Source organism: Chelatococcus daeguensis, assembly GCF_001887265.1.
GTDB lineage: Bacteria > Pseudomonadota > Alphaproteobacteria > Rhizobiales > Beijerinckiaceae > Chelatococcus_A > Chelatococcus_A sambhunathii.
The window spans coordinates 3191648-3306064 of sequence record NZ_CP018095.1 but is presented as its reverse complement, the minus strand read 5'-3'; the positions used below and the strand labels follow the sequence as shown (position 1 = coordinate 3306064).

The 114417-nt window shown below is 68.3% G+C and carries 98 protein-coding genes and 2 pseudogenes (2 of these 100 only partly in view); 39 read left to right on the top strand and 61 right to left on the bottom strand.

The features are described 5' to 3' along the window. Together BOQ54_RS15690 and BOQ54_RS15685 are read left to right on the top strand one after the other, a co-directional pair. Positions 1-3: the 3' end of a M55 family metallopeptidase gene (locus BOQ54_RS15690; protein WP_055460427.1), read on the top strand. It extends 813 nt beyond the left edge of the window; only the last 3 of its 816 coding nucleotides appear in the window; its start codon lies off the left edge, out of view; the stop codon is at positions 1-3. Positions 4-80: 77 nt separating this feature from the next. Continuing rightward, the gene (locus BOQ54_RS15685; protein ID WP_055460428.1) at positions 81-947 is read left to right on the top strand and encodes a D-amino-acid transaminase; all 867 of its coding nucleotides are present in this window, start codon (positions 81-83) and stop codon (positions 945-947) included. 22 nt (positions 948-969) lie between these two features. Here BOQ54_RS15685 and BOQ54_RS15680 read toward each other — a convergent pair whose 3' ends face one another. The 6 genes from BOQ54_RS15680 to BOQ54_RS15655 all read right to left on the bottom strand — a co-directional run bounded on the left by BOQ54_RS15680 (position 970) and on the right by BOQ54_RS15655 (position 7566). After that, positions 970-1935 (bottom strand): isoaspartyl peptidase/L-asparaginase family protein, encoded by a 966-nt coding sequence (locus tag BOQ54_RS15680; protein ID WP_071924252.1) that lies wholly within the window; start codon positions 1933-1935, stop codon positions 970-972. Positions 1936-2089: 154 nt separating this feature from the next. Then, on the bottom strand, positions 2090-3010 hold the full coding sequence (gene rfbA, locus BOQ54_RS15675; RefSeq protein WP_055460510.1) for a glucose-1-phosphate thymidylyltransferase RfbA: 921 nt from the start codon (positions 3008-3010) through the stop codon (positions 2090-2092). Further along, entirely contained in the window at positions 3007-3915 is a 909-nt protein-coding gene (gene rfbD / locus BOQ54_RS15670) for a dTDP-4-dehydrorhamnose reductase (protein ID WP_071924543.1), read from the bottom strand. Before rfbD ends, rfbA begins: the two co-directional genes overlap by 4 nt. An 11-nt stretch (positions 3916-3926) precedes the next feature. Then, positions 3927-4484, bottom strand: coding sequence for a dTDP-4-dehydrorhamnose 3,5-epimerase (rfbC, locus tag BOQ54_RS15665; RefSeq protein ID WP_071924251.1), 558 nt, complete (start codon positions 4482-4484; stop codon positions 3927-3929). Positions 4485-4507: 23 nt separating this feature from the next. Continuing rightward, positions 4508-5569, bottom strand: a complete 1062-nt coding sequence (gene rfbB, locus BOQ54_RS15660; RefSeq protein WP_071924250.1) for a dTDP-glucose 4,6-dehydratase — start codon at positions 5567-5569, stop codon at positions 4508-4510. Between the two features lie 167 nt (positions 5570-5736). Continuing rightward, positions 5737-7566, bottom strand: a complete 1830-nt coding sequence (locus tag BOQ54_RS15655) for a glycosyltransferase family 2 protein (RefSeq protein ID WP_083586003.1) — start codon at positions 7564-7566, stop codon at positions 5737-5739. 344 nt (positions 7567-7910) lie between these two features. Here BOQ54_RS15655 and BOQ54_RS15650 point away from each other — a divergent pair, with 344 nt between their 5' ends. The 3 genes from BOQ54_RS15650 to BOQ54_RS15640 are packed head-to-tail and all read left to right on the top strand — an operon-like array spanning position 7911 to position 10584. Further along, positions 7911-9023, top strand: coding sequence for a glycosyltransferase family 2 protein (locus BOQ54_RS15650; RefSeq protein WP_186437999.1), 1113 nt, complete (start codon positions 7911-7913; stop codon positions 9021-9023). Positions 9024-9052: 29 nt separating this feature from the next. Beyond that, positions 9053-9823, top strand: coding sequence for an ABC transporter permease (locus BOQ54_RS15645; protein WP_055460434.1), 771 nt, complete (start codon positions 9053-9055; stop codon positions 9821-9823). An 11-nt stretch (positions 9824-9834) separates the two neighbouring features. Then, complete coding sequence (locus BOQ54_RS15640; RefSeq protein ID WP_055460435.1) at positions 9835-10584, top strand: ABC transporter ATP-binding protein; 750 nt, start codon at positions 9835-9837, stop codon at positions 10582-10584. A gap of 129 nt (positions 10585-10713) precedes the next feature. On the opposite strand, the pseudogene BOQ54_RS20300 reads toward BOQ54_RS15640, so the two are convergent. Further along, positions 10714-10874: pseudogene (locus tag BOQ54_RS20300) on the bottom strand (FAD-dependent oxidoreductase); the annotation flags it as partial. A gap of 29 nt (positions 10875-10903) precedes the next feature. After that, on the bottom strand, positions 10904-13297 hold the full coding sequence (locus tag BOQ54_RS15635; RefSeq protein WP_071924247.1) for a heavy metal translocating P-type ATPase: 2394 nt from the start codon (positions 13295-13297) through the stop codon (positions 10904-10906). A 171-nt stretch (positions 13298-13468) separates the two neighbouring features. On the opposite strand from BOQ54_RS15635, the gene BOQ54_RS20080 reads away from it, so the two are divergent. Beyond that, positions 13469-13726, top strand: coding sequence for a hypothetical protein (locus tag BOQ54_RS20080; RefSeq protein ID WP_186437998.1), 258 nt, complete (start codon positions 13469-13471; stop codon positions 13724-13726). Next, positions 13723-14502 (top strand): 4'-phosphopantetheinyl transferase family protein, encoded by a 780-nt coding sequence (locus BOQ54_RS15625; RefSeq protein WP_245316350.1) that lies wholly within the window; start codon positions 13723-13725, stop codon positions 14500-14502. Before BOQ54_RS20080 ends, BOQ54_RS15625 begins: the two co-directional genes overlap by 4 nt. 106 nt (positions 14503-14608) lie before the next feature. On the opposite strand, the gene BOQ54_RS15620 is transcribed toward BOQ54_RS15625, so the two are convergent. The 3 genes from BOQ54_RS15620 to coxB are packed head-to-tail and all read right to left on the bottom strand — an operon-like array spanning position 14609 to position 18209. Next, positions 14609-14971 carry a hypothetical protein gene (locus BOQ54_RS15620; RefSeq protein WP_055460439.1) on the bottom strand — a complete coding sequence of 121 codons (363 nt, stop codon included), beginning with the start codon at positions 14969-14971 and terminating at the stop codon, positions 14609-14611. After that, the gene (gene ctaD, locus BOQ54_RS15615) at positions 14968-17517 is read right to left on the bottom strand and encodes a cytochrome c oxidase subunit I (protein WP_071924244.1); all 2550 of its coding nucleotides are present in this window, start codon (positions 17515-17517) and stop codon (positions 14968-14970) included. Before ctaD ends, BOQ54_RS15620 begins: the two co-directional genes overlap by 4 nt. Further along, positions 17514-18209, bottom strand: a complete 696-nt coding sequence (gene coxB, locus BOQ54_RS15610) for a cytochrome c oxidase subunit II (protein WP_071924540.1) — start codon at positions 18207-18209, stop codon at positions 17514-17516. The genes ctaD and coxB overlap by 4 nt, the downstream gene beginning before the upstream one ends. 15 nt (positions 18210-18224) lie before the next feature. Here coxB and BOQ54_RS15605 point away from each other — a divergent pair, with 15 nt between their 5' ends. Beyond that, positions 18225-18725 (top strand): DUF2231 domain-containing protein, encoded by a 501-nt coding sequence (locus BOQ54_RS15605; protein ID WP_071924243.1) that lies wholly within the window; start codon positions 18225-18227, stop codon positions 18723-18725. On the opposite strand, the gene BOQ54_RS15600 is transcribed toward BOQ54_RS15605, so the two are convergent. The 7 genes from BOQ54_RS15600 to BOQ54_RS15570 form a co-directional block, all read right to left on the bottom strand. Next, positions 18689-19201 (bottom strand): CopD family protein, encoded by a 513-nt coding sequence (locus tag BOQ54_RS15600; RefSeq protein ID WP_071924242.1) that lies wholly within the window; start codon positions 19199-19201, stop codon positions 18689-18691. The two genes, BOQ54_RS15605 and BOQ54_RS15600, sit on opposite strands and share 37 nt — an antisense overlap. After that, positions 19198-19926 (bottom strand): cytochrome c oxidase assembly protein, encoded by a 729-nt coding sequence (locus BOQ54_RS15595; RefSeq protein WP_071924541.1) that lies wholly within the window; start codon positions 19924-19926, stop codon positions 19198-19200. Before BOQ54_RS15595 ends, BOQ54_RS15600 begins: the two co-directional genes overlap by 4 nt. 37 nt (positions 19927-19963) lie before the next feature. Next, positions 19964-20476: a superoxide dismutase family protein gene (locus BOQ54_RS15590; RefSeq protein ID WP_071924241.1), complete on the bottom strand. Its 513-nt coding sequence runs from the start codon at positions 20474-20476 to the stop codon at positions 19964-19966. A 329-nt stretch (positions 20477-20805) separates the two neighbouring features. Beyond that, complete coding sequence (locus BOQ54_RS15585) at positions 20806-21522, bottom strand: FadR/GntR family transcriptional regulator (RefSeq protein ID WP_055460444.1); 717 nt, start codon at positions 21520-21522, stop codon at positions 20806-20808. A 47-nt stretch (positions 21523-21569) separates the two neighbouring features. After that, on the bottom strand, positions 21570-22322 hold the full coding sequence (locus BOQ54_RS15580; RefSeq protein WP_186437997.1) for an SDR family NAD(P)-dependent oxidoreductase: 753 nt from the start codon (positions 22320-22322) through the stop codon (positions 21570-21572). Further along, entirely contained in the window at positions 22319-23098 is a 780-nt protein-coding gene (locus BOQ54_RS15575; protein WP_055460445.1) for an SDR family oxidoreductase, read from the bottom strand. The genes BOQ54_RS15580 and BOQ54_RS15575 overlap by 4 nt, the downstream gene beginning before the upstream one ends. Then, positions 23091-24095, bottom strand: a complete 1005-nt coding sequence (locus tag BOQ54_RS15570) for an NAD(P)H-quinone oxidoreductase (protein ID WP_071924240.1) — start codon at positions 24093-24095, stop codon at positions 23091-23093. Before BOQ54_RS15570 ends, BOQ54_RS15575 begins: the two co-directional genes overlap by 8 nt. A 228-nt stretch (positions 24096-24323) precedes the next feature. On the opposite strand from BOQ54_RS15570, the gene BOQ54_RS15565 reads away from it, so the two are divergent. The 10 genes and pseudogenes from BOQ54_RS15565 to BOQ54_RS19840 all read left to right on the top strand — a co-directional run bounded on the left by BOQ54_RS15565 (position 24324) and on the right by BOQ54_RS19840 (position 37983). Beyond that, a complete protein-coding gene (locus tag BOQ54_RS15565; RefSeq protein ID WP_071924239.1) occupies positions 24324-25538 on the top strand; it encodes an ABC transporter substrate-binding protein in 1215 nt (404 codons plus the stop codon). An 81-nt stretch (positions 25539-25619) separates the two neighbouring features. After that, on the top strand, positions 25620-26492 hold the full coding sequence (locus BOQ54_RS15560; RefSeq protein WP_055460448.1) for a branched-chain amino acid ABC transporter permease: 873 nt from the start codon (positions 25620-25622) through the stop codon (positions 26490-26492). Between the two features lie 4 nt (positions 26493-26496). Further along, positions 26497-28332, top strand: a complete 1836-nt coding sequence (locus BOQ54_RS15555) for a branched-chain amino acid ABC transporter ATP-binding protein/permease (RefSeq protein WP_245316241.1) — start codon at positions 26497-26499, stop codon at positions 28330-28332. Further along, the gene (locus tag BOQ54_RS15550; protein WP_055460450.1) at positions 28316-29020 is read left to right on the top strand and encodes an ABC transporter ATP-binding protein; all 705 of its coding nucleotides are present in this window, start codon (positions 28316-28318) and stop codon (positions 29018-29020) included. Before BOQ54_RS15555 ends, BOQ54_RS15550 begins: the two co-directional genes overlap by 17 nt. A gap of 18 nt (positions 29021-29038) precedes the next feature. Continuing rightward, entirely contained in the window at positions 29039-29833 is a 795-nt protein-coding gene (locus tag BOQ54_RS15545; RefSeq protein WP_071924237.1) for a shikimate dehydrogenase family protein, read from the top strand. After that, a complete protein-coding gene (locus tag BOQ54_RS15540) occupies positions 29830-30588 on the top strand; it encodes an SDR family NAD(P)-dependent oxidoreductase (RefSeq protein ID WP_055460452.1) in 759 nt (252 codons plus the stop codon). Before BOQ54_RS15545 ends, BOQ54_RS15540 begins: the two co-directional genes overlap by 4 nt. Positions 30589-30596: 8 nt before the next feature. Next, positions 30597-32801, top strand: a complete 2205-nt coding sequence (locus BOQ54_RS15535; RefSeq protein WP_071924236.1) for an alpha-ketoacid dehydrogenase subunit alpha/beta — start codon at positions 30597-30599, stop codon at positions 32799-32801. A gap of 26 nt (positions 32802-32827) precedes the next feature. Next, positions 32828-34423, top strand: a pseudogene (locus tag BOQ54_RS15530) (GMC family oxidoreductase); the annotation flags it as partial. Positions 34424-35031: 608 nt separating this feature from the next. Beyond that, positions 35032-37590: a caspase family protein gene (locus BOQ54_RS15520; RefSeq protein ID WP_071924235.1), complete on the top strand. Its 2559-nt coding sequence runs from the start codon at positions 35032-35034 to the stop codon at positions 37588-37590. 246 nt (positions 37591-37836) lie between these two features. Continuing rightward, the gene (locus tag BOQ54_RS19840; protein WP_186437996.1) at positions 37837-37983 is read left to right on the top strand and encodes a hypothetical protein; all 147 of its coding nucleotides are present in this window, start codon (positions 37837-37839) and stop codon (positions 37981-37983) included. A 234-nt stretch (positions 37984-38217) separates the two neighbouring features. Here BOQ54_RS19840 and BOQ54_RS15510 read toward each other — a convergent pair whose 3' ends face one another. From BOQ54_RS15510 to BOQ54_RS15465, 10 genes are all read right to left on the bottom strand, one after another. Then, positions 38218-39738 (bottom strand): caspase family protein, encoded by a 1521-nt coding sequence (locus tag BOQ54_RS15510; RefSeq protein WP_083585996.1) that lies wholly within the window; start codon positions 39736-39738, stop codon positions 38218-38220. Positions 39739-40087: 349 nt separating this feature from the next. Beyond that, positions 40088-42754: a type VI secretion system ATPase TssH gene (tssH, locus tag BOQ54_RS15505; RefSeq protein ID WP_071924232.1), complete on the bottom strand. Its 2667-nt coding sequence runs from the start codon at positions 42752-42754 to the stop codon at positions 40088-40090. Positions 42755-42768: 14 nt separating this feature from the next. Then, positions 42769-43863: a type VI secretion system baseplate subunit TssG gene (gene tssG, locus BOQ54_RS15500; protein ID WP_082464884.1), complete on the bottom strand. Its 1095-nt coding sequence runs from the start codon at positions 43861-43863 to the stop codon at positions 42769-42771. Between the two features lie 16 nt (positions 43864-43879). After that, complete coding sequence (gene tssF, locus BOQ54_RS15495; RefSeq protein ID WP_055460458.1) at positions 43880-45835, bottom strand: type VI secretion system baseplate subunit TssF; 1956 nt, start codon at positions 45833-45835, stop codon at positions 43880-43882. 37 nt (positions 45836-45872) lie between these two features. After that, on the bottom strand, positions 45873-46421 hold the full coding sequence (locus tag BOQ54_RS15490) for a type VI secretion system baseplate subunit TssE (protein WP_245280599.1): 549 nt from the start codon (positions 46419-46421) through the stop codon (positions 45873-45875). 81 nt (positions 46422-46502) lie between these two features. After that, positions 46503-46994 (bottom strand): Hcp family type VI secretion system effector, encoded by a 492-nt coding sequence (locus BOQ54_RS15485; RefSeq protein WP_055460459.1) that lies wholly within the window; start codon positions 46992-46994, stop codon positions 46503-46505. A gap of 137 nt (positions 46995-47131) precedes the next feature. After that, positions 47132-48643, bottom strand: coding sequence for a type VI secretion system contractile sheath large subunit (gene tssC / locus BOQ54_RS15480; RefSeq protein ID WP_055460460.1), 1512 nt, complete (start codon positions 48641-48643; stop codon positions 47132-47134). Between the two features lie 12 nt (positions 48644-48655). Beyond that, on the bottom strand, positions 48656-49198 hold the full coding sequence (gene tssB / locus BOQ54_RS15475; RefSeq protein ID WP_071924231.1) for a type VI secretion system contractile sheath small subunit: 543 nt from the start codon (positions 49196-49198) through the stop codon (positions 48656-48658). Between the two features lie 110 nt (positions 49199-49308). Next, positions 49309-50742, bottom strand: a complete 1434-nt coding sequence (locus BOQ54_RS15470) for an ImpA family type VI secretion system protein (RefSeq protein ID WP_071924230.1) — start codon at positions 50740-50742, stop codon at positions 49309-49311. A gap of 137 nt (positions 50743-50879) precedes the next feature. After that, a complete protein-coding gene (locus tag BOQ54_RS15465; protein ID WP_055460462.1) occupies positions 50880-51410 on the bottom strand; it encodes an OmpA family protein in 531 nt (176 codons plus the stop codon). A gap of 97 nt (positions 51411-51507) precedes the next feature. Between BOQ54_RS15465 and BOQ54_RS15460 the strand changes: the two genes are divergently transcribed. The 3 genes from BOQ54_RS15460 to tagH all read left to right on the top strand — a co-directional run bounded on the left by BOQ54_RS15460 (position 51508) and on the right by tagH (position 55363). Continuing rightward, positions 51508-53358 (top strand): type VI secretion system Vgr family protein, encoded by a 1851-nt coding sequence (locus BOQ54_RS15460; RefSeq protein ID WP_071924229.1) that lies wholly within the window; start codon positions 51508-51510, stop codon positions 53356-53358. 41 nt (positions 53359-53399) lie between these two features. Continuing rightward, the gene (locus BOQ54_RS15455) at positions 53400-53921 is read left to right on the top strand and encodes a DUF6931 family protein (protein WP_245280600.1); all 522 of its coding nucleotides are present in this window, start codon (positions 53400-53402) and stop codon (positions 53919-53921) included. Between the two features lie 86 nt (positions 53922-54007). After that, on the top strand, positions 54008-55363 hold the full coding sequence (gene tagH / locus BOQ54_RS15450) for a type VI secretion system-associated FHA domain protein TagH (protein ID WP_071924228.1): 1356 nt from the start codon (positions 54008-54010) through the stop codon (positions 55361-55363). Positions 55364-55388: 25 nt separating this feature from the next. Here the strand turns inward: tagH and BOQ54_RS15445 are convergent, their stop codons facing one another. Together BOQ54_RS15445 and BOQ54_RS15440 are read right to left on the bottom strand one after the other, a co-directional pair. Then, positions 55389-56147 carry a hypothetical protein gene (locus tag BOQ54_RS15445; RefSeq protein WP_063187092.1) on the bottom strand — a complete coding sequence of 253 codons (759 nt, stop codon included), beginning with the start codon at positions 56145-56147 and terminating at the stop codon, positions 55389-55391. Between the two features lie 76 nt (positions 56148-56223). Then, entirely contained in the window at positions 56224-56724 is a 501-nt protein-coding gene (locus BOQ54_RS15440; protein WP_055460466.1) for a PAAR domain-containing protein, read from the bottom strand. 194 nt (positions 56725-56918) lie between these two features. Here BOQ54_RS15440 and tssK point away from each other — a divergent pair, with 194 nt between their 5' ends. Genes tssK through BOQ54_RS15410 form a run of 6 tightly spaced genes read left to right on the top strand, consistent with a single transcriptional unit; the run spans position 56919 to position 66846 of the window. Then, positions 56919-58256 carry a type VI secretion system baseplate subunit TssK gene (gene tssK, locus BOQ54_RS15435; RefSeq protein ID WP_071924227.1) on the top strand — a complete coding sequence of 446 codons (1338 nt, stop codon included), beginning with the start codon at positions 56919-56921 and terminating at the stop codon, positions 58254-58256. Next, positions 58253-59674: a type VI secretion system protein TssL, long form gene (tssL, locus tag BOQ54_RS15430; RefSeq protein WP_071924226.1), complete on the top strand. Its 1422-nt coding sequence runs from the start codon at positions 58253-58255 to the stop codon at positions 59672-59674. Before tssK ends, tssL begins: the two co-directional genes overlap by 4 nt. 6 nt (positions 59675-59680) lie before the next feature. Then, on the top strand, positions 59681-63334 hold the full coding sequence (gene tssM / locus BOQ54_RS15425) for a type VI secretion system membrane subunit TssM (protein WP_071924225.1): 3654 nt from the start codon (positions 59681-59683) through the stop codon (positions 63332-63334). A gap of 1 nt (position 63335) precedes the next feature. Continuing rightward, positions 63336-64025, top strand: a complete 690-nt coding sequence (tagF, locus tag BOQ54_RS15420; RefSeq protein WP_071924224.1) for a type VI secretion system-associated protein TagF — start codon at positions 63336-63338, stop codon at positions 64023-64025. A gap of 23 nt (positions 64026-64048) precedes the next feature. Continuing rightward, positions 64049-64783, top strand: a complete 735-nt coding sequence (locus tag BOQ54_RS15415; protein ID WP_245316239.1) for a PP2C family protein-serine/threonine phosphatase — start codon at positions 64049-64051, stop codon at positions 64781-64783. A 2-nt stretch (positions 64784-64785) separates the two neighbouring features. After that, positions 64786-66846, top strand: a complete 2061-nt coding sequence (locus BOQ54_RS15410) for a serine/threonine-protein kinase (protein WP_071924222.1) — start codon at positions 64786-64788, stop codon at positions 66844-66846. Positions 66847-66849: 3 nt separating this feature from the next. Here the strand turns inward: BOQ54_RS15410 and BOQ54_RS15405 are convergent, their stop codons facing one another. Next, positions 66850-68316, bottom strand: coding sequence for a transposase (locus BOQ54_RS15405; RefSeq protein WP_063187084.1), 1467 nt, complete (start codon positions 68314-68316; stop codon positions 66850-66852). A gap of 146 nt (positions 68317-68462) precedes the next feature. Here BOQ54_RS15405 and BOQ54_RS15400 point away from each other — a divergent pair, with 146 nt between their 5' ends. Beyond that, positions 68463-69407 carry an adenylate/guanylate cyclase domain-containing protein gene (locus BOQ54_RS15400; protein ID WP_083585994.1) on the top strand — a complete coding sequence of 315 codons (945 nt, stop codon included), beginning with the start codon at positions 68463-68465 and terminating at the stop codon, positions 69405-69407. Positions 69408-69425: 18 nt separating this feature from the next. On the opposite strand, the gene BOQ54_RS15395 is transcribed toward BOQ54_RS15400, so the two are convergent. The 11 genes from BOQ54_RS15395 to BOQ54_RS15345 form a co-directional block, all read right to left on the bottom strand. After that, complete coding sequence (locus BOQ54_RS15395; RefSeq protein ID WP_055460519.1) at positions 69426-70682, bottom strand: aminopeptidase; 1257 nt, start codon at positions 70680-70682, stop codon at positions 69426-69428. A gap of 84 nt (positions 70683-70766) precedes the next feature. Continuing rightward, complete coding sequence (xylB, locus tag BOQ54_RS15390) at positions 70767-72254, bottom strand: xylulokinase (protein ID WP_071924221.1); 1488 nt, start codon at positions 72252-72254, stop codon at positions 70767-70769. A 12-nt stretch (positions 72255-72266) separates the two neighbouring features. Beyond that, a complete protein-coding gene (locus BOQ54_RS15385) occupies positions 72267-73352 on the bottom strand; it encodes an ABC transporter ATP-binding protein (protein ID WP_071924220.1) in 1086 nt (361 codons plus the stop codon). Positions 73353-73368: 16 nt separating this feature from the next. Beyond that, positions 73369-74976: an FGGY-family carbohydrate kinase gene (locus BOQ54_RS15380; RefSeq protein ID WP_071924219.1), complete on the bottom strand. Its 1608-nt coding sequence runs from the start codon at positions 74974-74976 to the stop codon at positions 73369-73371. After that, positions 74973-75974: a sugar-binding transcriptional regulator gene (locus tag BOQ54_RS15375; protein WP_145979782.1), complete on the bottom strand. Its 1002-nt coding sequence runs from the start codon at positions 75972-75974 to the stop codon at positions 74973-74975. The genes BOQ54_RS15380 and BOQ54_RS15375 overlap by 4 nt, the downstream gene beginning before the upstream one ends. A gap of 4 nt (positions 75975-75978) precedes the next feature. Then, positions 75979-76878: a sugar phosphate isomerase/epimerase family protein gene (locus BOQ54_RS15370; RefSeq protein WP_071924218.1), complete on the bottom strand. Its 900-nt coding sequence runs from the start codon at positions 76876-76878 to the stop codon at positions 75979-75981. Positions 76879-76888: 10 nt separating this feature from the next. Next, positions 76889-77710: a carbohydrate ABC transporter permease gene (locus BOQ54_RS15365; protein ID WP_055460478.1), complete on the bottom strand. Its 822-nt coding sequence runs from the start codon at positions 77708-77710 to the stop codon at positions 76889-76891. Next, positions 77710-78651 (bottom strand): carbohydrate ABC transporter permease, encoded by a 942-nt coding sequence (locus BOQ54_RS15360; RefSeq protein WP_063187076.1) that lies wholly within the window; start codon positions 78649-78651, stop codon positions 77710-77712. Before BOQ54_RS15360 ends, BOQ54_RS15365 begins: the two co-directional genes overlap by 1 nt. A 7-nt stretch (positions 78652-78658) precedes the next feature. Next, positions 78659-79210, bottom strand: a complete 552-nt coding sequence (locus tag BOQ54_RS15355; RefSeq protein WP_055460480.1) for an SIS domain-containing protein — start codon at positions 79208-79210, stop codon at positions 78659-78661. Positions 79211-79291: 81 nt separating this feature from the next. Further along, positions 79292-80641 carry an ABC transporter substrate-binding protein gene (locus BOQ54_RS15350; protein WP_071924217.1) on the bottom strand — a complete coding sequence of 450 codons (1350 nt, stop codon included), beginning with the start codon at positions 80639-80641 and terminating at the stop codon, positions 79292-79294. Further along, on the bottom strand, positions 80638-81681 hold the full coding sequence (locus tag BOQ54_RS15345) for a zinc-dependent alcohol dehydrogenase (protein WP_063187075.1): 1044 nt from the start codon (positions 81679-81681) through the stop codon (positions 80638-80640). Before BOQ54_RS15345 ends, BOQ54_RS15350 begins: the two co-directional genes overlap by 4 nt. 556 nt (positions 81682-82237) lie before the next feature. Between BOQ54_RS15345 and BOQ54_RS15340 the strand changes: the two genes are divergently transcribed. Then, positions 82238-82438 carry a DUF4167 domain-containing protein gene (locus BOQ54_RS15340; protein ID WP_063187073.1) on the top strand — a complete coding sequence of 67 codons (201 nt, stop codon included), beginning with the start codon at positions 82238-82240 and terminating at the stop codon, positions 82436-82438. Positions 82439-82459: 21 nt separating this feature from the next. On the opposite strand, the gene BOQ54_RS15335 is transcribed toward BOQ54_RS15340, so the two are convergent. Next, a complete protein-coding gene (locus tag BOQ54_RS15335) occupies positions 82460-84718 on the bottom strand; it encodes a sensor domain-containing phosphodiesterase (RefSeq protein ID WP_186437995.1) in 2259 nt (752 codons plus the stop codon). 250 nt (positions 84719-84968) lie between these two features. Here BOQ54_RS15335 and BOQ54_RS15330 point away from each other — a divergent pair, with 250 nt between their 5' ends. The 6 genes from BOQ54_RS15330 to BOQ54_RS15305 all read left to right on the top strand — a co-directional run bounded on the left by BOQ54_RS15330 (position 84969) and on the right by BOQ54_RS15305 (position 91877). Then, positions 84969-86387 (top strand): circularly permuted type 2 ATP-grasp protein, encoded by a 1419-nt coding sequence (locus BOQ54_RS15330; RefSeq protein ID WP_071924215.1) that lies wholly within the window; start codon positions 84969-84971, stop codon positions 86385-86387. A 13-nt stretch (positions 86388-86400) separates the two neighbouring features. Next, entirely contained in the window at positions 86401-87348 is a 948-nt protein-coding gene (locus BOQ54_RS15325; RefSeq protein WP_055460486.1) for an alpha-E domain-containing protein, read from the top strand. An 8-nt stretch (positions 87349-87356) separates the two neighbouring features. Beyond that, a complete protein-coding gene (locus tag BOQ54_RS15320; RefSeq protein WP_055460487.1) occupies positions 87357-88184 on the top strand; it encodes a transglutaminase family protein in 828 nt (275 codons plus the stop codon). Between the two features lie 101 nt (positions 88185-88285). Next, positions 88286-89023 (top strand): peptidase, encoded by a 738-nt coding sequence (locus tag BOQ54_RS15315; protein ID WP_063187065.1) that lies wholly within the window; start codon positions 88286-88288, stop codon positions 89021-89023. A gap of 466 nt (positions 89024-89489) precedes the next feature. After that, a complete protein-coding gene (locus BOQ54_RS15310) occupies positions 89490-90767 on the top strand; it encodes a multidrug effflux MFS transporter (RefSeq protein ID WP_055460489.1) in 1278 nt (425 codons plus the stop codon). 105 nt (positions 90768-90872) lie between these two features. Continuing rightward, on the top strand, positions 90873-91877 hold the full coding sequence (locus BOQ54_RS15305; RefSeq protein ID WP_055460521.1) for an aldo/keto reductase: 1005 nt from the start codon (positions 90873-90875) through the stop codon (positions 91875-91877). A 28-nt stretch (positions 91878-91905) separates the two neighbouring features. Here the strand turns inward: BOQ54_RS15305 and BOQ54_RS15300 are convergent, their stop codons facing one another. From BOQ54_RS15300 to BOQ54_RS15215, 18 genes are all read right to left on the bottom strand, one after another. After that, positions 91906-92490 carry a HupE/UreJ family protein gene (locus BOQ54_RS15300; protein WP_071924214.1) on the bottom strand — a complete coding sequence of 195 codons (585 nt, stop codon included), beginning with the start codon at positions 92488-92490 and terminating at the stop codon, positions 91906-91908. A 57-nt stretch (positions 92491-92547) separates the two neighbouring features. Next, on the bottom strand, positions 92548-93171 hold the full coding sequence (gene ureG / locus BOQ54_RS15295; RefSeq protein WP_063187059.1) for an urease accessory protein UreG: 624 nt from the start codon (positions 93169-93171) through the stop codon (positions 92548-92550). A 28-nt stretch (positions 93172-93199) separates the two neighbouring features. Further along, complete coding sequence (locus tag BOQ54_RS15290; protein WP_245316238.1) at positions 93200-93946, bottom strand: urease accessory protein UreF; 747 nt, start codon at positions 93944-93946, stop codon at positions 93200-93202. Continuing rightward, a complete protein-coding gene (locus BOQ54_RS15285) occupies positions 93891-94493 on the bottom strand; it encodes an urease accessory protein UreE (RefSeq protein WP_071924213.1) in 603 nt (200 codons plus the stop codon). The genes BOQ54_RS15290 and BOQ54_RS15285 overlap by 56 nt, the downstream gene beginning before the upstream one ends. A 93-nt stretch (positions 94494-94586) precedes the next feature. Further along, a complete protein-coding gene (ureC, locus tag BOQ54_RS15280; RefSeq protein ID WP_071924212.1) occupies positions 94587-96296 on the bottom strand; it encodes an urease subunit alpha in 1710 nt (569 codons plus the stop codon). A 15-nt stretch (positions 96297-96311) separates the two neighbouring features. Beyond that, positions 96312-96704, bottom strand: a complete 393-nt coding sequence (locus tag BOQ54_RS15275) for a PIN domain-containing protein (protein ID WP_055460494.1) — start codon at positions 96702-96704, stop codon at positions 96312-96314. Then, entirely contained in the window at positions 96701-96988 is a 288-nt protein-coding gene (locus tag BOQ54_RS15270) for an AbrB/MazE/SpoVT family DNA-binding domain-containing protein (RefSeq protein WP_055460495.1), read from the bottom strand. Before BOQ54_RS15270 ends, BOQ54_RS15275 begins: the two co-directional genes overlap by 4 nt. Positions 96989-97040: 52 nt before the next feature. Further along, positions 97041-97661: an urease subunit gamma gene (locus tag BOQ54_RS15265; protein WP_071924211.1), complete on the bottom strand. Its 621-nt coding sequence runs from the start codon at positions 97659-97661 to the stop codon at positions 97041-97043. A gap of 14 nt (positions 97662-97675) precedes the next feature. Continuing rightward, positions 97676-98443: an urease accessory protein UreD gene (locus BOQ54_RS15260; RefSeq protein ID WP_245316236.1), complete on the bottom strand. Its 768-nt coding sequence runs from the start codon at positions 98441-98443 to the stop codon at positions 97676-97678. Positions 98444-98528: 85 nt separating this feature from the next. Beyond that, positions 98529-99224: an urea ABC transporter ATP-binding subunit UrtE gene (gene urtE / locus BOQ54_RS15255; protein ID WP_071924209.1), complete on the bottom strand. Its 696-nt coding sequence runs from the start codon at positions 99222-99224 to the stop codon at positions 98529-98531. A 6-nt stretch (positions 99225-99230) separates the two neighbouring features. Then, positions 99231-99986 carry an urea ABC transporter ATP-binding protein UrtD gene (gene urtD, locus BOQ54_RS15250; RefSeq protein WP_063187051.1) on the bottom strand — a complete coding sequence of 252 codons (756 nt, stop codon included), beginning with the start codon at positions 99984-99986 and terminating at the stop codon, positions 99231-99233. A gap of 4 nt (positions 99987-99990) precedes the next feature. Continuing rightward, positions 99991-101136 carry an urea ABC transporter permease subunit UrtC gene (gene urtC / locus BOQ54_RS15245; RefSeq protein WP_071924208.1) on the bottom strand — a complete coding sequence of 382 codons (1146 nt, stop codon included), beginning with the start codon at positions 101134-101136 and terminating at the stop codon, positions 99991-99993. Beyond that, on the bottom strand, positions 101133-102731 hold the full coding sequence (gene urtB / locus BOQ54_RS15240; protein ID WP_071924207.1) for an urea ABC transporter permease subunit UrtB: 1599 nt from the start codon (positions 102729-102731) through the stop codon (positions 101133-101135). The genes urtC and urtB overlap by 4 nt, the downstream gene beginning before the upstream one ends. 61 nt (positions 102732-102792) lie before the next feature. Next, the gene (gene urtA / locus BOQ54_RS15235) at positions 102793-104094 is read right to left on the bottom strand and encodes an urea ABC transporter substrate-binding protein (protein ID WP_071924206.1); all 1302 of its coding nucleotides are present in this window, start codon (positions 104092-104094) and stop codon (positions 102793-102795) included. A 230-nt stretch (positions 104095-104324) separates the two neighbouring features. Then, on the bottom strand, positions 104325-107609 hold the full coding sequence (locus BOQ54_RS15230; protein ID WP_071924205.1) for an error-prone DNA polymerase: 3285 nt from the start codon (positions 107607-107609) through the stop codon (positions 104325-104327). Further along, the gene (locus BOQ54_RS15225) at positions 107606-109192 is read right to left on the bottom strand and encodes a Y-family DNA polymerase (protein WP_186437994.1); all 1587 of its coding nucleotides are present in this window, start codon (positions 109190-109192) and stop codon (positions 107606-107608) included. The genes BOQ54_RS15230 and BOQ54_RS15225 overlap by 4 nt, the downstream gene beginning before the upstream one ends. Beyond that, positions 109083-109874, bottom strand: a complete 792-nt coding sequence (locus tag BOQ54_RS15220; protein ID WP_055460503.1) for an ImuA family protein — start codon at positions 109872-109874, stop codon at positions 109083-109085. Before BOQ54_RS15220 ends, BOQ54_RS15225 begins: the two co-directional genes overlap by 110 nt. A 174-nt stretch (positions 109875-110048) precedes the next feature. After that, entirely contained in the window at positions 110049-110759 is a 711-nt protein-coding gene (locus tag BOQ54_RS15215; RefSeq protein WP_082464887.1) for a protein phosphatase CheZ, read from the bottom strand. A gap of 174 nt (positions 110760-110933) precedes the next feature. Between BOQ54_RS15215 and BOQ54_RS15210 the strand changes: the two genes are divergently transcribed. The 4 genes from BOQ54_RS15210 to BOQ54_RS15195 all read left to right on the top strand — a co-directional run. Beyond that, positions 110934-111320 (top strand): response regulator, encoded by a 387-nt coding sequence (locus tag BOQ54_RS15210; RefSeq protein ID WP_055460505.1) that lies wholly within the window; start codon positions 110934-110936, stop codon positions 111318-111320. 287 nt (positions 111321-111607) lie between these two features. Beyond that, positions 111608-112228: a helix-turn-helix domain-containing protein gene (locus tag BOQ54_RS15205; RefSeq protein WP_071924204.1), complete on the top strand. Its 621-nt coding sequence runs from the start codon at positions 111608-111610 to the stop codon at positions 112226-112228. 659 nt (positions 112229-112887) lie between these two features. After that, positions 112888-113562 (top strand): response regulator transcription factor, encoded by a 675-nt coding sequence (locus tag BOQ54_RS15200; protein ID WP_055460507.1) that lies wholly within the window; start codon positions 112888-112890, stop codon positions 113560-113562. A gap of 241 nt (positions 113563-113803) precedes the next feature. Beyond that, positions 113804-114417: the 5' portion of a flagellin gene (locus BOQ54_RS15195; RefSeq protein ID WP_071924203.1), read on the top strand. It continues 355 nt past the right edge of the window; the window shows 614 of its 969 coding nt (coding positions 1-614); the start codon lies at positions 113804-113806; the stop codon falls past the right edge of the window.

Here is a 114417-nt window from a genome sequence, read left to right as displayed (position 1 = left end):
TGACGCGCCGCATTCCCCTTGCAAGGACGCAGATCTTCCCTTGCCGCTCCACGCCCGCCAACAGATCGGACATTCCAGCCATGGCAGAGACTTCCGCGCCGCGCATTGTCTACGTCAACGGGGCTTTCCTCCCCATCGAGACCGCTTCCATCCCGGTCATGGACCGCGGCTTCCTTTTCGGCGACGGCATCTATGAGGTGACGGCGGTCCTCGATGGGCACCTGATCGACAACGAGCCGCATCTGGCGCGGCTCGAGCGCTCGCTCGGCGAGATCGACATTCCCAATCCGCATTCGCGCGAGGCGTGGACGGAGATCCAGCAGGCGCTCGTCGCCCGCAACAATCTCTCGGAGGGCCTCATCTATCTCGAGGTCACGCGCGGCGTTGCCGAGCGTGACTTCCTCTCTCCCGCCGGCCTCACGCCGACGGTGGTGATGTTCACCCAGGCAAAGTCCGTGCGCACCAGTGCAGCGCTGGCGAAGGGTGCCGCCGTCATCACCGTGCCCGACCTGCGCTGGGCCCGGCGCGACATCAAGTCGACCTCTCTCCTTGCCCAGGTGCTCGCCAAGCGCGCGGCGGCTGCCGCGGGCGTCAACGAGGCCTGGATGGTCGAGGACGGGACGGTCACGGAGGGGGCCTCCTCCACCGCCTTCATCGTCACCAAGGCCGGTGAGATCGTCTCGCGCCCCCTGTCCCACGCCGTGCTGCCGGGCGTGACCCGCCGTGCCGTGCTGCGTCTCGTCGCAGAAAAGGGCCTGACCTTCGTCGAACGTCCCTTCACCGTGGAGGAGGCGCTCGCGGCTGAGGAGGCGTTCTTCACCAGCGCTTCCAGCCTTGTCATGCCGGTCACGTCCATCGACGGCCGGCCGATCGGCGGCGGCAGCCCGGGGCCGCTCACCCGCGAGCTGCGCCAGCTCTACATCGAGGCCGCGCTCGAGGGCCGGTGACCGGCCCCGCTCTCGCCCGGTCTCAAGGCCGGGCGAATTCTTCCGTCACCTCGAACACCTCTGCATGGGACGCGACATGGAAGCGTCCCTCCGCCGTCACCCAGCCACGGAACATGCCGTCCGTGTTGTAGGGTGCCGTGACGGAGCCATCGGCCGCGACCGCGACGAGGCCGGCGCCGATGCCGTAGGGCGCGAGGTCCTCGTGGATGACCTTGGCCGCCGCAGCCGTGAGGCTTTCGCCGAGATAGGCCATGCGGCTCGCCACCTCGTGGCCGACCGCGTGGCGGATGAAATACTCCCCCTTGCCCGTGCCCGAGACGGCGCAGATGCCGTCGCGCGCATAGGTGCCGGCGCCGATGATGGGTGAATCGCCGACGCGCCCGACGGGCTTGTTGGTATAGCCGCCGGTCGAGGTCGCCGCGGCGAGCCGACCGGCGCCGTCGCATGCCACTGCGCCGACCGTGCCGCGCTTCTCCGCCTCGCTCGCCAGTCGCGTGGTACCGGCCGCGGCGCGGGCCTTCATCCGGGCGAGCGCCTCGAGGCGCCGCTCCGTGGTGAAATACGAGGGGTCGACGACGGCGAGGCCGGACTCGCGCGCAAAGGCGTCGGCGGCTCCGCCGGCTAGCATCACGGCCTCACCGCTCTCCAGGACGGCGCGCGCCGCTTTCACCGGATTACGGATGCGCCTGGCGGCGGCCACCGCCCCGGCGGCGAGCGTGCTGCCGTCCATGATGGCGGCGTCGAGCTCATGCTCGCCCGCCGCGTTGAGCGCCGCCCCGTGACCGGCATTGAAGTGGGGTGAGTCTTCCATCACCACCACCGCGGCCTCGACCGCATCGAGCGCGCTGCCGCCGCCCGTCAGGACCGCCCAGCCCGCCTGCAGAGATCGCGCAAGATCGGCGCGCGCGGCCATCCATTCGTCCTCGCTCAGGTCGAGCTTCGCCATGACGCCACAGCCGCCATGGATGGCAAGCGCGATCGGCCTCATCAATGACCTCGCTGATAGATGGTTCAGATAAGGGCCGGCAGCGAGCGCCGGCCGCGATTCGTGATCGCAACCCTATCCTGTCGCGCGCCGATGTTCACGGCCGAGACCTGTTCATCGGCGCTGTACCGGCGTTCTTGCGCGCAGCTTACCCGGGTTATGCGTCAGCGGTACGAACCTTCGTCCGACGCCCTCGAACGTTGCCGCTGTCGTCCGCCAGCGCGAGGACGTAGCGACCATAGTCGCTCTTGCCGAGGGCCTCGCCGAGAGCGCGCAGCTGGGCGCGGTCTATATGACCCATAGCAAAGGCGATTTCCTCCGGACAGGCGATGCGGAAGCCCTGGCGCTTCTCGAGCGTCCGCACGAATTCGGCCGCTTCGACGAGGCTATCCGGCGTGCCGGTGTCGAGCCAGGCATAGCCGCGCCCCATGGGCAGGACAGACAGCTTGCCGCGCTCCAGATAGGCGCGGTTGACATCGGTGATCTCGAGTTCGCCCCGTGTCGAGGGCTTGAGATTGCGGGCAATGTCAACCACATCGGCGTCGTAGAAATAAAGGCCGGTCACCGCCCAGCTGGAGCGCGGCGTCACCGGCTTCTCCTCAATGGTGCGGGCCTGCCCGTCCTCGTCGAACTCCACGATGCCGTACCGCTGCGGATCCTTGACGTGGTAGGCGAAGACCGTTGCGCCCCCGGACAGGGCCTGTCGTCGTGCCTGCTGCAGAAGATCCGTCAGGCCATGGCCGAAGTAGAGATTGTCGCCGAGGATGAGGGCGGAGGGGCCGCCCGCCACGAAATCGGCCGCGATGTGATAGGCCTGCGCCAGCCCTTCGGGACGTGGCTGCTCGGCATAGGTCAGGGCAAGGCCCCACTGCTCGCCGGTGCCGAGCAGCTGTCGGAAACGCGGCAGGTCGGCCGGCGTCGAGATGACCATGATCTCGCGGATGCCGGCGAGCATCAGCGTCGTCAGCGGGTAATAGATCATCGGCTTGTCGTAGACCGGCAGCAACTGCTTGGAGACGACATGCGTCATCGGATGCAACCGCGTGCCGCTGCCGCCAGCGAGAATGATGCCCTTCATGCCCTTCTCCATTTCCCTTCTTCGGCGGCAAGGCAGCGCGCCACGACCCCGGCGAGCGAGACGCGCCAGGGCGGCAGCGCAACGCCGTGCACCGCCGCGATCCGGCTACAGTCGAGCCGCGTGTCCGGCGCGCGGGCCGCGGGCGTCGGATAATCGGCCGTGCCGATGCGCTCGACTCGGGCGGATGGGCCGCCGCGCATCGCGCTTTCGGCAAAGACGGCCTCGGCGAGGTCGGCCCAGGTCGCTTCCCCCGATGCACTCATGTGGAAGAGGCCGCGCAGGGCCACCTCGCCCGGCCGCGCCACGAGGTTGCGCGCCACCGCGATGATGCCGTCGGCGATGGCAAGGGCGGAGGTCGGGGTGCCGCGTTGATCCGCCACGACGCGCACGACGTCGCGGTTTTCCGCGAGCGTCAGCATGGTGCGGACGAAATTGCGGCCAACGGGGCTGTACACCCAGGCGACCCGCAGGATCGCATGGTCCGGCGCGGCTGCGGCGACCGCGGCTTCGCCGGCGAGTTTCGAGCGGCCGTAGACGTTCACTGGGGAAGGCGCGTCCTCCTCCCGGTGCGGCCGGCCGATATGCCCGTCGAAGACGTAGTCCGTCGACAGATGCACCACCGGCACGCCGAGCCGCGCCGCCGCCGCCGCGACCGCGCCGGCGCCCGCTTCGTTGACGGCATGGGCGAGCTCCGGCTCGCTCTCGGCCTTGTCGACGGCCGTATAGGCGGCCGCATTGACGATGACCTGCGGCGCCGCGGCCGCGAGGGCCGGCAGGATCGTTGCGGGCGCCATCAGGTCGAGCGCCGGCCGGCCGAGGGGAACGACCTCGACGCCGAGGGCGCGGCCGCGCTCCACGAGCGCCCGCGCCACCTGGCCCTCGCGGCCCGTGACGGCGATGCGCAGCGGCTGCGCGCTCACGAAAAATACTCCGGCAGCTCGGCGAGGCGCGGATGGGTGCGGTCCTTGCCGGACAGGATGGCCGCCGCGCGTGCCACCGGCCAGTCGATCGCGAGATCGGGGTCGTCGAAGGCGAGGCCGTGGTCGTGCTCGGGCGCGTAATAGGCGGTGACCTTGTAGATCACCTCGGTGTCCGGCTCGAGCGTGCAGAAGCCGTGCGCGAAGCCGACCGGCACGAGGAGCTGGCGCCCGTTTTCGGCCGACAGCTCCACCGCCACGTGGCGGCCGTAGGTGGGCGAAGACCGGCGGATGTCGACCGCGACGTCGAGGATGCGGCCGCGCACGACGCGCACGAGCTTGTCCTGCGCGAAGGGCGGGCTCTGGAAGTGCAGCCCGCGCACGGTCCCGGCGGGACCGGAGAGCGAGTGGTTGTCCTGCACGAAATCGAGATCGATGCCAGCCTCGGCGAAGCGGCGGCGGTTCCAGGTCTCCGTGAAGAAGCCCCGCTCGTCGCCGAAGCGCCGGGTGGTGATGATCTTCACCGCCGGAATGGCGGTGTCCTCGATGGTCAGCATGGCTCCTCGATCCGTTATTGCTCTCAGGCGCCCGTGCCCAGCCGCTCGCCGCGATAGATCCCGTCGCGCACGCGCTGCCACCAGTCGCGGTTGTCGAGATACCAGCGCACCGTCTTGGCGAGGCCGCTCTCGAAGCTCTCGGCCGGCCGCCAGCCGAGCTCGGCGGCGATCCGCCCCGCATCGATGGCATAGCGCCGGTCGTGGCCCGGCCGGTCGGCCACGAAAGTGATCAGCGTTTCGCGCGGGCCGATGGTCGGATCGGGCGCCATCTCGTCGAGCAGCGCGCAGATGGCGCGCACAACTTCGATGTTGCTGCGCTCGTTGTGGCCGCCGATGCAATAGGTGGCGCCGACAGCTCCCTCTTGCACCGAGATGAGCAAGGCCCGCGCGTGGTCGTCGACATAGAGCCAGTCGCGTACATTGTCGCCCGTGCCGTAGACCGGCAGCGGCCGCCCTTCGAGTCCGTTGAGGATCATCAACGGGATGAGCTTTTCGGGGAAATGGTAGGGCCCGTAGTTGTTGGAACAGTTCGTCACCACGACGGGCAGGCCGTAGGTGTGGTGGAAAGCGCGCACGAAATGGTCGCTCGCCGCCTTCGAGGCAGAATAGGGCGAGCGCGGGTCGTAGGGGCTTGCCTCGGTGAAGTAGCCCTCCGGTCCCAGCGAGCCGAAGACCTCGTCCGTCGAGATGTGATGGAAACGGAAATCCCGGCGACGCCCCTCCGGCAGGGTGCGCCAGTGGGCGAGCGCCGCCTCCAGCAAGGTGGTCGTGCCGACGACGTTGGTCGTCACGAAGGCAGCCGGCCCGTCGATGGAGCGGTCGACATGGCTTTCGGCGGCGAGATGCATGACCACATCGGGCGAGAAATCCGCCATCGCCGTGCCCACGGCCGCGCGGTCGCAGATGTCGGCCTTGAGAAAGTGGAAGCGGTTGCTGCCCGCCACGGGCGCGAGCGAATCGGGATTGCCGGCGTACGTCAGCTTGTCGAGCACAAGGACCTCGTGCTCGGTTTCCGCTATGAGACGCCGCACGACTGCCGAGCCGATGAACCCTGCGCCGCCGGTGACCAGAAAGCGTCGTGCCATGGCTCCTCCCGAACGGCCTGTGCGCTGTTGAAACGAGCGTTCCGCATGGCTCAAGCAATGGCGTCAGATTGCGCATGGAGCCGGTGGAAGTCCTTTCCTCCTGCGCAATGCGGGCGGCTTTTTTGGCATCTCGCCGGCATGCGGGCAAGCCCTTGGTGGAAAGCCGGTCAGCCCGTCACTTCCCAGTGCCGGCGCATATCACGCGACAGGTTTGGGTTATAGAACGGATCAGCATCGAGCGCTGTCGCCCAGCGGCGGCGCATCTCGGCCACGTCCTTGAGGAACTGGCCCGTGCGCTCGGGCGAATCGTGCGGGCCGAAGGTCAGCGATTCATGATGGTAGAGTTCAGCCTGCGGCGTCCACAGGATGCGCTGGCCCGCCCGGCGGATGCGCAGGCACAGGTCAACGTCGTTGAAGGCGCAGGGTAGCGCTTCGTCGAAGCCGCCGAGCGCCTCGAAGAGGCGCCGCGGCATCACCATCGCCGCGGCGGTGACGCAGGATAGGTCCTGGTCGAGCGCCGCCCGGCCGAAATAGCCCGGGCTGCCGCGCCGCACGTGCCGGTGGGCATGATCCGCCACGCCACCGATGCCGAGGATGACGCCAGCATGCTGGATCGTATCGTCAGGATAGTAGAGCATCGCCCCGACCGCCCCTACCCCCGGCAGTCGGGCGCGCAGCACCATCTCCTCCAGCCAGTCGGGCGTGATCGGTGTCACGTCGTCGTTGAGGAAGCAGAGATAATCTCCCCGCGCTTGGCGCGCAGCGTGGTTGTTGACCCAGGAATAGTTGAAGGGTGCCCGCTCGTAGGTGACCACGCGCAGCCGCCTTTGCCCGCCCAGGGCGGCGAGGTAGGCCGCAGCCTCGGGCCGGGCGGCATCACCCGTTCCCACGGCAAGGATCACCTCGAAATGCGGATAGGTGGAGCCGGCGAGTAGCGCATCGAGCGAGCGGCGGGCGACCTCGCCGAGGCGGCTCGGCACGATGATGGAGACAAGCGGCCAATCCGCGAGCCGGGCATAGCGCACGCGGTAGAAGCCGCCGACGCCGGGCTCGACTTCAGCCGCGATGCCCTGCCGAGCGAGGTGCTCGAGGATCGCTCGGCGCCCGGCCTGCCAGGCATAGGGCTTGACCGCGGGCGACGACGCGGTCGACTGCGGCAGGGCGCGCCAATGATAGAGCACGCGCGGCACGTGGCGGATGCGCGCCGGCTCCGTCAGCTCGGCGCAGCGCAGCGCGAGGTCGTGGTCCTGGGAGCCTTCGAAGCCCTCACGCAGCCCGCCCGACGCGGCGACAAGCGAGCGGCGGAAGACGCCGAGATGCGAGAAGGCGTTCTGGCCGAGCATCAAGGACGGGTTCCAGTCGCCCTTGAAGTGGGGATCGAAGCGCCGGCCCTTCGCATTGATCTTGTCCTCGTCGGAAAAGATCATGTCGACGTCCGGATGTGCGACGATTTCGCGCGCGATCCAGTAGAGTGCGTCCGGTGGCAGTTCGTCGTCGGCATCGAGGAGCGCGACGAACTCGCCGCTCGCCAGGGCAAGAGCCGAGTTGGTGTTGGCGCTGATGTGGCCTCGTTCGGCGCGCAGATGAAGCTTGATACGCCCGTCCTCCGCGGCCGCCGCCGTGAGCATGGCGCGCACGTCGGCGCGCGTCGAGGCATCGTCGGACAGGCACAACTCCCAATGGGGATAGAGCTGGGCACGGATCGATCCGATTGCGGCGCCGAGCCAGCACGGGTCCGTCTCGTACACCGGCATCAGCACGGAAATGAGCGGCGGGTTGGTCATGGCGGCGACGTCCGCCGCGATGCGCGCCCGCTCCTGCGGCCCCGGGTACTGGCGCGCCACCCAGGCGGCATAGCGGGCGTCCGGTCCCCGCCGCCGCGCGACCAGGGCATCGAGCCGGCGCTTGGCCTTGACTGCCAGGGGAAACGATTTCGCCGCCCGGCGCAGCCGGTCGATGAGGCGCCAGCGGCCGGACGGTGGAGGAAATAGCAGCAAGCTCCGCTCCGCGATTGTCACCGGCCGAGCCGGAGGACGGAGGCCCCTCGGCCGAATCACCGCATCCGTACCCTCATCACCTGCGGCCGAATTACGCTGCGCCGCTGCAGCGGGCAAGGCGCGACCCGAATCAAAGCCTGCCGTGGAACGCCGCAGACCGAATCGGGTGCGGCCGCTAGTGCCTTCGGTTTCGCACTTTTCCGCCGCTCGCGCCGACACGCCGCAGCGCGACAGCCATTCGCTCGTGCTGCCGATGGACAGTCGGAGCGATTGGTTTATTCCTGTTCCGAATGCACCCGCGGTCGGGGTCAGCAGAAACGATGCCAAGCACTGTGCATGAGTCCGTGACCGTGGTCATCCCACTGTTCAACGGCGCGGCCCATATAGAGGAGGCTCTGGCGGGCGTTTGCGCGCAAAGCGCTGCGCCGCAGGAGGTCGTCGTCGTCGATGACGGCTCGACCGACGACGGCCCGGACCGGGTCCTGCGCTTTGTCGGCCGTCTGCCGCTGCGTCTCCTGCGCAGGCCGAACGGCGGGCAATCCGCGGCCCGCAATATCGGCGTTGCCGAAGCTCGCAGCGACTGGATCGCCTTCCTCGACCAGGATGACGTGTGGTGCCCGCAGCATCTTGCCAATCTCAAGGCAGCTGTGGACGGCGGCACGGACCGGACCGGCTGGGCCTACAGCGACGTTGCCGTCGTCGATGCGGGCGGGCGCCTGCTCGAGCCGTCCCTCCTGCGTGGCCGGCCGGGACGGCATCCCAAACGAAGCCTCGATGAATGCCTTGCGCAGGATATGTTCGTGCTTCCGTCGGCGGCCCTCGTCTCCCGTCACGCCTTCACGGCGGTCGGCGGCTTCGACGAGCGTCTCAGCGGCTATGAGGATGACGACCTCTTCCTGCGTCTGATGTGCGCCGGTTTCCACAACATCCATGTGGACGTGCCCACGGTGCTGCGACGCAGGCACGAAGGGGCGGCCTCGCATGCGGTCAGGATGGAACGGTCGCTGATGATCTACGCGCGCAAGCTCCTTGCCGGCTTCCCGGACCGACCGGAGGAGCAACGGTTTCCGTCACGCGACCTAATCGCCCCGCGCTTCTGCTGGACCCTGCTGGCCCGCTGGGCAATGGCAGAGCGGGCCGGCAATCGGGAAGCGGCTGCGCTCGCCCGGGCCGGCCTGCGCGAACTCCTGTCCCATCTGCGGCCCAATCGCCGCCGCATCGGCGCGGCCATTCTCCATATCGCCTCGCTGCCTGTCGTCGGCGGTGCATGCCTGCGCGCAGCCCACGGCCTGCGCCAGCATGCGCGGCGTACGTCACGGCCCATGCTTGGCGCCGCGAAGGCCAGACGCTTGAGCCCTCCGTGGCAAGAGCGCCAAGCCGTCTGCCGTGGCCTCGACGTTGATCCGACCAACCAAGCTCTCCCACCTTCCCATCCTCGTGCGACAGAATGGCCCTGACACCGAGTAGAACGGACTGGCGGCGTGCCGTGGACGACCTTCTGGCGGGGTTCGGTGCCTGGCAGATGTGGCTGCTGCTCGGCCTCAATGACATCAGGCAGCGTTACAAGCGCTCCCGTTTCGGACAGTTCTGGATTACGCTAAGCACCGGCATCTTCGTGGCGGGAATCGGCATCGTATACGCGTATCTGTTCAATCATCCGGTCGACGAATACATACCTTATCTGTCTGTGAACATTGTCTTCTGGACGTTGGTTGCAGGTATCCTGACCGACAGCACGACGGTCTTCACGCAAGCCGGACACTATCTCGGACAGCAGGCTCTTCCGAAAACCGCCTTTGTGATGCGTGTCCTCGTGCGCCAGCTTCTCGTGCTGGCGCACAACGTAGTTATCATCGTGCTGGTCTATCTGGCGTTTGGGGTGGCGCTTCCCGCTACCGCCGCCTTCGTCCTGCCGGCGCTGGTTGTCCTGCTGCTTGCGGCCTTCCTCGCTGCGATCACGATCGGTCTCCTGTGCACGCGATTTCGCGATCTGCCACAGATCATCCAGAGTCTTCTGCAGGTTGCTTTCTTTCTGACGCCCATCATGTGGCGCGTCGAGCAGCTTGGCGACAAGGCCCATTACATTGTCGGCTACAACCCCTTTGCCATTTTCCTGATGCTCGTCGTAGAGCCGCTTCACGGCAAATGGCCGAGCTGGGATCTCTATGGCCGGGCCTTCGTCATTATCGCCATCATGGCGCTGGTCGCGGCCCCGCTTTTTGCACGCTTTCGCGCGCGCATCGTCTACTGGTTGTGAAGGAGGCGGCAATGCCCTCCATCAAGCTGCGCGACGCCTCCGTTGCCTTCCCCATCTACAACTCGCGCAGCAGGTCGCTTCGCAGCAGTCTTCTCGCCCGTGTCGGCGGCACGGTCCAGGCGGACGACGATGGTGCCGTCACCGTGCGCGCGCTGCAGAACATCACTCTCGACCTCGCTCCGGGTGACCGGCTTGCTCTCGTCGGCCACAATGGCGCTGGCAAATCGACACTCTTGCGCGTCTTCTCGGGCGCTTACGAGCCGTCCACCGGCGCTGCCGAGATCAAGGGCCGCGTATCGTCCCTGCTCGACATGACGATGGGCATGGATATGGAACTGACCGGGGCAGACAACGTGGTGCTGCGCGGTGTCTTCCTGGGCATGTCGATCGCCGAGGCGCGCAGTCGGATTCCGGAAGTCGAAGAGTTTTCCGAACTTGGCGGCTTCATGCATCTGCCGATGCGCACCTATTCGAGCGGCATGCGCCTGCGCCTCGCCTTCGCCATCTCCACGGCCCGTGTACCGGACATACTGCTGATGGACGAGTTCATTAGCGTCGGCGATCAGACATTTGCCCGCAAGGCGCGGGAGCGCCTCGAGCACATGATCGACAACGCGCGCATCATGGTTCTCGCCTCGCATTCCGCGCAAATGATACGGCAATACTGCAATCGGGCGATCCTTCTCCAAGGAGGGTGCGTCGCTCGCGAAGGCGCCGTGGACGAAATACTGGCCGCGTATCAGCAAGGGCAGCAGCCGTAACGACAATCAGCTTGCGAGTGCGGCGTCTCGCCGGGCGGATGAGCACTCGGCCTTTCGCGGCGGCGGCAACCACCTCGATGAGCGCTCCGGCGCCGAGGTCGGCGATGCCGATGGTTGCGCGGGCGGGCAGGGCGTTGCGAGATGGCCGCCGCCGATCAGCACCGTGCCGTTGCCGAACTGCTTGAAGGAGAGCTTGCGCCCCGCGCCGATCACGACCGGTGCGATGAGGGCGGCACGCGCGAGGCGATCATCAGCATCGGCGCCACGGCTTCGACCGGCAAGGGCTCGCCGGGCCTGCGGCGATGTCCCCGCCCGGCCGTCAGAGCTTCATCGCCCGCAGGCGGATGGCGTTGCCGATGACGCTCACGGACGAAAGCGCCATGGCCGCCGCCGCGATGACCGGCGAGAGCAGGATGCCGAGGAAGGGATAAAGGACGCCCGCGGCAACCGGCACGCCAAGGGCATTGTAGATGAAGGCGAAGAAGAGGTTCTGCCGGATGTTGCCCATGGTGGCGCGCGACAGGTGCCGCGCCGCAACGATCCCGGTGAGGTCGCCCTTGAGCAGGGTCACGTCGGCGCTCTCCATGGCCACGTCGGTGCCGGTTCCCATGGCGATGCCGATGTCCGCCGTCGCAAGCGCCGGGGCATCGTTCACGCCGTCGCCGGCCATGGCGACGGTGCGCCCGGCGCTCTTGTAGCGCTCCACCACGGCACTCTTCCCGTTCGGCAGCACCTCGGCCTCGACCTCCTCGATGCCGAGCCGGCGCGCGACGGCCCGGGCGGTCGTCCAGTTGTCGCCCGTGAGCATCACCACGCGGATGCCCTCGGCGGCGAGGCCGGCGAGCGCCTGCGGCGTCGAGGCCCTGACGGGGTCGGCGATGGCGATGGCGCCGGCGATACGGCCGTCGATGCCGACGAAGATGGCCGTGGCGCCGTCCTGCCGAAGGTCGTCCCCCTGCTGCTCGAGCGGCGCGGCATCGATGCCGTGCTCGGCGAGGAAGGCCTTGTTGCCGAGCACGACATGGTGGCCGTCGGCCGTGCCGAGCGCACCCTTGCCGGTCGGCGAGTCGAAGTCGGCAACCGGAGCCGTCGCGATGCCGCGTCGCTCGGCCGCCTCGACGATGGCCACGGCGAGCGGATGCTCGCTCGCTCGCTCGACGCTGGCCGATAGGCGCAGCACCTCGTCCTCGGTGAAATCGGGTGCCGGCACGACCGCCGTGACGGCGGGCTTGCCTTCGGTCAGCGTGCCCGTCTTGTCGACCACGATCGTGTCGACCTTCTCCATGCGCTCCAGGGCTTCGGCGTTCTTGATCAACACACCTGCCTGGGCGCCCCGCCCGATGCCGACCATGATCGACATGGGGGTGGCGAGGCCGAGCGCGCAGGGGCAGGCGATGATGAGCACCGAAACGGCGGCGACGAGGCCGAAGGCGAGGCGTGGTTCGGGCCCCCAGACGCCCCAGGCCGCGAAGGCGAGGAGCGCCACAACGATCACCGCCGGCACGAAATAGCTCGAGACCTCGTCGGCCAGCCGCTGGATGGGCGCGCGGCTGCGCTGCGCCTCGGCCACGAGTTGGACGATCTGCGACAACATGGTGTCGCGACCAACCTTCCGCGCTTCGATCACGAGCGCGCCGGACCGGTTCATCGTGCCGCCGATGACCTTGGTGCCGACCTCCTTGGTCACGGGCATCGACTCGCCGGTGACCATGGACTCGTCGACGGAACTGCGCCCTTCGACGACCTCGCCGTCGACCGGCACCTTCTCCCCCGGGCGCACCCGGAGACGGTCGCCCGCCACGATGGCATCGAGCTGGACCTCCTCCTCTGTTCCGTCCGGTCCGATCCGGCGGGCCGTCCTTGGCGCGAGATCGAGCAGGGCGCGGATCGCCCCGCTGGTGTTCTCGCGCGCCTTGAGCTCGAGCACTTGTCCGAGGAGGACGAGGACGGTGATCACGGCGGCGGCCTCGAAGTAGACGGCGACCGACCCGTCTCCCTCGCGGAAGGCGGTGGGGAAGATGCCGGGGGCGAGCGTCGCGATAAGGCTGTAGAGCCAGGCGATGCCGGTGCCCATGGCGATGAGCGTGAACATGTTGAGGCTGCGGTTCACGAGCGAGTGCCAGCCGCGTACGAAGAACGGCCAGCCGGCCCACAGCACGACCGGCGTCGCGAGGAGCAATTGGACCCAATTGGACTGCTGCTGGCCGAGATAGTGGCCGAGGCCCGTCAGGTGGCCGCCCATCTCCAGAGCAACGATCGGCAGGGACAGGGCCAGGCCGATCCAGAACCGGCGGCTCATGTCGACGAGTTCGTGGCTGTGGCCACCGTCCCCTTCGGCCACGACCGGCTCCAGGGCCATGCCGCAGATCGGGCACGATCCCGGCCCCGCCTGACGGATCTGCGGATGCATCGGGCAGGTGTAGATCGCCTGCTTGCCGGGGGTGCCCCCGGCCTTTTGCTCCGCCGCCGGCCCGGCGTATCGCGCCGGCTCCGCCTCGAATTTCGAGCGGCACCCGGATGAGCAGAAATAATAGGTGCGGCCGGCATGCTGCGCCCGATGTGGCGTGGTGTGCGGGTCCACTATCATTCCGCAGACCGGATCCTTCACCGTCCCGGCCTCGCCCGCAGGTCCGTCACGATGGTGGTGCCCCGCGTGGGCACCAAGCGCGCGATCGTCGGCGTGGCCGTCAGGACCACCGTGCGGATGTCTCATGCCGACCCTCTGCCTTGGCGTGGAGACCAAAGCATCGCCCCTTCCACGGTGGGAAGGTCAAGCGACCATTTGGTGGCGGTTCACGATCGTTACCGCCTCATTTCCCGAGGTCGGTCGACGAGTGATGCAAACTGACCTATCAGAATAACAACTGAGATCGTCGAGTTGCCGTTGCTTCCCCTGACGGAACTGCTGAGCCCCGCGCCGCTCACCGGCGGCGGCAGCGGCGGCATGGCGGGGAGGTCTATCGATTGCATCCGACGAAATGTGATCCATTGCGCCAACAGGCTCGGGCTGCGGCTGATCATGAATTTCTCCAGGCTCCCCTGCGAAGAGACGGGTGAGGAACATCGGCAGTTCCTGCTCACTTCGCCCGTGCAGCTCTTCCTCGCGGGGCGGCGTGCCGAAACGGTCTGTTGCCTGCGGTGACGATGATCCAACCAGCTACCCATGATGCGGGACCACCTGACCGTTGGCCGATCGGGCCCGGCGTGCCGCCCTGGCCCGCGGACGGCGAAGTGCACGTCTGGAGTGCAACTCTCGACGAGGGCGACTGGGCGCAGGCGGAGGGAATCCTTGGCTCCGACGAGGTGGCGAAGGCGGCGGCTTACCGCTTCGCGCACGATGGCGCGCGCTTCAGCCGTGCGCGGATCCTGCGCCGCCTCGTGCTTGCTCGCTATCTGGGCTGTGCGGCCGGCGACATCGCCTTCGGTGAGACCGGGATCAGGCGGCCGTGCCTTGCCGATCGGGAAGGGGCGCGTGTCCAGGGCCTCGATTTCAATACCTCGCGCAGTGCGGACATGGCGCTGATCGCCGTTGCGTCCGGCATGCGTGTGGGCATCGACATCGAGGTGGCGCGCGTCATGGACGATATCGACGAGATCGCGCGTCAGCATTTCCATGTGAATGAATGGCTGGCCATCGCCGGCGAACGTGCCCCTGCCGCGAAGCAAAACGTCTTCCTGCGCTGCTGGACGCGCAAGGAGGCGCTGACCAAGGCCATGGGTGTGGGGCTGCACTTGCCGCTGCATGCGTTCTTCGTCGGCACTGAGCCCGAGGCGGCGCCGTTCCGGGCGTTCTTTGACGTCGATCCGTCCGGTCAGCCGGGGTGGTGGCTCACCGACCTGTCGGTGCCGCCGGCCTATGCGGCCCTTGCCTCCGACGGCGTTCCGAAGCGGCTGCATCTCTGGCGCATGCGCCTCTGACACGCTGTGCGGCTCGCCGCCGCGCCTCGTCCACGGTCATGTGCGGCGGGTGTTCCGCAAGTCGGCGGGCGGTCGCCAGTGCCGACGACTGAGACGGACCGTGCCATCACGGATTGCAGGTGGTCAGGAGGACGGTGCCGCAATAGGTGAACATACTTGCGGCCAGGGCGGCGATGGCCGCGAGACGGGCAGCCGAATGAAGAAAACGGTCCGTCGCGGTGTCAGAGCGCTGCTGTCGCGCGCTTAGCCCGACGACGAGAGCGACGTGCAGCGCGAGGAAGATCCCGAGCAGCAGAAGGAGCTGCAGGCGCTGCAGCGACAGGCCGAGCACGAGGCTTCCCCTGTCCCAACCGAAGGCGCAGCCGATGGAGAGCATCGCATAGAGCGCCACGAAGGCGACCGCCCAGAGGCCGAAGCCCGCGGCGAGCGACAGGAGCAGGATCTTGCGGCCGGACGTTGCATCGATCATGGCCGCGTCTCCGGGACGACGGCCAGAAGCGGCAGCGCGACGGCAAGGGCCAGCGCGACGATGGTGGAGACGGCCGTGTAGTCGTGCCACAGCGCCGCGATCCGCAGGTCGAGGCTGCGCCGGCGCGAGAGATAGCCGCCGCCCTGGCGCCAGAGGCAATAGCCTGCATAGACGAGGCCGATGCCGGCATGCAGCCCGGCATAAAAGAGAAGGGTGAAGGTCACGGCATGGAGGCTGTGCGTCGTCGGGCCGGGCACGGCGGCGGCCAGCGCGGCGAGAAGCGCGACGGTGGCCGCATGCATCAATGCGCCGAGCCCGAGCCAGAGGGCGGGCGAACCACCCGCTCTCAGGACGGTGACGGCCTTCCTGCCCGCGATGGCGGCCAGCACAGAGACGGCGACGCAGCCCGCCACGGGCACCGGTGCGGGCAGGACGACCTCCCCCGGCGGCCAGCCCGGCGCCACGAGCCAGAGGAAGAGCGCGCCGAAGACGAGGGAGAGGAAGAGCGTCCCGTCGCCGGCGAGCGTGAAGATCATCGCCCACCATGAAGGCGGTCGTTCGGCCTCCCAGTGTGGCGGCAGCTCCCTTCCGCGGCCCACCGGCAGAAGGCCGAGGTCCGCCTTCGCGGCGGTGGCCGCCGTCCAGCCGAGAAAGAGCCACACCACCGCGATGAGTGGCAGGAGCGACAGGAGGTAGAGCTTGAACAGCAGGCAGAGCACGAAGGCGCAGGTGGCGAGACCGCTCCAGAGGGGCAGGCGTGTCGGTCCCGGCAGTACGATCAGCTGCTCGGGCCTGCCGGACACCATGTCGACGCCAAGCGTCTCGAGCCAGCGGTTGCGGGCGAAGCCGAGATAGCCCTCGCCCCGCGCCAGCCGGTTGCCGAGGCCCCCCGGCTCCAGCCTGTCTGCCCGGTCGGTGATGTCCGGCAGGGAGGCGAAGGCGTAGGGCGTGGGCGGCGTGGGCATCGCCCATTCGAGGGTGCGGGCCTGGTGGGGATTGCGGCGAAAGCCCTTGCCGAAGCGGATCTGCACGAGAACGTCGGCCGCGAAGAGGGCGAAGCCGGCCGTCATCACGAAGCCGCCGACGGAGGACAGGAGGTTCAGCCAGTCCCAGCCGGCCTCGGCGGCATAGGTCGCGACGCGCCGCGGCATGCCGAGGAGGCCCGTCAGATGCATCAGGAAGAAGGTGAGGTTGAAACCGCCGAAGATCAGCCAGAAAGCCGGGACGGACAGGCGGTGGTCGGCGAGGCGGCCCGTGAAGTGCGGGAGCCAGTAATAGGTGGCCGCCATCATCGGGAAGACGAAGCCGCCGATCAGCACATAGTGCAGGTGCGCGACGATGAAGTGCGTGTCGTGGGCCTGGTGATTGAATGGCACCATGGCGACCATGACGCCGGTCAGCCCGCCGATGACGAAGATGACGAAGAAGCCGGCGAGATAGAGCATCGGCACGTCCCAGCGCAGGCGTCCCTGCGCCAGGGTGGCGATCCAGGCGAAGATCTGCACGGCGGTGGGGATCGCCACCAGCCCGCTGGCGGCCGAGAAGAAGGCGAGCGCCAGATGCGGGATGCCAACGGTGAACATGTGGTGCACCCACAGCCCGAAGGAAAGGAAGGCCACCGCGATCACGGCCACGACGATGATGCGGTAGCCGACGAGCTCATGGCGGGCGAAGGTCGGGAGGATGGTCGATATCGCCCCGGCCGCCGGCAGGAAGATGATGTAGACCTCGGGATGAGCGAAGAGCCAGAACAGGTGCTGCCAGAGCAGGGGATCGCCGCCCCGCGTCGGGTCGAAGAAGGGCAGGTCCGCGGCGCGCTCGAGCTCGAGGAGGATCGAGCCGAGGATCAGCGGCGGGAAGCCGAAGAGCATCATGAAGGCGACGATCAGCAGGTACCACGCCATGATCGGCATGCGGTCGAGGGACATGCCGGGCGCGCGCAGCTTCAGCACCGTGACGATGATCTCGACCGCCGCCGCGAGCGCCGAGATCTCGACGAAGGTGATGCCGAGCAGCCAGACGTCGGCGCTGATGCCGGGCGTATAGGCGGAGGAGGAGAGCGGCGTGTACATGAACCAGCCGCTCGCAGGCGCGACGCCGGCGAGCATGGCGCCGACGAGGATCGAGCCGCCGAGCACGTAGCACCAGAAGCCGTAGGCGGTGAGGCGCGGGAAGGCCATGTCGCGCGCACCGAGCAGCTTGGGCAGCAGGTAGATCGCGAAGCCCTCGAACATCGGGATCGCGAACAGGAACATCATGACCGTGCCATGCATGGTGAAGATCTGGCCGTAGATCTCCGGTCCGACGAAGGCGCTGCCCGAGGTGGCGAGCTGCACGCGGATCAGCATGGCGAGCAGGCCGCCGATGACGAAGAAGACGAAGGCGGCGATGATGAAGCGCTTGCCGAGAATGGTGTGGTTGACCGCCGAGAGCCGTCCCCAGCCGGGCGGCGTGCCCCAGATCGCCGACAGTTCCCGGTGCAGGCGGAGGGCGGAGGGAGGCGCGGCCGGCGGGGCCTCGCGCGATTGGTGCGGAGCCGTCGTCATCGCGCGGCCTCCGAGGTCAGCGCCGCCTCGTAGTCCTCCGGCGCGTGGGCGATGACGGTGAAGCGCATCGGCGCATGGCCCTTGCCGCAATATTCGGCGCAGATGCCGCCATAGTTGCCTGGGGCGTCGGCCCTCAGCCGCACGATGTTTTTATGGCCCGGGATGGCGTCGATCTTGCCCCCGAGCCGCGGGATCCAGAAGGAATGGATGACGTCCTCGCTGGTCACGGCGAAATCGATGTCACGCCCAACCGGGATGTGCAGCACGTCCCGCGTCGCCACTGGCGTGCCGGGATAGCGGAACTCCCACGCGAACTGGCGCGCGACGACCTCGATGCGCAGGGTCTCGGCGCCCTGGCGCGGCAGCAGGCGCTCGCCGAGCGTGAAGGCGCCCGCGACCAGCGCGGTGAGCCCGAGCGAGGGAACGACGAGCCCGCCCCACAGGATGAGCCGCTTCGGCGTCAGGAGAGGGCGGATGGAAGGGATGAAGGCGCCCGCGAGCGCCAGCGATGTCGCGAGGAAAATGATGGTCGCGCCGGCGAGCATGATCCACCAGATGAGCGCGATGGCCTCGGCCGCGGGGCCCGCGGGGGCGAGCGTCGAGTAGTCGCCGCTGCAGCCGGCGGCGGGAAGGGCCGCGGCACCGGCGGCGGCGCGGTGGAACCATGGATGTGGGCCGACGTTGTTCGAGATCGGTCGAGGAATGCGATGAACGACAAGAGCGAGGCGCCCAATCCGGTCATGGAGGAGGTCGCGGGGAAGGACACGAGTTCCACCGTCGCGGTGGCCGGCCATCCCATCCATGCCATGACCGTGCATTTCCCCATCGCGCTCGTCGTCGTGACCCTGGGCTGCGATGTCTTCTACTGGTGGAGCGGGGATCCGTTCTGGGTGCGGGCGGGCCTGTGGTCCTCGGGCGGCGCCTTCGCCGCCGGCATCGGCGCGGGCCTTGTCGGCACCGCCGAGCTGCTGCTCGTGCCGGGCATCCGGGTGCGCGTGGCGAGCTGGAGCCACGCGGTGGCCGCGATGAGCCTCATCGCCGTCATGGGCTTGAACTGGGGCCTGCGCCTTTCCGGCGACATCGAGGTACTGCCACACGGGCTGCTCGTTTCGGCCCTGGCCATGGTCCTGACAGGGATGGCGGGCTGGCACGGCGGCAAGCTCGTTTTCGATCACGGTATCGGCCTCATGATTTCGGACAGGGACTGAGGCCGCAGAATCAGGCGGCGCAGCGCCCCCGGCTCGCCAAAGGCATCGGGTAGCAGGGCCGGCAGGTCGGGCTTGCCCAGCACGACGGTCAGGATCGACGTGACCACGGCGAGTGTCAGCAGTGTTGTGGCCGTGAAGCGCCACAGGGGGTAGATCTCATCCGCGTCAAAGAGCCGGATGATGACCTGACCCGTCATGATGTGGATGGCGGTCATTGCCCCGGCGAGGGCGAGCTTCAGCGAAAACCAGGGCTCGAACGTCTCGCGCAGGAAGATGAGGGCGGTTCCGGAGGCGATGGCGAGGAAGGCGGCGGGCGACAGCACGTTGACGTAGAGAAACCGCACGAGCGCCTGCAGGCGGTGGAGGGAAGCCGTGCTGTCGACATGCGCGCGCTGGACGTAGAGGGCCGGCAGGCTGATGAGGGCGCCGCTCCACAGCGCGATGGCGGCGATATGCACGAGCTTGAGCCAGATCATCCCGCCCGCGGCTCCGCCGTGCCGGCACCGAGCCGCACGAATGCCAGGTAGAGCGCGGCGGCGAGATAGGGCAGCGCCGCCGGCACCCACATGACGAGACCCGCGAGCTGCTGGTCCTGCCGCGGGTCGAGGCCGAAGGCCGCCGTCGTCAGGAAATGAGCCTGGTACAGCGGTTCCCGGGCGAAGGTGAGCAGCGCGCCGAGGAAGCCCATCTGCACCACCGTCGCGAGCAGCACGAGGAGCGCCGCGCCGGTGCGGGTATCGCGCAGCACCGCCCGCCACAGGAGGACGCCCGTGCCGAGCAGGCTCAGCTGCATCAGCCAGTAGAGCCCCGGCGAGCGGATGGCGGCGTCATAGAGTGCCGGCGCGTGCCAGGCCCAGAACACGAGGCCGTGAAGGGCGACGAGGAGCGCGAGGCCCCTTGGCCGGCCGCCGCTGCGGGTGGGGAAACTCGCGGCGAGCAGAGGCGCTGCCACGGCGACGAGCAGCACGTGGTGGACAGCGCGGGCCGAAAACAGCGCCGCCGTCAGGGCGCAGAGCGGCGACATGAACAGCGCGGCGACGAGCAGCACCGCCAGCGCGAAGGCGGCGCGCCGGTCGCGCTCGCCCCGCATGGCATAGAGCGCGATGAGGAGAAGGCACAGGACAGCCGCGGCCGCGTCGGTATTCCAGCTCGCCGGCAGGGTCGCTGGCGTCGGCGCGGGACCGCAGTAGATCTCGTCCATCATGGGCCTCGGCGTTCGAGCGGCCGTGTCACGGCGGCTATTCGATGACGGCGCAGGCGATCCTGTTGCCGGCATTGCCGGAGGGCTGGCTCTCGTAGTCGTCGGGCTCGGCGTGGATCATGAGCGCGCGCCCGACGATGCGGGCCTCGCCCTTGTCCAGAGTGACGGCGGGATTGAAGACATCGGCCCGCAGCGTTCCGTCGCTGCCGACGTACTGGTTCGGCATGTCGCCGGCATGTGGTCCGCCCGCCACCTTGTAGCCGTGTTCCTTAGAGGTCGGGTTGAAATGGCCGCCGGCCGAATTGTGCCCCGTCATATGGTCGCAACTGCCCGTCTCGTGCACGTGGAAGGCGACCCGCTGGCCGGCGGGCAGGCCCGTGATCTCGATGGCGATCAGGACGCCGCCGCTGGGAACGGCGGTCAAGCGGGCGTTGCCGTTCGCCTCGCCCTTGGCATCGACGAAATTCGCCGTCGCGGTCGCCGCTTCCTGAGCGAGGGCCCCGCCAGCCGTGAAGGCCAGCGTTGTGGCGATAGCTCCGATCATTCTCATGGCAATCTCCCTCCTCCACAGGTTGCCGGCAGCCGCGACGCCAGGCATGGCGCGGGCGTCCCTTGACGCGGGTGTCTGGCAGTGGGGCTGGCGGTGCGGCCGCGGGCGTCCGCGAACCGCGGCTCGAAGCGCCGAGGGCCAATGGTGACGCGCAGCCGCTACGTCCGGCGGGCCCGATCTGCCGTCGCCAGACGGGGGATATCAGGAGGTATCGCTCAGGGACGCGCCCGCCGGACACTCGCAGCCTCCGTTACGCCCATGGGTAACGTCACCAAGGCCGAATGGTTCCGCCAGGGTGCGGCCCGGGCGCGGGACGCCGATCCGTGCCGCTATTTCGCAAAATAGAGCGACAGGCGCTCGGCGGCATTGCGCAGGTGGGTTTCCGCCGCGCGCCGCGCGCCGACCGGGTCGGCCTTGGCGATCATGTCGAAGATCGCCTGGTGCTCGGCCTGGACTGCCTGGGTCAGGCCGCCCATGCGCGCCGTGTTGGCGCGGGCGGTGCGGATGAAATGGCGCACGCGCCTGTCGAGGAAGTCGGACAGGTCGCGGAAGAAGGGATTGCCGGTCGCATCGACGATGGCGCGATGGAAGGCCATGTCCTCGTCGACACCCGGCTCGCCGCGGTCGATCGCGGCCTGCATGGCGTCGAGCTGCGCCTGGATGGCGGCGAGGTCCTCCTCGCCGCGGCGCTGGGCGGCCAGCTCCGTCGCTGTCGCCTCGACCGCCATGAGCAATTCGACGATGTTGCGGATCTCGTCGCGGTTGGTGAAATCCTCGACGTCGAGGCGGAAAACAGCAAGTGCGCCCGGCTCGGCGATGAAGGCGCCGGCGCCCTGGCGCGTGACGACGAGGCCGTCGTGCTTCAGCCGGCCGATGGCCTCGCGGACCGTCGGCCTGCTGACGCCGTAGCGTTCGGAGATCTGCTGCTCGGTCGGCAGGCGTTCGCCCGGCCGCATGCGCCCGGCGGCGATCTCCTGGCGCAGCCTGTGCGCCAGCGTGTCGGCGAGCGAGGGGGCTCGGTCGAGGAAATCGTGGGACTGGGTCATCGCATCATTCCAGGCATCGACTGGCCTTCTCCGCCCCTGTGGCGCCTTCAGCTCGCAATGTACAGCCCACCGTTGACATGCACAGTCTCGCCGGTGACGAAGGAGGCCCAGTCGGATGAGAGGAAGGCGACGACGCGGGCGACCTCGTCCGGCGTGCCGAGGCGCTTGAGGGGCGTCTCAGCAAGGAGCGCCGGCCCCCGCACCTCCATGAGATGCTGCACCATCGGCCCTTCGATGAGCCCTGGCGAGACGGCGTTGACCCTGACGCGCGGCGCAAGCTCCCGCGCGAGCGAGCGGGAGAAGGTGAGCACGCCGCCCTTGGCGGCGGCATAGTCTGCATGCGCGAGGCTGCCGCGGTGACCGGCCATGGAGGCGATATTGACGACGGCGCCGCCCTCGGCGAGATGCGGCACGGCGGCCCGGCAGGTGTAGAAAACGCCGTCGAGATTGACGGCGAGCGAGCGGCGCCAGTGCTCCTCGTCCATGTCCTTCACAAGCCGCTCCCGGTAGAGGCCGGCGGAGGTGACGACATGGTCGATGCGGCCGAAGCGTTCGGCCGTGCGCTGCGCCGCCGCCTCGGCATCCGCCTGCGACGCTGCGTCCTGGCGCAGCACGAGGATGCGGGCACCAGAGGGGTCGAGCTCGCCTGCGAAGGCAGCGAGGCCTTCGACGTCGAGGTCAGTCAGGGCGCAGTTGGCGCCGAGGGCATGGAAGAGACGGGCGATGGCGCGGCCGATGGCGCCATTGGCGCCGGTCAGCAGCAGGGTCCGTCCGGTGAAGTCGATGATCGGCGCGCTCATGTCATCAGCCAACCGCCGGCGACGTCGCAGACCTGGCCGGTCACGAAGGCGGCCTTGTCGGAGGTCAGGAAGAGGCACATCCCGGCGACCTCGTCGGGCGTGCCGAGCCTTTGCAGCGGCGTTGCCAGCCGCACGGCTTCGTTGGCCTCCGCGGCCGTGCCGCGCATGAGGGGCGTGTCGATGCGGCCGGGGGCGACGGCATTGACCGTGATGCCGGAGGGGCCGAGTTCGCCGGCCAGATGCTTGGTGAAGCCGATGAGCGCCGCCTTGGTCGCCGCATAATGCACGCCGACGATGTCGCAATAGGTGCGGCCGGCGACGGAGGAGATGCTGACGATGCGCCCGTATCCGGCTTCGCGCATCTGCGGCACGACCGCGCGCGTCACCAGGAAGGCGCCCGTCAGGTTCACGTCGAGCACGCGGCGCCACTCCGCCGCCTGCATCTCCCAGACGAAGGCCTTGCCGCCGGCGCTGCCCGATTTTGGCGAGATGCCGGCGTTGTTGACGAGCAGCGTGACGGGACCGAGCGTCTCGGTGCCGTGCCTGACGGCCGCCGCGACCGACGCCTCGTCCGCGACGTCTGCCGCCACGGCGACGGCGCGCCAGCCCCGGGCCATCGCGACCCTGGCCGCTTCTTCTGCGAGCGCCCTGTCGTGGTCGAGATAGATGACGCCGGCGCCTGCGGCCGCATGGGCATCGGCAATGGCGCGGCCGATGCCCCGCCCGGCGCCCGTCACCAGCGCCACTCGACCGGCATGGGAGCCCGCGTCAGTCACGGCGCATCTCCAGCATGATCTTGCCCTGATGGGCGCTCGATTCCATCAGCTCGTGCGCGGCGCGCGTCTCCGCGAGGGGAAAGGTGGCGTGCACGATGGGGCGCACCTTGCCCGCGTCGAGGAGCGGCCACACCTTCGCGCGCAATTCGTCGGCGATCGCCTTCTTGAGCGCGACGGAGCGGGCGCGCAGCGTCGATCCGGTGATGGTTTGGCGTTTCAGCATCAGCGGCATCAGGTCGATCTCGACCTTGCTCGTCTGCAGGAACGCGATCTGCACCAGACGGCCCTCGACGGCGAGGACGCTGAGGTTGCGCGCGATATAGGGGCCACCGACCATGTCGAGCACGACGTCGACGCCGCGCCCGCCGGTGAGCGCCTTGACCTCGGCGACGAAATCCTTTTCGCGGTAGTTGATGGCGGCATCGGCGCCGAGACCGAGGCAGAAGTCGCATTTCTCCTGCGATCCGGCGGTGGCGTAGACAGCGGCGCCGAAGGCCTTGGCGAGCTGGATCGCGGTGGAGCCGATGCCGCTCGAGCCGCCGTGGACGAGCAGGGTCTCGCCCTCCCGGAGCCGCCCGCGGGTGAAGAGATTATCGTAGACCGTGAAATAGGTCTCCGGCAGGCCGGCCGCCTCGGTCAGGGAGAGCGGCGCGGGCACGGGCAGGCACAGCGGCGCGTCGGCCACGCAATATTCCGCATAGCCGCCGCTGATGACGAGGGCGCAGACCTTCTCTCCAAGCTGCGGGCTCGTCACGCCTTCGCCGACGGCAACGACGGTGCCGGCGACCTCGAGCCCCGGGATGTTGCTCGCGCCGGGAGGTGGGGGGTAGTTGCCGGCCCGCTGCAGGCAGTCCGGCCGGTTGACGCCGGCCGCCGCCACTTCGATGAGCACCTGTCCGGGGCCGGGTGTCGGGACGGGCGCGGTTTCGACGCGGATCACCTCGGGGCCGCCGGCGCCGTCGAAACGGGCCTGCCGCATGGAAGCGGGAACGGTCATGGACTTTCCTCCGGCTGTGCAACTTGGCCGGCCCGGGAGCGGGCCACCGTCGCATCTAATCATCGTCGTCGTTCGTAGCAATTTGCTACTTGTCAGGCAACTTGGTTATCTCCATTATCCGCGCCGGACCGGGAACAATAAGACCGGCCGCCGGCCCAGGGACTGCCAAGAGGCCGCCTGCCATGGGGCTGCCCGCGCGGCGCCGCCGCGGGGTAGAAGGAGGAAACGATGAAGGTTCTTATCAAGGCGGCGCTGGCCGCCGGCCTGGCGCTGTCCGCAGCGCCGTCTTTCGCTCAGGATGCCGTCAGGATCGGCGCGCTCTATCCTTTCTCCGGCGGCCTTGCCCTGCTCGGCGACGAGAGCTTCCGCGGCCTGGAGCTCGCCATCGAGGAGCGCAACGCCGCCGGCGGCCTCAACGGCCGCAAGATCGAGATGGTGCGGGGCGACGCCGTCGATCCCAACCAGGCGGTGGGCGAGGCGCGGCGCCTCACCTCCGTCGACAAGGTGTCGGTGATCTTCGGCACCTATTCCTCGTCGTTGTCGCTTGCCGCGACCCAGGTCGCCAAACTTGCCGGCGTGCCTTACTTCGAGCTCGGCGCCATTTCCGATCCGATCACCGAGCGCGGCTTCAAGAACGTCTACCGCACCAATCCGACGGCGCGCATCTTCGCCAACCGCATGGTCGATGCGGTGGCCGAGGCGGTGGCGCCGGCGCTCGGCACCGACGCCAAGAGCCTCAAGGTGGCGATCATCCACGAGGATTCGCTCTATGGCCAGACGGTCGCCGGCTACCAGCAGGCGCGCGCCAAGGAGGTGGGGCTCAACCTCGTCGAGACGCTGCCCTATTCGGCGAAGTCGGTCGACCTGACGCCGGTCATCCTGCGCCTCAAGTCGGCCGGGGCCGACGTCGTGCTGCAGACCTCCTACCAGAACGACACGGTGCTCTTCTTCCGCCAGATGAAGGAGCAGGGCTTCAAGCCCAAGGCCGTGATGGGTGCGGGCGGCGGCTATTCCCTCCGTGACACCATGCAGGCGGTGGGCCCCGAGAATATGGAGGGCGCGCTCAATGTCGACTTCACCCAATATCGTACCAATCCCAAGGCCGCTCCCGGCATCGAGGAATTCGTGAAGAAGTACGAGGCAAAATACGGCACGGCGCCGCGCTCCGGCCACAGCCTCGCCAACTACATGGGCGCCAAGGTGCTGCTCGACGCCATGGCCGCCGCCAAGGATCTGACGGCCCCGGCCATCCGCGAGGCGGTGATGGCGGTCGATGTCACCGAGGGCACGACGGCGACCGGCTGGGGCGCCAAGTTCAACGAGGCTGGCCAGAACGAGCGCGCCACACCCTTCCTGATGCAGTGGCAGGGCGGCGAACTCGTCACGGTCTTCCCGGCCGATGCCGCGGTCGCCGAGATAAAGACCGGCATCGGCGCCGAGTAGCGTGCCCGCCCGAACCGGGGCGTGCCTGCCGCGCCCCGGTCAGCAACGAAGAACAATTTTTCGCGGTCGGGAGGCCTCGCGATGGACGTGCTTGTCCAGCTCATCCTCAACGGCATCATGCTCGGCAGCATGTACGCCATCATCAGCGTCGGGCTGACGCTGATCTTCGGCATCGTCAGGGTCGTCAACTTCGCCCATGGCGAATTCCTGATGGTCGGGATGTATGCGGTCTATCTTCTGTCGCTGCATCTTGGCCTGCACCCCTACGTCTCGGCGGTGCCGATGGTGCTCATGCTGTTTGCCGTGGGGGCGCTGGTGCAGCGCTTCATCATCCAGCCGCTTCTCGGGGCCGACGAGCACATCCAGATCTTCGCCACGGTCGGCCTCTCCACCGCGCTCATCAATCTCGCGCTCCTCGTCTTCGGCGCCGATCTCTATTCGGTGCAGGCGCCCGGCGTGCGCCAGCCGCTGTCGATCGGCGGCTACACCGTGCTCCATGCCCAGGTCGTGATGCTCGCGAGCGCGCTCGTGCTCGTCGCCGGTCTGCACCTCTTCATGCAGAGGACGCCGCTCGGCCGCGCCATCCGCGCCACGGCTCAGAACCGCAACGCGGCCCAGCTCATGGGCGTCCGCGTCGACCGCATCTACGTCATCGCCTTCGGCCTCGGGGCCGCCTGCGTCGGCCTTGCGAGCGCGCTCATCTCGCCGCTGTTCCCGGTGACGCCGACCATCGGCACCTATTTCGTGCTGACCGCCTTCGTCGTCGTTGTGCTCGGCGGCATGCGCAGCATGTACGGCGCCTTTCTCGGCGCCATGATCATCGGCATCGTCGACAGCCTGTCCGGCTACTACATCGCGCCCGACCTCAAGGAGGTCGTCTATTTCGCGATCTTCATCCTCATCCTCATCTTCAAGCCGACCGGCCTGTTCGGCTTCGGCCGCGGCACGGAGTGAGCCCATGACCGTAAGAGTCTCGTTGAGCGAAGCTCCCCCTGCCGGCCGTCTCGCCGCGCTCATGGCCTGGCTCGGCAACCCGCGCGTCTACACGTCGCTCGCGGCCCTGTCGCTCATCCTCGTCATTCCGATCGTCGTCGATTCGCCCTTCATCGTGCACGTCTTCGTCACGATCTGCGTCTTCGCCGGCCTGTCGACGGCCTGGAACATCGTCGGCGGGTATGCGGGGCAGTTGTCGCTCGGCCACATGGTGTTCTACGGCATCGGCGCCTATACGACGGCGCTGCTCATCCAGCACTTCGGGCTGACGCCGTGGCTCGGCATGTGGGTCGGCGCCGCCGTCTCCGTCGCGGTCTCGGTTTTCATCGGCTATCCGTGCTTTCGCCTGCGCGGCCCGTTCTTCGCGCTCGCGACCATCGCCTTCCTTGAAGTGGTGCGCCTGCTCGCGATCCATTTCCACGGCTTCACCGGCGGCTCGGCCGGGCTCATCGTGCCGCTCAAGCTCGGCTGGGCGTGGATGATCTTCCAGGACAAGATCAACTATCTCTACATCGCCTTCGGCCTGCTATTGGCAACGCTCGCCGTCTCCTACGCCATCCGCACCTTGCGCCTCGGCTACTGTCTCACCGCCGTGCGCGAGCGCGAGGACGCCGCCTCGGCGGCCGGCATCTCCAATACGGACGTCAAGCTCAAGGCCGTGATGATCTCGGCGGGGCTGACGAGCCTCTTCGGCTCCTTCCACGCCATGTATCTCACCTTTCTCGAGCCGGAGACGATGTTCTCGCTGGCGAACTCCGTGTCGATCGCCATGTTCGCGCTCATCGGCGGGCTCGGCACGGTGGCGGGGCCGCTCCTCGGCACCGTTCTCGTCGTGCCGATCGCCGAGCTCGCGCGCGGCTGGCTCGGCGCTTCCGCCAACGGCCTGCACGGCTTCGTCTACGGTGTCGTGCTCGTGCTCATCACCCTGACGCTGCCGGGGGGCCTCGCCGGCACCTTCGGGCCGCGTGTCACGGCCCTCATCGACAGGCTGCCGGGCCGGCGCGTGGCGCCCGACAGGGAGGCGCCGGCCCTGCGCCACATCGAAGGTACGCCCGGCGAGCCGGTGCTGGAGACGCGCGACCTCGTCATGAAGTTCGGCGGCCTCACGGCGACCGACCATGTGTCGATCACGCTCAGGCGCGGCGAGATCCTCGGCGTCATCGGGCCGAACGGCGCCGGCAAGACGACTTTGTTCAACCAGATCTCCGGCTTCCTGAAGCCAACGTCCGGTACGGTGGTCATCTATGATGGCGAGGGCCGGCCGGTGACGCCGGCGCGGGCGGACGAATATGCCCGCCTCGGCGTCGGCCGCACGTTCCAGATCGTGCAGCCCTTCGGCAAGCTGACGGTGATCGAGAACATCATGATCGGCGCCTTCATGCGCCACACGTCGGTGGACGACGCACGCGCCGCGGCCCTGCGCATCGCGCGGCTCGTCGGCCTCCTCCACGTGAAGGACGTCGAGGCGCGCAACCTGCCCATCGGCGATCTGAAGCGCCTCGAGGTTGCCCGCACCCTCGCCACCGAGCCGTCGATCCTGCTGCTCGACGAGGTCATGGCGGGCCAGAACCAGACCGACACCCAGAAGATGGTGGAGCTCATCCGCACCATCCGGGACACGGGCGTCACGGTCATCGCCATCGAGCACAACATGCAAGCCATCATGAGCCTGTCGGACCGCATCGTCGTCATCGATTCCGGCAAGGTCATCGCGGAGGGCGATCCCCGGGAGGTGGTGCGCAACCGCCGCGTCATCGAGGCCTATCTCGGAGAGGACTTCGTCGATGCTCAAGGTCTCTAATGTCACCGCCGGCTACGGGCGCACCGTCATCCTTCAGGACGTGTCCATCGAAGTCGGGCGCGGCGAGGTGGTCACCATCATCGGTGCCAACGGCGCGGGCAAGACGACGCTGCTGCGTGCCATCTCGGGGCTCGTGAAGCCGAGCGCCGGCCGCATCACGTTCGACGGCACCGACATCGCCGGCATGGCGCCGGCCGACATCGTGGGCCGCGGTCTCATCCAGGTGCCGGAGGCGCGCCAGCTGTTCCCGGTGATGAGCGTGCGCGACAACGTGCTCATGGGCGCCTACCATCCCGCCGCGCGGGCCGGAGCGGACAGGCGCTTCGCCGAGGTGCTCGACCTCTTCCCCCGCATCGGCGAGCGGCTCGACCAGCTCGCCGGCTCCTTGTCGGGCGGGGAGCAGCAGATGGTCGCCATCGCCCGCGGGCTGATGGCCAATCCCAAGTTGCTGATGCTGGACGAGCCGTCCCTCGGCCTCGCGCCAATCATCGTGCAGCAGATGTTCGGCATCGTCGATCGCATCTGCGAGATGGGCACCACCGTGCTCCTCGTCGAGCAGAAGGCGTTCCACGCGCTCAAGATCGCCCATCGCGCCTATGTCATCGAGAACGGCCGCATCGCCATCGAGAACACGGGCGCCGGGTTGCTCGCCGATCCGCACATCAAGACCGCCTATCTCGGCATCTGACAGCCGCGGGAACTCAAGATGAACATCACCGGAACCACCCGGGTCTGGGGCATCCTTGCCGACCCGATCCACCACGTGAAGACGCCGCAGGCGCTCAACCCCATGATGGTGGCGCGCGGCGTCGACGGCGTCATGGTGCCGATGCATGTCGGCGCCGGCGAGCTCGCCGCAGTGGTCGGCGCCATGCGGCACGTGCGCAACTTCGGCGGCTTCGTCGTGACCGTGCCGCACAAGACGGCGATCGCCGCGCTGTGCGACGAAGCCTCCGAGACCGTCCGGCGCGTCGGGGCGGCCAATTGCGTGCGGCGCGAAGCGGACGGCCGGTTCGTCGCCGACATGCTCGACGGCAAGGGCTTCGTGGCCGGCCTCAAGCGCGAGGGCATTGATCCCGAGGGGATGGGCGTCCTCCTCGCCGGCGCCGGCGGCGCGGCGAATGCCATCGCCTTCGCGCTTGCCGAGGCGGGCGTGAAGCGCCTCGCCATCGCCAATCGCACCAAGGCGAAGTCCGATGATCTGGCCGCACGCCTCAGCAAGGCCTTCCCCGCGCTGCCCGTCACGACGGAGCCGGGCGGCGTCGGCGGCTACGCCCTCGTCGTGAACGCGACCTCGCTGGGGCTCAGCGAGGGGGATCCGCTGCCGGTCGATATCGCGGGGCTGACGAGCGGCCAGACGGTGGCGGAGGTCATCATGCAGCCGGCGGAGACGGCGCTCATGGCCGCGGCCCGGGCGCGCGGCTGCCACGTCCATCCCGGCAAGCCGATGCTCGAATGCCAGCTCGACCTGATGGCCGATTTCCTGGGGATGCGCGCATGAGCACGGATCGCTCGCAGGATCTTGCCGGCCGCGTCGCGCTCGTCACCGGCGGCGGCTCCGGCATCGGGCTCGCCATGGTGCGGCTCCTTGCGGCGCGCGGCGCGCGCGTGGCGGTGCTCGACCGCGATGCGGAGGTGGCCGGGGCCCTGCCCGCGGGCGTCACGCTCCACACGGCCAGCGTCGAGGATCCGGACGCCGTGGCGCGGGCCTATGATGCGGTCGAGCAGGCGTTCGGACCGCTCGACATCGTCATCGCCAATGCGGGCGTGTCGCAGAACGGCCCGACGTTGGAGCTCGACCTCGCCGGCTGGCGGCGGGTGATGAGCGTCAATCTCGACGGCGTCTTCGTCACGGCGCACGAGGCGGGCCGGCGCATGGTGCCGCGCGGGCGCGGCGTCATCCTTCTCGTCTCCTCGATGTATGGCGTGGTCGCGGCGCCCGAGCGCCTTGGCTACTGCGTGTCGAAGGCGGGCGTTGCCATGATGGCCAAGGCGCTCGCCATCGAGTGGGCGCGCCACGGCGTGCGCGTCAACGCCATCGCCCCGGGCTACGTGCGCACGCCCTTCCTGGAGGAGTTGATCGCGCGCGGCCGGCTCGACCCCGCGGCCATGGAGGTGCGTACGCCCATCGGCCGCCTCATCCGCCCGGACGAGATCGCCCAACTCGCCGCCTTCCTGGCATCGGACGAAGCCTCCGCCATCACCGGCCAGGTCGCAGGCGCCGACGGCGGCTGGACCGCCTACGGGTACATTTAGGGGCTGCCATGGTCACCCGCACGACATTGTCCGCAGCAGCGCCCTGGACGAGGCTCGCCACCGGTCCGGAGGACTGGGATGCGGCCGATCCGGCTCTCCTCGGGACGATGCTGGCGCAGATGCATCTCATTCGCGCCTTCGAGGAGGAGGTGCTGGTGCTCGCGGGCGAAGGGCTGGTGCACGGGCCGGCGCACTCCTCCATCGGCCAAGAGGGCGGGGCAGTCGGCTCCATCGTCGGCCTGCGGCCGAGCGATCAGATCAATGGCTCGCATCGCGGGCATCACCAGTTCCTCGCCAAGGCGCTCGCTTATGCGGCGCCGGGGCTCGATCCGACGGGCGCCCTCCCGGAGACGGTCGACCGGGTTCTCTACCGCACGCTGGCGGAAATCCTTGGGCTCGAGCCCGGCTTCGGCCACGGGCGCGGGGGCTCGATGCACTTGCGCTGGGCCGAGGCCGGGGCCCTTGGCACCAATGCCATCGTCGGCGGCGGGGTGCCGCTCGCGGCCGGTGCCGCCATGGCCCACAAGCTCGCCGGGACCGGCGACATCGCCGTCACCTGCTTCGGCGACGGAGCCATGAACATCGGCGCGACGCTGGAGACCATGAACCTCGCCGCCGCCTGGTCGCTGCCGCTCCTCTTCTTCGTCGAGAACAATTTCTATGCCGTCGCCACCCGTGTCGACGAGGTGACGCGCGAGGCGCGCCTCTCCGGCCGCGCGCCGGGCTTCGGCATTCCCGCCTGGCGCGTCGACGGCATGGACCCGCTCGCGGTCCACCTCGCCACCGAGGAGGCAGCGGCGCTGCTGCGCGCGGGACGCGGCCCAGCGCTCATCGAGGTCGAGGTCTACCGCTATTTCCACCAGAATGGACCCTTCCCGGGCTCGGCCTTCGGCTATCGGCCGAAGGAGGAGGAGGCGGCGTGGCGCGCGCGCGATCCGCTCAAGCGCACCGCCGACGAGATGATCCGCCGCAAGCTCATCGACGAAGCGGCCGTCGCCGATCTCAGGGACCGTTGCGAGGCGCTGATGCGCGACATCGCCGGGCGTCTCGTCGAGCCGGAGGGCAATCGCCGGCGCATCCGCCCCGGCCTGTGGCCGGACAAGGCCTTCGTCGACGTCGGCATCCGTGCGCCCTTGCCGGCCCACCCGCCCGGGCGCCGCACCGAGGAGGAGGCACGGGGCCTGCCCATGGCCGAGCGCCGCTTCGTCGATGCCATTGCGGACCTGCTCAACCGCCGCTTCGCCACTGAACCCTCGCTCGTTCTCATGGGCGAGGACGTGCATCGCCTCAAGGGCGGCACCAACGGGGCGACGCGTGGTCTCGCCGATGCCCACCCCGGCCGCGTGCTTGGCACGCCGATCAGCGAGGGCGCCTTCACCGGCCTTGCCGGCGGGCTCGCCATCGACGGGCGCTACCGGCCGATCGTCGAGCTCATGTATCCCGACTTCATGTGGGTCGCGGCCGACCAAGTGTTCAACCAGATCGGCAAGGCGCGCCACATGTTCGGGGACGACACCGACGTGCCGCTCGTCCTGCGCACCAAGATCGCCATGGGCACCGGCTACGGCTCCCAGCATTCGCTCGATCCCGCCGGCGTCTTCGCCACCGCGCCCGGCTGGCGCATCGTCGCACCGGCGACGCCCTTCGACTACGTGGGGCTGATGAACGCGGCGCTTCTCTGCCGCGATCCCGTCCTCGTCATCGAGCACGTCGATCTCTACCAGATGACGGGTGCGGTGCCGGCGGACGATCTCGACTATCTCGTCCCGCTCGGCAGGGCACGCATCGTACGGCCCGGCACCGAGATGACGGTGCTCACCTACTCTGCCATGGTGCATCGCACGCTGGAGACGGTGGACGCGCTCGGCGTCGACGCGGAGGTCATCGACCTGCGCACGCTCGACCGCTTGAGCCTCGACTGGGAGACGATCGGTGCCAGCATCCGCCGCACGCACAACGTTCTCATCGTCGAGCAGGGTGCGCGCGGCACGTCCTACGGCGGCATGCTCGCTGACGAGATTCAGCGCCGCTATCTCGACTGGCTGGACCAGCCGGTGCAGCGGGTGCACGGGCGCGAGGCCTCGCCCACCATCTCCAGGGTGCTGGAGCGTGCCGCCTTCGCCGGGCCGGCCGAGATTGCCGCAGGCCTTGCGCTGACGATGGCCGAGAAGGGAAGGCCGCTCGATGCGGCGGCGCTGGGGGCGCTGGTGTGATGGCGGGCAGGACAGCCGCAGACAGCATGGAGAGCTTCGATTTCGTCATCGTCGGCGGCGGCAATGCCGGCTGCGTCCTCGCCGAGCGGCTGAGTGCCGGAGGGCGGCATAGCGTACTGCTCCTCGAGGCGGGCGGGCGTGACAGCGGCTTCTGGATCCCGATCCCCGCCGGCTTCAGCAAGCTTCTCGTCAATGACGTCTACAACTGGCGCTTCGCCACCGAGCCGGAGGACAGCGTCAAGGGCCGCTCCATCGCCATCCCGCGCGGCAAGGGGCTCGGCGGCTCCACGCTCATCAACGGCATGATCTACGTGCGCGGCCAGCCGCAGGACTACGACACCTGGGCGCAGATGGGCTGCACCGGCTGGGCCTTCGACGATGTCCTGCCCTATTTCCGCAAGCTGGAGGCTTTCGACGGTGCAGCGGACGAGACTCGCGGCCGGGATGGCCCGCTCGCCGTCACGACAGTGACCGAGCGTCCAGCGCTGGCCGAGGCCTTCATCGCGGCGGCGGGGGAAGCCGGCTTTCCGCGCAACCGCGACTATAACGGCCGTGACCAGGAGGGCTTCGGCTATTACCAGGTGAGCCAGCGGAATGGCCGCCGGGTCAGCGCGGCCGATGCCTATTTACGCCCGGCCCGCGGCCGGCCGAACCTTGCCGTCCGCACCCATGCGCACGTGCTCAGCGTGGATTTCGACGGCCGCCGCGCCACCGGCGTCACCTATCGCAGCGGTGGCCGTGACGTCAGCGTCAAGGCGCGCGGCGAGGTCATCCTCGCCGCCGGCGCCGTGCAGACGCCGCAGCTGCTCGAGCTCTCGGGCGTCGGCGATCCGACGGTGCTCACCGGGCTCGGCCTGCCGATGCGGCACGCGCTCGCCGGGGTTGGCGCGAACTACATGGACCACTTCTGCACGCGCATGAACTGGCGCGTGAAGCAGAAGGTGACACTCAACGAGGCGACACGCGGCTACCGCCTCGCGCTCGCCGTCGCGCAATATTTCCTGACGCGAAAGGGCATCCTGACGCTCGGCACCGGCCTTGCGCACGGCTTCGTCAGGACGCGGCCGGAGCTTGCCGGGCCCGACATCCAGTATTTCTTCATGCACGCGAGCTATGCCAATGCGGCCGAGCGCAGGCTCGACCGCGAGCCGGGCATGACCATCGGCGTCACGCAGCTGCGGCCGGAATCGCGCGGCAGCATCCACGCCCGCTCGCCGGATCCGCTCGCGCCGCCCGTGATCCGGCCGAATTTCCTCGCCGCGCAGGTCGACCGCGACTGCATGGTGGAGGGCATGCGCATCGCGCGCCGCATCGTCGAGCAGCCGGCCATGGACGCCTTCCGCGCCCACGAGATGAGCCCCGGGCCCGACTGCCGCAACTATGACGACTGGCTCGATTTCGCGCGCAGCAACGGCCAGACGATCTATCACGCCTGCGGCACCTGCCGGATGGGCACGGACGAGCAGGCGGTCGTCGATCCGCGTCTCAGGGTGCGCGGTCTCCAGGGGCTGCGCGTCGTCGACGCCTCCATCATGCCGACGATCGTCTCCGCCAACACCCAGGCGGCGGTCTTCATGATCGCCGAGAAGGGGGCGGATCTCATCCTTGCGGATGCGGCGCAACATTGGGACGTGGGTAGTGGTTTCAGCACACCGGCGATGGTGTCCAGAATCCCGGCGGGGCCGACCGAGGAAAACGCTGGCCATGGCCGGGGAGCATGACATACCGCCCGGGCGCTCCTCTGCGAGGCGGTCGATCTCGCCTATGCGAATGTCGTCAAAGGCGGATGACCCTTCGGTGCCGTCGCCGTGAGGGAAGGCGGCCATTCCTGCCCGATGTGCCTCGCCACCATGCGCCCATCCGGCGTCGGTGCGGTCGTCTATGCCTATACGAACGAGGATGCCGCGCTCCACGGTCTGTCGACTGCGGCGATCGAAGCCGATCTTGCGGGCCCTTCGCCGCGCAGTCGATGACCATCAGCCACGATCCCATCCGCCTCGACGAGCGTCCGGACCTCTATGCGGCCTGGCGTCAGTGGCAGCAGAGTAAGGAACGCCGCGACGGAAGCTGACCGGCGCGCCTGTCCGTGCGGCAACGCGCTTTCCTCCTTCACCCCGTGCGAGTAGAATTGGCAGACGATGAGAAGGGGGCTGCGGTGATCGCAAGCATTCTCTCGTTGCCTTTCGCCGGATCGTCATGGTGCCCTCGTCGCTCCGGGCCGGTCCGATTCGTGACTTTCCTCGGTGCCTTTCTTTTCGTCCTTGCCGCTGGCGTTCTAGCCCTTCCGGCGCAGGCCGATACCCGCCGCGTCGCGCTCGTCATCGGCAATGCACGCTATGACACCCTGCCGGCGCTGAAGAACCCGGCCAACGAGGTCGAGGAGGTGACGACGACGCTGCGGCGCGCAGGCTTCGATGTCATCGCCGGTATCGACCAGGACCGGTTGGCGCTGGAGGAGAGCATCAAGCGCTTCTTCCGCTCCCTCAACGGGGCGGATGTCGGGCTCTTCTACTATTCGGGCCATGCGGTGCAGCTGTCGGGCCGCAACTATGTGGTACCGACCGATGCCACCCTATCGACGGCCTATGACGTGGAGATCCAGACCGTCGATCTCGAGGCGATCCTCGACCAGATGCGGCGTACGGCGAAGACGCAGATCGTCTTTCTGGATGCCTGCCGCAACAATCCCTTCCGGGCCGAGCGCTACTGGGTAGCGGAGAAGCTGCGTCCGGTGGAACAGCGCCAGGGCCTTGCGGACATTCGCCCGGGCATCGGCACTCTCATCTCGTTCTCCACTGAGCCCGGCAACGTCTCCTATGATGGCGAGGGGCCGCTCAGCCCCTTCACGCAGGCCTTCACCTCCCGGGCTCTGACGCCCAACCAGGAAATCCGCTCGCTCCTCACGGACGTGCGCCGCGATGTCATCAAGGCGACCGGCGGCCGACAGGTGCCTTGGGAGAATTCCTCGCTGACCGACCCGTTCTATTTCATCTCGCGCGACGTGGCACCGGTGGTTGCGCCGATGCAGCACGTCCAGGTTGCCGCCGGCAGCACCATCCGCGTGGGTATCCCCGAGCCGCAGACCTACCAGGAGGCGGACCTCAAGGTTTCCTTCGACCTTTTGCCGGAGCAGGGCCGGATCCTGCTCGACGGCGTGCCCGTCGCCGCTGCTGAGCCCTATCCGGCCTCGGCTCTCGGGCGGATCGTCTACCGCAGCGAGGGGGTCGCGCCCGGTTTTGTCGGCATTCTGGGCTACACGGTATCCAACCGCTTCGAGCAGTCGAGCCGCGGGCTCGTTGCGCTCACCGTGACGGACGCGACCGTCGCGCAGGCCGGAGCGCGCGATACGAAAACCCGGCCGACCCGCTCCGCCGAGGCCGAAGACGGCGCCGTGATGGAGCGCTTCGCCAAGCGCCTCGCGGCGCACAAGGCGCGCGTGCCCATCGGCGTCGGCCCCGTGCCGCTCGGCTTTCCCGCTTTCGAGGCACCGGCCGGTGCGGGCGAGCCCATCGTCTCGGTCGATGCCATTCCGCCCAAGGGTGTGTTGCGGCTCGACGGTAAGACGGTGCTCGCCGGGGCACGCATCGGCGCTTCGAGCCTCGCCCGCCTCGCCTACGAGCCGCAGATCGGCACGCAGGCCCAGGCCTTTTCGCTGACGCTCGGCCTGCCGAGGGCGGCGGGACGCGCGCCCCTGGTGGCGAAGGTCGCCGTCGAGCCCGTGCTGCACGCCTGTGACGTGCTGGCCGGCGAGCCGCTCGACCTTGCCGGCGTTACGGCCGGCGTCCTGCCCAACGAGATCGACGGGCCGAAGGCACTCGCCGCCTGCAACGAGGCGCGCCGCGACTATCCGCAGGTCACGCGCTTCCTCTACCAGCTCGGTCGCGCCCAATTGGCGAGCCGCGAGCTCGACGCGGCCTGGGCGAGTTTCGAGGAGAGCGCCGCGCGCGGCCATGTGCGGGCGCTCAACCAGCTCGGGTATCTGTACACGGTCAATGCCGGCCGGCCGATGGATCGCGCCAGAGCCAACGACTACTATAGACGCAGCGCCGACCTGGGGGATCCCTACGGCGTCTACAACTACGGCCGGGCGCTCTTCTACGGTCGCGGCCTACCGCAGGATGTGCCGGGTGGCCTGGCGATGCTGCTCAGGGCAGCGGAGATGGGCCACACCTATGCGATGAACGAGCTCGGCGCCATCTTCCTCTACGGCCGCAACATGTCGCCGGACGAGGGCCGGGGCGTCGCCTTCTACCGGGCCGGAGCGGCGCGCAAGGACATCTATTCCTTCAACAATCTCGGCCTTGCCTATCTCGGCGGCACGGGCGTGGAGAAGGATCCGAAGCGGGCCTACGATTTCTTCACCGCTGCCGCGAAGGACGGGCACCCGGCCGCGCCCTACAACATCGGCCGCATGTACCGCGACGGCATCTTCGTGAAGCGGGACGCGGCGGCGGCGGCGCGCTGGTTCGAGCAGGCGGCCGAGCGCGGCGACAGCTGGGGCGCATCGGCCCGGGGCGAGCTCGTTCTGGCCAAGCCGACGCCACGCAACCGGCAGATCGCAGCACAGTTCTTCGCCCTCGCCGTGGCGCTCGACCGCACCAACGGCAATACGGCGGCGCGGGAGCGCCTCACGCAGCTTCCCGCCGAGGCCAAGACGGCCGCCGCCCGCGAATTCGCCCGTCAGCTCGGGCGCAGCTTCGACGCAGGGGGCGGTGCGCTCGACGACACCCTCGTCGCACTCGCCCGCGACGCCTGGCAGCAACGCAATCCCCGGGTCGATCTCTTCTGACGGAAAGGAAGACGCAGATGTCCCACGGTGCCACGACGAGCGTCGCTGTGGCGACGCTGCTGCTGCTCGGCGCAACGTCCCTCACGGGGTGCATGACGCAGACACGGCCCTATGACACGGCGATGGAGCCCCGCACCTCCCGCACGACGACGGCGGCACCGCGTGGAACGACCTCGCGGATACGGACTACTGCACCCACGAGGGCGCCGCGGTACTTCTCACCAAGCGATTCCGGTAACGGAGGAAATGACGGCGGCCCCGGCGGAGGAGGACCAGGTGGAGGTGGCGGCCCCGGCGGAGGAGGATCGGGCGGTGGTGGTCCAGGCGGCGGCGGAGATCCCGGGAGTGACGGCGGTGGCGGTGGGTGGCAGGGCTGAATGCTGCAGCTACTGATTCAACCGCGAGCAGAAGTAACAGCCAGCCAAGTGCAACGTCCCTACCGTAATGGCCGGGCTTGTCCCGGCCATCCACGCCCTTGATCCTGCATGCTGCTTCCACTGCGTGGATGCCCGCGACGAGCGCGGGCATGACGGCCTTGAGGGATAGGCGGGCGCTCCAGCCCGCCTGACAAGACGTTGCCGGCTGCTGACGCCGGGCCCTCACAGCCGGGCCCGGCGTCACCTGATCCTATCGATACCCGTAACTCGGCGAGGTCGGCATGGGCTGGCGCTGCGGCATCGGGCGATAACCGCCGTCATCGCGCATGCGTGGGGGGCGTGGCCGGCTCATGCCGCCGAAGATGGCGCCACCGATGATGTCGACCGCGATGGCTGGGCCGGGGTCATAGGTGCGCACGGGCCGCTCGACCCACACAGGCTCTTCAAAGTCGTCCGCCGGCGCGGGCGCGCGGCGCGGCTTGGTCGTGGCCTTCTTCGTCTTCTTCGGTGCCGGCGCGGGCGTCAACTTGGTCTTTGTGGGCTTGAGCGCGGGTGCCGGGGCGGGGCATACGGCTGCCAGCTGCAGCCTTGCGCGCTCCGGCGCGGTGGCGGCGAGGCGCATGGCCGCCTCGGCGTGCGAGGAGCCGGGGAACAGGCGCAGATAGAGGGCGAAAGCGTCCTTCGTGCCGTCGCGCACGGCCTCGGCCCAGGCCATCTCCTCCTGCCGCAGCGTCAGGATGCGGTGCACGCGCAGCGCCAGCAGGTCGTCGGGATGGGCGGCGAGGAACAGGCGGTAGGCGTCCAGCGTGTCCCAGTAGAGGGCGGTGCGGAAAGCCTCCGCCGCCGTCTGTCCGGTGAGGGCGGCGGTCGTGACCTGGGCGGCCCCCGTCGAGCCGGTGGTCTCAACCGTGTCGGCTGCCGTCTGCGGCGGTCCTTCGAAGAAGCTGAATGGCGTCGTCAGCGACGAGGTCTCCCATGGTGTCTGCTGGCCGCCGGTGGTCTCGTAGACGGCGAGGCGCACCTGGCGGAACAGCTGCTCCACCGGCAGGCCCGGCTCCCGTACCAGCTTGAGGAAGGCGGCGGCGAAGGGGCTGTGCTCGCCGGTGCCGTCGGCCGCCGTCGCGCCCGGGGAGGTCGAGAAGGCGACGAGGGTGCCGCCCTTCGATTCGATGCGCGCAAGGCCGGTCTCGCCCGCGGGGCCGGCGCCGGCACCGTCGAGGAGCGTCAACGCGAGACCGCGCGCTCCGGCCGGGTTGACGAAGGGATTGTCGCGGCAGGAATCGAGGATGACGATCTTGGTGCGCGCTTTCGTGGCGTCGAGGCGCTTCAGGATGTCGGTGAGCGAGACCGACTGGCCGGGCACGTCGGCATCGGTGCGGGGCTTGACGTCGATCGGCAGCAGGTAGTTCGTGCCGGCGAGCTGGACGGCATGGCCGGCGTAGAAAACGACGGCTGCCGCATCCTCGCCCGCCGCCTCGACCTTCTTGGCGAAGGCATCGAGTGTCGCCTGGAAGGCGGGCAGGGTGGCGTCAGCGAGGTGGACGACCTCGAAGCCCGCCTCCGTCAGGGCATCGCGCGTCGCCGCCGCGTCCCGCATCGGGTTCGGCAGCGCGGGGATCGCCTCGTAGGACGCGTTGCCGACGACGAGCGCGACGCGCTTGGCGGCTTCCGCCGGCCATGGGGTGAGGATGACTGCAACGACGGCGGCGGCGAGCCAGTTCACGAGATGGCCCGGCCGCATTGGCCGGGGAACCACGGCTGGACTGGTCATGAAAATACCCTCCTCAGCCTGCGAGACGGCGTCTCGCGCGCGCACCGGGCATCCATCATGGATGGCAGGCTGTCGGCCTCGTCTCTTCCGGGCGATTTCGCCGCGCAGGCTGCCGCGCCTGCCTGCCGGTGCAGTCCGACGTTAGGCGGGTCTTTCGCCAGCTGCCGTGAGGCGGCGCACATGCCGGCCCGCCGACCGTTCCCGCCGGCTTCCCGTGCCATCAGCCCTCATCGTGCTGTTGCGCACCGCTGCCGGTCTCTTCGTCAGGCATTCTACGCCTGTCTCGACCAGAAGACACGACTTTCACCCCTCCGCCGCACATGGCGGAGGGTTTTCTTTTGCTCGTTCATCAGCGCCAAGCATAGGCGAAGGTGCCTTCTTCGATGAAGACCCGCGCCTCCGCGACCGCTCCCTTGCCAAGGGAACGCTTCAGGAACTCGCGCGAGAGGGCGGGCAGCAGCGTGTTGGTGATGACGTTGTCGATCATGCGCCCGCCGGATTCCGGGTCGCGGCACAAAGCGACGATATGGTCCACCACCTCATCGTCGTAGATGAAGGTGGCGCCGTGGGCCTCGTCGATGCGCCGCGCGATGCGGCCGAGCTGCAGGCGCACGATGCCGGCGAGCACCTCCTGCGACAACGGCAGGTAGGGAATGATAACGATGCGGCCGAGCAGCGCCGCCGGGAACACGCGCAGCAGCTCCGGCCTGAGGGCGGCGGCGAGCGCTTCCGGATCGCCCGCATAGGCCGCGTCCTGCCCGAGCTCCATGATGACATCCGTGCCGACGTTGGAGGTGAGGAGGATGAGGGTGTTGCGGAAGTCGATGCGCCGGCCGGTGCCATCCTCCATCTGGCCCTTGTCGAAGACCTGGAAGAAGATTTCGTGCACGTCCGGGTGGGCCTTTTCGACCTCGTCGAGCAGGATGACGCTATAGGGCTTGCGCCGCACGGCCTCCGTCAGCCGCCCGCCCTCGCCATAGCCGACATAGCCGGGCGGCGCGCCCTTCAGCGTCGAGACCGTGTGCGCTTCCTGGAACTCCGACATGTTGATGGTGATGACGTTCTGCTCGCCGCCGTAGAGCGCCTCGGCGAGCGCCAGCGCCGTCTCCGTCTTGCCGACGCCCGAGGGGCCGCAGAGCATGAAGACGCCGATGGGCTTGTTCGGGTTGTCGAGCCGCGCGCGGCTGGTCTCGATGCGCTTGGCGATGATCTCGAGCCCGTGTGACTGGCCGATGACGCGCCGGTTGAGGATGTCCGGCAGCGCCAGCACGGTCTCGATCTCGTCGCGCACCATGCGGCCGACGGGTATGCCCGTCCAGTCCGAGACGACGGAGGCGACGGCCGCCTCGTCGACATGGGCGTAGATCTTGCGCGCCTCGGCTTCCATCGCATCGAGCGCGGCGAATTTCTCCTTGAGCATCGCGCGCGTCGCCTCGGCCTCGGGCTCTGTCTCGGCCTCCGTTTCCCCCTCTCCCTTCGGCGCGGCGAGCTTGTCGCGCAGGGCGTGGATTTCGGCGATGATCGCCTGTTCTGCCTGCCATTCCTCCTCGAGACGGGCGAGCTTTTCGGTGAGCGTGCCGATCTCGGTGTCAATCGCGGCGATGCGGTCCTCATCGGCGCTGCCGAGGTCGCGCTCAGCGACGAGCCCGGCCTTCTCCTTCTCGCGCGCAGCGATGGCAACGCGCGTGTCCTCGATCGTCGCGGGTGTCGTGGTCTGGCTGATGGCGACGCGGGCCGAGGCCGTGTCGAGCAGGCTCACGGCCTTGTCCGGCAATTGCCGGGCGGGGATGTAGCGATGCGACAGCTCGACGGCGGCGACGATGGCCGCGTCCGAGATGCGCACGCCGTGATGCTTCTCCATGGGGGCGAGGATGCCGCGCAGCATGTCGCAGCAGCGCTGAACGTCGGGCTCGTCGATCTGGATCGGCTGGAAACGGCGGGTCAGCGCCGGATCCTTTTCGAAGTATTGCCGATACTCCGCCCAGGTCGTCGCCGCGATGGTGCGCAGCGTGCCGCGGGCCAAGGCGGGCTTCAGCAGATTGGCGGCATCGCCCGTGCCGGCCGCGCCACCGGCACCGATGAGGGTGTGCGCCTCGTCTATGAAGAGGATGATGGGCTGCGGTGAACTCTGCACCTCGTCGATGACCGAGCGCAGGCGCTGCTCGAATTCCCCCTTCATGGAGGCGCCGGCCTGCATCAGGCCGATGTCGAGGGCGCACAGGCGCACGCCGCGCAAGGGCGGCGGCACGTCGTCGGCGGCGATGCGCTGGGCGAAGCCCTCGACCACCGCCGTCTTGCCGACGCCGGCCTCGCCGGTGAGGATCGGGTTGTTCTGGCGCCGGCGCATGAGCACGTCGACGATCTGGCGGATCTCTTCGTCGCGGCCGACGATCGGGTCCATCTCCCCCGCGCGCGCTTTCGCCGTGAGGTCGTGCGAGAAGCGGTCGAGCGCCGTGGTGCCGGCCTGCTCCGCCACGGCTTCCGCCCCCGGCGTACCGGCGGCCCTGAGGCCCGCGCCGTCGATCGGGCGCAGGTTCTCCTCCTCGGAGCTGGCCCAGATGGCCCGATATTCGCTCGCCAGCTGATCGACCGGGATCTTGCCGAACTCGCGCGAGGCGCTCGTCAGGGCGCGGCGCAGTTCGAGCGACTTCAGCGCGCCGACGAGGATATGGCCCGTGCGGATCTGTGTCTCGCCGAAGAAGAGGGTGGCATAGTGCCAGCCGCGGTCGAGCGCATCGATGACGGCGTTGGACACGCCCGGCATCTCGGTTTCGTTCTTGGCGAAGCCTTCGACGACATGGCCGATGTCGGCGAGCAGCCGGCCCCGTTCAAGGCCGAAATGGTCGATGGTCAGGGTGATGTCGGCCGCGTCGTGCTGCAGGATGTGGAAGAGCCAGTGCGCCAGTTCGACATGGCGGTTTCCGGCGCCCTTGGCCTGGCGGAGGGCCTGGATGAAGGTCTCGTATCCAACGCGGTTCAGCTTGCCGGTGACTGCTTCGAGCGAAATGTCGGCCATGGGGCGCCCCCTTGCTATCGGGCGTTGATGTTGCGGGCGCGCCGCAGACGCTCGGCGGGGTGGAAGCGCGCATCCCGCCGCACCGTTTCGTCGGTCGCCGCCCAATTTGGAGCCATCCAGCTCGTCCAGCCGAGTTCGCCGGAGCGGCCGAGACGTACGGGCTCGACGCGGCCGGCGGGCAGGGCGAGTTCCACGTCCCAGTCGAGCATGTCGCCGAGGACGTGGAAAACCGCATCCGCCAGCATGGCCGAGCGGTCGCCACCGGGCAGGAAGCGGCGATAGTCGGCAAGGCTGTCCGTGAAAAGGTGGACGCGGAACTTGTCCTCGACGCTGAAGACGCTGGCGCCCACGAGTACATCGATGCCGAGGCCGCAGTGTTGCCGGCCAAGATGCGTGCGCTCATCTTTCTGGAAGACGAGGCGCGAGCCGACAAATTCTTCGATCTCCACATCGATGTCGAAGAGGCCGGCGAGGAAGCTGCGCAGCCGCGAAGCCGAGCGCGCCTGGGGCGCAAGGAGCCCGGCGAAGGCGAGCTTCTCGGCATCCGGCACCGTGTCGCGCCCGCGCATATGCGGGGAGGCGATGCCGACGGCCGCGCCGATATAGGCGCCGAAACGGTCGAGGTCGGGCCGGTCGTGCTGGGCGATGGGCCGCGCATCGGCCCAGGCACGGAAGAAGAGCTGCAGAAAGCGGTGGTTGAGGATGTCGAGGAATCGCGGAAAGGCGTCGTCATGCGCCAGGTGCCAGGCGTGCGCCTCCTCGGTCGTGGCAAGCGGCAGGGCGCCCTGCGGGCCGAGCAGGCCGAGGAACTTCACGAAGAGCCGGACACGCTCGCGGCTGTCGCGGTCGGCGCGGGCGAGCGTCGAGGCGGGGAAGTCGAGGTAGGGATCCTCTCCGAGCGCAACGTAGTCGTCGCGGCGGGTGGCGCTGTCGCCGATGCGCGGGCACTCGGGATGGTTGCGCTCGAGATGGCGCAGGACCGTAAAGAAGTCGAAGCGCCAGGGCTCGCGCCGAAGAGCGTCGAGAAAACGGTCCTGAGCCGCGCGGCTGTTTTCTGCGGCCGACAGTTCGACGGCATCGGCCATTGCGGTGCGCGGGTTCTCGTTCACGGCGGGCCCCCGGCGGTCACATCAGCGTCCTCGATCCGGCGCGCGGCGGCCCGCGCAGGATCTCGCCGCGCTCTGTCGAGAAGATCACCGTCTCGGTGAAATGGTTGAGCGTGACATATTCGGTAAAGAAACGGTCGAGCACCGTGCCGAGCAGGAAGGCGCCGCTGCCTTCGAAGGCCTTCTCGTCGAGCGTGACCGTGATTTCGAGCCCGCGTGCGGCACCGGTGCCGGCGCGCGCGCGCAGCCGTCGCACAACCGGCCGGCTGGTCAGCGAACGGATGCCGCGCAGCCTGCGCTCGGTGGTGCTGTCGGAAAGATCCGCGAAGAGCGACAGGATCTCGCGCAGTGCCTCCGCATTCTGGCCTGCGCCGTGGCGGACGAGACCAAGATGGTTGAGGCTGAGCATGTCGATAAGCCGCCAGGCGACCGTGCCGGTCGAGGCGTTCTCGCCGCGGCTCTGCCGGTAGGAAACGACGGGCTCACGCGGCGGCGTCGGTCCGGCGATGCAGAAGACGTCGAGTGCCACGTTGTCGATGAGCCGGAAGTCCGCCCCGCCTTCGCCGATGGGCAAATGCTCCGGCAGGTGGCGGTTGGAGCACAGGGCCCGCACGCTGAGCTCGGCGATGCTCTCCCCGTCGCCTGTTCCGGCCGGCTCGCCGAGCGTGATGAAGACGTCTGTGCCCGTGTAGTCGGATGGTGCGCCCCAGCGGCGCTCTTCGGCGGAGCGGCGACGTGGCAGCCGGCGGATGGTGTAGAAGGGGCCGCCGGGATGGCTGGCCGCGGCGGCAGAATAGAGCGGCCGCACCGGCACCTTCTCGCGCCCGCCCGTGTAATGGGCATGCACCTCCAGGATGCGGTGCGGCTCATAGTCGAGGTTGCGGCTTCGGTCCGGCACGACGTGATATTCATGCTGGTTCGGCCGGACGGGAATGCGCTCCGTCGTCTTCTCGAACAGGTTGATCGCCGGCACCGCATAGAGGGCGAACATGCCCGGCTCCACCGCCGCCGGAAGGCGCGTGTGCGCCTCGTCGAAGGCCAGGAGGAGGTCGAGCGACCTGGCCTTGACCTGCGGCAGCACCTCGGTGAGCCGCTTCACTCGGAAGCCGAGAAACTTGCGGGGGAAGAGGAAATATTCGCGCAGCAGCTCGAAGCCGCGGAAGATCCGCTTGTCCTGAGGCAGGAGCGCCTCGTCCTCGCCGAAGCCGACCGCCTCGAGGATGTCGGCCGGCATCGGTATGACGATGGGGTCCCCATAGGTGTCGAGATAGCGGAAATAGACCCCGGTGCAGTGGCCGAAGATCTGCTCGTAGAGCGCGATCGCGTCCGCCTCCGCGCCGAGGATGTGGATGGGAAGATCCGTCGTGCGGCAGCCGGCGAACCAGCCCGTGGGCTCCTTGGCATCCTTGTCGGCCGGCTCGTCTTCGCGCCGCGCGGCAAGGCGGTGGGAGAGGGTGAGCCGCAGGCCTGCTGCCACGTCGGCCCCGCCGGCAGCGCCGAGCGCCTGAAGGCTCGCGGGATTGGCGATATATTCGGCCGCCGCCACGTCGAAGGGCCATAGCGTTACGTCGGCGGCGAGCCGGTAGCGGCAGGTCACGCGCCGGTCGCGCTCGCGGTAGGTTGCATCGAGATAGGCGCCGCGGCGGATGCGGCTGCCGTCACGCAGGCCCGGGTCGGAATAGGGCGGCACGATCTTCGCCAGCATCGCAGAGGGCGTCGGGGCAAGATAGTTCGGTACGAGCTGCTCGATGAGGTTGTTGGTGAACTCGGGAAACTCGTGCTTGAGTTTCAGCTGCACGCGGGCAGCAAGGAAGGCGGCGCCTTCGAGGAGCCCCGCGACCATCGGGTCCATGCGCTCGGCGACGAGCCCGCCGAGGCGTTCGGCGATGCCGGGATATTCCTCGGCGAATTCGCGCGCATGCTCGCTGAGCACCTGAAGCTCGCGATTGTAGAGCGCGAGAAACTCCCTGTTCATCGGCAGTCCGTTCCTTTCCGGTCGCCCTGTCGCAACCTCAGCGGCGGGCGACGACCACCTTGCCGGTGTCGAGCTCGACGTCGGCGACGAATTCGACGGAAGCGGCCAGGGGCTCGCAACCGAGCGCGGCCGCGATGAGGAAGCGCACGCGCAGCGCCGCGGCATCGACGCTGTCGTCGCGTACGACCGTCAGGGAGTCGCGTGCAAGGCGAGGCTCGAAGCGGGCAAGCGTCTCGGCAATCTCGGCGCCGATGCTGCCGACGGAGAACTCGTCGATCGAGCGGCGCACGAGATCCGGCCGGCCGTAGTTGAGGATCGAGCAACGCACGTGCTCGGCGGCGTCGAGCGGCAGCGAGGACGCGAGATTGACGGTGTTGAGAAGAATCTCGAGGTCGCGGATCACTTCCTGCCTGAGTTTCGGATCGGTGATAGCGAGGCGCGGGGCGCCGCGCCGCCCGGCGACGATGCGCTCACCCGCCTCGTCTCTCAAGTCGAGCTTCTTGCGCGCGTCGCGGGCCGCATGCGCCTCCCGGAATGCGTACATGAGCGGCGGGCGCAGCCTGTCCTTGCTCTTCGGGTTCACCATGGAACCTCACGCATCCTGCCCGGTATCGTCGGAAAGGCGCGGGCGCCGCCATCAAGGCGGCGCTGCCGGCCAGCCGCCGCTCTAGGCCGAGATGTTCTTCTTCGCATCCCACTTGAACTCGACCGGGGCGCCGAGAGAGCCGTCGGCCTTCTGTTCCTTGTAGGTCATCTTAACCTTGGCGAAGTTGAGCGCCAGCTGCTCCATGGGGATGCTCGACTCGGCGCCGTCGTGCCCGGCCGTGTTGATGGAGGAAATGATGATGTCCTCGAACTCGTAGACCAGGTACTCCTCCTGCTTGCCACCCGCCTTCCTCACGGTGAGCTTGCCCTTGGGGATGTGCTCGCCCTTGGCGCATTTGAGATAGAGCGTTGGGCTCGCCTTGTTCATCCTCATGGTGAAGACGATGTCCTGCAACTGCACCTTGCCGGCGCCGGCGCCGCCACCGTAATGGGCGGTGCCCGACTGGCTGGCGCCCCAGGAAAACGACAGAATGTCGATTTCCTCCTTATGCTTGTCGTCGTGCGATTCGCCCTTGATGCCGTCAAGCTTCAGAAAGTAGTCGACTGATGCCATCGTAGGTCTCCAACGGTTATCTGCAGCCCGGCTCGACCCTAGACACTGAAGGCCCTCGCTCTCGCGTGCCGCCACTGCGGCATCGGGCGGACCTTGTGCGGCAGGGCCCCGGCCCTGCCGTCGTTGTCAGGCACCTTTCACTGATTAACAGGTGCCGGAAGGCGGGATACGAGACTCAGGCCGACATCCATGCCTTCGAGCTGGTAGTGGGGCCTGAGATAGAATTTCGCCGCGTAATAGCCCGGGTTTTCCTCGTTCTCGAAGATGTCGATGCGCGCGTCCGCGAGCGGTCGCCGCGCCTTCGTCTCTTCTGTCGAATTGAGGGGGTCGCCGTCCACATATTCGAAGATCCAGTCCTGCAGCCACTTCTTGAGCTGCTCCTTCTCCTTGGTGGATCCGATCTTGTCGCGCACCATGCACTTCAGATAGTGCGCGAAGCGCGAGACGGCGAACATGTAGGGCAGGCGCGCGGAAAGGTTGTCGGATGCCGTCGCCTCGACCCCGTTGGGCCCGAAATAGGTCTTGGGCTTGTAGAGCGACTGGGCGCCGATGAAGGCCGCCTTGTCAGTATTCTTGCGGTGGACCAGCGGGATGAGCCCGGCCTTGGCGAGTTCGGCCTCGCGCCGGTCACTGATGGCGATCTCGGTGGGGCATTTGAGGTCGACGCCGCCGTCGTCCGTGGGGAACGTGTGGGTGGGCAGGTTGACGACCTCGCCGCCCGACTGCACGCCGCGGATGCGCGTGCACCAGCCATATTCCTTGTAGGCGCGGTTGATGTTGACCGCCATGGCATAGGCGGCGTTCATCCAGGCGTATTTCTCGCCCTTGTGCCCGTCCGTCTCCTCCTCGAAGGCGAATTCCTCGACCGGCTCGGACTTGGCGCCGTAGGGCAGGCGCGACAGAACGCGCGGCAGGCAGAGCCCGACATAACGCGCATCGGGGGAATCGCGCAGCGATTTCCAGGCCGCATAGTCCGGCGTGTCGAAGATCTTGCCGAGGTCGCGCGGATTGGCGAGTTCCGTCCAGGCATCCATACCGAGCAGCGTCGGATCGGCCCCGGCGAAGAAGGGCGTATGGGCCGCGCCCGCGATCTTGCTGAGGTCGCGCAGCAATTGCACGTCGGTCGGCGTGTGGCTGAAGTGATAGTCGCCGATCAGGCAGCCGTAGGGCTCGCCGCCCAATTGACCGAACTCGTGCTCATAGACCTTCTTGAACAGCGGGCTCTGGTCCCAGCGCGCGCCGGGAAAGAGGCGCAGGTTGCGGTAGATCTCGTTTTTCGAGATGTTCATCACCCGGATCTTGAGGGTCGCGTCCGTCTCGGAATTGAAGACGAGATAATGGAGGCCGCGCCAGGCGCTCTCGATCTGCTGGAACTCCGGCGCATGCAGGATCTCGTTCATCTGCGCCGTCAGCTTCTCGTCGATGCGCGCGATCATGCTCTCGATGGTGTCGAGCACGTCCTCCTGGATCACGCTGGTGTCGGCGAGAGCCTGCTGCACCAGCGTCGCGACGGCATTCTCGACTTCCGTCGCCGCCCGCTCGGTGCGGGGCTTGAAGTTCTGCTTGAGGATTGAAGCGAATTCATCGGCATCGCGCGTCGTCACGACGGCTTCGTTCGCCTGCCGTTCGGGTCCAGCTGCTGTGGCCATGGCACCCTCGCCTTACTCTTGCGCTTCGCTCTTGGCTGCCTCGCTCCCGCCCGGCGCGGAGGCGAGCCGCTCCTTGAGGGCGAGCATCAGCTGCGGATCGGCCAGAAGGGCCTTGATCTGGTCACTCGCCGCCGCCTTCCCGTCCATGTAGCGCAGGAGGTTGGCGAGTTGCTCGCGCGCCGCGAGGAGCCTTGCGAGCGCCGGCACCTGCCGCGCGATGGCGGCCGGACCGAAATCCTCCATCTTGCGGAAGCGCAGGGTGACGGAGAGCGCCTCGCCATCTTCAGTGCCGAGCCTGTTGGCGACCTTGAAGGACACGCCCGGCTCGATGGCCGCCATGCGCTGATCGAAGTTGTCCATGTCGAAGTCGAGGAAGTTCCGGTCCGCGATGTCGGGCTTTTCCATGCCGGCGTCGTTGCCGGACAGGTCTGCCATCACGCCCATGACGAAGGGCAGCTCGATCTGCCGCTCGGCGTCGTAGGGATCCTCGTAAGAAATGTGCACGCGTGGCGCGCGGTTGCGACGGATGAACTTCTGTCCGGAGTCTGCAGCCATCGGATATCCCCTTCTGCGCGTCAGCGCGTCCGTCAGGGCGCAATTACTCGGATTGCCCACGGGCAACTCGACGAGCCAAGAAGAGCAACGTCGTTTTCGCAAGCACGGCGTCAGTCTTCGGCATCGGATGACCTTAGCTGATCCGATAATACATCTTTTAGCAGACCGAGGAAATCGCGCTGTGCGAGCCCGCACGCGCGCTCGGTCAGGAGCGGAATGGGACTCGAGGGTTCCGCAGCGCGGTAATATGTGCCGACCGCTTCGATGAGCGTGAGCGCCTCGCGCCGGCTCGTTGCCGCCAGCTGCGGCCGCGGCCCGCCGGCGTCGTTCGCGGACGGCGCCGTTCCCGGAACAGTCGCGGCTTGTCCCCTGCCCGGATCTTCGTCGCCGTCCTCGCCGCCCATCGCCAGAGAAGCGGCCTCGTCCTCCAGGGGACCGCCGTCGTCCGGCAGGAGGCCGGCCAGGCGCTCCAGCGGCAGTTCCAGGACTTGGCGGCTGCCGATTTGGAAAGCGGCCCGATCGGCGAACTCCGGCATCAGGATGCGAACCACGTCGGCGAAGGATTTGCCGATCATCTCTCGCGCAAGGCCGACAAGGAGGATGGCCGGGTTCGACGGTTCCGCGCGGCGGAAATAGGCTGCTGCTGCGGCGAGCGCGGCGGAGGCTTCGTGCGGCGCGGCGATGACCGCAGTTGCCGGACCGGGGCCGGCGAGTGGCCGCGGCGCCTCGCTCGGCGAGTTATCCTGCGCCTTGGTGGGCGGAGCGGACCCGGCACCGGGATCCCGCCGGGCAACGGCCTCGTCGAGAAGCTTGAACATGGCGTCCGCCAGGGGGGACAGCCGCTCGAAGCTCACCGCCTCCGCGGCGCCGACATTCTCCAGCGTCACGAGGCGGATGCCCGCGAGTGCCGAACGCAGGACGGCGAGGGCATCGCGCGTCGAGACGAGGTCCGTCAGAGGCGTCTCGGTGAAGGCGGCCTCGATTGCGGCGACTCCGGGAGCGTCCTCGCCGTCCCGCGGTTCGGCGACGCCGCTTGCCACGAGGTGGCCGCGATAGCTGATCGCGCCGAAGCGGCGGCTGTGGGCGATTGGCACATGCTGAAGCGGCATGACCACCGTCGGCATGTCGTCGAGGGTTTGCAGCGCCGCGCAGCGCAGCGTGAAGTCGCCATCCTCACCGGCGGGATGCACCTCGCCCCAGCGCTCCGTTAGCAATGAGGCGATTCCGGCGAGGCAGGCAGCAAACTGGTCGAGATCGCGGTTGAGGATGAGGAGCTTGGCCAGCAGCACCAGGAGGCGCAGGTCGCGCGTGCCGGCGAGCAGGCTGGCGAGAGCCGAAATCTCCGCCGGGATGTCGATGCTCCCCCTGTCGAAGGGTACGAGCCGGCCCTCGGCGTCGTGGCTGAGGAAGGAGGCCGGCAGCAGGCCCTCGAGGCGGGCGACGAAGTTCATGTAGTTGGCATCGCCCGCGAGCTCGAGGTCAGGCCCGCAGGGCGCATCCTGCGAGACGGGGGCGGTGAGGGTGGAAAAGTCGATCTCCGGCATCGGCGGGCGAAGTTCCTTGCGAGGGGCCACCGAAATGCCGGAGATCGCGGCTGCAGCTCTTGCCGAGCGGAGAGCGTCTTCGCCGAAACGGACCTTCGGTTCTTCGCCGGCCGGCGTCCATTTCGGCGGCAAATGCTCTAGCGGATCTCCAGGCGCGTCTCGACGCGCCGGTTGGCGGCATCATAGGGGTTGGCCGTGCGCGGCCGTGTCTTGCCATAGCCTCTCGCCGTCAGCCGCGAGACGTCGATGCCCTTCTCGGTGAGATAGCGCACCACGGAACTCGCCCGGCGCTCCGACAGGCCGAGATTGTAGGCCTCGCTGCCGGTCGCGTCCGTATGCCCCTCAACGAGGAAGGTGGCGGTGGCGAGCCTTTGGTCGTTGAGCGCCTTGGCGAACTCGTCGAGGTTGCGACGCGCCTCGCGCGTCAGCACGTCGGAGTTGTAGTCGAAGGTCACGACGAGATCGAAGGGCTCTACCACCGGCTTGGCCGGGGCGGGCTTGCACTCGGCCTCGGTGCCGATGCACAGCCCGCGGGTCGCGCCGAGCTCCGGTTGCGGCGCGAAGTGCCGGATGATGTCGTTGGCATTGTAGGCTGTCTGCGCCGTTGCTGTTTGACAGAGGGGAACAAGCAACGCAAGCGCGAATACTGTAGGGACCTTGCTGCGCATGGGAGCACACCCGGTCTTTGACTGCTCGACGATGCTCCCATTTTCCTATATTGTCAAGTTCCGTACGTGCGCCACAACACGCGTCGAAGGCTGATCCATGAGCACCGATCTCAGTCAGGCACGGCGTATTGCTTCCTTCAAGACACCACTAGGCGACGATGCATTCGTCTTAACTCGCTTCGATGCTCGTGAGGGGCTGAGTGAACTATTCGAATACAGGATAGATGCTCTGAGTAAGCAGCGAAGCGCCAATCTCGAGCCACTCCTGGGCGAGAAGTGCTCCGTCAGCTTCCGGTTGCGCGACGGCAGCGAGCGGCATTTCAACGGCATTGCAGCCGAATGCCAACGTCTCGACGTGCGCGAGCACGAACAGGTCTACCGTTTTGTGCTCAGGCCCTGGTTGTGGCTTCTGTCTCAGAAGGCGACTTGCCGGATCTTCCACAACAAGCGCGCACCCGAGATCATTTGTGACGTTCTCGACAATGAAAGGGGCGCCCGCTACGAGTTGCGTCTGTCGGACGATTACCAGTTGATGGATTATTGCGTCCAGTATCGGGAGAGCGACCTCGACTTCGTGCAACGCCTCATGGAGGAGCACGGGATTTACTATTACTTCAAGCATACGGCCGACGGGCACACGCTGGTGCTGGCGGATTCCCGATCGGCGCACGAGGAACTGCGCCCCTCGGCGGCGCGCGGCGGGGCGCCGGCTGACGGTGCCTTTCCCTTCCTGCCGCGCGGGATGCACGATCAGCGTCAGTGCGAGCACCTCACGCATTGGCTCAGCGAGCGGCGTCTGCGAACCGGGCGCGTCGAGCTCAACGACTACGACTACACGAAGTCTGGCGCCGACCTGAAGCGTTCCAGGGAGGAGGGAGCCGCCCGGGCCAGGGCCTACGAGCTTTACGACTATCCCGGTCGCTACACCGATCGCAAGGACGGCGAACGCTTCGCCGAGATCCGTGTGCAGGCGGCGCAGGCGCAGGACGACAAGCGCCATGCCAGCGGCGATGCCGTGAGCCTCTATCCCGGGGCTCTGGTGCGCGTCGGCGAGGTGCCCGGCGAGAGCTACAAGGGCGACTATCTCGTGACCAGTGCCCGGCACGGCTTCTCGACCGAGGCCTACCGCTCGCAGGCGGGCTCGGGCGAGGACGAGATCTACAGCGGCTCCTACGAATTCCTGCCGACCGAGCGCCGCTTCCGCGCGCCGCTGGTGACGCCGCGGCCGGTCATCACCGGCCTGCAGACGGCCAGGGTCGTCGGCGAGAACCGGGAGGAGGGCGAGGAGATCGACGTCGACAAGTACGGCTGCATCTATGTCCAGTTCCACTGGGACAGGGACGACAGGACGACGTCGCGCCGCGTGCGCGTCGCGCAGATGTGGTCGGGCAAGGGCTGGGGCGGTCAGGTCATCCCGCGCATCGGCCAGGAGGTCGTCGTCGCCTTCCTCGAGGGCGACCCGGACCAGCCGCTCGTCGTCGGCACGGTCTACAATGACGAGCACGACCTGCCCTACGAACTGCCGGCGAACAAGACCGTGTCGGGCCTCAAGTCCAACTCCACGAAGGGCGGCGGGGGCTACAACGAGCTGAAGTTCGAGGACAAGAAGGGCGAGGAGGTCGTCACGCTGCACGCGCAGAAGGACCTCGCCTCCGTGATCCGGCACCAGGAGACGCGGGAGATCGGCTGGGACCTCAAGAAGCCGACCGGCGATTTCGCACGCAGGACAACCGTGAAGAAGGGCGACGATCATCTCGACATCGACCAGGGGTGCCTCTACGTCACGGCGAAGCTGAAGATCCGCTTCAAAGTCGGCATGAGCACGATCACGATGGATCCGACGGGGGTGACCATCAAGTCGCCGACCGTGACGGTGAAGAGCACGAAGACCAGCGTGAAGGGTGACGCGACCGTCGTCATCAAGGGTGGCATCGTCCAGATCAACTGAGGCCGGCCATGCAGCGGGTGCGCTTTCCCACGGCGAAAAGCTTGTTCGAGGCCTTTCCGGAAGCGGGGGAGGACATCGCCGCCCCGCCTACGGAAGAGCCGCCGCTCACCTTCGCCCGCCGTCTCGCAGCAGGCGAGACGCCGGAGGAGGCGATCACCTTCTGCGCCTATCTCCTGCCGCGGCGCGAGGCGGTCTGGTGGGCATGCCGGTGCGTCCGGGCGCTTGTGCCGCAGTCGGCCGGAGAGGAGGCGGCAGCGCTCGCCGCCGCCGAAGACTGGGTGCGCGAGCCGGAGGACGGGCGGCGCCGCGCCGCGCTCGCCCTCGGCTCGGCCGGCGACCACGGCCGCCCGGCCACCTGGGCGGCGCTGGCAGCGGCCTGGTCCGGCGGCAGCCTGGTGGAAGGGCACACGGTGCCGTGCCCGCCTCACCTCACCGCCAAGGCGGCGCAGACTGCCGTCCTTACGGCACTGGCACATGTGGATGCGCACGAGCGCGGCGGCCAGATCGCGGCCTGTCTCGAAACCGGGCTGTCGCTGCTGACGCCCGACGGCGAGAGGCGCTGAGCCGATACAACCGGCGCGCAAATTGGTCTAGGATCGGCAGGCGATGCGACGTGCGCGGCGCCGATGCGAGGAGGGCGAGCCCGGCGATGGCCCTGACGCTCACGATCGAGAACATGGCCAGCCTGCCCGACGGCGGCCCGCTCAGCGTCTCCGTCTCCGGCCCCCGCGGGCTCGATATCGGTCGCGACCAGCACCTCGACTGGACCCTGCCGGATTCGACCCGCACCGTCTCCGGCAAGCATTGCGAAGTGCGCTATCACGACGGTGCCTACTGGCTGACCGACGTGTCGACCAACGGCACCTATCTCAATGGCTCGGGGCAGCGCATGCAGTCGCCGCACCGGCTGCGCCATGGCGACCGCATCGAGATCGGCGACTACATCATCGCGGTCGCGCTCGATGCGACCGAGCCGGCGTCGCTGCCGGCAGAGGAAGCCCCCGGACCGTCTGCACGCGCGACCGGGTTCTGGAACAGCGCGCCCGATGCCGCCCCCCCCGCGCCGCGGCGCGACTTCCAGCCGGCGCGCGAGTTGCGTCCCGTGCGGCCGGATTTTCTCGACTGGGCGGTCGAAACGCCCGATGTCGCCGCGGCAGGGGGTGGCGCTGGTGCGGCAGGGCCGGCTCCCGCCCGTAGCGGCGTCCCTGCCGGCGAGGATCTGTCCTGGGCGGCGGCGCCCGTGCCGCAGCCACCGGCCGTTGCGCCCGTGCCGCCCGTCCCGACGCCGCGCCGGCCGCCGGCGCCTGCAGCTGCCAATCCGTGGAGCGAGCCGCCGGAGCCGTCGTCCGCGCCGCCCCCCGCACAGGAGCCTGCGCGTGCGGCAGAGCAGGGGCCGCCACCAGCGGTGCCGTTTCCTGCCGCGCAAGGCGCCGATTTCCTCGCCCGCTTCGCGCGCGGCGCCGGCCTGCCCGAGGAGGCGCTTGCCGGCCGTGATGTGGGCGAATTCGCGGAGCATCTCGGCGTGCTCATGCGCCTCGTCGCCGACGATCTCAAGCAGTTGCTCGCCGCCCGCGCCGAGGGCAAGCGCCTTGCCCGCAGCGCCAGCCAGACGACGATCCAGGCCGTCGACAATAACCCGCTCAAATTCTCGCCAACGGTGGACGATGCGCTGCGCCGGATGTTCGGGTCGCCGGAGAGCGGCTATCTCGATGCGCGGCAGACGCTGGCGCAGAGCTTTCGTGATCTCAAGATCCACCAGGTGAAGACCTATTCGGCCATGCAGCATGCGTTGCGCCTGCTGATGGAAGATCTCGCCCCCGAAGCCATCGACGAGGCGACCGGGGATGTGGGGATCGGCGGCCTCATCGGCTCGCGCAAGGCGCGGCTGTGGGATGCTTATGTTGCGCGCTGGCAGGCGAAGACGGCGCCGCACGAGCATGGCCTCGTCGATGCCTTCATGGTTTATTTCGCCGAATGCTACGACAAGGGCAGACGGGGCGGCTGAAGCGCGTCCCTTTGTGGGCCTGCAGTCAGGACCGGCCGAGGATCTCGTCCATCTTGTGCGGCTGCAGTTCCGGTGGCACCTCGTCGAGGCTCGCCTCATAGCGCATGAGGATGCGAATCTGATCGTGCACGTCCCATTGTGACTGGCCAGCTTCCGCGATTTCCTCCAGATTCACGATATTGCGCTCGATGTCGTAGACGGGTGAGGGCACCGATGGGCGCGATCGCTTCTGCTCCTCAGCGGCCGCATAGGCGGCGCGGGCGCCAGGAACCCACAGCGTGCGGTAGGCCTCGGCAATGTCCTGCCGGAGCGGAGCGTGGCCACGCAGCACGTATTCGGCGGCGGCGCGGAAGGCCTCGGTCAGGCCTTTGTTCTCGGCGGCGCTGTCGGCCTTGTTGAAATTGGCGGGCAGGGCGCGCACCTCGGCGAAGAGCGACTGCAGGGTGCGAGCACGGGTGATGTCCTTGAAATAGAGCCAAGGATAGCGGCCGTCGACCATGACCTGCCCTGGCAGCACGTGCGCCGCCTGGCGTGGGCGCCGTTCGCGGAAATGCTGCCACCGCGCCTCTTCGCATGTGACGCGGGGAAGGGGCGACAATGCCAGCGAGCGGTTCTGCGCATCGCGCAGCAGCGCGAGCCAGCACAGCACCTTCACGACATGGCCGTTGCGCGTCTCGGCATGGGATTTCGCGAGCTGCGGATCGCTCCCGAAATGCTCGACGGTCTGATGCGTGAACCGCGCCGCCTTGGCAGCCTCACGATCGGGAACCCTGCGCATGGCCATCGTGCTTCTCCCTTGCCGCGGCCCCCGCAGTCATCAACCTTCGTTCGCGCGGCCCCGCCGTGCGCCACGGCACGCGTTACGGACCGATGATGACGGTCGGCAGACCCATGGCGATCTTGTTGGGCGGGCCCACCGCCTCAACGATGGTGTCGCCCATGCGGCAGGCTGCGAGATTGTTGATGAGCACCGTCATCGAGCCGTCAACGACGACTCCCGGTCCATGCGGCGGGATCGGGAGCGGTGTCGCACACAAGTGAATGTCGGCGCCGCCAGCGGCTGCGGTGATGGTCGATCCCATCGCCGTGGCGGCGGCGGCCTTGGCCGCTTCTTCCGCGGCCTTGGCCGCGGGGGCGCCCGGCGTGCCGGCGGCGGCGATCGTCGCGGCCTCGGCAGCGCGGATGGTCGCTTCCGACGCCGCCTTGGCCGACTGGATGGCGGCCGCGGCTCCGGCGGTGACGCCGCGCCAGGCCGGCAGGCCGCCGATGAATACCGTGGGGCTGCCCGGCCCAGGCGACAGCAGGCCCGGCAGAGGATGGAGAACCGGGTCTGTGACCCGCGCGGCGAAACCTTTCGGCATCCGGCGATCCCCGACAAATGGGCTTCAGGGCTCGTGCGCGCCCGCACGTCAGTCATCTTGCGCCCGGGCCAACGTGCGATCAAGCGCACTGCTTGCGCGACGACTTCGGCCGGCCCCGCGACAACCTGCAGGCGACAGGTGACGACGGGGCGGGTGCAGTCTATACTTCTTCGGCGAGACCGGCGGGAAAGCAAATGTCTTGGTATAGCAAGGTCGTTTGGTCGGAAGGTCTCTTCCTGAGGCCGCATCACCTGCAGCAGAGTGATCGTTACCTCGAAAATCTGGTCGAGAGCCGCATCCGCCATATCACGCCCTATCCCTGGGGCTTTTCCGCGCTCGAAATCGACCGGGATCTCGCGCAGCAGAGCAAGTTCGGCCTGCGCCGGGCGAGCGGCGTGATGCCGGATGGCACGCCCTTCAGCGTGCCCGACAACAGTCCCTTGCCTGCGCCGCTCGACGTGCCGGAGGATGCCACCAAGCAGGTGGTGTGGCTGTCGCTGCCGGTCGCCGCGCCCAACACGCGCGAGATCGAGGACGGGGAAGCCGACAGCGCGAGCCGCTTCGTCTTGGCGAGTGCGCTAATGATCGATTCCACCTCGCCGCTCAGGGTGGAGGAACAGATCGATGTTGCCTATCCGCGCCTCGCCTATGAGCTGCGGCGGACGCCGAGGCCAGGCTTTGTCAACCTTGCCGTGGCCCGTATCGTCGAGGTGCGCGACCGAGCGGTGATCTTCGACGAGAAATTTGCGCCGCCGGTGCTGACGTGCAGCGCCCATCCGGTGGTGGACGGCTGGATCGACCGCGTCATCGGCTGGATGGACAACAAGCTCGAGGAACTCGCCCGCTATGCCGCCGACCCGACGGCGGGCGGCGGCCTGCAGAGCGCCGACTATCTCATCCTGCAACTGCTCAACCGGCACATCCCGTTGCTCAAGCACTTCCGCCGCTCGCGCTATGTCCATCCCGAGCGCCTCTATGAGGAATTGCTGCGCATGGCCGGCGAACTCGCCACCTTCGTCACAGCCGAGCGGAGGGCGCGCGACTACCCGGCCTATGACCACGACGATCTCGAAGCGGTCTTCGCGCCGGTCATTCGCGACATCCAGGACTTCCTCAGTGCCCAGATCGGTCGCCGCGCCATCCGCCTGGAGATCGTTGAGCGGGCGCCCAACGCCTTCACCTCGACCATCCGCGACCGGGCACTGTTCCGCAACGCGACGCTGGTGCTGGAAGTGGCCGCGCAACGGCCGCTGACGGAAATCCAGAACCACTTCCCGCATCTCTTCAAGGTCGGGCCCAACACCAAGATGAATGAGATCGTGCATGCCCATCTGCCGGGCGTGCCGCTCATCCACCTGCCGACGCCGCCGCCGCAGATCCGGGCCATCACCGATCATGTCTACTTCTACCTCGATCGAACCTCGCCGCTGTGGCCGGAGTTCAGCACGGCGACCTCCATAGGCATGCATTTCTCCGGTGATTGGCCGGGCCTCGAACTCGAGCTCTGGGCGGTACTGGAGGGACGGCGATGAGCGGCGACGACGGCAGCCCGCGCGATCCCTTCGGGCGCAGCGAACGCACCATCATCCGGCCACGGCCGGCGGGGCGCGGCCCGACGCCGCCGCCTCTGAGCGCCGGGCCTCCATCGGCTAAGCCTCCACCGCCTTCGGCATACCAGCCTCCCGGGTCGAATGCAGACGATGAATGGGTCGCCGCCGTCCCGCCGCCGCAGGCCGCTGGCGGGGAGGGGCGGGCCCTTGCGCTCGTGCTCCCGCGCGAGCAACTTCTCACCCCGAACGACAATCCCCTCATGCGGGCCGCCGGGCCGCTTCTTCTCCTTCTCGGCGAATTGCGGGTGGGCACGCTCAGGGCGCCCTACGCCCAGCTGATGGAACAGGTGGCCGACAGCATCTCGGAATTCGAGCGCGACGTGCGCGCAGCAGGTCTTCCCGCGGACGAGACGCGCGTCGCCAAATATGTGCTTGCGGCCACCGCCGACGACATTGTCCAGAACATTCCCGGCGAGGATCGGCATGTGTGGACGCAGTACAGCATGCTGAGCCGCTTCTTCGGCGAACGCGTCGGTGGCGTGCGCTTCTTCGACGAATTGGAGCGGGCGAGGGCCGATCCGAGCGTCAACTACGCCCTTCTCGAGCTCATGCACGCGTGCCTTGCTCTGGGCTTCCAGGGCGTGCACCGCACCTCGGCCGGCGGAGTGGCGGCGCTGCAGCAGATCGAGCGCAGTCTCTACGAGACGCTGCGCCGTGTGAAGCGGGCGAATGAGGAACTGTCGCCGCGCTGGCAGGGGCAGGCCGTTCCGGCGGAGGCGGCTCGCCTTCGGGTGCCGGTGTGGGCCGTCGCCTCGCTTGCCGGGGTCGTCCTTCTCGGTCTCTTCCTCCTTCTGCGCAGCCTACTCGGCAATGATGCCGAGGCCGTCGCGGCATCGCTCATCGCCGTCCACCCGACCTCCGAGATCGGCATCCAGCGGCGCGTCTTCTCGGCGCCGCCGCCTCCGCCGCCCTCCGCCCAGGCGAGCCGACTGCAGCAGGACCTCCAAGGCGAGAAGATCCTCGTTCAGGAGAGCGGCAACAAGGTGCTCATCCGCATCTCCGACCTGCCGCTGTTCGCGCCGGGGCAGGCGATGGTGCGCGACGAGTTCAAGCCGCTTCTGGCGCGCATCGCGGCGGCGGTGGAGAAGGAGCCGGGAACGGTCAAGATCGTCGGCCACACCGACAATGTGCCGATCCGCACCGTGCGCTTCCCCTCCAATTTCGTACTGTCGCAGGAACGGGCGAAGGCGGTCGCCGACATCATCAAGGCGCAGCTCACCAATCCGGGCCGCGTCGCCACCGAGGGCAAGGGGGCCGACCAGCCCATCGCCTCCAATGCCACGGCGGACGGGCGCGCCAAGAACCGTCGCGTCGAGATCCTCATCGAGCGGAGCCATTGACGTGCCATGCCCGCAGCAGACGCCAGAGGGACAAGCAGAGGCCGCCTGACGCTGGCAGGTGCGCTGGCGCTCGGCGCGACGCTCGCCGGGCTCGTGGCCTTCGGCCTGCTGGTGTGGCTGGCGGGGCCGCTCCTCGCCTTGGGCGAGATAAGGCCGCTGGAAGATGCCTGGGCGCGTGCCGCGCTCATCGGCATCGTCGTGCTCACCGTCGCAGGGCTTCTTGCCTGGCGCCTCTACCGGCGCCGGAAGGCGAGCCGCGAGCTGGAGGAGGGGATTGCCGCCAAGGCGACGGAGGAGAGCGACGCCGAGGCCCTCAAGGAGGGGATGAAGGATGCGCTCGCCACCCTCCGCCAGTCGAAGGGCGGCAGCGGCGACTATCTCTACGATCTGCCATGGTACCTCATCATCGGCCCGCCCGGGGCCGGCAAGACGACGGCGCTGATCAATTCCGGCCTCAAGTTCCCCCTCGCGCGCGGGGGCACGCCGCAGGCGGTCGCCGGCGTCGGCGGCACGCGCTACTGCGACTGGTGGTTCACCGAGGAGGCCGTGCTGATCGACACCGCTGGCCGCTACACGACGCAGGATAGCGACGCCAAGGGGGACCGCGAGAGCTGGCTTGCCTTCCTCGATCTCCTCAAGGAGAACCGGCCGAAGCAGCCGATCAACGGCGTCCTCGTCGCCATCAGCGTCGAGGATCTCCTGACCGCCGGCTCGGAGGAGATCACCGCCCATGCGGCGGCGATCCGCAAGCGGTTGATGGAGCTCAACCAGCGCCTCGGCGTCGATTTTCCCGTCTATGCGCTCCTGACCAAGACCGATCTCGTCGCCGGCTTCCGGGAGTTCTTCGGCAGTTTCACGGAAAGCCAGCGCCGCATGGTCTTCGGCCATACGTTCCAGACCGGCGACAGGACGCGCAATATGATCGCCGACGTGCCGGGGGAATATGACGCGCTGATCGCCCGGCTCAACGAGCTGCTGCCGGACCGCCTGCACGAGGAGCCGACGCCCCAGGCGCGGGTCGCCCTCTTCAGCTTTCCGAGCCAGATGGCGACGCTGAAGCGGGCGGTGGTCGACTTTCTCGACCGCGTCTTCGAGCCGACACGCTATCATGTCAATGCGACTCTGCGCGGTTTCTACTTCACCTCCGGTACGCAACAGGGCACGCCGATCGATCAGCTCATCGGCACGCTCGCGAGAAACTTTGGTGCCGAGGCCGCGGCGGGCGCGGCCTATTCGGGTCTTGGCAAGAGCTATTTCCTGACGGATCTCTTCCGCAAGGTCATGCTGGGCGAAGCCGGCTGGGTGTCGACGAATCGTGCCGCCGTGCGGCGCGCGCGGATGCTGCGGGCGGCCGCCTTCGGCGTGATCGCCGCCGCCGTCGTCGCCGCCGGCGCCCTGTGGTGGCTGAGCTACAGCAGGAACCGGGACCTCATCGCCTTCTCCGGCAATGCCGTTGCCGAATATCGCGAGATCGCCGCGCCCGTGCTGCGCGAGACGACGGTGGTGGAGCGCGACTTCGGCAAGATCCTGCCGCTTCTGCACAAGCTGCGTTACATGCCGGCCGGCTACGCCCAACGGGACGAGGCAACACCGCTTGCCGCCACCTTCGGCCTCAGCCAGCGCGAGCGCCTGCAGTCCGCCTCCGAGACCGCCTATCACGCCGCGCTCGAGCGCATGCTGCGCTCGCGCCTCATCTTCCGTCTCGAAGAGCAGATCGAGGCCAATCGCAACAACCCGAGCTTCCTCTACGAGGCGCTCAAGGTCTATCTGATGATCGGCGGCCAGGTGCCGACCGACGCCGATTTCGTGCTCGCCTGGATGCGGCGTGACTGGGCGGACAATCTCTTTCCTGGCGCCGCCAACGCACGCGGCCGCGAGGCGCTGGAGGAGCACCTCCTCGCCATGCTGGAGCTCGAGACGGGCGAGGCGACGATTGCGCTCAATAACGCGCTCATCGAGGACGCGCAGCGGACGCTGGCGCGGATGAGCCTCTCCGAGCGGGCCTACGAGCTGCTGAAGTCGCAGGCGCGCGGCCAGAGTCACAAGGACTGGGTGGTCGCCTTCCGCGGCGGGGCGGACACCGCCCTCGTCTTCGAGGGCACGGGCGGCGAGGACCTCGAAAGCATCCGCGTGCCCTATTTCTATACCTACGACGGCTTTCACGAGGCTTTGATCGCCCGCCTGCCGGACATCGGCGCGCAGGTCGAGCGCGAGCGCTGGGTGCTCGGCCCCGCCGGCCAGCAAGCGGCGGTGGCGACGCAATACCAGACGCTCTTCCAGGATATCCTGCGCCTCTATACGCGCGATTTCGTCGCCGCATGGCAGCAGGCTTTGCTGCGCCTCAAGCTGCGTCCGCTGACGGCGGACAAGCCGCAATATGTCGCACTGAGCGCGGCTGCGGCTGCGACCTCGCCTATCAAGCAATTGCTCGAATCGATCCGCGACGAGACCAGGCTGACGCGCGAGCGCCCGGCGGCGCCTGCCGATAGCGCCAGCAACGGCAAGGCAGCCGCGATGGCCATCGACGCGGCAGCGCGGGCTGCTTCGCAGCTTGGCGGTTCAGTCGGGCGCATCGGCTCTGCGGCCGGGCGCGTCGGTTCCATCGCCGGGCAGGCTGGCGTCGGCCAACGCGTGACTGGCGGGGCGGCCGGCCCGGCCCCCATCTCCTCCGATGGCCAGGCGCCCGGCGCCAATATCGAGGCGCTGTTCAAGCAGTTCCACGTGCTCGTTGATGGCGATCTCGGCCGCCGGCCGGTCGACCAGTTGCTGCAGAGCCTCAGCGAGATCAACCAGAACCTCGCCGTCTCGGCCATCAACCCGGCCCAAGCGACGCAGGCCAACAACGCGCTCGTGCCGCAGATCGCGGTGCTGCGGGCCACGGCCTCGCGCTTTCCCGCGCCGTTCGACCAGATGATCCGCTCGGCGGCGGGCGATTTCGAGGGTGATGCGGCCGGCGCTTCGGTGGTCAATTTGCAGCAGGCGCTCGCCGATCAGGTGACGCGCGTGTGCCAGCAGATCGTCACCAACCGCTATCCCTTCGTGCGCGGCAGCGGGCGCGAGGTGCCGCTTGCCGATTTCGCACGCCTCTTCGCCCCCGGCGGCATCATGGACCGTTTCTTCAGCCAGAACCTCGCATCCTATGCCGATCAGTCCGCCGCCCAATGGACGTGGCGGGGCGACAACCGGGTGGCGCAGTCGCTCTCGGCGGCGACATTGCGGGAATTCCAGCGTGCGGCGCAAGTGCGTGACGCCTTCTTCCCCACCGGCGGCAATATGCCGTCCTTCACCATGGCGGTGACGCCGCTGACGCTCAGCGGCGATGCGCAAAGCGCCCAGCTGGAGATCAACGGCACGGTTGTCGCGAGCCAGCAGGGCGTCAACACGCCGACCAACGTCAACTGGCCGGGCGGCGGCATCGGCCGCACGTCGATCACCCTCGGCGGCGGCTTCTTCAGCGAGGGAGCACGGCTGGAGCGGCAGGGCACGTGGTCCCTCTTCCGGCTGCTTGATGCGGGCTCCGTCCTGCGGCGCGGCGACAGCATCGTCGCGAGCTTCCTCGTCGGCGGCCGCGAGGTGTCCTACCAGTTCAACGTCGGCTCGCTGCTCAACCCGCTCGTGCTCCCGGCGCTCCGGGAGTTCCGCTGCCCGACGGGGCTGTGACATGCGCCTCGGCCTCTTCGGCAAGCTGCCGGCCAAGCGGGACTTCGTCGCCACCGGGCTGCCGCGCGACCTCATCGGCCTGTGGGAGAAGTGGATGGAGGGCGGGCTATCGACCAGCCGCCTCAGGCTCGGCGCGGGCTGGCAGGAGGTGTTCCTGAAGGCGCCGCTGTGGCGCTTCTGGCTCGGCGCCGACCTCTGCGGCGCGACCGTCGCTGGCGTCTTCATGCCCTCCGTGGATGGGATCGGCCGCTATTTTCCGCTCAGCGTCTTCGCCGTGGCGGAGGCGGGCGAGGCCTGTCCCCCGCCCGAGCTCGACCCGCAGGATGGATGGTTCGCTGGGGCCGAGGAACTCCTGCTCTCGGCGCTCGCCGAGGGCGCCACCTACGAAGGCCTGCTTGCCGCGCTCGCCACCTTGCGCCCGCCGGTCGCGCACCTTGTGCTGCCGCCACCGGAGGGGATGATGCGCCTCGCCGATGGCAGCGTCGCGATCAGGGCGCCGCTTGCCGCCCTGCCCGAGACGCTGGCTGCCCTCCGTGTCGAGGATTATGCTCGCGCCTATGCCGCTGCCAGCATGTGGTGGACGGCAGGCGGACCCGGCTTTCCTCCCCTGCTGCTAGTGGCCCGGCGCATGCCGGACCCGCATCTCTTCGCCGGCATGCTGACAGGCGCCTTCGACCGAGCCATTGCGTGACGGAGCCGCTACCGATGCACCAGATGGCCGCAACGTTCGAAACCGGTGCCGCCACTCATACCGGCAAGGTGCGGAGCCTCAACGAGGACCGTTTCCTCGCCCGGCCGCAGGCCGGCTTGTGGGCTGTGGCCGATGGCATGGGCGGCCACGAAGGCGGCGAAATCGCCAGCGCCGCTCTCATGACTGCGCTCGAAACCATCGGCGCGCCGGCATCGGCGCCCGATCTCCTCGCTCGCCTGGAGGATCGGGTGCTGCGCGCCAACCGGCAGCTCCGGGAGATGAGCCGCGCGCGTGGTGGCGTTCTCGGCACGACGCTCGCGGCGCTGCTCGTCTTCGACCGCGATCAGGCCTGCGTCTGGTCGGGCGACAGCCGCATCTATCGCGTGCGCGACGGCTCCATCGCGCAGCTCACGCGCGACCACAGCGAGGCGCAGGAGATGGTGGACCTGGGGCTCCTGACCGCGGACGAGGCGCGCGTCTGGCCGCGGCGCAACGTGATCACGCGGGCCATCGGCGTTAGCGATGAGCCGGAGCTCGAGATCCACCAGGGCCGGGTCGCGCCGGGGGACATCTTCGTTCTGTGCAGCGACGGGCTTACCGCCCATGTTGCAGACGAGGAGATCCTCGCCCATGTCGCCGGCGCGCCGCCGCAGGTGGCCTGCGATGACCTCATCGCGCTGACGCTGGAGCGCGGGGCGAGTGACAACGTCACCGTGGTGGCGGTGCGCTGCATGCCCGGGCCGCGGGCGGGAGGCTAGCCATGGACGAGAAGACGCGCATCGCGCCGGCCCGCCAGCGCATCGTCGCGGGCACGCGCCTCAACGACATCTACGAGATCGAGCGGCTCGTCGCGGTCGGCGGCATGGGCGAGGTCTACAAGGGCCATGCCATCCAGACGGGCGATGCGGTCGCCATCAAGACGATCCGGCCGGATCTTGCCGAGAACGAGGCGGCCATCGCGCTCTTCCGCAAGGAGGCCTCGGCGCTGCACGAGCTCTATCACGAGGCCATCGTGCGCTATTTCGTGTTCTCGCGCGACCCGGTGCTCGATCTCACCTATCTCGCGATGGAATTCGTCGACGGGCAGGCGCTGTCGGAGCGCGTGAAGGCGGGGCCCCTCAGCTTTGCCGAGGTCGACCTGCTGCGCCGCCGCGTCGCCGCCGGCCTCGCCGCCGCGCACGAACTCGGCATCATTCACCGCGACCTCTCGCCCGACAACGTCATCCTGCCCGGCGGCAACGTGGGGCGCGCCAAGATCATCGACTTCGGCATCGCCCGCTCGACCAGGCTCGGCGAGGCGACGGTGATCGGCAGCGGCTTCGCCGGCAAGTACAACTATGTCTCGCCCGAGCAACTCGGCCTCCACGGTGGGGACGTCGGGCCGAAGTCCGACATCTACAGCCTCGGGCTCGTCTTGGCGGAGGCGCTCCTCGGCCGGCCGCTGGACATGGGCGGCAGCCAGAGTGCGATCGTGGAGAAGCGCCGGGCCGTGCCGGATCTTGCCGGCATCGATGCGCGCATGCGGCCGCTCATCACGCGCATGCTGCAGCCACGGCCAGAGGACCGGCCGGCCTCCATGGCCGAGGTCGCCGCCTGGCAGCCGCCGGCGGAGAAGGCTCCTGCCGGGCGCCGGCCGTTCGTTCTTGCCGGGCTCGCCGGCGCCGCGGCTGTTGCGGTTGCGGCCGGGATCGCGGGTATGCCGCTGCTGCAAGCGTTGCTTGGTCCGCAGCCCGACGAGCGCAGGGTCGAAGCGCCAGTGCTGACGCCGGCATCGCGTCCTCCGGCCGTGGAGGAACGCGCGACACAGGGCGAACCGCCCCCCCTTGTCCCGGACAAGGGCACGCCGACGCAGCAGGAGACTGCGACAGGACCGGTGCCGCAGGCCGCCGTGCCGGCCGCGACAGTCACGCCTCCCGCTTCGGCGGCAGAGCAGTCTGCGCCCCCTGCCGCGCCAGGGCCTCCGGCAACGGAGATGGACGGTACATCTCAGGAAGCGCCTGCTTCGACCCCGGCCCCGGCGCGGACGCCGCCCCTGACCGGGCCGGCGGATGCGCGGCCGGAAGCAGCCGGTGCCGATCCGCCGCCGCTGCTTCCGGGCCCGTCTCAGGGCAGGACAGAGGTCGCCGCACGTCCGGCACAGCCGGAGCTCGTTCCCACGACGCCTGCCGTGACGGCGCCCGCGCCGGCCGGGCCGGTGCCGCGCATCGCCGAGATCACGCGCTATATCGACGAATACAGCGGCGGGGACTGCTTCTTCCTCAATCCCGTGGAGGTGAGCGCCAATGCCGCGCAGGTGGAGGGCTACGGCGCCGCGACGCAGCCCTTCGTGGCGTTCGACGAGGCCTTCCGGCAGGTCAACGGCTTCGAGGCGCAGATCAGCCTTCGGCAGGTGACGGGGGCGCAATGCCCGCTCGTCGCCTTCCTGCGCCAGATGGGACCGCTGCGTGGGGAGCCGCCGCGGCTCGACATCGCCGCCTTCAGCCTGCGCAGCGGCGAGACGCTGAGCGGCACGGTCGCCGGTACGGACGGGCGCGAGGTCACGGTGCTGCTCGTCTCCGACGACGGCTATGTGCACAACCTGGCGAGCTTCCTGAAGAAGGACGCCGAGGCGCTGTCCTTCAGCCTGCGCGTCGAGCGCACCAGCGGCACCGGGGCCCGGCCGCAGGTGGTGCTCGCACTCGCGAGCCCGGCGCCGCTCGCCACGCTTGCGGGCGGCAAGACCCTGGATGCAGCGACGCTCTTCCCGCTGCTTTTTGCCGAGATCGACCGGACGGGCCAGAAGGTGGGCGTCGCGGCGAAGTACTTCAGGCTGGAGGAATAGGCCTCAATCGACGCGTTTGCCCGGCGCCGGCTCCACGGCCGCCTGGATGCGCTTGACCTCGCGGTAGCGGGCGAGGCGCACCGAGATCATGGCCTCGAACTTCTTGTGCACTTCGGCGAGGGAGAGGGTGCCGCCGGCCTTGTCGTAGAAGATTGGCCGGTTGGCTTCCGCGGGCTTGGGCAGGAGCTCCGCGGCCACCCGGTCGGGCGCGCCTTCCATGGCGTCGATGAACAGCTCGGCACCGCCCGGGCCGAGGAAATGGACGAGATAGACCTCGCCGCCGGTTAGCGGCCGGCCGATGCGGCGTTCGATGCGCAGCGTGTCGCGCTTCAGCATCTCGGCGGCCAGCAGTGCCGAGAGATAGGGCTCGCGGCGCAGGTCGAGGATGCGGGCGCGCTCGCCGGGGTCGGCGACGACATGGCGCCGGTCGACGCGCTGGATGAGCGCCGCCTCGCCGGCGAGACCGTGCTTGGCGCCGAAGTCCTTCACCACACCGAGCCAGGTGCTCTCGATGAACTGGTAGAGGCCCGTTGCCGAGGAGGTCTTGGCCTTCACCTCGGTTGCGAAACTCGATTCCTTGTCTGCGACGGCCATGAGCAGGGAAGGATCGGCTCCGACCACGCGGGCGGCGCGCACGATCGTCTCGACGAGGTGGCGGCGGATCTTGATGGGGCCGAAGGTGAGGATCTGGTTGGCGTTGCCGGGGGAGGTGACGATGGGGTCCGCCCGCTCCTGCGGCACGATGGTCGGTTCTTCCTTCTCGATGAAGTCGACCGCCTGCTGGGCGGCGGCGAGATCGTCCTCGACGGCGGAGAGCAGAATCGAGGGCGGGGTCGGCGCCGCGACCAGCGCCGGCGCGCTGTCGGACGGCACTGTGGCGCTTTCCTGCCGCAGCGCAAGCACGGCGGTGCCGATGGCCGCCACGACGATGAGGCCGCTCGCCGCGGCAACGAGATGATGACCACGAAGGCGCGCCCGCACGGGCGCCACGGCTTCCTGCGTTGCCAGAGCGGAGGGATCAGCAGTCGGTGATGCCGCTGCCGCGCCGCCGTCTCCCACGCGCTTGGCTATGGCAACGTACCATCCGACGAGGGGGCCGGCGGCGTCCGCGGCCGCGAGGCGCTTCAAGGCGTCGTGCATGTATCGTGCGGTGCCAGCCGGGCAGCCGAGCCGGCGCTGTAGAGCCCGTGCCGAGGGGCCGCCGTTGCGACCGCTGCCGAGCTTCACGGCGAAGAACCAGTCCGACAGTGCAATGCGCAGCGGCTCGAAGGGCGTGCCGACGCAGGGGTAGAGGGCGTGCCCGCAGGCGCGGCAGGCGAAGGCGCGGTGCTTCACGTCGCGCACGAAGCCGCCGTTCCTGCCGCAGGCCGGACAGTCGAAGGCGGTGCCGCCGAAGCGCAGCGCCATGATGGTGTCGAGACAGGCGCTTTCCGGGAACGCTGCCCGGAACTGCCTCAGGGCGTCGTCCATGTCTGCCGTCCCCGCCCCTCTCTAAGGCGGCGGTGTCCCCGCTTCTTCTTCCTATTCATAGCACAGGAGGGGCGCCGACGGGTGCCGGCGCGCACGTGCGGCCCGCTTCCGCCGCGCGCCAAAGGCCGCTACAACCGGCAGGCGACATGGGCGTGGTGATGGACCCGGGCGACAAGGGGATGGTGGCGACGATGGCCGGCCAGTCCTGCGAGATCGGCATCCTGTTCGGCGACATCTCCGGCAGCACGCAGCTCTACGAGGTGCTGGGGGACCGCGCCGCCCTCGCCGCCATCGAGGGATGCCTGCGCGCTGCCACAGGCGTCGTCACGGCGCACGGCGGCGCCGTCGTCAAGACCATCGGCGACGAGTTGATGGCGGCCTTTCCCGATCCTGCAGCGATGTTCGATGCGGCGCTCGCCATGCAGCGCTGCATGGAAACCCAGGCGGGGCCCGAAGGTGCGAAGCGGCTCGCGCTGCGCATCGGCTTCCACTACGGGCCGGCCATCCGCACCGGGGCCGATTATTTCGGCAACACGGTCAATGTCGCGGCGCGCATGGTGCAGATCGCCCGCGCCGGGCAGATCATCACCAGTGGCGACCTCGCGGGGCTCCTCCCGCCGGCGCAGCGTGCGGCGACGCGGGAGCTGACGCGCTTTTCTGTCAAGGGTAAGAGCGAGGCGACACGCATTGTCGAAGTGGTCTGGCAGGAGAGCGGCGGGTTGACGGCCGTCGACGTGCTGTCCCGCTCGCCCCCCACCGTCCTGCGGCCGCTGCTGCAGCTCGATTGCGCCGGCATAGTGCGCATTTTCGAAGGAGAGCGCGAAGTGACCCTCGGGCGGGACGCGGGCAACGACCTCGTCGTTGCCCATGACCGGGTGTCGCGCCGGCATGCCACGCTCGGGCTGCGGCGCGACCGGTGGATGCTGACCGACCACAGCACCAACGGCAGCTTCATCGCTTTCGACGGCGAGCCGGAGCGGCCGCTGCACCTCGACGCCATCGACCTGCACGGCGCCGGCACCATCGGCCTCGGGCAGCCGGCGGCGCTGGGCGGGGGCGTGCGCTTCTCGGTGCTGCTACGCCGCCGGTGACGGCGCCGCGCGCCGTATTTACGCCCACTCTCCCTTGCGGAAAACGGGGACGCGGGTGCCGTCCGTCTTGATGCCGTCGATATCGATCTCGTTCGAGCCGATCATCCAGTCGATGTGGATGAGGCTCTTGTTGCCGCCGCGGGCGGCGATCTCGTCCGGGCTCAGCGCGCCGCCGCCCTCGAAGCACTTGGCATAGCACTGGCCAAGCGCGATGTGGCAGGCGGCGTTCTCGTCGAAGAGGGTGTTGTAGAAGAGGAGCCCGCTCTTCGAGATGGGCGAGGAATGCGGCACCAGCGCCACCTCGCCGAGGCGACGCGCGCCCTCGTCGGTGTCGAGCACCTTGCCCAACACCTCCTCGCCGCGGCTCGCCTTGGCCTCGATGATGCGCCCGCCCTCGAAGCGCACGGCGATCTCGTCGATGAGCGTGCCCTGGTAGGAGAGGGGCTTGGTGCTGACGACGCGACCCTCGACGCGCAGGGCGTGCGGGGTCGTGAACACCTCCTCGGTCGGGATGTTCGGGTTGCAGGTGATGCCGTTCTTCGCCGTCGAGGCACCGCCGTGCCATTCGTGGCCGTCGGCGAGGCCGACGGTGAGGTCGGTGCCCGGCCCGGTGAAGTGCAGCGCCGCGAAGCGCTCGCCGTTGAGCCAGGTCGTGCGCAGCCTGAGCGCCGCGTTGTGCGCCTCCCATGCGCCGACGGGGTCTTCGCCGTCGACGCGCGACGCGGCGAAGATGGCTTCGGCGAGGCGCGCGACCGCGACGTCCTCCTCGTCGCCGGGGAAGACCTGCTTGGCCCAGGAGGCGGTCGGGTAGGCGATGATGTTCCAGTTGATGTCGAAGCCGGCGATCTTCTCCAGCGCCGGCTGGTAGGCGAGCGAATTGGCCTTGTTGGCGCGGGAAACCTTAGCGGGGTCCTGACCGGCGAGCAGCATGGGGTTGTCGCCCACGATGGCGAGGCGAGCCGTGTCGGCGGTGAAGGCTTTGGCGACGCCCTCGTAGAGCCAGACCGGGGCGCGGTCGAAGCTCGCATCCTTGGCGAAGCGGTAGCGGGCGAGCGTCAATTCCTCGTCGGACAGGATGGGCGTAACGAGGCCGGCACCGGCCTTGTAGGCGTGCTCGGCGATGCGCCGCACCAGCGGCAGGGCGGCGACCGGCGCGGTGAGGAACAGGTCCTGCCCCTCGCGCAGCTGCAGGCCGACCCTGACAGCGACCTCCGCCAGCCGGTCGAGCTTCACGGGGTCGATCGATGCGACGATGGTGCGCTGGTGTGTGGTCATGAGATGCCCTGCCTGCGAGAAACCTGTGCGCATCGATATACGCTGGCCGGCCGCGATCACAATGGCGAATGCCGCCTTTATGGCTCAGGAGGGCATGCCGCGCGTCGCCTTTTCCGCCGGATAGAGCTTGCGGAAACGCGCCAGCCGTTCGGCATAGCCATCCTGTCCGCGCGGTGAAAAGCGTTCGCGCAGTGGCGGCTTGCGGCAGATCTCCGCCTCGCTGCCGGCCTCCGCGGCGAGCATGCCGAGCCGGGCCGCGCCGAGCGCCGCGCCCGCCTCGGCCCCCGCCGGCAGGTCGAGCGGCAGGTTGAGGATGTCCGCCAGCATCTGCCCCCAGAAGCGGCTGCGCGAGCCGCCGCCGACGAGCATGCAGCTATCCAGCCGCGCCCCGGCTTCGTCGAGCACGTCGAGGTCGTCGGCGAGGCCGAAGGAGACGCCTTCGAGCACGGCATAGGTGAGCGCGTCCGGCCCGTGCTCGGCCCGAAGGCCAGCGAAGAGGCCGGTGGCGTCGGCGTCGTTGTGCGGCGTGCGCTCGCCGGTGATGTAGGGAAGAAACAGGGGCGCGTGGATGCGGTTGCGCTCGCTTTCCGCAAAGCGCTCCACATCGGCGAGCAGGCCCGCGATGTCGCCGGCGCGGCCGACGAGGGTCGCGACCCAGGTGAGCGCCGAGGCCGCGGCGAGGGTCACGGCCATGCCGTGCCAGCGGCCGGGCAGGGCGTGGCAGAAGGCGTGCAGCGTGCGCTCGGGCAGGGCGGTCAGCCGGTCGGTGACGACGAAGAGCACGCCGGAGGTGCCGAGGGAGAGGAAGCCTTCGCCAGCGCGCGTCGCACCGATGCCGACGGCCGAGGCGGCATTGTCGCCGCCGCCGCCGGCCACCGGCACGCGCCGGCCGGCAAGGCCAAGGAGCGCCGCCGTGTCGGCCGAGAGGCGGCCGGACAGCTCCGAGCCCTCGACCAGTTCGGGCATATGGGCGCGCGTGAGACTGCAGGCCTCGATGAGCACGTCGTCCCAGCTGCGGGCGTTGACGTCGAGCCACAGCGTGCCGGCGGCGTCCGACATTTCCGAGACATAACCGCCGGTGAGGCGGAAGCGGATGTAGTCCTTCGGCAGCAGCACCTTGCGCGTCGCCGCGAAGACATCCGGCTCGTGCCGGCGCACCCACAGGAGCTTGGGGGCCGTGAAGCCGGGCATGGCGATGTTGGCGGCGCGGCGGGTGAAGTCCGGCACCCTCTCCTGCAACTCCCGGCACTCTGCGGCGCAGCGCCCGTCGTTCCAGATGATGGCCGGGCGCAGCACACGTCCCTCGCCATCGACGAGCACGGCGCCGTGCATCTGGCCCGAGAGGCCGATGCCGGCGAGGCCCCGCCATGCCTCGGGCGCGGCGTCCCGTACTCTGGCGGTGGCGGTAAGTGTCGCCTGCCACCATTCTTCCGGATCCTGCTCCGACCACAGCGGATGCGGTCGCGAGATGCCGACCGGCACGGTGGCCTCGGCGATGGTCGTCTGGCTCTCGTCGAGCAGCAGCGCCTTGACCGAGGAGGTGCCGATATCGAGCCCGAGATAGGTCGGCATGGAGATCTCCGATCAGATGGCGCGGCCGGCGCCGTCGAAGAGATAGGCCTGGGCAGGATCGAAGCCCGCGCGGATGCCCTCGCCCGGCGCGAGCGAACGACGGCCCGGCACTTGCAGGATCAGCGTCTCGCCGTTGCCGGTCTGCGCATAGAGCTGCGAGGTGGCGCCGAGGCTCTCGGCGAACTCACCGCGGAGGGCGAGGCATGCGGCCCCCCCGTCGCCCACCGAAAGATGCTCCGGCCGCAGGCCGAGCACCACGTCCTCACCCGGCTCGACCCTCGGCGCATGGCGCGTGGGCAAGGTGAGGTCGGCGGCGAGCGCCGGGTGCCGCACGGTGACGGCGCCGCCGTTCACCGCCGCGATGGAGACCTTGAGGAAGTTCATCTTCGGCGAGCCGATGAAGCCGGCGACGAAGATGTTGTCGGGGCGCTCGTAGAGGTCGGCCGGCGAGCCGATCTGCTCGACCCTGCCGGCGCGCAGCACGACGATGCGGTCGGCGAGCGTCATCGCCTCCACCTGGTCGTGGGTGACGTAGACCATGGTGACGCCAAGGTCGCGGTGCAGGCGCGCAATCTCGACACGCATCTGGCTGCGCAGCTCGGCATCGAGGTTGGACAGCGGCTCGTCGAAGAGGAAAAGCTTCGGGTTGCGCACGATGGCGCGGCCGATGGCGACGCGCTGGCGCTGGCCGCCAGAGAGCTGGCGCGGCTTGCGCTGCAAGAGGCTCTCGATCTGCAGGATGCGCGCGGCCTCGGCCACGCGCCGGTCGATCTCCTCCCGCGGGGTCTTTGCCATCCTGAGGCCGAAAGAGATGTTGTCGTGCACGCTCATGTGCGGGAAGAGTGCATAGGACTGGAAGACCATGGAGACCTGCCGCGCCGCCGGCTCCGTGTCGGTCACGTTGGCACCGTCGAGGTAGATGGCACCCTCACTCACCTCCTCGAGGCCGGCCACCATTCGCAGCAGGGTGGACTTGCCGCAGCCGGAGGGGCCGACGAAGACGACGAACTCGCCGCGCTCGGCGGTGATGTCGACATGGTCGATGACCGTCGCATCGCCGAAGCGCTTCACGATCTGCTCGAGCTTGAGAAAGCTCATGTCGGGCGGGCTCCTTTCATCTGTCCTGGCCGGAGGCGGCAAGAGCCTTCGCCTCCCGCTCGATGTCGTTGCGGAAGGCGAACAGCTTCAGATAGACGCCATAGGCGGCCTCGTGCGCGGCGCGCCAGCGCGGGTCGGGGGCGAGGCTCTCCTGCGCCGGAGCCATGGCGTCGAGCGCGGCGAAGAGATCCTGCTGCAGGCCGGCCCCGACGGCAGCGACCATGGCCGTGCCGAGTAGCACCGGCTCGGCGCTGTTGCTGAGGACGAGCGCGGCATCGCCGAGCGCGTCGCGGTAAAGCCTCACCATGAGCGGGTTGCGCAGGTGCCCGCCGGAGAGGGCGACGCGATCGAGCGCATAGCCGTGGGCATTGAGGTGCTCGATGATGTGCCGCGCCTGCAGGGCGAGCGCGCGGGCCGTGGCATAGTAGGTTTCGAGGAAGGCGCGGCGGCTCGTATCCTCGCCGACGCCGACGAGGATGGCGCGCACGCTGCCGTCGCCGAGCGGCGCGCGGTTGCCGAGGAAGTCGGGCACGAGATGCCGGCGCGCGGCGAAAGCCGGCCCCTCTGCTTCGAGGAAGGCGAGGATGTCGCGGACTGCGGCCGCGTGCGCATCGGCCGAGGCACACCGCGGCCCGCCGGGATGGTGGGCGAGCACAGCGTCGAGTGCCGCGCCGGCGAGCGACTGGCCGGCCTCGTGCATCCAGTAGCCTGGAAAGACCGCGTCCCTGAACGGACCCCACACGCCGGAGATGCGGCGCTCGTCGGGCGCGAAGGCCATGTAGCAGGTGGACGTGCCGCCGATAAGCGCCACCGTGCGGTTCATGTTGCCGGCAAAACCGCGACCCAGGACGCCGAGCGTGCCGGCCTCAGCGTCGATGAGGCCGACAGCGACGGGAATGCCGGCAGGCAAGCCCAGGCGGGCGGCGACGGCCTCCGTCACCCGGCCGTGCCGGTGGCCGACAGGTAGCGGCTGGGCCGCGAGTGCGCCGAGCTGAGGCAGCCGGCCGAGGCCGAGGCGCGCGAGGAGGTCGTGCCGCCAGGGCTCGGCATCGGCCGGCAGGTAGGCCCATTTGCAGGCGAGGCCGCAGAGGGAGTGACGGTCCTCGCCCGTCGCCCGGCGGGCGAGTTCGTCGCACAGGTCGCGGGCGCCGGTGACGCGAGCGAAGGCTTGCGGGTCGCGCCGCGCCAGCCAAGCGAGCTTCGGCGTGTGCATTTCTGGCGACATGGAACTGCCGGTATAGGCGAGCAGCCGGTCGCCGCTTGCGCCAATTTCCTCGGCTTCTGCCTCGCCACGGTGATCCATCCAGCAGAATACGTCCGCCTCGCCGGCGAGCGGCGGCGGTCCTTCGTAGGAGAGCGCGAGGGAGGAGGTGGCATCGAAGGCGAGGGCGGCGACCTGTCCGGCCGCCTCCGTGCCGGCCGCAACGAGACAGGTCCGGATCGCCTCTTCGACCGCCGTCCAGATGTCGTCCATGCGATAGACAGCATGATGCTCCGCCGGCCGCAGCAAGGGGAACTCCCGTGCAGCGGTGGCGAGGAGACAGCCGGCGAGGTCGAACAGGCCGGCGCGAGCCGAAAGGGTGCCGACGTCCACGGCGAGCAGGAGTTGCGGGGCGGACGTCATGGCACCTTCTCCAGTGGCATGCCGAGGATCGCGCGGGCGCAGTCCTCGTCGGTGACGAGGCGGTTGACGTAGCCGCCCGACAGGATGGCGTGCACGACCGGCGCCTTGTTGAGCCCGCCCGAGGCGAGGATGGAGCGCGGGACGACCTTCAGTTCCTGCGGCGAGAGGGCCATAACACACTGGTTGAGATGATGGGCGATGGGCCGCCCGTGCGCATCGAGAAAGGTGCCAAGGAGGTCGCCGATGGTGCCGGCAGCCTCGAGTGCCTGCTGGTGCTGGCGCACGGTCTGGGTGGTGGCGAGCAGCGAGTGGCTGGAGACGTCGCCGCAAGAGACGAGGGCGACATCCACCTCCCGCGCCCGGCGCATGACGTCGGCGAGTCCGTAGTGGGTCAGCAGGTCGTTGCGGCTGTGCTCGCTCGGGCAATAGATGGGGGCGGCGAGATAGTGGCATTCACCGCCGATGGCTTCGGCGAGGCGCGTCGCGACTTCGAAGGTGTTGGTGCCCGAGCCGCGCGTGAGCCCGCCCATGAGCGACACGACGCGGCTCGCGGGCAGGCGCCGTGGCCCGAGGCTCGCGACGCTGGCGCTCAGCGTGCGACCCCAGCCGATGCCGATGGACTGGCCGTCGCCCAGCAGGCGGCTCAGCATGGTGCCGGCGGCCTCGCCAATGACGCGCTGCTGGTCCTCATAGCCGGGTACGGCCGGCACCACCGCCACCTCGGCGAGACGATAACGGGCGGCGAGTTCCTCCTCCAGCGCCACGCACGAGGCGAGCGGCAGGCGCACCTCGATACGCACCGAGCCGTCAACACGCGCCTGGCCGATGATCTTGTTGACGCGCAGGCGCGTGAGGCCGAGCCGGTCGCCGATCTCCTGCTGGGTCAGGTTGCCGACGTAGTAGTACCAGACCACGCGGGCCGCGACCTCGTCGCCGGCGCTGCGCTGGGCGGCGCGCGGCGGGTCGGTCATGGTGGTGCCCGCAACGGGATCGTTCATCGCGTCATTCCCCACCGAGCACCGGCGCCAGCACCGCGACCGAGCGGCGGACCCGGTCGAGCACCGCGGCATCGGTCTCCTCGAACGGGTAGAAGACTTCGAGGAAGACGGGCCGGTCGGCAAGCCCGAAACGTGCGAGCGTCGCCGCGACGGCCTCCGGATCGACGATGCCGGGCTCGGTGAAGTCCCAGTGGCGGTCGAGGCGGCCGTCGCTCTGCTGGATGTGGATGGCGCCGATCTCGCGGCCGATCGTCTCGAGCCACGGTTCGACGCGCGCTTCCTCACCCGCATAGGGCGGCGAAAGGATGGCGTGGCCCCAGTCGAGGCAGTAGCGCCAGGGGACCGCGGCACCGGCGAGGTCGTCGCTCAGGCGCCGTGCCTGCCCGGGCGTCCACGGCCACTCGCGCCGGAGCGGCGTCGGCTCGATGTAGAGCTCGGTAAGGCCGTGACTCTGCGCCTTCTCGGCGAGACGTTTCAGGCGGGCGGTGAGGTCAACATAGTCAGCGGCCGGGATCGCGTCTGCCTCTACGGCGTCGAGCCGGGCGCCGATGGCGCCGAGGGGGCCGCCTGCGGCGCGGATGCCGGCCTTGCCGCAGAAGGCATAGGCGCGAGCGAGCCAGTGCTCGGCGGCGTCGCGTACGCCGGGCTCGGGATGAAGCAACTGGTTGAAGGTGTAGTGGGCAAGGCCGATGAAGCCGCTGTGCACCATGATGCAGTGCTCGGCGCAGGCCTTGCGCATGTCCGCGGCCGTCTTGTCCAACACCTCGTCCGGCCACAGCGGATCGACGAGGTCGAACGAGAGCTGCACGAGGTCGAGGCCGAGTTCCTCGCGCACGAGGCGGGCCCAAAGCGCGGGCGTCACCCAGCGCTTGACGCAGAAGGAGAGATTGATGCCGAGCGCCATCGCCGCCTCCCTATTTGGTCGCGCCCATGGTGAGGCCGCGGATCATGTGGCGCGAGACGATGAGGGCGAAGATGGTGACCGGCAGGACGATGACCGTGCCGGTTGCCATGATCTTGCCCCAGGGCAGCTCGTAGCCGGACATGAAGCTTGTCGCTGCCACTGGCGCCGTCTGCACATTGCGGCGGGTCAGCACCAGCGCATAGAGCAGTTCGTTCCACGAGAAGATGAAGCTGAAGATGGCCGACACCGCGACGCCCGGCAGGCCGAGCGGCAGGTAGATGCGCCAGAAGACGTCGAACTGCTTCGCCCCCTCGAGCCGCGCCGCCTGCTCCAGCTCGGGCGGGATCGAGCGGAACTGGTCCGTGCAGATCCAAACCACGATCGGCAGGTTGAAGGTGAGGTAGATGAGGATGAGGACGAGGTGCGTGTCGAGCAGACCGAGGGACTGGGCGAGGAGATAGACCGGCAGGGCGAGCACGATGGGGCTGATCATGCGGTTGGAGATGAACCAGAACCACAGGTCGGACTTGCCGCGGAACTCGAAGCGGGCGAGCGCATAGGCCGCTGGCGTGCCGAGGAGGACGGCGAGCGCGGTCGTCGAGACGGCGACGATGAGCGAATTGACGATGGCGGCCGTCACCTTCTGATCCGCCCAGATCTCGGCGTAGTGCTTAATCGTCGGCTCGAAGAGCCACATTGGTGGCGAGGCGAGCAGGTCCCCCTGGTCCTTGAAGCTCGACGAGACCATCCAGTAGAACGGGAACATGGCGAAGGCGAAGACCAGCACGAGGCCGGCCAGATGCGCAAAGCGTGCCGCGGGGCGGGACACCATCACTCGATCTCCCGGTAGAAGATGCGGATGTAGAGTCGGCTCAGCAGGATCGTGAACAGGAGCAGCAGCATCGCCTGGGCGGAGGCCGCGCCGAGATCGAACACGCGGAAGCCGACGCGCTGAATGTAGATGGAGATGAGCTCGGTCGCCGTGCCCGGCCCGCCGCGTGTCATGGTGAAGATCATGTCGAAGAGCTTCAGAACGTCCGCCGAGCGCAGGATGAGCATGGCCGTCAGGCCGGGCAGGAGATAGGGCAGCTGCACGTGGCGCAGCAGCGCCCAGTGGCTCTTCGTCTCCAGCCGCGCCGCCTCCTCGATGTCGACGGGCACCATGGAGAGCCCCGACAGGAAGATGAGGGCGCAGAATGGCGTCCACTGCCAGACGTCCATGATGACGATGGCGGCGAAGGCCCCGCTCGGATTGCCGAGCCAGTCGAAGGGCGCGAAGCCGAACCAGGACAGGAACTGGTTGGCGACGCCGAAGTTGCGGTTGAAGATGAGGTTGCCGAGGAGGCCGACGACGGCATAGGTAGTAGCGAGCGGCACGACGAGCGAGACGCGCGCAAGCGAGCGCATGAAGCCCCAACCCGGCCGGTGCAGCATGAGCGCGATGAGAAGGCCGAGCGCCACCTGGATCGGCATGACGGTGAGGAAGAACCGGCCCGTCAGCAGGAGCGTGTCCCAGAAGGTCTGGTCGCTCAGCACGCGCCCGTAGTTCTCGAAGCCGACGAAGGGGAAGCCCTCGCGCGCCCGGGTGAGATTGTAGCGGCGGAAGGAGGTGACGAGCGCGAACAGCATCGGGTAGAGGCCGATCGCGAGCAGCGTCACCACAGCCGGGGCGAGGAAGAAGAGCGGCGTCCAGCGGCCGTGCTCGAGCCGGCGCCTGCGGGCGGGCCTCGCCCGGGCCGCTTCCTGTGCCAGTGCCTGTCCCTCGACGCTCATCACGTCCCTATTCCAGATTGGTGTGGTTGGCGCGCATGGCCTCGGCGCTCACGCCGAGCTTATCCTTGAGCTTGAGGATCATAACCTCGAAGAGGATGTACTGCGCGCCCTCGTAGAGCGAGCCCATGGGCAGGACGGAGGAGGCGGGTCCCCGGTCGTCGGCCATGGTCTGGGCGGGGATGGTCAGGACCGTGTCGGCCTGTTTCGCCGCCTCGCCGCCGGGCTGCGCGGTGACGAGGAGGCACGCCGCGCCCGCCTTCCGCGCTTCGCCCATGAGCGCGAGAACCGTCGAGAATGCGCCCGGCCCGGCCGAGACGACGAGCAGGTCGCCTTTTCCGAGCGGCGGCGTCGTCATGTCGCCCACCACCGCGGCGTCTCGGCCGAGGTGGAAGAGGCGCATGGCGAAGCCCTTGATCTGCAGGCCTTCCCGACCGACGCCGTAGAGGGCGATGCGCCTCGCCGCGGCGATGCGCTCGACCGCGGCATCGACGGCCTGTTCGTCGATACGGGCAAAGACCGCGCCGAGCTCGTCGAGCGCGCGTTGATAGAGCGAGGGCATGGAAGAGGCTCCGCCTGTGCTGTCACACGTTGGGACGATGCCGGCCGGCCCGGGGTTCGCCCGGGCCGGCGGAGCGTCTCGTTACTGCAGCAGCGCCTTCTTGCCGTCGTAGTAGCCTTCCTTGGCGAGGATGTCTTCCATGCGGGTGCCGATCTCCTTGGCGCCCTGCTCGGTGGACACCTCGCCGAGCATCATCTTGGTGCCCCACTCGGCGATGATCTCGGAGATGGCCGGCCAGGCGGGGAAGCGCGGACGGAACTCCGGCACGCCCTTCTGCCAGGAGGCGACCATCGGCTCGACGAACTTGTACTTGGCCTTGATGTCGGCATCCTCGTAGATACTCTTGCGGCCGGAGACGCCGCCGGCTTCCACATAGGCGCGGGCGATGTCCTCGGAGGTCGCCCACTGGATGAACAGCCAGGAGGCCTTCTGCTCCTTCTCCGGCGCCTGGGCGGCGACGGCGAGCGAGAAGCCGCCGAGGGCCGGCAGGCGGCCAGCCGGGCCGGAAGGCTCGGGCGCGACGGCGAGGCAGTCGACGATCTTCGACGTCGCCGGGTCGATGAGCGTCGAATAGAAGGCCGACCATTCGGTGATCATCGCGACCTGGCCCTGTGCAAGGGCGTTGACCGCCTCGGCATGATCATAGGAGACGATGCCTGGCGGCATGTACTGCATCAGGTCCTGGCGGAACTTGAGGCCGGCCTGGCTCTCCTCGCTGAGCAGGTTCGACTTGAACTCCTTGTCGAGCAGCGAGCCACCGAAGGGCCAGAGCACGCGCATGAAGCTGTCGGCGGACTGCGTCTCGCCGCGACGCGACTGCAGCGCGAAGGCGAAGCGGTTCTTCGCCTTATCGGTGAGCTTCGGCGCGTAGGTCTCGTAGAGCTCCTGCCAGGTTTCCGGCGGCTTATCGAAGCCGGCTTCCTGCAGCATGCACTGATTGTAGAAGAGAAGGCCCGAATAGTTGTCGAAAGGCAGGCCGTAGACCTTGCCGCCCCAGGAGCCGAAGGCGTCGAGCAGCAGCGGGAAGAAACCGTCGAGATTGAGCTTCGGATCGGTGATCGCGGGGTCGCTGGTGAATTTCTCCACCGGTACGATCCAGCCGTTCTCGGCGAATTCGCCGATCCAGACGAGGTCGACGAGCGCGATGGTGAGGTCGCCGTTGGAGCTGAAGTTGAGGACCTGCTTCTCGCGCGAGCTCTCGTAGGGCACGATCTCGTAATTGACCTTGATGCCCGTCTTCTTCTCAAACTCCGGCAGCAGCTGGATGATGGCGCGATAGCCGGGGCGGTCGAGAAAGACGACGTTGATCTGCGTCCCCTTCAGCGGCTCGGCCGCCTTCTCGAGCGACCAGTCCTGCGCCTGCGCCGGCGCGCAGAGGGCCGCGGCAGCGAGCGCGAGCGCACCGGCCGCGGCATGCGTGAACAGTCTCATGAGCGTCTCCCCTGATTATTGTCGTTCGGAAAAATGATGCTCTTGACCATGCCGGGGGCGTCTTCGGCGTGCAGGCGGAAGGCCTCCGGCGCCTCGTCCAGCGTGAAGCGGTGGCTGACCAGCACGTTCACGTCGACCTTGCCGGTCGCGACGAGTTCGATGGCCCGCGGATAGACGTCCCCCATCCGCCGGGCGAACTTGATCTTGAGGCCGCGCCGGCGCGCCTCGGCGGCCGGCAGCGTGTAGGTGTCCCCGTCCGGGATGCCGACGAGGACGACGCGCCCGCCGATGCGGGCGGCGAGCACGGCATCGCGGAAGCCTTCGGGCGCATTGGTGGCTTCCACCACGAGCGGGCAGCCCTCGCCCTTCGTCCAATCGCGGATCTCGGCCACCGAGGCGCCCGCGCGCGTCGCGCCGAGCTTCGTGGCGAGGTCGCGGCGGTGCGGCTGCGGGTCAACGGCGAGGATCTCGCCGGCGCCGGCCGCCTTGAGTACCTGCAGGATGAGAAGACCGATCGGGCCGCAGCCGACGAGCGCCACCCGTTCCAGAAGCCGGGGCTTGGCGAGGTCGACTGCATGGATGGCGACGCCGAGCGGCTCCAGCATCACCGCCTCTTCGGGCGTGAAGCGATGGGCCAGCGGCACGATCAGGTCTTCCGGCACCCAGATGCGCTCGGTCATGGCGCCGTCGAACGGCGGGGCACCGATGAACTCGACGTTGGGGCAGAGGTTGGGGTGGCCCGAGCGGCAATGGTCGCAGTGGCCGCAGGCATGGTTGGGGTCGACCGCGACGAGGTCGCCGCGGGCCAGCCCGCGTGCCGGCAGGTCCTCGGCAAGATAGCCGGCAAACTCGTGACCCGGCACGAAAGGCGCAAGGATCCTGGCCGAGCCGATGCCGCCGTCCTTGTAATAGTGCAGGTCGCTGCCGCACAGGCCGACGGCCGCCACCTCGAGCAGCGCCTCGCCGGGCTGCCCCTCGCGCAGGTTGAAGGGGGCGACCCGTGCATCGTGCGCGCCGTGGAGGAAAAGAGCTTTGCCCATATGGTCGCCCCGTTGGTCGCCCGTTCCGAATGCGACTCCTTTATACAGATGTAATTCTGTCATTACAATCGTATCAGCGCGGCGGCGCGGGTTCAGTGACACGCGGCGGTTGCGGCGACTTGAAAGCGCCGCATTGCCCTCCCATATCAGCGTCTCGGGCAGGTTCCGATGCGCAGGATGCGCGGAAGGGCCGGGAGGACAGCTGATCTTGGGGTTGCGTCGACCGCACCCCGATGCCCGTTTACCCAGAACAAGAAGGACATTGCTGCGGCTATGATCGCGGCGGACAGATCATGAGTAAAATGGAGAAGTTGAAGAGCGTGGTTGCCCGGGCGCGTCCGGCGCCGCATGTGGTGGCGACCGGGCCTGCCCGGCGACCCGAGACGTCTCGTCGGTCGGGCGTGGCAATGATGCGCCGGGCCCAGGAGCCAATCTGGCATCCCGAACCTTGCGGTCTGTCGCGCGGCGAACTGCGGGCCATCGTCGCCGACGTGCTCGGCTGAGCCGGGCGTGAATGCAAGCGGAGCCGGCGAGGCCGGCTTCACGGTCATGACCCATGAACCAGGATGAATCCCAGGCTATCCGCCCGCGCTCGGCGGACCGGCAACCGGCCGGCGCCGAGGCGCGCCGCACCTATGAGCGTTATCTCGCGCTCGCTCGCGGCGAAGAGCGCATCGGACACCGCATCGAGGCCGAACGTTTCTATCAATATGCCGAACACTATCTGCGTCTGAGCAAGGGACGGAACGAACCGTAGCCGGCCCGCGCCGGCCCCTCGTCAGCGCAGGCGTGCGGGATAGTGCGGGGCGGGCCGATCCTGCTTGCGCAGCTGCGAGCGCAACATGTCGAACGGCCCGGCCTTGCTGAAGCGGAAGCCCTGCGCCGCGTCGCAGCCGATGGCGCGCAGGAACTCGAGCTGCACGTCCGTCTCGACACCCTCGGCGATGACCGTCAGGCCGAGATTGTGCGCGAGTTCGATGAGGGCACGGATGATGGCCGGGCTTTCAGCTTCCCGACCGATGCCGGCGACGAACGAGCGGTCGATCTTGATGCAGTTGATCGGGAAGTCCCGGAGGTGCGTCAGCGACGAATAGCCCGTGCCGAAATCGTCGAGCGCAATCGGCACGCCGGCCTCGCTCAGTTCCTCGACCGCGAGGCGGACGTTACGTGCCTGCTCGCCCATCAGCACCGTCTCGGTCACCTCCAGCTTGATCCAGGACGGTGGAATATCGCGGGCGCGCAATTGGCGCAGGAAGCGCTCGGCGAAGTCGCCGCCGGCGAATTCTGCCGCACTCGCATTGACGCCGATGACGATCGGTCCCTCGAAACCTTCGGCGCGCAGTTCGGCGAGATGGGAGGTCACCAGGTTGAGGACGCGCTCGCCGATGCGCCGAGCGCTGTCCTGGTCGGCGAAGGCGTGGGAAAAGGCCTGCGGTGACATAAGCATGCCGTCGCGCCCGCGGATCCGCACGAGAGCTTCATAGCCGCTGAGCTGGCCGTTCCGCAGCTTCACGATGGGCTGGTAGAATGGCACGAGCCGGTTGCTCGCAAGGGCCTTGCGCACGGTCTCGACGGCCAGCCGCCGTTCATCGAACAGCGATGCGACCTCCGGAGCGTAGGTTCCGACCGCGCCGCGCTCGCGCCGCTTGGCAGTGTAGAGGGCCACATCCGCGCATTTCAGCAGTCCGTCGGCTGTCGTGGCATCGGTCGGATAGGTGGCAAGGCCGACCGTCGTCGTCACGTAATGGCGATCGCTGCCGATGCGGATGGGCTTTCGAATGGCGGCGACGACACGAGCAGCCACCCGCTCGGCGCCGTCTACCTGGCTGCTCTCGTCGCAGACGATGGCAAATTCGTCGCCGCCGAGGCGGGCGAGGAACATATCCCGGCCGCTGCAGATCTGCCCGAGCCGTTCGGCGACCGCGATCAGCACCCGGTCGCCGACATGGTGTCCGCAGGTGTCGTTGATCTCCTTGAAGCCGTCAAGATCGAGCAGCAGGAGCCAGACGGGCCTGCCGGCGGCGGCGGCTCTATCCACCACCGCCTCGAGATGGGTCTTGAAAGCGGCGCGGTTGGCGACACCGGTCAGCCCGTCAAGGTGAGCCGCCCGCCACAGGGCCTGGGTGGCCTCGATCTCGCGAGTTACATCCTGGACGACGCCGACGACGCGCACGTGGCCGTCGTCGTCGCCCGCCACACGCTCCCCGATCGCGCGCACGGTGCGCCGCTCGCCGGCGGCGGTGACGAGGTCAGCCTCGAAGGAACAAGGACTGCCGGTGCTTGCGGTCAGCTCCAGCTGGCGTCGCATGGCGGCGCCGGCCTCCGGCGTGTAGCGGGCGACCACATCGTCGATGTGCAGGCGGCTGCCGATTTCGAGATCGTGCAGGCGGTAGACTTCGTCCGACCAGATGATTTCCCCCGTCGCGGCGTCATATTCCCATCCGCCAATCGAGGCGAGGTGCTCCGTCTGCGCGAGCAGCCTGTTGCGGCGGGCGAGCGCCTCGCTCTGACACCGGGCATTGGCCTCCGACACGGCAAGCTTGACCGCGTTGGCGTGGGCGCGGATCAGCCCCTCCACCACCTGGCCGAATTCGGTCAGTATGCGGGCCTTGTCCGCGTCGAAGCTCCTCGGCTTCGTGTCGAGCAGGCACAGCGTGCCCAGCTGGTGGCCGCTGTCGCTGCGCAGTGGGCAGCCGGCATAGAAGCGTGCGTAGGGTGGGCCCTGGACGAACGGGTTGTCGTGGAAGCGCGGGTCGGCGTGCGTGTCCTTGATCACGAAGACGCCATTCTCGACGAGGGCGTAGTTGCAGAAGGCGTAGCGCCGCGGCGTCTCCTCGATGTCGAGGCCGTGCCGGGCCTTGAACCACTGCCTGTCCTTCTCGAGGAAGGAGATCACGCTGATCGGGCAATCGAAGAAGGATGCTGCCAATCGCACCACGGCATCGAAGTCAGGCCCGGTGGGGGTGCCGACGATACCCAGCATCTCGAGGGACTGTAGACGGGCCTCCTCATCCCCTGCGATCGGGTATGGCAGCATGTGAAGACCCGCGTGCATTCAACGAATCGATCCATCATAGAATCTTGATGCCCGCCGACAATAGACTGCCTCGGTCCCTGCCGGCCCGGCGGACTGGCCACTGAAAGGGCATGCTTCCGGCCAATCCGAGATCAGTTTGCCCATCTCTTGGGCGGCTATGTGGCGGCTCCCACCTCGCTTCAGCTTTCCACGGGCGATTTGGCACGCAATTTGATAGGCTTCGTCAAGGCGCGTTGCTGCGGGAGGACACATGACGCCGAGAGCCTTCGACGAGATGGGCGGCTTCGGAGAGGGTTGCAGGCCGTGCTACGCGGCACTGAAGCGGTGGCTCGATGAGGCCCCTGCGGAACTCCTCGATCAGCGGCGCAAGGAGGCAGAACTCCTTTTTCGCCGCATCGGCATCACCTTCGCCGTCTACGGCGAACAGGCGGCCCAGGAGCGGCTCATCCCCTTCGACATCATTCCCCGCGTCATCGCCGGGAACGAGTGGCGCAAGCTGTCCCACGGGCTCGAGCAGCGGGTGAAGGCGCTCAACGCCCTCCTAAAGGATGTCTACGGCCATCGCGAGATCGTGCGTGCGGGTGTCATCCCTGAAGAGCTCATCCTCTGCAATCCCTACTTTCGGCCCGAGATGGCGCAATTGCGCCTCGCAGGCGACATCTACGTTGCGATCGCCGGCATCGACGTAGTGCGCGTCGATGCCGATACGTTCTATGTGCTCGAGGACAATGCCCGCACGCCCTCCGGCGTTTCCTACATGTTGGAGAATCGGGAGGCGATGATTCGGCTCTTCCCTGAACTGTTCTCCCGCCAGAGCATCGCGCCGGTCGACGGGTATCCGGACGAATTGCTCGCGACGCTTCACTCCATCGCGCCGCGACGCGGCGAGGAGCCGTGCGTGGTGCTGCTGACGCCAGGGCCCTACAACAGCGCCTACTACGAGCACTCCTTCCTCGCCGACAAGCTGGGCGTCGAGTTGGTGGAGGGACGTGATCTCTTCGTGCGCGACGAGACGGTCTTCATGCGGACCACGCAAGGGCCCAAGCGGGTCGACGTCATCTACAGCCGCATTGACGACGATTTTCTCGATCCGCTCGCCTTTCGACCTGATTCAGTCCTCGGCGTGCCGGGGCTGATGCTCGCCTATCGGGCGGGCAACGTGAGCCTGGCCAATGCGGTGGGCACGGGCGTCGCCGACGACAAGGCGATCTACAGCTATATGCCCGAGATCGTGCGCTTCTATCTCGGCGAGGAACCGATCCTGCAGAACGTGCCGACCTGGCGCTGCCGCGAGCCGGAGGCGCTCGCCTATGTCCTCGACCATCTCGGGGACCTCGTCGTCAAGGAGGTCAACGGCTCGGGCGGCTACGGCATGCTCGTCGGCCCGGCGGCGGATGCGGCGACGCGACGGCTTTTCGCCGAGAAGCTCAAGCGCCGGCCCGACAATTTCATCGCCCAGCCGACGCTGGCGCTCTCCACCTGCCCGACCTTCGTCGGCTCGGGCATCGCCCCGCGTCACGTCGACCTGCGCCCCTTCGTGCTGACCGGCGCCGACAAGGTGCGCATTGTCCCCGGCGGGCTGACACGGGTGGCGCTCGTCGAAGGCTCGCTCGTCGTCAATTCGAGCCAGGGCGGTGGCACGAAGGACACCTGGATCCTGGGCGAATGATGGCGAACGACCGATGACGCTTCTCTCCCGCACGGCCGACAATCTGTTCTGGATGGCGCGCTACATGGAGCGGGCCGACAGCGTGGCGCGCATTCTCGATGCCGCCTATCGCCTTTCCTCGCTGCCGACCGCTTACGGCGGGCTGACCAGCGAGTGGGATTCGGCCATCGCCACGGCGGGCTGCACCGCTGCCTACGCCGCCGCGCACGAGAAGGTGACGCCGGAGGCGGTGGTCCACTTCCTGGCCGTCTCGCCGGAGAATCCCTCCAGCATCCGGCGCTGCCTCGAGATCGCTCGCGCCAATGCCCGCGCCGAGCGCACGGCGCTGACCATCGAGATGTGGGAGGCGATCAACGACAGCTATCTGACCATGCAGGGTTGGGTCGACCGCGGCGTGTCGCTCGCCGATCTGCCGCGCTTCCTCGCCTTCGCCAAGGAGGCGGCACTGCGCTTCGACGGCTCGGCCCATCGGACCATGCTGCGCACGGACGCCTTCTGGTTCACCTGCCTTGGCCTGTGCACCGAGCGCGCCGACAATACCGCCCGTATCCTGGACGTGAAATACCATGTGCTCCTGCCGGATCATGCACGAGTCGGCGGCGGGCTCGACTATTACCAGTGGGCCTCCATCCTGCGCTCCGTCTCGGCGCTGACGAGCTATCGCTGGGTCTATCGCGACAGCGTCAAACCTTGGCTCGTGGCGGATCTCCTCATCCTCAAGGAAGACATGCCACGCTCGCTTGCTGCCTGCTACCGCAGCATCAACGGCTATCTCGACGAGCTCTCCACGGCCTATGGCTGGCAGGGCAACAGTCAGCGCCTCGCCCGCAGTGTTCACATGCGTCTCGGCAACACCTCCATCGAGACCATCTTCCAGTCGGGCCTGCATGAATTCGTCGAGAGCTTCCTCGCCCAAAACAACGAGCTCGGTGCAGCCATCGCCGAGCAATACCTGAGCTGAACCGGGCCATGCGCATCCGTGTGTCGCACACCACCCGCTACGATTATTCCCCGCCCGCAAAGTCGGCGATCCAGCTTCTGCGCCTGACGCCGCGCGGCCACGAAGGCCAGCACGTGCGCCACTGGCGCATCGATGTCGACGCCCCGTGCCGGCTTAAGGCGGGGGAGGACGCGCTCGGCAACATCACCCATGCCTTCACGCTCGAGGGGCCGATCCAGTCCTTCTCGGTGACGGTCGATGGGGAGGTGGAGACGCAGGACAGTGCCGGCGTCGTGCGCGGCACGGTGGAGCGCTTCCCGCCCGGCCTCTTCCTGCGCACGACGACACTCACCGAGCCAGACGATGCGATCCTCGCGCTTGCGGGCGAGGTGCGCGAGGCGATGAGGCGGGATCCCATCGTCGGTTTACACGACCTGTCGGGCATGATCCACGCCCGCATGGCCTTCGACACCGAGGCGACGACCACGGCGACGAAGGCGGGCGCGGCGCTCGCCCTCGGCCACGGCGTCTGCCAGGACTTCGCTCACATCTTCATCAGTGCCGCGCGCGTTCTCGGCGTGTCGGCGCGCTACGTGTCCGGCTATCTTCTGCGTCATGACGGGCTCGTCGTGCAGGAGGCGGGGCACGCCTGGGCCGAGGCCCATGTCGGCGGACTTGGTTGGGTCGGCTTCGACCCCGCGCACGGCCTCTCGCCAACGGACGCCTATGTAAGGCTCGCCGCCGCGCTCGACTACCACGGGGCCGCGCCGATCCTCGGCAGCCGCTACGGTGGCGGGCAGGAGAGCCTCGACGTCAGCGTGCGCGTGGAGCACGCCCGGCGCCAGATCCAGAGCTGAGGGTAGACGCGGGCTTGCCTCGGGGCGCGGCTTCGTTCTATCGCAACGTCGCCGCCCGAAAGCCGGCGGCGAGGGATATTGCGGGAAAGGCGGGCGCAGCCATGACCTATTGTGTCGGCATCCTGGTGCGCGAGGGGCTCGTGATGCTGGGCGACACCCGCACCAATGCCGGGCTCGACAACATCGCCACCTTCCGCAAGCTCACCGTGCTGGAGGAGCCGGGCGAGCGCGTGATCATGCTCGCCACCGCCGGCAACCTGTCGATCTCCCAATCGGTCATGACCCTGCTCACCGAGGGCATCGAGACGGACGCGGGCATGCGCAGGACGCTGATGGACGTCGAGAGCATGTTCGAGGCGGCGACGCTCGTCGGCGATGCGATCCGCAGGGTCTACGGCACCTACGGCGAGGCCCTGCAGCAGCAGAGCATGTCCTTCGACGTGACCTTCCTGATCGGCGGTCAGATCAAGGATCGCCGGCTGCGTCTCTTCCAGGTCTATGCCGCCGGCAACTTCATCGAGGCGACGCAGGACACGCCCTATTTCCAGATCGGCGAGCACAAGTACGGCAAACCCATCCTCGACCGTTCGATCTCCTATGACGTCGAGCTGCTCGATGCGCTGAAGCTCGCGCTCATCTCGATGGATTCGACCCTGCGCTCCAACCTGAGCGTCGGCCTGCCGGTCGATGTGGCGGCGTGCCGGCGCGACGAACTGAAGGCAGCCATCTCCTATCGCATCGCGCCGGACGAGCCCTATTTCCGCGACCTGCGCGAGCGCTGGTCGAAAGCCCTGCGCCAGGCGCATCTCGCCATCCCGCGCCCGCCGTGGATCGGGTGATCGCTGCCCACGGCTGGTGGTTATCACTTTGCGTGGTGCGAAGTGGAGGGCCGCGGAGCGCAACGGCCCCCGTCTTGGCCGGACTTGCCCAAAGCAGGTTGGGCCTGCCCGATTTGCGTCACTTCGAAGAGACGCAACGGGCGCGTTGCTGTTGCCATTCAAGCCTTTCAGCTTAGTGCCGGCGTGTGTGGAGGTCGCGATAAGCGCGGGCGGGACGGGGAGGGCGAGCCGGAGCGTTTTTCGGCATGGGCGCGCTTCGCATGAACCGACGGCCGCGCCGCGCTGGCATCATGCGCCATACGCGCCTCTTTGACGGCATTAAGACGGGCGACATGCATATCATGCATATATTTCCCCGCAGCTAGGTCTCGTCCTTCCTTGCCGGCGCGGGGCGGTCGCGGGTAGAACGGTCATCATCCTGAGAATGGCCGCACCCGCCTGCCGGCAGGGATGCGACGGATTTGTCATGCGAACCGACCTGTCGACCCAGCCCCAGACCGGTGGCGAGCGTTTCGCGCCGGCCTACCCGCCGTTCTTCGAGTTCGTGGCGCTCGTCGCGCTGCTGATGAGTCTTGCCGCCTTTTCGATCGACAGCATCCTGCCGGCCTTCGGCCCTATCCAGCAGGAGTTCGGCGTCGTCGACGGCAACGACCTGCAACTCGTCGTCTATGCCTATATGGCGGGCTTCGGCATCATGCAGCTGTTCTTCGGCCCGGTGGCCGACGTCGTCGGCCGCCGGCCGACGCTGATGGCGGGTCTTGCCATCTATGTCGCCGGCACCGGGCTCGCTTTGATGGCCGACGGCTTCCACATGCTGCTCGTGGCGCGCTTCGTGCAGGGCACGGGGGCGGCGGCGGCGCGCGTGCTCGTCGTCACCCTTGTGCGCGACCGCTATTCCGGTCGCGAGATGGCGCGCGTCATGTCGCTCGTCATGATGCTGTTCATCACCGTGCCGATTATCGCGCCGGCCGTCGGCAGCGCCATCCTCGCGGCGAGCGAGTGGCACATGATCGTCGTCGCCATGTTCGTCATGGCCGTCCTCATCTTCACCTGGTTCGCGCTGCGCATGCCGGAGAGCCTCAACCCGGCCTATCGCAAGCCCGCGGCCGTCAGGCCGATCCTCGTCGACGTGCGCCGCATCCTCGCCTCGCGCCTGTCCTTCGGCTACGCGACCGCGATCATGCTGATGCAGGGCTGCATCATGATCTACATCGGCCTTGCGGCGCAGGTCTTCGAGACCGACGGCTACCGCCTCGGCCCCGTCGGCTTCCCGCTCGTCTTCGGCCTGCTCGGGATCATGCAGGGCGTGGCGTCCTACCTCAATTCGCGGCTCGTCGGCCGTTTCGGCATGCGCCGCATGTCCCATGCCGCGCTCTGCGGCTTCTGCGTGACGACGGGGCTGCTGCTCGTCATCGCCCTTGCCACGGGCGGGCTGCCGCCGCTCTCCGTCTTCGTCGGCCTGCTGGCTGTCAGCCATTTCCTCTTCAGCCTGACGATGCCCAATTTCAACGCCATGGCGATGGACGAGCTCGGCGACATCGCCGGCACCGCCTCGTCCTTCATCGGCTTCTATTCCACCGTTGCGAGCGCGATCACCGGCGCCCTCATCAGCCGCACCTTCGACGGCACGGTCATTCCCCTGTGCGGCGGCTATCTCGGCCTCGGCCTTGCCTGCCTCGCCGTGGTGCTGTGGGCGGAACGGGGCCGGCTGTTCAATCCGCACCAGGCCGAAGCAACGCGATAGAGCAATGCCCGGCCGGGTTGTCCGGCCTGGGCTTTCATGGTCTCATCGCGCCTCTTTCCGGGCCTCAGGCCCCACAGCTTGCGGGATGATCCCATGACGCAGACGATGCCCATGCGGCGGCTCGGCCGCTCGGGCCTGACGGTGTCGCGCCTCGTCCTCGGCACCATGATGTTCGGCGGGCGCACGGACGAGGCCGAGGCCGGACGCATCATCGCCCATGCGCGCGAGGCGGGCGTCAATTTCATCGACACGGCGGACGCCTACAACGATGGCCGCTCGGAGGAGATCGTCGGCCGCGCCATCCGGGCGCAGCGCTTCGACTGGGTGCTGGCGACCAAGCTCGCCAATCCGATGGGCGAGGGGCCCAACCGGCGCGGCCTCTCCCGCCGTTGGATCATGCAGGCGACAGAGGATTCGCTGCGGCGCCTCGGCGTCGAGACCATCGACATCCAGTACCTGCACAAGGAAGACAACGAGACGCCGCTCGAGGAGACCGTGCACGCCATGGCCGACCTCATCCGGGCCGGCAAGGTGCGCTATTTCGGCGTTTCCAACCACCGGGCTTGGCGCGTGGCACGCATCGCGGCGCTGTGCGACGAGATCGGCATCGACCGGCCGGTGGTGTGCCAGCTCTACTATCATGCGCTCTATCGCCCGGCGGAGGTCGAGCTGCTGCCGGCCTGCACGGCGCTCGGCATCGGCACGGTCGCCTACAGCCCGCTGGCGCGCGGCGTGCTGACGGGCAAGTATGCGCCCGGTGCCGCCGCCCCCGAGGGCAGCCGGGCCGCGAGCGGCGACAAGCGCATGGGCGAGACAGAGTTCCACCCCGCCAATCTCGAAGCCGCCGCGCGGCTCAAGGCCCATTGCGACCGGCGCGGCCATGACATGGGCGCCTTCGCCGGCGCGTGGGTACTAGCCAATCCGCTGATGACCGGCGTCATCGCCGGGCCGCGCACCATGGAGCAGTGGCAGGCCTATCTCGCCGCGCTCGATCTTTCCCTCGACGCGGACGACGAAGCGGCCGTCGATGCCGTGGTGCGGCCCGGGACGACGGCCATTCCGCAATATATCGACCCAGCCTATCCGGTGGAGGGGCGGCCGGTCGCGTGACGCACTGCCGCCCGATCGGGCATTCTGCCTAGAGAACGAGCAGACCGATGCCGGCGAGTGCCATCGCCCCGCCGGCCGCGCGCGTCGCCATGAGCGGCAGGCGCGGCACGGCGCGGGGGGAGAGCGTGATGCCGATGCCGTGCAGCAGGGCCGTGGCGGCGACGAAGCCCACGGCATAGCCGGCCGCATCGGCGCCGGCCGCCATCTCGGCCCCGTGCGCATGGCCGTGGAAGACGGCGAAGGCCGCCACAAGTGCGGCGCCCGCGGCCGCCGGCAGCTTCAGGCCGAAAGCGAGCGCCGCCCCGAGCACCACGACGGACAGGGCGATGCCGATCTCGACGGCGGGCAGGCCGACATCGGCGATGCCGAAGAGGCCGCCGACGACCATGAAGGACAGGAAGGCGAGGGGATAGGACCAGACCGCGCGGCCGCCCGAGACGCCGGCCCACAGGCCGACGGCGACCATGGCGAGGACATGGTCGAGGCCACCGAGCGGATGGAGGAAACCGTCCATGAAGCTCGCGGCAGCGCCCGCTCCGGTGTGGGCGAGTGCCGGGGATGCGGCGAGGGTGAGGACGCCGAGGGCGGCAAGGCGGGCGGTTCTGGTCGGCATGGATGCTGGCCTCGTTGGTTGCGCTGTTGCTGCCGCATCACGCAAATGTCGGGCCATTCACGCAGCCGATTTCAGCCCGCCGGCCTCCTCGATGAAGCGCGCCACCGTCTCGACGCCTTCCCCGCTGCGGATGTTGGTGAAGACGTAAGGCCGCGACGGACGCATGAGCCTGGTGTCATGCTCCATCACGGCGAGGCTCGCGCCGACATGAGGCGCAAGGTCGATCTTGTTGATGACGAGGAGGTCGGAGCGCGTGATGCCGGGCCCGCCCTTGCGCGGGATCTTCTCGCCGCCCGAGACGTCGATGACGTAGATGGTGATGTCGGCGAGCTCGGGCGAGAAGGTGGCGGCGAGATTGTCGCCGCCGGATTCGATGAGCACGAGGTCGAGCCCGGGGAAGCGGCGCATCATCTCGTCTACGGCGGCGAGATTGATGGAAGCATCCTCGCGGATGGCCGTGTGCGGGCAGCCGCCGGTCTCCACGCCCATGATGCGCTCGGCCGGCAGGGCGCCGGTGCGCGTCAGGATCTCGGCGTCCTCTTTCGTGTAGATGTCGTTGGTGATGGCGCACAGGTCGTAGGTGCCAGCGAGGCGCTTGCACAGCGCCTCCATCAGCGCCGTCTTGCCGGAGCCGACGGGGCCGCCGATGCCGACGCGCAGGGGACCGTTGGGGGAGGGCATGGGTTCGTCTCCTTGAGGCTCGGCCCGTTCACGAGCGGAACAGGCGGGTATATTGCGTCTCGTGCCTGAGCGAGGCGAGATCGGAGCGGAAGGCGGCGCCGCCGAGATCGTCGAGGCCCGCCGCCTCGGCCTCGCCCGCCACCTGCCGGCAGAGGGGCACGAGCGCGGCCGTCACCGCCTGCCCGTCGGTCTGGCCGACGACCCCGAGGCGCACGGCGGCCGAGACGAGATTGGCCGTGAAGGCGGCGAGAAAGGCTTCAAGCGTCATGGCGAGCGGCAGGCCGTGGCCCGCCGCCGCGACGCCGAGCGCGACGGGATAGGCGACGTCGCCCTCCCACGCGCCGTTCAGCAGGTCGAAGGCGGGCGTCGGCCAGGTCTTGCGGGCCGTAAGCACGAAGGCATTGCCCTGGGTAACGGTCTCCAGCAGCCGCTCGCGGGTCGTGGCGAGGGCGAGCGCCAGCTCCGCGACGCCGGCGAGGGCAGCTCGGTCGCGGGCCGTCACAGCCCGGTGGGACGCGGCGAGCAGGATGGCGTCGTTGCGGCCGGCGCCGTGGGCGAGGATGTCGGCGAGCCAGTTCTCAAGGCTCGCCGCATCCCGGATATCGCCGGCCTCGGCCGCCCATTCGAGCCCGTGGCTGTAGGCGAAGGCGCCGACCGGGAAGGCCGGCGACAGCCACGTCATCAGGGTCAGCATGGGCGAGGCGCCGGCGGGCGCCGCCTCACCTGTGGTCATGCCCGTGATCGTGATGGTGGTGGCCATGCTCGTGATGGTCATGGTCGTGATGATCGTGGCCGCAATCGCAGGCGCCATGCTCATGGTGATGCGCGTGGTCGTGCCCATGGGAATGATCAGGCCCGTGGCTGTGACCATGCCCGTGATCGTGCCCGCCGTGATCGTAGGCGCCGCGCTCGGGGCGGAAGGGGCGTTCCACCCTGGCGACGGCGCAGCCGAGACCGCGCACCATCTCGGCGAGTACAGGGTCGTCGGAGATAAAGATGGCGTCCGCCGCGATCTCGGCCGGCGTGTGGCGGTTGCCGATGTGCCAGGCGACCTTGAGTAGCCTCAGCGGGCTCTCGGCGCGGATCTCAATGAGCTTTTCCGGCGCGGCGCGCACGGCGACGAGCCGCCCGTCCTCGAGCTTCAGGGCGTCGCCGTCGTCGAGCACGGTCGCCTTGTCGAGGTCGAGCAGGAAGGAGAGGCCGCCGTCGGCGGTCAGGGTCACGCGGCGGCGGTGGCGGTCGTCATGAACGAGGGTGACGGTGTCGACGACGCGCTCGGCCTTGACGGCCGGGCGGCGGACGACGGAAGCGGCACGGAGCATGATGTTCTCCAGTTCAGTCGGGCGATGTGCCCGCGTTAGTAGCAGGAAACGGCGTTTGTGCTACTAACCTGCCCGATGTCGGATGTATCTGCATCAGAACAGGAAATACCGCTGCGCCATGGGCAGCACCTTGGCCGGCTCGCAGACAAGCAGTTCCCCGTCGGCCGTCACGGCATAGGTCTCCGGATCGACATGGATATCCGGCGTCGCGCCATTGTGGATGAGCGAGGCCTTGGAGATGCCGGAGCGGGTGTTGTCGACGGGCAGCAGCTTCTTCTCGACGCCCAACCTGTGATCGATGCCGCGGTCGAGGGCGGCCTTGGAGACGAAGGTGACGCTCGTCTCCGTCAGGGCCTTGCCGAGGGCGCCGAACATGTGTCGGTAGTGCACCGGCTGCGGCGTCGGGATGGAGGCGTTGGGGTCGCCCATGGCGGCGGCCGCGATGGTGCCGCCCTTGACGATGAGGTCCGGCTTCACGCCGAAGAAGGCCGGCGACCACAGCACGAGGTCGGCGAGCTTGCCGACCTCGACCGAGCCGATGTGGGCCGAGACGCCGTGGGCGATGGCCGGGTTGATGGTGTATTTGGCGATGTAGCGCTTGACTCGCTGATTGTCGTTGCCGCTCTCGCCGGGCAGATGGCCGCGCTGCACCTTCATCTTGTGCGCCGTCTGCCAGGTGCGGGTGATGACCTCGCCGACGCGGCCCATGGCCTGGCTGTCGGAGGACATCATCGAAAGGGCGCCGATGTCGTGCAGGATGTCCTCGGCCGCGATCGTCTCCTTGCGGATGCGGCTCTCGGCGAAGGCGAGGTCCTCGGGGATCGACGGATCGAGGTGGTGGCATACCATGAGCATGTCGAGATGCTCGTCGAGTGTGTTCACCGTGAACGGTCGTGTCGGATTGGTGGAGGAGGGCAGCACGTTCGGCAGGCCCGCCACCTTGATGATGTCCGGCGCATGGCCGCCGCCGGCTCCTTCCGTGTGGAAGGCATGGATGGTGCGGCCCTTGAAGGCGGCGATGGTGTCCTCGACGAAGCCTGACTCGTTGAGCGTGTCGGTGTGGATCATTACCTGCACGTCGTAGTCGTCGGCGACGGAGAGGCAGCAGTCGATGGCCGCGGGCGTCGTGCCCCAGTCCTCGTGCAGCTTCATGGCGCAGGCGCCGGCCTCGATCTGCTCGACGAGCGCGCCTGGCAGCGCGGCATTGCCCTTGCCGGCGAAGGCAAGGTTCACCGGCAGCGCGTCGGCGGCGCGGATCATCTGCTCGATGTGCCAGGGGCCGGGGGTGCAGGTGGTCGCATTGGTTCCCGTCGCCGGGCCCGTGCCGCCGCCGAGCATCGTGGTGATGCCGGACATCAGGGCATCTTCCACCTGCTGCGGGCAGATGAAGTGGATGTGGGCGTCGAAGCCGCCGGCGGTGAGGATCTTGCCCTCGCCGGCGATGACCTCGGTACCCGGGCCGATGACGATGGTGACATTCGGCTGGATGTCCGGGTTGCCGGCCTTGCCGATCGCCGCGATGCGCCCGCCCTTGAGGCCGACGTCGGCCTTCACGATGCCCCAGTGGTCGACGATGAGCGCATTGGTGATGACGGTGTCGACCGCCCCCTGCGCGCGCGTCGCCTGGCTCTGGCCCATGCCGTCGCGGATCACCTTGCCGCCGCCGAACTTCACCTCCTCGCCATAGGTGGTGAAGTCGCGCTCCACCTCGATGAAGAGCTCGGTGTCGGCGAGGCGCACCTTGTCGCCCGTGGTCGGGCCGAACATGTCCGCGTAAGCCGCGCGGGAGAAGGGGAAGGGCATGGGCGTCCTTTCTGGCTAGACGGGACGGAAGAGCCGGCTTCGGCTCGCCTTTCCGTCGAAGGTCAGGGTGCCGTCGCAGCCTGCGCGCTTGTTCAGGGCGGCGATCAGGGCGTCGGCGAAGTCGAGTTGCTCCGCTTTCATGATTTCGAGGCCGTCGATGACGGCATCGCGGTCCGCGATGACATAGCCGGGGCTTTCCAGCAGCGCCTCGATGGCCATGATCACGTCGGTGCGGCTCGCCCGGTAACGCCGCTGCAGGTTCCAGACGAGCTCGACAAGGACGACACTGTTGACGAAGCCCGGCGCCTCGGCGCTCAATGTCTCGAGCAGCCGCACCGCTTTCGGCGATTGCGCCGGGTCGTCGTTGGTCAACGCCCGCAGCAGGACGTTCGTGTCGAGCCCGATCACGGGGCTTCATCCGAAGCGGAGCGCTTCGACCTTTCGTCACGCGCAGCCGTTTCCGCGGCAATGGCCTCATCGTCAGACCCGAAACGAGGATCGGGCTTGAGATGGGCTAGCATGCCGGCGAGCGCCGCGGCGCTCTTGGCCCTGATGCGCATCCTGATCGTGCCGTCGTAGCCCTCGAAGAACTCGACGAGGTCGCCGGACCTGATGCCGAACTTGTCGCGCAGGGAGGCAGGAAGGGTTATCTGCCCCTTGCTGGTAACCGTAGAGGCGCCTATGTGCGTCATATTAGATATCTCCTTACAAATTTGAAGGAGGATAGCATTTTAACGGTACGCCTTACAGTCTGCCCATCACCTGCTGGCGGAAGCCGTAGACCTTGCGCTCGCTGGCGAGCGCAACGAGCGTGACCTCGCGCGTCTGGCCGGGCTCGAAGCGCACGGCGGTACCGGCGGGGATGTCGAGGCGCATGCCGCGGGCCTTGTCACGGTCGAAGGACAATGACGGGTTCGTCTCGTAGAAATGGTAGTGCGAGCCGACCTGGATCGGCCGGTCGCCGGTGTTGGCGACGGTGAGCGTCACGGTCTCGCGGCCTTCGTTGAGGACAAGTTCGCCCGGCCCGGCCAGCGTTTCGCCCGGCTGGAGCGCGCCGGTTGCGCCACGGATGGGGTTGTGCACGGTGACGAGCTTGGTGCCGTCGGGGAAGGTCGCCTCCACCTGTACGTCGGGGATCATCTCGGCGACGCCGTCCATCACCTGTTCCGGCGTGAGCACATGGGCGCCCGCTTCCATGAGGTCGGCGACCGAGCGGCCGTCGCGCGCGCCTTCGACCACGAAATCGGTGATGAGGGCGATGGCCTCGGGGTAGTTCAGCTTGACGCCGCGCTCCAGGCGCCGGCGGGCGACCATGGCCGCCATGGCGATCAGGAGCTTGTCCTTCTCACGCGGGGTGAGGTTCATCGCGTCTCCTCCAGCTACCAGTAGCGCGGCACGCTGCGGCCGCGGAAAGTTTCGATCGTGCGCACGATGTCGGCGCGCAGGGCCGCCGGGTCGGGTCCCATCAGCCGGGCGACGAGCAGGCCGTTCCAGGCGCTCGCGCCGCATTCGCTCGTCGCGCCGGCGAGGGCCGCGCGCATGGCGTCGAGCCGCGCCTCGGCGTCGGGGGCGACGTGGAGGATCGTGGCGAGCGCGCGTGCTTCACCGCCGATGGCCGGGCGTGCGAGCCGGGCCGCGATGCCGCCGTCGAGCCTGACCGCCTCCGCGAAGATGAGCCGGCCGTCCCGGCGGATCGACCAGCGGTCGTCGAGACGCCCTTCGGTAACCGCCTCGCCCATGGCGGTGCGGCCGAAGACGAGGCTCTCCGCGAGGGTGAGCGAGGCGTCCGGCGCCATCTCGACGTCGAGCCGGCGCACGAGCCGCGCCCGGTCGAAGAGGATCATCTCCTGTGGCAGCCAGGCAAGATGGCTGCCCGCGCCGAGTCTGAGCGCGATGTCGATGCGGGTGGGAGCATCCTCGGCCCGGTAGAGTTTCTCCGCCGCCTGGCTGGTGACGAGGGCGCGGGCAGCGGGGGCGAGCGTGACGTCGACCCGCATATGGTCGCCGCCCGTCATGCCGCCGCCGGTGTTGATGAGGGTGCCTTCGCAGATTTCGGCGTTCCGCGGGAAGCGGATGCGGTAGCCCCCGCTCTCGGCCACCGTCAGCGCCTGTGTGCGCTCGCCGGCTGTCCCGAATGCGACGCGCACGCCGCCTTTCGCGCGCACGAAAGCGGGCACGCCGGGGACAGATGCGGCCGGAGCCGCGCCGGCGTGGCCCATGTCGGACCGCATATCAGACCGCAAGGCGCTGGCGGACATCGTCCTCCACCATGGTGTCGCGCGTGCCGGAAAGGACGATCTGGCCGCGCTCCATGACGGCGAAGGTATCGCACAGGTCGCGGGCGAACTCGAAGAACTGCTCGACGAGCACGATCGCCATGTCCCCCTTGCCGCGAAGATAGTCGATGGCGCGGCCGATGTCCTTGATGATGGAGGGCTGGATGCCCTCCGTCGGCTCGTCGAGCACCAGCACCTTCGGGCGGGTGACGAGCGCGCGCGCGATGGCGAGCTGCTGCTGCTGGCCGCCGGAGAGGTCGCCGCCGCGCCGGCCGAGCATGTCCTTCAGCACGGGGAAGAGCGTGAAGATCTCGTCCGGCACGTGCCGGTCGCCGCTCTTCAGGGGCGCAAAGCCGGTCTCCAGGTTCTCGCGCACGCTGAGCAGCGGGAAGATCTCGCGGCCCTGCGGCACGAAGGCGATGCCGCGGCGGGCACGATCATAGGGCTCGAGCCGCGAGATGTCCGCGCCGTCGAGGCCGATGCGGCCGGCGGAGATCGGCTGGCGGCCGACGATGGCGCGCATCAGCGAGGTCTTGCCGACGCCGTTGCGGCCGAGCACGCAGGTGACCTTGCCCGCCTCTGCGTCGAGCGAGACCCGGCGCAGCGCCTGGGCGGCACCGTAGTGCAGATCGATGGAATCGACGCTCAGCATGGCATTCTACCGTCCGAGATAAACTTCGATGACGCGCTCGTTGGCCGAGACCGCGTCGATGGAACCTTCGGCCAGCACCGAGCCCTCATGCAGGACGGTGACCTTGCAGCCGAGGTCGCGGACGAAGGCCATGTCGTGCTCGACGACGACGACCGAATGCTCGCGGGCGATCTCCTTGAGCAGATGCGCCGTCTCGGCGGTCTCCGCGTCGGTCATGCCGGCGACGGGCTCGTCGACGAGCAGGAGCTTCGGATCCTGCGCCAGCAGCATGCCGATCTCGAGCCACTGCTTCTGGCCGTGCGAGAGATCGGCCGCGAGGCGCCCGCGATGCTCGGTGAGGCGTACGGTCGACAGAATGGTGTCGATGCGCTCCTCGGCGATGCGGTTGCGGGCGCCGAAGAGGGCCGAGAAGGGCGAGCGCGCGCCGGCGAGCGCCAAGCGGATGTTGTCGGCCACCGTGTGGCTCTCGAACACCGTCGGCTTCTGGAACTTGCGGCCGATGCCGAGTGCCGCGATCTCGGCCTCGTCGAGCATGGTGAGGTCGATCATGCCGCCGAAGAAGACCTCGCCCTCGTCGGGTCGTGTCTTGCCCGTGATGATGTCCATCATCGTCGTCTTGCCGGCGCCGTTGGGGCCGATGATGGCGCGCATCTCGCCCGGCGCTATGGCGAGCGAGAGCTTGTTGATGGCGCGGAAGCCGTCGAAGGTTACGGAGACGCCGTCGAGATAGAGCACGGTGTTAGTGAGGGTGGGGCTGGTCATCGCTTCACTCCGCCGCCTCGGCCGCGATCCCGGCGGTCTTTGCCGTGGCCATCGCCTTGCGCTTCTCCCGCCGCTCGGAGAGCGTGCCGACGATGCCCTTCGGCAGGTAGAGCGTGACGACGATGAAGAGCGCACCAAGGGCGAAGAGCCACAGCTCCGGCAGAGCGCCGGTCAGCCAGGATTTCGCCATGTTGACGACGACGGCGCCGAGGGCCGCGCCGACAAGTGTGCCGCGGCCGCCGACGGCGACCCACACCACCGCCTCGATGGAGTTGGCGGGCGAGAACTCGCTCGGGTTGATGATGCCGACCTGCGGCACATAAAGTGCGCCGGCGACGCCCGCCATCATGGCCGAGACGGTGAAGGCGACGAGCTTGTAGTGCTCTACCCGGTAGCCGAGGAAACGCGTGCGGGATTCAGCGTCGCGGATGGCGATGAGCACCTTCCCGTAGGTGGAGGTGACCATGTAGCGCGCCACGCCATAGCCGAGAGCGAGTGCGATGACCGTCGCGACGAAGAGCGCAAGCCGCGTGCCCTGCGCCTGCACGGAAAAGCCGAGGATATCCTTGAAATCGGTGAGGCCGTTGTTGCCGCCGAGCCCCATGTCGTTGCGGAAGAAGGCGAGCATCAGGGCGAAAGTCATCGCCTGGGTGATGATGGAGAGATAGACGCCCGTGACGCGGGAGCGGAAGGCGAGCCAGCCGAAGACGAGGGCGAGTAGGCCCGGCACGGCGAGCACCATCAGGGCCGCCAAGGGGAAGATGTCGAAGCCCGACCAGTACCAGGGCAGTTCCTGCCAGTTGAGGAAGACCATGAAGTCCGGCAGCACGGGGTGGCCGTAGACACCGCGCGGGCCGATCTGGCGCATGAGATACATGCCCATGGCGTAGCCGCCGAGGGCGAAGAAGGCGCCGTGGCCGAGCGAGAGGATGCCGCAGTAGCCCCAGACGAGGTCGAGCGCCAGGGCGAGCAGCGCGTAGGAGAGATACTTGCCGAGGAGCGAGACCGCATAGGTCGGCACGTGCAGCGGCGATGTCTCCGGCAAGAAGAGGTTCGACAGCGGCACGAGGACGGCGAGGGCGGCGAGGACACCGAGGAAGATGGCGCCCTTGCCGTCGAGCATCGCAAGGAGGATGGGGCGTCGCGTCATGCTTCCACCGCCCGTCCCCTGAGGGCGAAGAGCCCGCGCGGGCGCTTCTGGATGAAGAGGATGAGGAAGACGAGGAGCAGGATCTTGCCGAGCACGGCGCCGGCGAAGGGCTCGAGGAACTTGTTGGCGATGCCGAGGGTGAGCGCCGAGACGAGCGTGCCCCACAGGTTGCCGACGCCGCCGAAGACGACGACCATGAAGCTGTCAACGATATAGCTCTGGCCGAGGTTGGGCGAGACGTTATCGATCTGCGACAGGGCCACCCCGGCTACCCCGGCGATGCCCGAGCCCAACGCAAAGGCCATGGTGTCGACCCATGGTGTGCGGATACCCATCGAGGCGGCCATGCGCCGGTTCTGCGTCACGGCGCGGATCTTGAGGCCGAAAGAGGTGGCCTTCAGCGCGACGATGAGGGCCGAGAAGACGGCGAAGCTGAAGACGATGATCCAGAGCCGGCCGTAGGTGATGGTAAGGCCGCCGAGGTCGAAGGCGCCGGCCATGTAGGAGGGGGCGCCCACCTCGCGGTTCGTCGGCCCGAAGAGGGAGCGCACCGTCTGTTGGAGAATGAGGCTGACGCCCCAGGTGGCGAGCAGCGTCTCCAGTGGGCGGCCGTAGAGATGGCGGATGATGCCGCGCTCGATCGCCACGCCGACGAGCGCGGCGACGAGGAAGGCCATGGGGATGGCGAGCGGCAGCGTCCAGTCGAACAGGCCGGGGGCGTGAGTGCGCGCCAGCTCCTGGATCACGAAGGTGGTGTAGGCGCCGATCATCACCATCTCGCCGTGGGCCATGTTGATGATGCCCATGACGCCGAAGGTGATGGCGAGGCCGATGGCGGCGAGCAGCAGCACGGAGCCGAGCGACAGGCCGTACCAGACATTTTGCAGCATCGACAGCACGGCAAGCCGCCGCTCGACGGCGGTGATGGCGCCTTCCGCAGCCTCGCGCACCGTCGGCGATCCCTGCGCGGCGGCAGCGCGCAGGAGCGCGAGCGCATCCTGGTCGGCCCGTGTGACGAGGATGTCGACGGCCTCGATCTTCTGAAGGTCCGAGGCTCCGGCATCGCCGAGCAGGATGGCGGCGCGGGCCTCGCCCATTAGGCGCCGGATGCCGGCGACCTCCTCGCGGGCGATGGCCTCGTCGAGCGTTGCGAGGGCAGTGGCATCGCGCGAGCGGAAGACTGCTTCGGCCGCCTGGCGGCGGGCGGCGGCGTCGGGCGCCATCAATGTCAGGGCGCCGAGCGCGGCCTCGACGGCGCGGCGGATGCGGTTGTTGAGGCGCACGGCCTTGGGCGAGGGAGGCGCTTCGGCAAGGGCTTCCCCCGTCGCCGCGTCCGACCAGCCGCCGTTCGCGCCCTCGATGACCACGCGCTTGTCGGCGGCGACCGCGAGGCGGCCGTCGCGCAGTGCCTCAATGATGGCTTGCGTGCGGGCATCGCCCGAACGGGCGAGGAGAGCGACGCCCTTCTCAATGTCGGGGAAGCGGCCGCTGGCGATGAGGAGGAGCGCGTCCCCGGTATCGGCCGGTGCCGCGCAGACCGGCGCGGCAAAAAGGCCGCAGGCGAGCGCAAGGATGAGGCAGAGGAGGCGTGACATCGCGCGTCTTTCGGGAGAATGACCGGCGGCCTGGATGCCGCCGGCCTGGTGCGTCGGGCGCCTACTGGGCGACTGGGCCCTGGCCGCCGCACTTGCCGGTCTTGACGTTGAAGTTGCCGCAGGAGAGCGGGGCGCGCCAATCGGCGATGAGGTCCTTCGACCCGTCGAGATAGTCCGACCACTCGTCGCCGACGACGAGGCCCGGCGTCTGCGAGACGACGGAGAACTGGCCGTCCTCCTGGATCTCACCGATGAGCACCGGCTTGGTGATGTGGTGGTTCGGCATCATCGTGGAATAGCCACCCGAGAGGTTGGGCACAGAGACGCCGATGAGCGCGTCGATGACGGCGTCGGGATCGGTCGAGCCGGCCTTCTCCACCGCCTTCACCCACATGTTGAAGCCGATGACATGCGCCTCCATCGGGTCGTTGGTGACGCGTTTGTCGTTCTTGGTGAAGGCCTTCCACTTGGCGATGAAATCGTTGTTCTCGGCCGTGTCGACGGACTGGAAGTAGTTCCAGGCGGCGAGATGGCCGACGAGCGGCTTGGTGTCGATGCCCGCGAGCTCCTCCTCGCCCACGGAGAAGGCGACGACCGGAATGTCGGTGGCCTTGATGCCCTGGTTGGCGAGCTCCTTGTAGAAGGGCACGTTGGCGTCGCCGTTGATGGTGGAGACGACCGCCGTCTTCTTGCCGGCGGAACCGAACTTCTTGATGTCGGCGACGCGGGTCTGCCAGTCGGAATGGCCGAAGGGCGTGTAGTTGACGGAGATGTCCTCGTCCTTGACACCCTTGGCCTTGAGATAGGCCTCGAGGATCTTGTTGGTCGTGCGCGGGTAGACGTAGTCCGTGCCCTCCAGCACCCAGCGCTCGACGCCCTCGTTTTCCATCAGGTAGTCGACGGCGGGGATGGCCTGCTGGTTGGGCGCGGCGCCCGTGTAGAAGATGTTGCGGGAGGATTCCTCGCCCTCGTACTGGACGGGGTAGAAGAGGATGCCGTTCAACTCCTCGAAGACGGGCAGGACGGATTTGCGCGACACGGAGGTCCAGCAGCCGAAGGTGGCGGCCACCTTGTCCTTGGTGAGGAGTTCGCGCGCCTTCTCGGCGAACAGCGGCCAGTTGGAGGCTGGGTCGACGACGACGGCTTCGAGTTTCTTGCCGAGGAGGCCACCTTTCTTGTTCTGCTCCTCGATGAGCATCAGCATCACGTCCTTCAATGTCGTCTCGCTGATGGCCATGGTGCCCGAGAGCGAATGCAGGATGCCGACCTTGATGACGTCCTGAGCGCTGGCGCCTGCGGCCGGCAACGCGATTGTCGCCGCCGTCGCGAGCGTTGCGAGTATCTTCTGGAAACGATTTCGCATTGTCGTTGCTCCACCCCCGGATGATTGTTGCCTCGGGAGGGCAGCAAGCCCCGTGCCAGCCGCGCCGGCGGCGCGCAGGCTGCAGGCGGGGCCCGATCGACAAACGCGCTGATGATTTTTTGGGCAGAGCGATGCCCGTTTGCTGCGCGCCCGTGCGTCCGGCAGTTGCAGCAACCGGGGTGTGGGCATCTTTCCTGCGCGGGGGGAGGTGTCGCATCCTTCTCCGGTGCTCAGTGAAAATCGCGCGACTTGGGCAGGATGCGCACGTTGCGCGGATGGCCCGCGGAGCGCGGATGTTGTGGATGGGCGGATTCGTCGGCGCGCGACAGCGTCGTGCGCGCCTCGTGCGCCTGCGACAGCGCGGCAAGGTCCTGCGAGCGGTCGTCCACCACCTCGGCCATGAGGTGGACGACGCCCTCCGGGCTCTTCTGCACCCGCCCGGCAACAAGGGCGAGCCGCGCGCTCATGACCTGCCGGCGGAAGCGCTCGAAGCGCCGCGTCCACAGGACGACGTTGGTGATGCCCGTCTCGTCCTCCAGCGTCATGAAGATGGCGTTGCCCTTGCCGGGGCGCTGGCGCACCAGCACGACGCCGGCGACCTTGGCGAAAGCGCCGTCCGGCAGGGCCGCGATCTCGGCCGTGGTCCTGACGCCCTTGCGCCGGAAGCCCTCGCGCAGGAAGGCCATGGGGTGAGCCTTCAGCGACAGGTGCAGCATCTGGTAATCGGCCACCACATGTTCCGACAGCGGCATGGCCGGCAGGGCGGCATCGGTTTCGTCCGCCAGTTCGCGTGCCGCGGCGGCGGCGAAGAGCGGCAGGGGCGCGTCGTCGGGCAGGCGGCGCACGGCCCACAGGGCCTCCCGCCGGTCGAGCCCGATGGAGCGGAAGGCATCGGCATCGGCGAGGATCTTCAGGGCTCGCTGCGGCAGGCGAGCGCGCTTCCACAGAGCTTCGACGCTGTCGTAGCCGACCCCGCGCGCGGCCAGGAGCGCCTTCGACCAGTCCGCGCTGAAACCGTCCACTTGGCGAAACCCCAACCGCAGGGCGAGCGCGCCGTCCGGGCGTTTCTCGAGCGTGTTGTCGTGGACGCTTGCGTTGATGTCGACGTTGCGCACCTCGACACCGTGTTCGCGCGCATCGCGTACGATCTGCGCCGGGGCATAGAAGCCCATGGGCTGGGAATTGAGCAAAGCGCAGGCGAAGACGGCCGGGTGGTGGCATTTGATCCAGGCCGAGATGTAGACGAGCTTGGCGAAGGAGGCGGCGTGGCTCTCGGGAAAGCCGTATTCGCCGAAGCCCTTGATCTGGTTGAAGCAGCGCTCGGCGAAGGCGCGCTCGTAGCCGCGCGCCACCATGCCCTCGACCATCTTCTTCTCGAAGGTATGGATGGTGCCGACATGGCGGAAGGTGGCCATGGCGCGGCGCAGGCCGTTCGCCTCTTCGGGCGTGAAGCCGGCCGCCACCATGGCGATCTTCATGGCCTGCTCCTGAAAGAGGGGCACGCCGAGAGTGCGGCCGAGCACCTGTCTCAGTTCGTCCGGCGGGCCATGTTCTGGCGAGGGAGCGGGATAGCTGACCTCCTCCTCGCCGTTTCGCCGGCGCAGGTAGGGATGCACCATGTCGCCCTGGATGGGGCCGGGGCGCACGATGGCGACCTGGATGACGAGGTCGTAGAATTCCCTCGGCTTGAGGCGCGGCAGCATGTTGATCTGCGCCCGGCTCTCCACCTGGAAGACGCCGATGGAATCGCCCTTGCAAAGCATGTCGTAAACGGCGGGATCCTCCCTCGGCACGGCGGCGAGATCGAGGTCGAGGCCGCAGTGGCTGCGCAGAAGATCGAAGGCCTTGTGGATGCAGGTGAGCATGCCGAGGCCGAGCACATCGACCTTCATGAGGCGGACGGCGTCGATGTCGTCCTTGTCCCACTCGATGAAGGTGCGCTCGTCCATGGCGGCATTGCCGATGGGCACCGTCTCGTCGAGGCGGCTGCGCATCAGCACGAAGCCGCCGACATGCTGGGAGAGATGGCGGGGAAAGCCGAGGAGTTGCGTCGCAAGGTCGACCGCGCGGCGGATCACCGGGTTCTTCGGGTCGAGCCCAGCCTCGCGGATGTGCTTGTCGGCGATCGGCGAGCCCCAGCTCCCCCAGACCGTGCCGGCGAGGCGGGCGGTCACGTCCTCCGTCAGGCCGAGCGCCTTGCCCACCTCGCGGATGGCGCTGCGCGGGCGGTAGCTGATGACGGTGGCGGCGATGCCGGCGTGGTCGCGGCCGTAGCGCTCGTAGATGTGCTGGATCACCTCCTCGCGCCGCTCATGCTCGAAGTCGACGTCGATGTCCGGCGGCTCGCGCCGCTCGCTGGAGATGAAGCGGGCGAAGAGGAGGTCGTTATCCTCCGGGTCGACGGCGGTGATGCCGAGCACGTAGCAAACGGCGGAATTGGCGGCCGAGCCGCGCCCCTGGCAGAGGATGCCATGATCCTCCGCATAGCGCACGATGTCGCGGATGGTGAGGAAGTAGCGCGCATAATCGAGTTCGGCGATGAGGGCGAGTTCCTCCCGCAGGAGCTTCTCCACCTTCTGCGATATCCCCTGCGGATAACGCAAGGCGGCGCAGCGCCAGGTCAGCTCCTCGAGCCAGTCCTGTGGGGTCCTGCCGGGCGGCACCGGCTCCTCCGGATAGTCGTATTTCAGTTCGGAGAGCGAAAAGTCGATACGGTCGAGGACCTGCAGCGTTTCGCCGATCGCCTCAGGCGCATCGCGGAAGAGCCGCGCCATCTCCTGCGGGGGCTTCAGGTGCCGCTCGGCATTGGCGGCCAGGAGGCGCCCGGCCGTGTGGATGGTGACGCCCTCGCGGATGCAGGTCAGCACGTCCTGCAGCGGACGCTGGGCGGGTTCGTGATAGAGCACGTCGTTGACGGCGAGGAGCGGCACATCGGCCCGGGCCGCGATCGCTTTCAGCCCGGCGAGGTCGCGCCGGTCGCTGCCGCCATGGGCCATGGCGGCGGCGAGCCAGGTGGCGCCCGGAGCGGCTTCCTTCAGTTCGCGGAGGATGTCGAGGGACATGCCCTCGGGCTGGCCGGGCATGACGATGAGGAGGAGGTTCCGCGCATCGGCCACGAGATCGGCGCGGGTGAGGATGCACTCGCCCTTGTCCGCTTTCAGCTTGCCCATGGTGAGGAGGCGGCACAGGCGCCCCCAGCCGGTGCGGTTCACCGGATAGGCGAGGATGTCGGGCGTGTCGTCGGCGAAGACGAGGCGGGCACCGACGACGACCCTGAAGGGAGGCAGCGTCTTGCCCTGTTCCTGCAGAAGCGTCCTGATCTCCTCGAGCGCCGAATGGGCCCGCACCACGCCGGCGACCGTGTTACGGTCGGCGATGCCGATGCCGGCAAGGCCGAGGAGGAGCGCCTGCTTGACGAGGTCCCCGGCCTTGGAGCCGCCGCGCAGGAAGGAGAAATTGGTGGTGACAGCAAGCTCGGCATAGGCTGCCGCCGGCATTGGGGCATGAGCGCTCATGCGAAGATCCCGTGCAGGAACCAGCGCGGGGCGGGCGCTTCGCCGAAGAGGCCCTGGCGGAAGACCCAGAAGCGCCGTCCCCTCGCATCCTCGACGCGGTAGTAGTCGCGCGTCGGCTCCTCACCCGCCTCGTCGCGCCACCATTCGGGCGCGATCCGCTCCGGTCCCTCGGCGCGGGCGATCTCGTGCAGCACGCGCCGCCAGCGGAAGCGCAGCGGCGGCCCGTCCGGCACCTCGGCAAGCGCCTCGATGGGCTGTGGCGGATCGAAGAGATGGACCGGCCGCGCCGGGGGATCGGCCGGCCGCTCGACGGGCCAGCCGCAAGGTGGCGCCGTCCCGTCGTCGTCGAGAGCCGCCGGCACCATGCGCACGGCCCTTTCGGGAATATGCGTGTCGACGAAGGCCGGGCGGAGGACGGCCGCGGCGCCGAAGCGGGCACCGAGCCGATCGATGAGGGCGGCGACCTCCTCGTCCTCGACCGTTCGCCCGTCGAGGCTCACCTGGCTCTCGCCGAGCGGCTCGCAGGCCGTGACGGCAAGGCGCAGCAGGTCGAAGCCGAAGCCGGGGTCGAGGGGATCGGCGAGCGCCGCGAGCCGCTCCCGGAACAGGCGCATGACGACGGCCGCGTCGCGCGCCGGCCGGCCGGTGGCGACCGCAAGGCGCGTGACCCGCCCGTCGGCGCGGAAGAAGGCGGCCTCGAAGCGCCGTCCGCCCTCGCCGCGCTCCGCGAGGATGCGGCCGGCGCGGTGGGCGAGCCCGGCGAGGGCGGCGTCGATGTCCTCCTCGCGGGCCACGGGCTCGGCGAAGCGCCGCTCGACGAGGCAGGGTGGCAGCGGCCGGCGCGGCGAGATGCCGATGTCTTCCTGGCCCAGGATACGCGCGAGACGGACCGGCAGGTCCGCGCCGAAGCGGGCGGCAAGCGGCGCGCGCGGGCGCTCCGCCAGGTCGCCCACGGTCTTCAGCCCCGCCCGGGTGAGGGCGAGCAGTACTTCCGGCGAGACGCCGAGCGCGGCCGCCGGCAGCGGCCGCACCGCCATCTCCTCCTCGCCGGGCGGGACGATGTCGTGCCGCCCGAGCGCCTTGCGGCCGAAGCGGGCGAGCGCCGCTGCCGCCTGGGGCGTGCCGGCGACGCTGCCCCGCACGGTCAGGCCACCGCGGGCGAGGCCCTGCATCACCGTCCGGCGCAGGCCGGCCTCGCTGGCGAAGAGATGGACGCAGCCGGTGATGTCGAGCACGAGGCCGTCGGGCTCCTCGATGGCGACGAGCGGCGTATAGCGGTCGCACCAATCGGCGAGGCGGGCGAGCAGGGCGGCATCGGCCGCGCGGTCCATGTCCACCGCGACGAGATGGGGAATGCGGGCGCGCGCATCAGCCAGGGTGAGGCCGGGGGTGAGGCCGAGCAAGAACCCCTGCCGGTCGACGGCGGCAAGGCGCAGCGCGCTCGAGACCTTCTCGACGAGGACGAGCGGCGCCTCAGCCTGTGCGGGCGAGGGGGGCGAGGTCCGGCGCTGCCGGTCGGCCGGCAGGAAGGGGAACCACAGGGCGAGATAGCGGCGCGGGCTCGCGGAAGAGACGGTGCTCACGGTGCCACTCCAGGCGCCAGCGGCGGCCCTCAAGGCCGGCGCGATGGCGCAGCAAGGTGATGTCGAAGGCGGGATGGCCGGGGGCGTTGGCGGCCAGCGGCCGGGACGGGGCGGCGGCGGCCGACCAGCGTGTCGCCGCCGCGCTCGGCCGGGGCGTCGCCGCGATGCGCAGCAGAAGGGCGGGAACACCGGATTGCTCGGCCGCGAGCGCGAGGCGGCGGCTCGCCGTCAGGTCGAGGGATTTCGGGTCGCCCCACGGCTCGATGACGACGGCGCCGAGCGCCGGGCAGCGCAAGGCCTCCGCCCCCGCCTGCAGCACGCAGGTGGCATCGGGCCCCGTCACCACGACGAGCAGGCCCGGGTCGAGCCCGAGGGCGGCAAGGCCCGGCGCGTGAAGCGCGCCGGTTTCCGCCACGGAAAAACCCTGCCGCACCCAGACTACGCGGCGGTCATCCGCCGCGGCTCGCGCCGCAAGGGCGGCGGCAAGACCGGCAGCGGCGCCGGCATCCGCCTCCTCGTGCGCGAAGATCTCGTGCACCGCGGCCCGGAGGAAGCCGCCGCCCAGCAGCCCATCCACGGCCGGCGCCCCGCATGTGAAGCGCCGGCCTGTTTCGGAAGCCGCCGGTTCGATCGCGGCAATGCTCCGCCGCAGCGCCTGCAATGTATCCTGCACCGCGCTCATGATTTTTGTTCCTGTTTCGTTCTATAACGACTCAGGAGAACGCGAGAGTCAATGCCGGGCCCGCGAGCGCCGTCAGTGGACAGCCGGCATGAGCGGCCGTACCTGGCGGCGGCCGTTCATGCCGCCGCCAGCAGATGTCCGATGGCGAAAGGGAAATGAGAGTGGGGATGCTCTTCAGCGGAAGAGGGAATCGACGTCGTCCTGCGACACGACGTTCATGTCGCCGGCGAGCGGCGGCCCGTTGAGCAAGGCCTCGTCGCCCTTCTCCTCCTCTTCCTCCACCTCGGCCTCGGCAAGGCTCGAGAGGCTGTCCGGCCCGCCCCAGATTTCCATCATGCTGGCGACACGCTCCTCGATGAACTTGAGCGTGCCGACCACCTTGCCGATGCGCTGGCCGGTGAGATCCTGGAAGTTGCAGGCCTCGAAGATGCGGATAACCTGCTCGTAGATGTGGTTGGCGAGTTCCTGCTGCTCGCCCGTGAGCTGCTCCATCAGCACGCCTGTGGCGTCGTTGATGGCCTCCGCCGAGGAGAGGATCGTCTCCGTGGCGCTCTCGGTGTCCGAGACGACGGCGTCGAGCTCGTCTGTCACGCGGCTCTTCTGCTCGCCACGCAGACCCTTGGCATGAAGTGTCGCGAGCTCCAGCTTCGTCCTCTGGATGCTGCGCTGGATGGCGTCGACATCCTGCCAAAAGGCGCCACCTTCCGAGATCTGACCGATTCGCTCGTCGCGGCTGTTGATGGCTTCGACCAGAGTGCGCAACTCGGCGAGCTGCTGCGTGATCTGTTCGAGCTGCGCCGACACCGCCGGGCTCCCCATGAGTGTGTCGCCGAAACCGGTCTCGACCATGGATTCGATGCGAAACGGCCGATGGCCCGCAGTCATCGGCACCTCCCTTTTTAAGGATTGGTCAATTCAGGGCGTTACTATACGTGCTCGGCTTCAACCAAGGCAAACGGTCCGGCTTCCGTCATGCAAGCTTCGTGCAAGTTTTCTGCAAGAGTCTCCGCGCAGCGAAATGCGCCCCTGTCAACAAAGTGCAAAGCGGTGGAGTGAACTATGGCGCTTGATCTTTCGATGCCGATCCTCGTGGTCGACGATTATAAGACCATGGTTCGCATCATCCGCAACCTGTTGAAACAGCTCGGCTTTCAGGATGTCGACGAGGCGGCCGACGGCACCGAGGCCTTCGCCAAGATGAAGGAGCGCGACTATGGTCTCGTCATCAGCGACTGGAACATGGAGCCGATGACTGGCTACGAACTGCTCAAGCAGGTCCGCGCCGACGAGAAGCTCGCCCACACGCCCTTCATCATGGTGACCGCCGAGGCGAAGTCCGAGAACGTCGTCGCTGCCAAGAAGGCCGGCGTCAACAACTACATCATCAAGCCGTTCAATGCGCAGACACTGAAAGGCAAGATCGAGGCGGTCTTCGCTGAGCAGTAATCCTCTGCGCATTCGTTCGAATGGGCCTGTGGCGCACGCCCTGCCGGGGGCAGGGCGTGCCACTTTGTATTTTAAGCGTGTAAATCCGATGGTTTCTGCTGGTCCGAGACGGTCTGGCAGGCTGCTGCCGGTCCGGCTTGTCTTGCCTGGCAGCAACTTTTAATATCAGAGACTTGTAGATGGGCGCGGCTCGACTTCGAGCGGATGCCCTCGACGATTGGGGGGCGGAAGTTGCGTCGTCCTGCGGCGTCTCGTTCCTGCTGGGCCTCCTCCTGCCGGGGGCCGGAATGAATTCCGAGAACAGCATCGCTCAGCGCCTCCGGGCGGCCCGGCGCCGCGCGGGCTTTGCCAGTGCGGCTGCGGCGGCGCGGGCCTTCGGCTGGAGTGAGGTGACCTACCGCGCCCATGAGAACGGCTTGCGCGGCATTCGGTCTGCCGTTGCCGAGCATTATGCGGCGTGTCTCAACGTCAGTCTCGCCTGGCTCCTGACCGGGGAGGGCCGACATCCCCGGCGACACCATCTCGACATCGCCGGGGAGGTCGGCGACGGCGGCAGCGTCCGGCCCCGGCTGAGGGCGGGGCCGCCGCGTGCGGTTTTCAGCGTCGAGACGCCCGTCGCCATGTCGCCACAGGCCATAGGCTTCCGGATCGCCGGGACGGCGCTGCAGCCGCGCTACGATCCCGGCGACATCGTTGTCTGTGACCGAACGGGGGATAGTCCGCGTAACCTCATCGGTCGGGAAGCCGTCGTGATCACCAGCCAGGGCCGCGGCTACCTGCGCATCGTGCGCAAGGTCATGCGCTCGGGCCTCGTCGATCTGCAGTCCGGCGACGGGCATGTGACGCGCGCCGTCCACGTCGCCTGGAGCGCGGCAGTCACATCGGTGGTGCGCTCCCGCCGGGGGTGACGGCTGGCCGCGATGCTGCCGCGCGCCCATGACACCCTGCCGGGACGTTCCCGCATCGCTGATGTCCCGCGCGTTCTCCACCGCACTCCAGGGCTCAAGTCATCGGGTCGGCTGAAGGCTGATGAGATGGCCGTTTCAAGCGCTTTTCGCGCGCTGGTGGCATGGCGCTGCCGTTAAAATTTTAGCGATAATTGTAGCGGACCGATGCAAAAATGACTCAGTGCAGCACATGCATTCCAAATCGATACAAAACGTATTGACCCTTAACGGATGATTAATAATTCTTGAATTGCTGATTCGCTGTTGGCGCGGCCGTTTCAGGTGTCGTCGTCAAGGCTTCAGGATCGCTGCGGCGTGTTGGGTGTCGTCGACGGATGATCGGTCGCTCCATGTGACGGCATCTTCCGTGCTCAGGCTTGTCCGGGCATTGCCTGTCGCTGTCGGCGGTCGAGTGCGGGGTGGAGTGCGTATTCCTCTCTCACGAGAGGGGAGATATGGAGCTGATATCTACAGAACGATAAAATCGCAGATATTATAATTGTGTAATGACCAAACGATATATGTCGCCTTATCAAGGTAAATCAGTGCTGCGTGCCTGATCTTGATTGATCGGGTGTGGCGTGATGACTGATTTTTCGAACGGGCTGGGGGGTCAGGCTGTGTATATCGTTGTTGACGAAAGGCAACTTGTCACATCCGGCTATGTGGCAAGCTTCGGACGCGAGGGCGTGCCGTCCATGGGCTTCTACTCGGGCGAGTTCCGGGAATGGCTGGAGACGGCATCGACCGTGGATCTCAATGCGGTGCAGGGGTTCGTGCTCGGCGACTTTGCCGACCGCTCGAGCTATCCCGAGCTCATCCGCAACCACAGCCGTGCGCCGATCATCGCGTTGAGCGAGACGCGCTCGCTGGAACAGACGCTCGAGCTCTTTACCGCCGGGATCGACGACGTGGTTCGCAAGCCGGTCCACGTAAAGGAAATCCTGGCGAGGGCAGAGGCCGTGTGGCGGCGCGTGAACAGCGCCGAAGAGAAGACCACGATTGGCCGGCTCAAGGTCTTTTACGACGGCCGCGATCCGGAGATCGACGGCGAGGCGGTGACGTTGCCTCGCCGCGAACGTCACATCCTGCAATATCTGGTGCGCGCACGCGGCCGGCGCGTCAGCAAGATGCAGCTGTTCAACGCCATTTACGGTCTTTACAACGAGGCGGTGGAAGAGAGCGTGGTCGAAGGCCACGTCAGCAAGCTGCGCAAGAAGCTGCGCGAGCGGCTCGGCTACGACCCGATCGAGGCCAAGCGCTATATGGGCTACATGTTCGTCGACCGCGGCTGAGCTGCCGCACGCCCTTATCCCCTTGAAGGCGCTTCCTCGCCGGCCGGCGAGGAAGCGCTTCTATTTTTGGCGTGCACGCATGGCAACAAACCGGTAATATTTGCAAGCTAAGGTGGAAAACATAGCGGATTGAGGCGGTCCTAGCTTGCGCCTCAAAGGCATGATGCCGCTCCGCTATGCCGGTTCAAATCCGGCATGTCCCTTTCAAACAATCCACATCTCAATGTGAAGGGACGAAAGCATGTCCAGCTTGCTGACCAATGCCTCGGCGATGACTGCTCTGCAGACGCTGACGGCCACCAACAAGAACATGACCGCGACGCAGACTCGCATCTCGACGGGCATGCGCGTGTCGACGGCGTCGGACAACGCCGCCTACTGGTCGATCGCCACCACCATGAAGTCCGACAACGCCGCCCTCTCGGCGGTGAAGGACGCCATCGGTCTCGGCGCCGCGACCATCGATACGATGTACACCGCGCTCGACACGACGAAGGAAATCGTCACCGAGATCAAGAAGAAGCTCGTCGCTGCCCGTGACGCCGGCGTCGACCGCGCCAAGGTGCAGACCGAGATCACCGACCTGCAGAACCAGCTCAAGAGCTCGGCCTCGTCGGCGGTGTTCAACGGCGAGAACTGGCTCGACGTCGACTCGAGCGCGACCGCCTACAACGCGACCCGCGCCGTCGTCGCCTCGTTCTCGCGGGCCGGCGGTGCCGTTTCGATCGACAAGATCGACATCGACATTTCCAAGATGCACCTGTTCGATGCGAACGGTCAGGTCGGCCTCTACGACGAGGCGCTTGAGGATGATACCGGCACTGCCTACACGTTCACTGCCGTGACCCAGCGTAC

Excerpts from the sequence above, each read along its gene's own strand:
- BOQ54_RS15400 (WP_083585994.1), top strand. The coding sequence starts at position 68,463 with ATGGGCGTGGTGATGGACCCGGGCGACAAGGGGATGGTGGCGACGATG.
- tagH (WP_071924228.1), top strand. The coding sequence starts at position 54,008 with ATGGCCCTGACGCTCACGATCGAGAACATGGCCAGCCTGCCCGACGGC.
- BOQ54_RS15605 (WP_071924243.1), top strand. The coding sequence starts at position 18,225 with ATGAACGACAAGAGCGAGGCGCCCAATCCGGTCATGGAGGAGGTCGCG.
- tssK (WP_071924227.1), top strand. The coding sequence starts at position 56,919 with ATGTCTTGGTATAGCAAGGTCGTTTGGTCGGAAGGTCTCTTCCTGAGG.
- BOQ54_RS15325 (WP_055460486.1), top strand. The coding sequence starts at position 86,401 with ATGACGCTTCTCTCCCGCACGGCCGACAATCTGTTCTGGATGGCGCGC.
- BOQ54_RS15685 (WP_055460428.1), top strand. The coding sequence starts at position 81 with ATGGCAGAGACTTCCGCGCCGCGCATTGTCTACGTCAACGGGGCTTTC.
- BOQ54_RS15565 (WP_071924239.1), top strand. The coding sequence starts at position 24,324 with ATGAAGGTTCTTATCAAGGCGGCGCTGGCCGCCGGCCTGGCGCTGTCC.
- BOQ54_RS15590 (WP_071924241.1), bottom strand. The coding sequence starts at position 20,476 with ATGAGAATGATCGGAGCTATCGCCACAACGCTGGCCTTCACGGCTGGC.
- BOQ54_RS15365 (WP_055460478.1), bottom strand. The coding sequence starts at position 77,710 with ATGGTGTCCCGCCCCGCGGCACGCTTTGCGCATCTGGCCGGCCTCGTG.
- BOQ54_RS15550 (WP_055460450.1), top strand. The coding sequence starts at position 28,316 with ATGCTCAAGGTCTCTAATGTCACCGCCGGCTACGGGCGCACCGTCATC.
- BOQ54_RS15350 (WP_071924217.1), bottom strand. The coding sequence starts at position 80,641 with ATGAGACTGTTCACGCATGCCGCGGCCGGTGCGCTCGCGCTCGCTGCC.
- BOQ54_RS15370 (WP_071924218.1), bottom strand. The coding sequence starts at position 76,878 with ATGGCGCTCGGCATCAATCTCTCCTTCTGCGTCAAGCGCTGGGTGACG.
- ureC (WP_071924212.1), bottom strand. The coding sequence starts at position 96,296 with ATGCCCTTCCCCTTCTCCCGCGCGGCTTACGCGGACATGTTCGGCCCG.
- BOQ54_RS15305 (WP_055460521.1), top strand. The coding sequence starts at position 90,873 with ATGCCCATGCGGCGGCTCGGCCGCTCGGGCCTGACGGTGTCGCGCCTC.
- BOQ54_RS15355 (WP_055460480.1), bottom strand. The coding sequence starts at position 79,210 with ATGCCCTCGCTCTATCAACGCGCGCTCGACGAGCTCGGCGCGGTCTTT.
- BOQ54_RS15340 (WP_063187073.1), top strand. The coding sequence starts at position 82,238 with ATGAACCAGGATGAATCCCAGGCTATCCGCCCGCGCTCGGCGGACCGG.
- tssL (WP_071924226.1), top strand. The coding sequence starts at position 58,253 with ATGAGCGGCGACGACGGCAGCCCGCGCGATCCCTTCGGGCGCAGCGAA.
- ureG (WP_063187059.1), bottom strand. The coding sequence starts at position 93,171 with ATGCCCTCCCCCAACGGTCCCCTGCGCGTCGGCATCGGCGGCCCCGTC.
- tssH (WP_071924232.1), bottom strand. The coding sequence starts at position 42,754 with ATGGCCGACATTTCGCTCGAAGCAGTCACCGGCAAGCTGAACCGCGTT.
- BOQ54_RS15210 (WP_055460505.1), top strand. The coding sequence starts at position 110,934 with ATGGCGCTTGATCTTTCGATGCCGATCCTCGTGGTCGACGATTATAAG.
- BOQ54_RS15470 (WP_071924230.1), bottom strand. The coding sequence starts at position 50,742 with ATGCCGGAGATCGACTTTTCCACCCTCACCGCCCCCGTCTCGCAGGAT.
- urtB (WP_071924207.1), bottom strand. The coding sequence starts at position 102,731 with ATGTCACGCCTCCTCTGCCTCATCCTTGCGCTCGCCTGCGGCCTTTTT.
- BOQ54_RS15230 (WP_071924205.1), bottom strand. The coding sequence starts at position 107,609 with ATGAGCGCTCATGCCCCAATGCCGGCGGCAGCCTATGCCGAGCTTGCT.
- BOQ54_RS15315 (WP_063187065.1), top strand. The coding sequence starts at position 88,286 with ATGACCTATTGTGTCGGCATCCTGGTGCGCGAGGGGCTCGTGATGCTG.
- BOQ54_RS15405 (WP_063187084.1), bottom strand. The coding sequence starts at position 68,316 with ATGGACGACGCCCTGAGGCAGTTCCGGGCAGCGTTCCCGGAAAGCGCC.
- BOQ54_RS15395 (WP_055460519.1), bottom strand. The coding sequence starts at position 70,682 with ATGACCACACACCAGCGCACCATCGTCGCATCGATCGACCCCGTGAAG.
- urtE (WP_071924209.1), bottom strand. The coding sequence starts at position 99,224 with ATGCTGAGCGTCGATTCCATCGATCTGCACTACGGTGCCGCCCAGGCG.
- tssC (WP_055460460.1), bottom strand. The coding sequence starts at position 48,643 with ATGGCCACAGCAGCTGGACCCGAACGGCAGGCGAACGAAGCCGTCGTG.
- BOQ54_RS15485 (WP_055460459.1), bottom strand. The coding sequence starts at position 46,994 with ATGGCATCAGTCGACTACTTTCTGAAGCTTGACGGCATCAAGGGCGAA.
- rfbB (WP_071924250.1), bottom strand. The coding sequence starts at position 5,569 with ATGGCACGACGCTTTCTGGTCACCGGCGGCGCAGGGTTCATCGGCTCG.
- BOQ54_RS15285 (WP_071924213.1), bottom strand. The coding sequence starts at position 94,493 with ATGCTCCGTGCCGCTTCCGTCGTCCGCCGCCCGGCCGTCAAGGCCGAG.
- BOQ54_RS15680 (WP_071924252.1), bottom strand. The coding sequence starts at position 1,935 with ATGAGGCCGATCGCGCTTGCCATCCATGGCGGCTGTGGCGTCATGGCG.
- BOQ54_RS15570 (WP_071924240.1), bottom strand. The coding sequence starts at position 24,095 with ATGACCGTTCCCGCTTCCATGCGGCAGGCCCGTTTCGACGGCGCCGGC.
- BOQ54_RS15445 (WP_063187092.1), bottom strand. The coding sequence starts at position 56,147 with ATGGCCATGCGCAGGGTTCCCGATCGTGAGGCTGCCAAGGCGGCGCGG.
- BOQ54_RS15545 (WP_071924237.1), top strand. The coding sequence starts at position 29,039 with ATGAACATCACCGGAACCACCCGGGTCTGGGGCATCCTTGCCGACCCG.
- BOQ54_RS15620 (WP_055460439.1), bottom strand. The coding sequence starts at position 14,971 with ATGATCGATGCAACGTCCGGCCGCAAGATCCTGCTCCTGTCGCTCGCC.
- BOQ54_RS15510 (WP_083585996.1), bottom strand. The coding sequence starts at position 39,738 with ATGACCAGTCCAGCCGTGGTTCCCCGGCCAATGCGGCCGGGCCATCTC.
- rfbA (WP_055460510.1), bottom strand. The coding sequence starts at position 3,010 with ATGAAGGGCATCATTCTCGCTGGCGGCAGCGGCACGCGGTTGCATCCG.
- BOQ54_RS15220 (WP_055460503.1), bottom strand. The coding sequence starts at position 109,874 with ATGAGCGCGGTGCAGGATACATTGCAGGCGCTGCGGCGGAGCATTGCC.
- BOQ54_RS15335 (WP_186437995.1), bottom strand. The coding sequence starts at position 84,718 with ATGCTGCCATACCCGATCGCAGGGGATGAGGAGGCCCGTCTACAGTCC.
- BOQ54_RS15320 (WP_055460487.1), top strand. The coding sequence starts at position 87,357 with ATGCGCATCCGTGTGTCGCACACCACCCGCTACGATTATTCCCCGCCC.
- xylB (WP_071924221.1), bottom strand. The coding sequence starts at position 72,254 with ATGCCGACCTATCTCGGGCTCGATATCGGCACCTCCTCGGTCAAGGCG.
- BOQ54_RS15410 (WP_071924222.1), top strand. The coding sequence starts at position 64,786 with ATGGACGAGAAGACGCGCATCGCGCCGGCCCGCCAGCGCATCGTCGCG.
- urtA (WP_071924206.1), bottom strand. The coding sequence starts at position 104,094 with ATGCGAAATCGTTTCCAGAAGATACTCGCAACGCTCGCGACGGCGGCG.
- BOQ54_RS15595 (WP_071924541.1), bottom strand. The coding sequence starts at position 19,926 with ATGGACGAGATCTACTGCGGTCCCGCGCCGACGCCAGCGACCCTGCCG.
- BOQ54_RS15215 (WP_082464887.1), bottom strand. The coding sequence starts at position 110,759 with ATGACTGCGGGCCATCGGCCGTTTCGCATCGAATCCATGGTCGAGACC.
- BOQ54_RS19840 (WP_186437996.1), top strand. The coding sequence starts at position 37,837 with ATGACGGCGGCCCCGGCGGAGGAGGACCAGGTGGAGGTGGCGGCCCCG.
- BOQ54_RS15380 (WP_071924219.1), bottom strand. The coding sequence starts at position 74,976 with ATGACGTCCGCCCCGCAACTCCTGCTCGCCGTGGACGTCGGCACCCTT.
- tssB (WP_071924231.1), bottom strand. The coding sequence starts at position 49,198 with ATGGCTGCAGACTCCGGACAGAAGTTCATCCGTCGCAACCGCGCGCCA.
- BOQ54_RS15345 (WP_063187075.1), bottom strand. The coding sequence starts at position 81,681 with ATGGGCAAAGCTCTTTTCCTCCACGGCGCGCACGATGCACGGGTCGCC.
- BOQ54_RS15635 (WP_071924247.1), bottom strand. The coding sequence starts at position 13,297 with ATGAGACATCCGCACGGTGGTCCTGACGGCCACGCCGACGATCGCGCG.
- BOQ54_RS15385 (WP_071924220.1), bottom strand. The coding sequence starts at position 73,352 with ATGAGCTTTCTCAAGCTCGAGCAGATCGTGAAGCGCTTCGGCGATGCG.
- tssF (WP_055460458.1), bottom strand. The coding sequence starts at position 45,835 with ATGAACAGGGAGTTTCTCGCGCTCTACAATCGCGAGCTTCAGGTGCTC.
- BOQ54_RS15300 (WP_071924214.1), bottom strand. The coding sequence starts at position 92,490 with ATGCCGACCAGAACCGCCCGCCTTGCCGCCCTCGGCGTCCTCACCCTC.
- tssM (WP_071924225.1), top strand. The coding sequence starts at position 59,681 with ATGCCCGCAGCAGACGCCAGAGGGACAAGCAGAGGCCGCCTGACGCTG.
- BOQ54_RS15640 (WP_055460435.1), top strand. The coding sequence starts at position 9,835 with ATGCCCTCCATCAAGCTGCGCGACGCCTCCGTTGCCTTCCCCATCTAC.
- BOQ54_RS15540 (WP_055460452.1), top strand. The coding sequence starts at position 29,830 with ATGAGCACGGATCGCTCGCAGGATCTTGCCGGCCGCGTCGCGCTCGTC.
- BOQ54_RS15560 (WP_055460448.1), top strand. The coding sequence starts at position 25,620 with ATGGACGTGCTTGTCCAGCTCATCCTCAACGGCATCATGCTCGGCAGC.
- BOQ54_RS15555 (WP_245316241.1), top strand. The coding sequence starts at position 26,497 with ATGACCGTAAGAGTCTCGTTGAGCGAAGCTCCCCCTGCCGGCCGTCTC.
- BOQ54_RS15440 (WP_055460466.1), bottom strand. The coding sequence starts at position 56,724 with ATGCCGAAAGGTTTCGCCGCGCGGGTCACAGACCCGGTTCTCCATCCT.
- BOQ54_RS15535 (WP_071924236.1), top strand. The coding sequence starts at position 30,597 with ATGGTCACCCGCACGACATTGTCCGCAGCAGCGCCCTGGACGAGGCTC.
- urtC (WP_071924208.1), bottom strand. The coding sequence starts at position 101,136 with ATGACGCGACGCCCCATCCTCCTTGCGATGCTCGACGGCAAGGGCGCC.
- BOQ54_RS15460 (WP_071924229.1), top strand. The coding sequence starts at position 51,508 with ATGAGCACCGATCTCAGTCAGGCACGGCGTATTGCTTCCTTCAAGACA.
- BOQ54_RS15205 (WP_071924204.1), top strand. The coding sequence starts at position 111,608 with ATGAATTCCGAGAACAGCATCGCTCAGCGCCTCCGGGCGGCCCGGCGC.
- BOQ54_RS15415 (WP_245316239.1), top strand. The coding sequence starts at position 64,049 with ATGGCCGCAACGTTCGAAACCGGTGCCGCCACTCATACCGGCAAGGTG.
- tagF (WP_071924224.1), top strand. The coding sequence starts at position 63,336 with ATGCGCCTCGGCCTCTTCGGCAAGCTGCCGGCCAAGCGGGACTTCGTC.
- BOQ54_RS15310 (WP_055460489.1), top strand. The coding sequence starts at position 89,490 with ATGCGAACCGACCTGTCGACCCAGCCCCAGACCGGTGGCGAGCGTTTC.
- BOQ54_RS15585 (WP_055460444.1), bottom strand. The coding sequence starts at position 21,522 with ATGACCCAGTCCCACGATTTCCTCGACCGAGCCCCCTCGCTCGCCGAC.
- BOQ54_RS15580 (WP_186437997.1), bottom strand. The coding sequence starts at position 22,322 with ATGAGCGCGCCGATCATCGACTTCACCGGACGGACCCTGCTGCTGACC.
- BOQ54_RS15490 (WP_245280599.1), bottom strand. The coding sequence starts at position 46,421 with ATGGTGAACCCGAAGAGCAAGGACAGGCTGCGCCCGCCGCTCATGTAC.
- BOQ54_RS15600 (WP_071924242.1), bottom strand. The coding sequence starts at position 19,201 with ATGATCTGGCTCAAGCTCGTGCATATCGCCGCCATCGCGCTGTGGAGC.
- rfbC (WP_071924251.1), bottom strand. The coding sequence starts at position 4,484 with ATGCTGACCATCGAGGACACCGCCATTCCGGCGGTGAAGATCATCACC.
- BOQ54_RS15375 (WP_145979782.1), bottom strand. The coding sequence starts at position 75,974 with ATGAACGATCCCGTTGCGGGCACCACCATGACCGACCCGCCGCGCGCC.
- BOQ54_RS15465 (WP_055460462.1), bottom strand. The coding sequence starts at position 51,410 with ATGCGCAGCAAGGTCCCTACAGTATTCGCGCTTGCGTTGCTTGTTCCC.
- BOQ54_RS15290 (WP_245316238.1), bottom strand. The coding sequence starts at position 93,946 with ATGACCATCACGAGCATGGCCACCACCATCACGATCACGGGCATGACC.
- BOQ54_RS15330 (WP_071924215.1), top strand. The coding sequence starts at position 84,969 with ATGACGCCGAGAGCCTTCGACGAGATGGGCGGCTTCGGAGAGGGTTGC.
- BOQ54_RS15265 (WP_071924211.1), bottom strand. The coding sequence starts at position 97,661 with ATGAACCTCACCCCGCGTGAGAAGGACAAGCTCCTGATCGCCATGGCG.
- BOQ54_RS15360 (WP_063187076.1), bottom strand. The coding sequence starts at position 78,651 with ATGAGCGTCGAGGGACAGGCACTGGCACAGGAAGCGGCCCGGGCGAGG.
- BOQ54_RS15270 (WP_055460495.1), bottom strand. The coding sequence starts at position 96,988 with ATGACGCACATAGGCGCCTCTACGGTTACCAGCAAGGGGCAGATAACC.
- ctaD (WP_071924244.1), bottom strand. The coding sequence starts at position 17,517 with ATGACGACGGCTCCGCACCAATCGCGCGAGGCCCCGCCGGCCGCGCCT.
- urtD (WP_063187051.1), bottom strand. The coding sequence starts at position 99,986 with ATGACCAGCCCCACCCTCACTAACACCGTGCTCTATCTCGACGGCGTC.